The organism is Curtobacterium sp. Curtsp22, from assembly GCF_059492135.1.
The window spans coordinates 621,160-736,502 of the sequence record NZ_CP168519.1 but is presented as its reverse complement, the minus strand read 5'-3'; the positions used below and the strand labels follow the sequence as shown (position 1 = coordinate 736,502).

Here is a 115,343-nt window from a genome sequence, read left to right as displayed (position 1 = left end):
GGCACGCTCTTCCACCCGACGTTCCTCTACGAGATCATCTGGAACGTCGTCGGCGTCGTCGTGATCCTGCTGCTCGACAAGAAGTTCCGCCTGCAGTGGGGCAAGGTGCTGTCGCTCTACCTGATCTGGTACGGCATCGGTCGCGCTGTCCTCGAGTCCATCCGCGTCGACACGAGCGAGACGTTCTTCGGCATCCGGACGAACGTGTGGATGTCCTTCGCGGCGATCCTGCTCGGCATCATCATCTTCCTCGTCCAGTCCAAGCGGCACCTCGGCAAGGAGCCGAGCCCGTACCTGCCCGGTCGCGAGCCCCGCTCGAAGTCCGGGGTAGACTCGGACGACACCTGGTCAGAGTCCGACGACGACGCTCCGGCGGCCGTCACCGACTCCGATCCGGTCACCAGCAGCACCGCTGGCCGCGCGTAGGAAGCACCCCTCCTGCGTGACCGATCCCGATCGGTCACGAGTGTCAGCAGCACCTCCCGGACCCACCACAAGCGGGTCCGACACCTCGCACGCCGCCAGGGCAACTCACTGACGGCGGGCACGGGCACCAGTTCCGCCCACGCGTCGCGGAACGCACCACCGGGCCACCGCTGTCCCTGTTCCACTCTCTCGTGAGGACGGTTCCCCATGGCGCTCCAGCCACCCCAGTCCCCGGCGGCACTCGTGCCGCCGCACCGTCGGTTCTCCGCGATCCCGGACGCCGCCGGCATGTACGACCCGGCGAACGAGAAGGACGCGTGCGGCCTGGCGATGGTCGCGACGCTCCGCGGCACCGCCGGGCACGACATCGTCGACGCTGCCCTCGGTGCACTGCGCAACCTCGAACACCGGGGCGCGGTCGGATCGGACGCCGGGACCGGTGACGGTGCGGGCATCCTCTGCCAGGTGCCTGACGAGTTCTTCCGCGCCGAGGTGTCCTTCGACCTTCCAGCAGCGGGGGAGTACGCGGTCGGTACCGCGTACCTGCCCGTCGACGAGGACGACCGCCACGCGGTGAAGGGCGCCGTCGAGCGACTCGCGCGTGAAGAGGGCCTGCGGATCCTGGGCTGGCGCGAGGTCCCCGTCCGACCCGAGGTCCTCGGCACCCTGGCCCGTGCGGCGATGCCCGCGTTCGAGCAGCTCTTCGTCGCCTCGATCCGGCACGACGTGCACGGTGCGTCGTGGAGCGGCGTCGCGCTCGACCGCCAGGCCTTCCGCCTCCGGAAGCGTGCCGAGCACGACACCGAGGTCTACTTCATGTCGCTGTCGAGCCGGACCATGGTCTACAAGGGCATGGTCACGACGCTCCAGCTCGAGCCGTTCTACCCGGACCTCAGCGACGAGCGCTTCGCGTCGAAGCTCGCGATCGTGCACTCCCGATACTCCACGAACACGTTCCCCTCGTGGCCGCTCGCGCAGCCGTTCCGCACGCTCGCGCACAACGGTGAGATCAACACCGTCCGTGGCAACCGCAACTGGATGCGGGCCCGGCAGTCGCAGCTGCAGAGCGAACTGCTCGGCGACATGGCGCCCCTGCTGCCGATCGTCAGTCCGGGCGCCAGCGACTCGGCGTCCTTCGACGAGGTGCTCGAGCTCCTGACGCTCACCGGCCGGTCGCTGCCGCACGCGGTGTCGATGATGGTCCCCGAAGCGTGGGAGAACCAGGTCGGGATGGACCCCGAGCTCCGGGCGTTCTACGAGTACCACTCGATGCTCATGGAGCCGTGGGACGGCCCGGCAGCCATCACGTTCACCGACGGCACGCTCGTCGGCGCCACCCTCGACCGCAACGGCCTGCGCCCCGGTCGCTTCCTGGTGACCGACGACGGCCTGATCGTCATGGGCTCCGAGACGGGCGTCATCGACGTGCCGGCCGACAAGGTCGTGCGCAAGGGCCGGCTCCGTCCCGGCCGGATGTTCCTCGTCGACACCGAGGCCGGTCGCATCATCGAGGACGACGAGGTTAAGCGCGAGCTGGCCACGTCCGGCCCGTGGGGCGAGTGGCTCGACGGCGGCCGGATCAACCTCGGTGACCTGCCGGACCGCGAGCACATCGTGCACACGCCCGCTTCGGTGACCCGTCGCCAGCGCGCCTTCGGCTACACCGAGGAAGAGGTCCGCATCCTCCTGCGTCCGATGGCGCAGACCGGAGCGGAGCCGCTCGGTGCGATGGGCTCGGACACGCCGATCGCGGTGCTGTCCCGGCGTCCCCGGCTGCTCTTCGACTACTTCACCCAGCAGTTCGCCCAGGTGACGAACCCGCCGCTCGACTCGATCCGCGAGCAGGTCATCACCTCGATGGGCATGGGACTCGGCCCGGAGCGCAACCTCCTGAGCGCCGGCCCCGAGCACGCGAAGCAGATCACGCTCGACTTCCCCGTGATCGACAACGACGAGCTCGCCAAGATCCAGCACTTCGAGACCGAGTCCGGTCGCCACCTGACCGTGACGATCAAGGGCCTGTACCGCGTCGACGCCGGCAAGAAGGCCATGCAGAAGCGCATCGCCGCGGTGTGCGACGAGGTCGACGCGGCGATCGAGGCCGGCAAGCAGTTCATCGTGCTGTCCGACCGCGACGGCAACGCCGAACAGGCACCGGTGCCCAGCCTGCTGCTGCTCGCCGCCGTGCACCACCACCTGATCCGCACCGAGCAGCGCATGAAGGTCGGGCTCATCGTCGAGGCCGGTGACGTGCGCGAGGTCCACCACGTCGCGACCCTCATCGGCTACGGCGCCTCGGCGATCAACCCGTACCTGGCGATGGAGACCTGCGAGATCCTCGTCCGCCAGGGCATGATCAGCGGCATCACGCCGGAGCAGGCCGTCAAGAACGTGATCAAGGCGCTCGGCAAGGGCGTGCTGAAGATCATGTCGAAGATGGGCATCTCGACGGTGTCGAGCTACGCCGGCGCGCAGGCGTTCGAGGCCGTCGGGCTCAGCCAGGAGTTCGTCGACCGGTACTTCACCGGGACCTCGTCGATCCTCGGCGGCGTCGGCATCGAGGTCATCGCGAAGGAGAACGCCGAGCGGCACGCCCAGGCGTACCCGCAGGACGGCGCTGTCCTCTCGCACGAGCGCCTGCAGACCGGCGGCGAGTACCAGTGGCGTCGCGAAGGCCCGCCGCACCTCTTCAACCCGGACACCGTGTTCCGGCTGCAGCACGCGACGCGCTCCCGTCGCTACGACATCTTCCGCGAGTACTCGCAGGCGGTCGACGACCAGTCCGAGCAGCTGATGACGCTCCGCGGCCTCTTCCGGTTCGCGCAGGGTGCCCGCAAGCCGGTCCCGCTCGACGAGGTCGAGCCGATCGAGTCGATCGTCAAGCGGTTCAACACCGGTGCGATGTCCTACGGGTCCATCTCGAAGGAAGCCCACGAGACGCTCGCGATCGCGATGAACCGTCTCGGCGGCCGGTCGAACACGGGCGAGGGCGGCGAGGACGTCGACCGCCTGCTCGACCCCGAGCGTCGGAGCGCGATCAAGCAGGTCGCGTCCGGGCGGTTCGGCGTCACGAGCATGTACCTGACGCACGCGACCGACATCCAGCTGAAGATGGCGCAGGGTGCGAAGCCGGGCGAGGGCGGGCAGCTGCCCCCGACCAAGGTGTACCCGTGGGTGGCCCGCACCCGGCACGCGACCGCGGGTGTCGGCCTGATCTCGCCGCCGCCGCACCACGACATCTACTCGATCGAGGACCTCAAGCAGCTGATCTTCGACGTCAAGCGGGCGAACCCGTCCGCACGCGTCCACGTGAAGCTCGTGAGCCAGTCGGGCATCGGGGCCGTGGCCGCCGGTGTGACGAAGGCCCTCGCCGACGTCGTCCTGGTCTCCGGGCACGACGGCGGAACCGGTGCGTCGCCGCTGAACTCGCTCAAGCACGCGGGCACCCCGTGGGAGATCGGCCTCGCCGAGACGCAGCAGACGCTCATGCTCAACGGCATGCGCGACCGCGTCGTCGTGCAGGTCGACGGGCAGATGAAGACCGGCCGTGACGTCGTCGTGGCCGCGCTGCTCGGCGCCGAGGAGTACGGCTTCGCGACCGCGCCGCTCGTGGTCGAGGGCTGCATCCTCATGCGGGTGTGCCACCTCGACACGTGCCCGGTCGGCGTCGCGACCCAGAACCCCGAGCTCCGCAAGCGCTTCAGCGGCAAGCCGGAGTTCGTCGTGAACTTCTTCGAGTTCATCGCGCAAGAGGTCCGCGAGCTCCTCGCCGAGCTCGGCTTCCGGTCCCTCGAAGAGGCGATCGGCCACGCCGACGCCCTCGACGTCGACCGCGCGGTCGAGCACTGGAAGGCGTCCGGCCTCGACCTCGAGCCCGTGCTCAAGGGACCGCGGTTCGACGCCGACGAGCCCCGCCGGCACCAGCGCGACCAGGACCACGAGCTGGAGCAGCACTTCGACGTGCAGCTCATCCAGCAGACGGCCGACGTCCTCGAGCACGGCGGGACGATCGCGCTCGACCTGCCGATCCGGAACACGGAGCGCGCTGTCGGCACGATGCTCGGCCACGAGGTCACGCTCCGCCACGGCGAGAACGGCCTGCCGTCGGGGTCGATCGACGTGACGTTGCGCGGTTCCGCCGGGCAGTCGCTCGGCGCGTTCCTGCCGGCGGGCATCACGCTCCGCCTGGTCGGGGACAGCAACGACTACGTCGGCAAGGGGCTGTCCGGCGGCGAGATCGTCGTGCGTCCCGACGCGGGCAGCGGCTTCGACCCCGCGCAGAACGTCATCGCCGGCAACGTCATCGGCTACGGCGCGACCCAGGGCAGCATGTTCATCCGCGGCATCGTGGGCGAACGCTTCCTGGTGCGCAACTCCGGTGCGACCGCCGTCGTCGAGGGCGTGGGGGACCACGCGCTCGAGTACATGACCGGTGGGCTCGCCCTGATCCTCGGCGAGACCGGTCGGAACCTCGGTGCCGGCATGTCCGGCGGGACCGCGTACGTCCGCGGCCTGCGGGAAGAGCACGTGAACACCGACTCGCTCGCGTCCGGTGAACTCCGGCTCGAGCCGCTCGACAGCGCCGACGTCGAGATCGTGAACGACCTGCTCGCGCGGCACGCTGCCGAGACCGGGTCGACCCTCGCGAGCGAACTGCTCGAGTCCGGTGACCTGAGCGACTTCGTCAAGGTGCTGCCGCGGGACTACGCGGCCGTGCTCGAGACCCGACAGCAGGCCGTCGACGAGGGCCTCGACCCGGACGGCGACGTCGTCTGGAACCGCATTCTGGAGGTGACCGGTGGCTGACCCCAAGGGATTCCTGAAGGTCCAGGAGCGCGAGCTCCCGGCCCGACGACCCGTACCCGTGCGGCTCATGGACTGGAAAGAGGTCTACGAGCAGCAGGAGTCCGGCGCGCTCAAGCGACAGGCCGGACGCTGCATGGACTGCGGCGTCCCGTTCTGCCACCAGGGGTGCCCGCTCGGCAACCTCATCCCCGAGTGGAACGACCTCACCTGGCGCGGCGAGGGCCGGCAGGCGATCGAGCGACTCCACGCGACGAACAACTTCCCGGAGTTCACGGGTCGGCTCTGCCCGGCTCCGTGCGAGGCGTCCTGCGTGCTCGGCATCAACCAGCCGCCGGTGACGATCAAGCAGGTCGAGGTCTCGATCATCGACGAGGCGTTCCAGAACGGCTGGGTCACGCCCCACCCGCCGGAGCGCCTGACCGGCAAGACCGTCGCGGTCGTCGGGTCCGGTCCTGCCGGGCTCGCCGCCGCACAGCAGCTGACCCGCGCCGGCCACACCGTCGCGGTGTACGAGCGCGACGACCGCATCGGTGGTCTGCTCCGCTACGGCATCCCGGACTTCAAGATGGAGAAGCGTCAGATCGACGCGCGGCTCGCCCAGATGCAGGCCGAGGGCACCCGCTTCCGTGCGGGCGTCGAGATCGGGCGCGACATCACCTGGGACGACCTGAAGTCCCGGTACGACGCGGTCGTCGTCGCCACCGGCGCCACGGTCCCGCGCGACCTGCCGATCCCGGGGCGCGACCTCGCCGGCGTGCACTTCGCGATGGACTACCTCGTGCAGCAGAACAAGGCGAACGCCGGCACGACCGTCGACAACCAGGTCACGGCCGAGGGCAAGCACGTCGTCGTCATCGGCGGCGGCGACACCGGTGCGGACTGCATCGGGACCGCCCACCGGCAGGGTGCGCTCAGCGTGACGAACCTCGCGATCGGCAAGCAGCCGCCGCTGGAGCGTCCGTCCGAGCAGCCGTGGCCGATGTTCCCGACCGTGTTCGAGGTCACGAGCGCCCATGAAGAGGGCGGCGAACGCCACTACCTCGCGTCCACCGTCGAGTTCCTCGCGAACGAGGCCGGCGAGGTCCGGGCGCTCCGCGTCGCCGAGACCGAGTACCTCGACGGCCGCCGGGTCCCGAAGGCCGGCAGTGAGCGCGAGATCCCCGCGGACCTCGTCCTCGTGGCCATGGGCTTCACCGGTCCCGAGACCGACACGCTGGCGCCGCAGCTCGGCCTGCCCGTGACGGTCTCCGGTGCCGTCGCCCGCCAGGCCGACTACACGACCAACGAGCCGGGCGTCTTCGTCGCGGGCGACGCCGGTCGTGGGCAGTCGCTCATCGTGTGGGCGATCGCCGAGGGCCGGGCCGCCGCCGCGAAGGTCGACGAGTACCTCGAGGGCTCGACGATCCTCCCGGCTCCGGTCAAGGCGACCGACCGGGCGATCTCGGTCTGACGATGGACGTCCACCCGATGCCCACCCAGCAGTGAGCGACAGGCCACCGGCACTCGATAGGGTGCTGGTGGCCTCGCTTCGTTCCGCGCGGCCCCACAGCGCGGAAACCCAAGCACCATCCACCACCACGAAGGAATCCATTGAGACGCGCAAAGATCGTTTCGACGCTCGGACCGGCAACGTCGGAGTACGAGACCGTCAAGGAGATCATCGAGGCAGGCGTCGACGTCGCCCGCCTCAACCTCAGCCACGGTGACTACAGCGTCCACGAGGCCAACTACGAGAACGTCCGTCGCGCCGCCGAGGAGCTCGGCAAGCCCGTCGCGATCCTCGTCGACCTGCAGGGTCCGAAGATCCGCCTCGCGAAGTTCGCCGACGGCCCGCACGACCTCGCGGTCGGCGACGTGTTCACCATCACCACCGAGGACGTCCCCGGCTCGAAGGAGATCTGCGGCACGACCTTCAAGGGCCTCCCGCAGGACGTCAAGCCCGGTGACCCGCTGCTCATCGACGACGGCCGGGTCCGCCTCCGCGTGCTCGACACCGACGGCGTGCGCGTCCGCACCGAGGTCGTCGTCGGCGGCACCGTGTCCAACAACAAGGGCATCAACCTGCCCGGCGTCGCCGTGAACGTCCCCGCGCTCAGCGAGAAGGACGAGGCGGACCTCCGCTGGGGCATCCGCCAGGGTGCCGACCTCATCGCGCTGTCGTTCGTGCGCAACGCCGCCGACGTCGAGCGTGCCCACGAGATCATGGACGAAGAGGGCAAGCGCCTCCCCGTGATCGCGAAGATCGAGAAGCCGCAGGCCGTCGACGCGCTCGAGGAGATCATCGACGCGTTCGACAGCATCATGGTCGCCCGCGGTGACCTCGGTGTGGAGCTCCCGCTCGAGGCCGTCCCGATCGTGCAGAAGCGCGCCGTCGAGCTCGCCCGCCGCATGGCGAAGCCGGTCATCGTCGCGACCCAGATGCTCGAGTCGATGATCTCGTCGCCGATCCCGACCCGCGCCGAGACGTCCGACGTCGCGAACGCCGTGCTCGACGGCGCGGACGCGGTCATGCTCTCGGGCGAGACCAGCGTCGGCGAGTACCCGGTGCAGACGGTCCGCACGATGGCCCGCATCGTCGAGTCCACCGAGGACCACGGCCTCGAGCGCATCGCGCCGCTCGGCACCAAGCCGCGCACCCTCGGCGGGGCGATCACGCTCGCCGCGGTCGAGATCGCGGAGTTCACCGAGGCCTCGTACCTCTGCGTGTTCACCGAGTCCGGCGACTCGGCCCGCCGCATGTCGCGTCTGCGCCACGGCCTGCCGATCATCGCGTTCACCCCGAACGAGGCGACGCGTCGCCGCATGGCTCTCACCTGGGGTGTCCGCTCGTTCCTCGTCGAGCGCAAGACCCACACCGACGAGCTCTTCTCGCAGGTGGACGACGTCCTCCTCGAGAACGGCCTCGCCGCCCCCGGGGACCGCGTCATCGTGACGGCCGGTTCCCCTCCCGGCATCGAGGGGTCGACGAACGACCTGCGCGTGCACCGCGTGGGCGACGCCCACGCTGAGGCCGCTCCGGCCTACGTGCGCGACTGACGTCGCGTCGCGTCCCGACAGGGCGCGGACGGGAGGCGCGGCGCGGCAACGCGTGCAGCCTCCGGTCCGCGCCCTGTCGCGTTCCGCCCCGCGGCCGCGTGACCACGCGGTCGCGCGAGCGGGCAGGATGGCCGGTGTGAGCCTCCAGTCCCGACCCACCGCCCAGCGCACCGACGTCCGGCGCTGGCGCCGCTACCTGGCGGACGAACGGGCGGAAGCCGCCGTCTACCGGAACCTCGCCGCCCGGCGACACGGTGAGGAACGCGAGATCCTGTCCGCCCTGGCCGAGGCCGAGGGCCGGCACGAACAGCACTGGCTCGACCTGCTCGGCGACGACGTGGGTCGGCCGCAGCGCGGGAGCCTCCGCACCCGGGTGCTCGCGTCGCTGGCGAAGCGGTTCGGGTCGGTGTTCGTCCTCGCGCTCATGCAGCGCGCCGAGGACCGCTCGCCCTACGCCGACGACGCCGACGCGACCGCGAGCATGGCGGCCGACGAACGGATCCACGGCGAGGTCGTCCGCGGGCTCGCCAACCGCGGGCGGATGCGTCTGTCCGGCACCTTCCGAGCCGCGGTGTTCGGCGCGAACGACGGCCTCGTGTCGAACCTGGCGCTCATCATCGGCGTGAGCGCGTCCGGGGCGGACCGGCACTTCGTCCTCCTGAGCGGCATCGCGGGGCTCCTCGCCGGCGCGCTGTCGATGGGGGCGGGGGAGTACGTCTCGGTGCGGTCGCAGCGCGAGCTCCTCACGGCATCGGCGCCGCACCCCGAAGCCGGCCGGGCCGTCGCGGACCTCGACGTCGACGCGAACGAGCTCGCCCTCGTGTACCGGGCTCGGGGCATGTCCGAGGCCGAGGCCCAGCAGCACGCCGACGACGTCCTCGGCGGTGCCGCGGTGACGGGCACGGCGCCGGTGGACGACCACGAGGCCATCGGCAACGGCATGAGCGCGGCGGTCTCGAGCTTCTGCTTCTTCGCGTCGGGGGCGATCATCCCGGTGCTCCCGTACCTGTTCGGCCTCGAGGGGTGGGCGGCGATCGCGGTCGCGGCGCTCCTCGTCGGGATCGCCCTGCTCGGCACGGGCGCGGTGGTCGGCGTGCTGAGCGGTGCGTCGCCCCTGCGTCGGGCGCTCCGGCAGCTCGCGATCGGGTTCGGTGCGGCAGCGGTCACCTACGGGCTCGGGCTGCTGTTCGGGACGGGCAGCGCGTAGCCCTCCGACGACCGACGAGGCCGCTTCCGGCCCACCCGGGCTAGCGACGGACGGCCGCCCGGGGCGGGAGCAGCAGCAGGGCCGCAGCGCCGACGACGATGAGCGCGATGCCCGAGAAGACCATGAACACGGTCAGCGCGAGCCCCGGCGCGACCAGCACGACCACGCCCCCGAGGATCGAGAGCACCCCGCTCACGATCGACGGGACCCGCGACGACCCCGGGTGTCCCACGAACCCGCCGATCAACGACGCGATCCCCTCGACGATGAAGCCGACGCCGGCGAGCACCGCGTAGACGACGAGCGGGACGGCGGGGTCCAGCAGCGTCACGAGTCCGGCGACCCCGACCAGGCCGCCGACGACGCCGGAGGTCCAGCGCCACACCGGCGGCGTGCCGTGCCCCCGCACCGCGGCGAACACCCGCAGTGCGCCGGCCACGACGAGGTACACGCCGAACAGCAGCGCGACGACGACGAGCGACGGCCGCGGCCAGACGATCGCGACGATGCCGAGCGCGATGGCGACGACCGCGGTGACGATGACGAACACGCGGAACGTGCGGACGGCACGAGAGTCCACGAGCACTCCTCCCTGTCAGGTCTGCTCGGTCCGACGCTACCTCGGCAGGCAGCGGTCGGTTCGTCGCGCGGAGGGCGAAGCGCCGCGAAGCGGTGCAACCGGATGCAACCTGCGCCGCCGTAGCGTTCGGACAGGCGCGGACCCAGCGCCCCGACAGAGTCGTCGAAAGGTGTCCACCATGACCATCGCACCGTCACCATCCACCTACGCCGCACCCGGCGAGGAGGGGTCCCTCGTCTCGTACCGCTCCCGGTACGACCACTACATCGGCGGCGCGTACGTCCCGCCGGCCGGGGGACAGTACTTCGAGAACCCCACACCCGTCACCGGCAAGGTCTTCACCGAGATCGCCCGCGGCGACTCCACGGACGTCGACCGTGCGGTCGAGGCCGCGTGGAAGGCGTTCCCGGCCTGGGGTCGGACGAGCGTCGCCGAACGCGCCGGCATCCTCAACAGGATCGCGGACCGGATGGAGCAGAACCTCGAGGCCCTGGCGGTCGCGGAGACGTGGGAGAACGGCAAGCCCATCCGCGAGACCATCGGCGCCGACATCCCGCTGGCGATCGACCACTTCCGGTACTTCGCCGGGGCGATCCGCGCGCAGGAGGGCTCGACGGGGGAGATCGACCACGACACCGTGGCCTACCACTTCCACGAACCGCTCGGCGTCGTCGGGCAGATCATCCCGTGGAACTTCCCCATCCTGATGGCAGTGTGGAAGCTCGCTCCGGCACTGGCGGCGGGCAACTGCGTCGTCCTGAAGCCGGCCGAGCAGACGCCGGCGTCCATCCACGTGCTCATCGACCTGATCGGGGACCTGCTCCCGGCCGGTGTCCTCAACGTGGTGAACGGCTTCGGCATCGAGGTCGGTGCACCGCTCGCGCAGCACCCGGACATCCGCAAGGTCGCCTTCACGGGGGAGACGACCACGGGCCGGCTCATCATGCAGTACGCGTCGCAGAACCTCATCCCCGTGACGCTCGAACTCGGCGGCAAGAGCCCGAACGTCTTCTTCGCCGACGTCGCCCAGCAGCAGGACGCCTTCTACGACAAGGCACTCGAGGGCTTCGCCTTCTTCAACCTCAACCAGGGCGAGGTCTGCACCTGCCCGTCGCGGGCACTCGTGGCGCGGGAGATCTACGACGGCTTCGTCGCGGACGGCCTCGACCGGGTGCGCGCCGTCAAGCAGGGGCACCCGCTCGACCTGTCGACGATGATCGGCGCGCAGGCGTCGAACGACCAGCTCGAGAAGATCCTGAGCTACATCGACATCGGCAAGCAGGAGGGCGCGAAGCTCCTCATCGGTGGCGAGCGGGCGGACCTCGGCGGGGAGCTGTCCGGCGGGTACTACGTCACGCCGACGGTGTTCGAGGGGGACAACTCGATGCGGATCTTCCAGGAGGAGATCTTCGGCCCGGTCCTCGCCCTGACGAGCTTCAGCGGCTACGACGACGCGATCTCGATCGCCAACGACACGCTGTACGGCCTCGGCGCCGGGGTGTGGAGCCGCGAGGCCACCACGCTCTACCGCGCCGGCCGTGACATCCAGGCCGGGCGCGTGTGGGAGAACACCTACCACCAGTACCCCGCCGGAGCCGCATTCGGCGGCTACAAGCAGTCCGGCATCGGACGGGAGAACCACAAGATGATGCTGGAGCACTACCAGCAGACGAAGAACCTGCTGGTGTCCTACGCCGAGGGCCCGATGGGCTTCTTCTGATGCCCGACACCGACGACCGGCCGGCCACCGACGACCGGCCCGCCACCGCCCGCGTGGCGGTGACGCCGGCGGCGGGGGAGCTCCTGCGCTCCCTCGCCGCCCGGCACGGCCCGCTCATGTTCCACCAGTCGGGCGGGTGCTGCGACGGCTCCAGCCCGATGTGCTACCCCGTCGGCATGTTCATGACCGGCTCGGGCGACGTGCTCCTCGGCGCGCTCGAGGTCGACGGCATCGCGCCCGTCGAGGTGTACATGTCGCGGTCGCAGTTCGAGTACTGGAAGTACACCCACCTCACGATCGACGTCGTGGACGGTCGTGGCGCGGGCTTCTCCCTCGAGGTGCCGGAGGGCAAGCGGTTCCTCACCCGCTCCCGGATGCTGGACGACGCCGAGCTCGTGGATCTCGGCCTGGTCAGCGCCGGCCCTGGCCCGAGCGGGGTGCCGGACGTAGGCTGACCGCACCACTCGCGACGACGCGACGGGGACCGGACAGGAGGGCGCATGCGCGAACCGTCCGGTCTCCGCCCGCTCGTCGCCGCGTCCTGGCGTCGGTCCGCCCGCGTCGACCCCGAGACCGTGCCGACGCCCTCGATCGGCGAGGACGAACTCGACGCCCTGCGCCGTGCCGGTCCGCTCGGCACCGCGCTGCCGGTCGTCCGACGACTGCTGCTCGACGACGTCCGGTCGGCGGGGTGCGTCGTCGCCCTCGCGGACGCCTCGGGTCGGCTCGTCTGGGTGGACGGCGCACGGTCCGCCCGGCGCGCCGCGGAGGGCATGGGGTTCGTCCCCGGTGCCGACTGGGCGGAGGAACGCGCCGGGACGAGTGCTCCGGGGACCGCGCTCCGGCTCGGACGCGCCGTGCAGATCCACGCCGAGGAGCACTACGCGACGGCGGTGAAGGGCTTCTCCTGCACGGCGGTCCCGCTCCGCGACGCCGCGGGCACGGTGGTCGGCGCGCTCGACATCACGGGCGACGACCGCGCCGTCGAACGACACACGCTGCCCCTCCTGACGGCGACGGCCGCGGCGGCCGAGGCCGAACTCGCACTGGCGGCGCTCTCGGCCCGGACCGCACACCGTCCGGCTGCGGTCCCGTCCGCCGAGCTCACCCTGCTCGGGTCCGACACCGCGACGCTGCACGTCGGATCGCGGTCGGTCGCGTTGTCCGAGCGGCACTCGGAGATCCTCGCGGTGCTCGCCGCGAACCCGCAGGGACTGGCCGCCGCGGACCTCGCGGTCGCCGTCTACGGCGACCCGCGCGGCGTCCAGACGCTGCGGGCCGAAGTGGTGCGGCTCCGCCGTGTCCTCGCCGACCACGCGCTCGACGCGCGCCTGACGTCCAGGCCGTACCGCCTGGAGGGGATCCGGACCGACGTCGAGACGGTCCTGTCCGCGCTCGACCGCGGGGCGCGCCTCCAGGCCGTCGACCGGTACACCGGACCGGTCCTGCCGGGGTCCGCGTCGCCCGGGGTCGACGACCTGCGTGACCGCGTCCGGTCCCGGTTCCGTGAGTCGCTCCTCCAGGACGGCGGGGTGGACGCGCTGCAGGCGTGGGCACGCACCGCCGACGGCGCGGCGGACGAGCAGGTGCTGCGGGCGCTGCTCGCGGCGTTGCCGCGTCGGTCGCCGCGGCGGGCGGGCGTGGTGGCGGCGATCGAGGCGATCGAGCGTCCCTGAGCGGACGGCTCCGCCGGCTCGGGCGGCGCGGCACACGTCGGTCCGTCGGCCGACGGCGCGCGCCTCCCGCGGCGGGTGCGGGGTGGTCAGGACCCGCTCGTCGGCTCCGGTGTCGAGGTCGCGTCCGCGTCGGGTGCGGCCGGCGGGGTCGGTGCCTCGCCGTCCTTCGGGGGCTCGGGCGCCTCCCCGTCCTTCGGCGGCTTCGGTACCGTTCCGTCCTTCGGCGGGGTGGGTGCCGTGCCGTCCTTCGGGGGCTTCGGAGCCTTCCCGTCCTTCGCCGGGGTCGGAGCCGTGCCGTCCTTCGGCGGGGTCGGCGCCTTCCCGTCGGCGAGCGGGCCGGCGACGCAGCCGGGGGCGGTGCCGGTGTCGCCCTTCCCGGCGGGCCCGGCGGCGGGTCCGTCCGTGGGCGCGCCGGTCGGTGCGCCGCTCGGTGCTCCGGAGGGTGCTCCGGTCGCCGATGCGCTCGGCGTGGCGGGGGCGGCCACTGCTGCGCTCACCCCGATCCCGCCGAGGACCAGCACGGCCGCCGCTGCGGATCCGATCCCGACCGCGCGGAGGGTCCGGCGACGCTTCGTGCCCTGTTCGTTCTCCATGGTGTTCTCCTGTTCGTCCGTCGGTCGACCGGGTCGGTCCGCCGACGAGGACGACGCTCGGGTTCGAATCTGAAGCAGGACTGAAGCATTCGTGGAGCACAGGGTTTCTCCAGGCCGTTCCATGCTCCGTGCTGGCGGAGCCCACCTACGGTGTCCGCCGTGACCGCACCCGCCCGCATCCTGGTCGTCGAGGACGACGACTCCCTCCGCACCGCCGTCGTGACGACCCTCCGCGCCGAGGGGTTCTCCGTCGCCGAGGTCGCGGACGGCCGTTCCATCGCCGCCGACCTCGACCGCACCGCCCCGGACCTCGTCCTGCTCGACTGGATGCTCCCCGGGCCGAGCGGCATCCTGCTCGCCGCCCGCATCCGGGCCAGGTCGGACGCCGCCGTCGTGATGACCACCGCGCGGGACGAGCTCGACGACCGACTGCGCGGGTTCGCCGAGGGGGCGGACGACTACGTCGTGAAGCCGTTCGCGATGGCCGAACTCGTCGCCCGGGTGACGGCGGTGCTCCGGCGCCGAGGACGGGTGCCGTCCGTGATCGAGGTGGGCGACCTCGTGCTCGACCCCGACGGCTCCACGGTCCGTCGTGCCGGCGTGCTGCTCGACCTGACCGCGACCGAGTTCCGACTCCTCCGGTTCCTCGCCGAGAGCCGCGGACGGACGGTGTCGAAGGGGCAGATCACGACCCAGGTCTGGGGCTACGAGGACATCGCACCCAACCTGGTCGAGGTGCACCTCAGCGCACTGCGGCGGAAGATGGAGGCGCACGGGCCGCGGCTCGTGCACACCGTCCGGGGCCTCGGGTACCGGCTCGCGGTGGACCGGGGTGCGGCGTGATGCGCGACGGACGCCTACGGACCACCTCGCTCCGGCTGCGGACCGTGGTCGCGATCCTCGTGCTCCTCGCGGTCCTGCTGACGGCCCTCGTCGTCGCGGTCGAGGCCGTCCTCGGCGCCCGACTGACCGCCCAGGTCGAGGACCGCCTGCGTGACCGGGCGTCCGCTGCGGCCGCGCTCGTCGGGGTGCTCGACGCGAGCGACCTCGCCGACCGGTTGTCGGCGCAGGGGCTCTCCGTGCGGATCGTCGAGCCCGACGGCGCCGCGGTCGAGGCCGGCCCCAGCCCCGAGCAGTTGCGGAAGGGGCCACCCGACCCGACGGGCCTGCCCGGACCGGCGGCCCGGTCCTCGGCGGCTCCGTCGACCACCGGCACGTCCGACAGCACCGGGGCCACCATCACGTCGTCGTCGGTGCACGAGGACGACGGCGTGCTGACCCTCCGCTCGGACCTCGAGGACGGCACCCGCATCACGCTGACCGCCGGCACGCGCGACGTGCAGGAGACCCTGGCGCAGCTCGGCTGGGTGATGGGCGGTGCGTCCGCCGCCTTCCTCGGCGTCGCCGTCGTGGGTGTCGTGCTCGTCGTCCGACGCTCGCTGCGCCCGCTCGACGAGATGACCGCCGCCGCCCGGTCCATCACCGCGGGGGACCGCGGACGCCGACTCCGGCCGTCCCGCACCGACACGGAGATCGGCCGGGTGGCGCTCGCCCTCGACGAGATGCTCGACGCGGTCGAGGGTGCGGAGGCGCAGGCAGTCGCCGCCGAGGAACGTGTCCGCGCGTTCCTGTCGGACGCCGCCCACGAGCTGCGGACCCCGGTCGCCGGTGTCCGGGCCGCGGCGGACACCCTCGTGCGCAACGGCCCGGACGACCCGGAGACGAACGAGCTGCTCGCGGTGCACGTCGTGCGGCAGGCCGACCGGGCGGCTCGGCTCGTCGACGACATGCTGACGATGGCGCGACTGGACCGGGGGATCGCCCTCGACCGGCGCAGAACGGAGCTCGTCGACTGGCTCCACGCCGAGGCCGAGCGGCTCCGCATCCGGTTGCCCGGCGTGGAGCTGCGCGTCGAGGTCCCCGAGCACCCGGTCGACGCCGACGTGGACCCGGACCGACTCGCCCAGGTGCTCGGCAACCTGGTCGACAACGCCGCGAGGGCCACCGGGGGCACCGGCACGGTCTGGCTCCGCCTCACCGTGGGACCGGAGGGGGCTCGACTCCGTGTCGAGGACGACGGCCCCGGGATCCCGGCAGCCGACCGCGAGCGCGTGTTCGACCGACTCGTCCGGCTCGAGGACGCTCGGGACACCCGCTCCGGCGGCGCCGGCCTCGGGCTGCCGATCGCGCGCGGGATCGCCGTCGCGCACGGCGGTTCGCTCGCGCACGGGGGCGACGGCGAGCTCGGCGGCGCGGTGTTCGACGTGCGCCTGCCCGCGAGCGCGACGGTGCCGGCCGGTGCACGTCGGCGAGCGGGCGTCCTGCTAGCCTGATGCCCTACGCGAGTGTGGTGGAATGGTAGACACGGGGCACTCAAAATGCTCTGCTTCACGGCGTGCGGGTTCGAGTCCCGCCACTCGTACAACGCAGCTCACGGCGTGCGGGACAGTCCCGGTACCGCAGTCCCGCCACTCGTACAACTGCGCAACTGCGACTTCCGACGTCTAGTAGGCTTCTGGGTGTGAGTGACACAGAAGCAACTGCAACAGCACCCCGTCGCGTCGTCGTCGCCGAGGACGAGTCGCTCATCCGCCTCGACATCGTCGAGATCCTCCGCGACAACGGGTTCGACGTCGTCGGCGAAGCGGGTGACGGCGAGACCGCCGTGCAGCTCGCGACCGACCTCCGTCCCGACCTCGTCGTGATGGACGTCAAGATGCCGCAGCTCGACGGCATCTCCGCCGCCGAGAAGCTCTCGAAGAACCACATCGCCCCCGTGGTCCTCCTCACGGCGTTCAGCCAGAAGGACCTCGTCGAGCGTGCGACCGAGGCCGGCGCCCTCGCCTACGTCGTCAAGCCGTTCACGCCGAACGACCTCCTGCCCGCGATCGAGATCGCCCTCTCGCGGCACCAGCAGATCATCACGCTCGAGGCCGAGGTCGCCGACCTCGTCGAGCGCTTCGAGACCCGCAAGCTCGTCGACCGCGCCAAGGGCCTGCTCAACGAGAAGATGGGCCTCACCGAGCCCGAGGCGTTCCGCTGGATCCAGAAGGCCTCGATGGACCGCCGCCTGACCATGCACGACGTCGCCAAGGCGATCATCGAGCAGCTCAGCGCCAAGAAGTAGCGACCCGGGCGCGTACCAGGCCGACCACCTGGCAGGGTGGAGCCATGGACGACGTGGTGATCCGTGCCTCCAGGCCCGACGACATGCCGGCGGTGGCCGACCTGCGATGGCGGTGGAGCGTCGACGAAGGCGGTGCGACGCCGGGCGTGACCCCGGACGAGTACCGCGAGGCGATGTCGGCGTTCGCCGCCGCCCACCCCGACACGCACCGCTGCGTCGTGGCTGAACGCGACGGCCGGGTGCTCGGCATGGCGTGGCTCGGGCTCGTCGCACGGCCCCCGACGCCGGACCGACCCGGGCGACGGCTGACCGCAGACGTGCAGACCGTCTACGTCCACCCAGACCTGCGGGGCGCCGGCGTCGCGAAGCGCCTCGTGACCGCGTTGCTCGACGCCGCTGACGAGCTCGGTGCCGAGCGGACGTCGGTGCACTCGAGCGTCGAGGGCGAGACGCTCTACCGCCGCCTCGGGTTCGGCGACGCCCGACTGCTGCTGCAGCGCCCGCCCGAGGACTGACCGGTCATCCGCGCGCCGGGAGCTGCTGCAGCGTCCACGCGTTCCGGTCGGGATCGGTGAAGAAGACGAACCGTCCCCACGCCATCTCGTCCACGCCGATCGCATCGACGCCGAGCCCCTGCAGGTGCGCGAGTGCCTCGTCGGCGTCCGGGACGACGACCTGGATCGACTTGAGCGAACCGGGGGCGACGTCCGGGGACATGATGCCCTCGCCGAACGCGATGGAGCAGGCGGACCCGGGCGGGGTGGCCTGCACGAAGCGGAGCTCGTCGGAGACGCGCTGGTCGTGGTCGATCGAGAAGCCGATCCGTTCGTAGAACTCGCGGGATCGGTCGACGTCGCTGACGGGGACGAGGATCAGTTCGATCCTCCAGTCGGTGGCGGGCACGGGTCACTCCTTCGTGACGCCCGCCGGGGTCAGCGGGCTTCGCGGATCATGTTGGTGATGCGCACGGTGGAGCAGCGCCGCCCCTGGTCGTCGGTGAGGACGATCTCGTGCGTGGTGAGCGTGTTGCCCAGGTGCAGTGCCGTGCAGGTACCGGTGACCAGGCCGCTCGTGGCGCTCCGGGAGTGCGAGGCGTTCAGCTCGATGCCGACCGCGTACCGGCCGGGACCGGCGTGCACGTTCGCGGCCATCGACCCGAGGCTCTCGGCCAGGACGACGTAGGCGCCGCCGTGCAGGAGTCCGACGGGCTGACGGTTGCCCTCGACCGGGATCGTGCCCACCGCGCGCTCGGCCGTGAGCTCCGTGATGACCATGCCCATCTTCTCGGCGAGCTCGCCCATCCCACGGTCGGCGAGGCGCTCGTCGACGGTCCCGGTGGTGGCAGCTTGGTCGGTCACGCTGGCGGACTCCCGTGTCGGATGGCGTCGGTAGGCTGTCCGGGTGTCGGACTCCGCAAAGCCTACCCTCATGGTCATCGACGGCCACTCGCTCGCCTTCCGGGCCTTCTACGCGCTGCCGGTCGACAGTTTCGTGAACCGCGACGGGCAGCACACGAACGCCATCCACGGCTTCATCTCGATGCTGCTCATGCTCCTCCAGCGCGAGAAGCCGACCCACCTCGCGGTCGCGTTCGACATCTCGCGCTTCTCGTTCCGCACGCGTGAGTACGAGGACTACAAGGGCACCCGCTCCGAGACCCCGGCGGAGTTCAAGGGCCAGATCCCGCTCCTCCAGCAGGCGCTCGAGGCGATGGGCATCACCACCGTCACGAAAGAGGACTACGAGGCCGACGACATCCTCGCCACCTTCGCCCGCCAGGGCTCCGAACAGGGCTACCAGGTCTACGTGGTGTCCGGCGACCGTGACTCGATCCAGCTCGTGAACGACGACGTCACGCTGCTGTACCCGTCGGTCCGCGGCGTCTCCGAGCTCACCCGGTACGACCGCGACAAGGTGTACGAGCGGTACGGCATCGAGCCGCACCAGTACCCCGACATCGCGGCGCTCGTCGGCGAGACCAGCGACAACCTCATCGGCATCGACAAGGTCGGCGAGAAGACCGCGGTGAAGTGGATCACGGCGTACGGCTCCCTCGACGGTGTCCTCGAGCACGCCGACGAGATCAAGGGCGTCGTCGGCAACAACCTGCGCGAGCAGAAGGACCGGGCGATCCGCAACCGGAAGCTCAACCGGCTCGTGAACGACGTGGAACTGCCCGTCGGGCCGGCTGACGTCGCACTCCGTCCCCTCGACGAGGCCGCGGTGCGCGAGCTCTTCGCGAAGCTGCAGTTCCGCACGCTGCTCGACCGCGTGTTCAAGGTCGCGGGCTCCGGCGAGCCGTCGGAGTCCAGCGCGGTCGAGGGCTCGGTCGACAGCGGTGCGCCGACGCCGCCCGCGGTCAAGACCCTCATCGACGAGGAGCTCGGCTACTGGCTCGAGCGGCGCAACGCGGCCGAGGCGGCGAACGGCTACGGCGTCGCGGTCGAGGTCATCGACGGCCGCCTCAGCGCGATCGGCATCGCCACGCACGACGACGCCGTCCTCGTCCCGGGCGGCAGCGGCGCGAAGGACTACGAGCAGCTGTCGGCGTGGTTCGCCTCCGACGCCCCGAAGCACTTCCACGACGCCAAGACCGCGATCAAGGCACTCGCCACGGTCGGCTTCGAGGTGAACGGCATCGCCGGCGACGCCCGCCTGACCGGGTGGCTCGCGCAGCCGGGCAAGCAGGGGCAGCCCCTCGCCGACCTCGTCTACCAGGAACTCGGCGAAGAGCTCCCCACGGCCGACCCGAACCAGCTCGTCCCCGAGACCGACCCGGTGAACGTCGGCGTGCACGCGTGGTTCGTGCTCCGGGTCACCACCGCGCTGCGTGCCCGTCTCGACGAGTCCTCGCTCACCGTCCTCGACGACATCGAGCTCCCGCTCGTCCCGGTCCTCGCCGGCATGGAGACCACGGGTGTCGCGATCGACCGTCCGGTGCTCACCGGGCTGTCGCACGACCTGGGGGAGCGCGCGGCCGAACTCGCGCAGCAGGCCTTCGCCGAGATCGGGCACGAGGTGAACCTCGGGTCGCCGAAGCAGCTGCAGGAGGTCCTCTTCACCGAGCTCGCGATGCCGAAGACCCGCAAGACGAAGACCGGGTTCTCGACCGACGCCGCGAGCCTCGCCGACCTGCAGGAACAGCACCCGCACCCGTTCCTCGGCCTGCTGCTCCAGCACCGCGACGCCACGAAGCTCCGGCAGATCGTGGACACGCTCGACGCCGCGATCGTCGACGGACGCATCCACACCCGGTACGAGCAGACCGGCAGCAGCACCGGCCGCATCTCCTCGACGGACCCGAACCTGCAGAACATCCCGGTGAAGACCGCGGTGGGGCGCCGGGTCCGGTCGGCGTTCGCCGTCGCCGAGCCCTACACGACGCTCATCACGGCCGACTACTCGCAGATCGAGATGCGCATCATGGCGCACCTGTCCGGTGACCCGGGTCTCATCCAGGCCTTCAACGAGGGCGAGGACCTGCACCGGTTCGTCGGCGCCCGGGTGTTCTCGGTCGAGCCGGCCGACGTCACGCCCGAGATGCGCACGAAGGTCAAGGCGATGTCGTACGGCCTCGCGTACGGCCTCAGCCCGTTCGGCCTGTCGAAGCAGCTCCGCATCGAGCAGTCCGAGGCACGCACCCTCATGAACGAGTACTTCGCCCGGTTCGGCGCGGTGCGCGACTACCTGCGTGGTGTCGTCGAGCAGGCGCGCGAGGACGGCTACACCGAGACCATCTTCGGCCGCCGTCGCCCGTTCCCCGACCTGAAGAGCCCGAACCGCGTCCTCCGCGAGAACGCCGAGCGCGCGGCGCTGAACGCGCCGATCCAGGGCTCGGCGGCCGACATCATGAAGATCGCGATGCTCGGCGTCGCCGCCGACCTCCGCGACGGCGGGCTCGCGTCGCACCTGCTGCTGCAGGTGCACGACGAGCTCATCCTCGAGGTCGCGCCCGGCGAGCAGGAGCGGGTCGAGGAGATCCTCCGCACCCGCATGGGCGGCGCGGCCGAGCTGACCGTCCCGCTGGACGTGTCCGTGGGCGTCGGCCCGAACTGGGAAGCCGCTGCGCACTGAGGCGCGACCGCCTGCTGGACAGGAGGCGCGGCGCCGGCCCGCACCGCGCCTCCAGTCCCGCAGGTTCCGCGTCGTGAGCCGTCGTGGATAGGGTCGTGAGCATGACCGATGACCGTCCCGTCCGCCAGCCCTCCGCCGTCGACCGCGTCGCCGAGGACTGGGTGTCCACCCTCGTCGACCTCGACCCGACCGTCGCCACGTACATCGGCGTCCCGGGGCGTACGGGGGAGTACGGCGACACGTCGCCCGCCGGTGCGGCGGCCATGGCGGACGCGGCGCGCGCCGCGAAGCGCGCACTGGACGCGGCCGACGCAGTGGACGCCGTCGACGAGGTGACGAAGACCGACCTCGGCGCCGAGCTCGACCTCGTCCAGGAGTCGTTCGACCGCAAGCTCCACCTCCGCGACCTCAACGTCATCGCCAGCCCGGCGCAGTCCGTGCGCGACGTCCTCGACCTCATGCCGACCGCGACCGAGTCCGACTGGCAGGACATCGCGAGTCGGCTGCACGCGCTCCCCGACGCGATCGAGGGCATCCGCGAGACCCTGCTCGAGGGAACGCGCGAGGACGTCACGCCCGCTCGTCGCCAGGTCGCGCTCATCGCCGAGCAGGCCACCCGCACCGGCGCGGCGGACGGCGTCTTCCGGCAGCTGGTCGACGGCGCCGCGTTCGACGACGGCGGTCCGGTGCCCGAGCCGCTCCGGGCCGAGCTCGCCCGCGGGGCCGAGGTCGCCGCTGCTGCGTACCGGTCGTTCGGGCAGTTCCTCGAGCACGAGCTGATGCCGCTCGCGACGCCGGTCGACGCCGTCGGGCGCGAGGCGTACGAGCTGCACTCCCGGCGGTTCCTCGGTGCGGTCGTCGACCTGGACGAGACGTACCAGTGGGGGATCGAGGAACTCGCGCGGATGCGTGACGAGCAGGAGCGCATCGCCGACCGCATCGAGTCCGGTGCGAGCGTCGCCCGGGCGATCGAGGTCCTCGACGCCGACCCGGCGCGGGTGCTGCACGGCACCGACGCCCTGCAGCGGTGGATGCAGGAGACGAGCGACGAGTCGATCCGGGCGATGGACGGCAAGTACTTCGACATCGCCGACCCGATCAAGCGCCTCGAGTGCCGGATCGCCCCCACGCAGGAGGGCGGGATCTACTACACCGGCCCGTCCGACGACTTCTCGCGCGCCGGCCGCATGTGGTGGTCCGTGCCGCAGGGCGTGACCGAGTTCGGCACCTGGCGCGAGAAGACGACGGTCTACCACGAGGGCGTCCCCGGTCACCACCTCCAGATCAGCCAGGGCGTCTACAACCGCGGCGAGCTGAACACCTGGCGTCGGCAGCTGTCCGGGTCATCGGGGCACGTCGAGGGCTGGGCGCTGTACGCCGAGCGCCTCATGGAGCAGCTCGGCTTCCTCGACGACGACGGGGACCGGCTCGGCATGCTCGACGGGCAGCGCATGCGTGCGGCCCGGGTGGTGCTCGACATCGGCGTCCACCTGCAGAAGACGAACCCCGACGGTGGCGCCTGGACGTGGGAGTACGCCCTCGACTTCATGCGCCAGAACGTGAACATGTCCGACGAGTTCGTGCAGTTCGAGGTGGCGCGCTACTTCGGGTGGCCCGGGCAGGCGCCGTCGTACAAGGTCGGTCAGCGCGTCTGGGAGTCGATCCGCGACGAGGTGGCCGCGCGCGAGGGTGCGTCGTTCGACCTCAAGGCGTTCCACCACCGGGCCCTCGCGCTCGGCAGCATCGGTCTGGACACGCTCCGCAGCGCCCTGCTCGACTGATCGATCGGGGCCGACACGGTCCGACACGCCCGGTTGTGGGCGCTCGCTCGCTGCGGTTAGACTTGTGCGGCGCAATCCGCGCTCACCAAACACATCGCCAGGACGGCTCGAACCGGTATCCGGTTCGGACCAGGGGGTCGCTCCCTCGCCGTCTCGGCCCGACTCATGTCCGTTCGGAGCAATCTCTACATGACAACCACCACGACCAAGGCTCCCAAGCAGGTCGCCATCAACGACATCGGCTCGGCTGATGACTTCCTGGCCGAGGTCGAGAAGACCCTGAAGTTCTTCAACGACGGAGACCTCATCTCCGGCACCGTCGTGAAGATCGACCGCGACGAGGTCCTCCTCGACGTCGGTTACAAGACCGAGGGTGTCATCCCCTCGCGCGAACTCTCCATCAAGCACGACGTCGACCCCAACGAGGTCGTCGAGGTCGGCGACGAGGTCGAGGCCCTGGTTCTCCAGAAGGAGGACAAGGAAGGTCGCCTCATCCTGTCGAAGAAGCGTGCGCAGTACGAGCGCGCCTGGGGCGACGTCGAGAAGATCAAGGAGTCCGACGGCGTCGTGACCGGTACGGTCATCGAGGTCGTCAAGGGCGGTCTGATCGTCGACATCGGCCTCCGCGGCTTCCTCCCGGCGTCGCTCATCGAGCTGCGTCGCGTCCGCGACCTCACGCCGTACCTCGGTCAGGAGCTCGAGGCGAAGATCCTCGAGCTCGACAAGAACCGGAACAACGTCGTCCTCTCGCGCCGCGCGCTGCTCGAGCAGACGCAGTCCGAATCCCGGACCACGTTCCTCAACAACCTCCACAAGGGCCAGGTCCGCAAGGGCATCGTGTCGTCGATCGTCAACTTCGGTGCGTTCGTCGACCTCGGCGGCGTCGACGGTCTCGTCCACGTCTCCGAGCTCAGCTGGAAGCACATCGAGCACGCCAGCGAGGTCGTCGAGGTCGGTCAGGAAGTCACCGTCGAGATCCTCGAGGTGGACCTGGACCGCGAGCGCGTGTCGCTCTCGCTCAAGGCCACGCAGGAAGACCCGTGGCAGGTCTTCGCCCGCACCCACGCGATCGGCCAGATCGCACCGGGCAAGGTCACGAAGCTCGTGCCGTTCGGTGCCTTCGTCCGCGTTGCCGACGGCATCGAGGGCCTCGTGCACATCTCGGAGCTCTCGAACAAGCACGTCGAGCTCGCAGAGCAGGTCGTCTCGGTCAACGACGAGGTCTTCGTCAAGATCATCGACATCGACCTCGACCGTCGTCGCATCTCGCTCAGCCTCAAGCAGGCGAACGAGGGCGTGGACCCGGAAGGCTCCGAGTTCGACCCGGCGCTCTACGGCATGCCGACCGAGTACGACGACAAGGGCGACTACAAGTACCCGGACGGCTTCGACCCGGAGACGAACGAGTGGCTCGAGGGCTTCGACACCCAGCGCGAGGAGTGGGAGCGTCAGTACGCTGCCGCCCAGTCGCGTTGGGAAGCCCACAAGGCGCAGGTCGCGAAGACCATCGCCGACGAGGCGCAGGGTGGCTTCGACCTCCCGGCGACCGCTTCGTCGTCGTCGTCCTCGACGTTCGCGACCGAGTCGAACGGTCAGGGCACCCTGGCCGACGACGCTTCGCTCGCAGCGCTCCGCGAGAAGCTCAGCTCGACCAACTGATCGAGCGGCGCAGCCGTACCGGAAGCCCGGCATCCCTGAGAAGGGGTGCCGGGCTTCCGGCCGTTCCGGAGGTACCGGGTCGGTAGCCTGTCGGTGTGCGCATCATCGGTCTCACGGGCGGCATCGCCGCGGGCAAGTCCACCGTCTCCGGCCGTTGGGCCGAGCACGGTGCGGTCGTGGTGGACGCCGACCGGCTGGCGCGCGACGCCGTCGCTCCCGGCAGCCCGGGCCTCGCGCAGGTCGCCGAGCGGTTCGGCCCCGGCGTGATCGCAGCCGACGGTTCGCTCGACCGGCCGGCGCTCGGTGCGATCGTGTTCGCCGACGCCGCGGCGCGGAAGGACCTCGAGGGGATCACCCACCCCGAGGTCTGGCGTCTCGCCCAGGCGGCGTTCGACGCAGCCGAGGCAGCGGACCCGGACGCCGTCGTGGTCTACGACGTGCCGCTGCTCGCCGAGGCCCGGGGGAGCCGGCCGCTGCGGTTCGACGCGGTCGTGGTCGTCGATGCTCCCGCTGCCCAGCGGATCGAGCGGCTCGTGGAGCACCGCGGCATGCCCCGCGACGAAGCCGAGCGCCGCGTCGCCGCGCAGGCGAGCGATGCCGACCGCCTGGCGCTGGCCGACCACGTGGTGGACGCCACCGGCACCCTCGCCGACACGATCCGATCCGCCGACGAGGTCTGGGAGCGCATCGGCCGATGAAGCACCGGGTGCTCCTGGTCCTCGCGGCCGTCCTCCTCGTGGCGATCGGCGCCGCGTCGCTCGTCGCGGCGAACGTCCTCGGTGGCGATCGGGTCGCGGAGCACGGCCGGGTGTCCGCAGCCGACCGACCGCGCGGCGACGAGCACGGTCCGGTGGGGGAGTTCCACCGCTTCCGCCTGGGCACGATCAACGGGCAGCGGCTCGAGCCGAACCGTGACGACTTCGCGGCACGCACCGATTCCGGCGGCCCGCTGCTGCTGTTCCTGCCGGCGACCCGCGCCCGGCCCGCCGACTACCAGCTGTTCCTGTCCGCGGCGCTGCGCGACGGGTACCACGTGCTCGGGCTCGACTACTGGAACCTCGGAAAGACGCTGTCGGGGACGTGCGAGGCGGATCCGCACTGCTACGGGCAGGTGCAGCGGAACCGGTTCGACGGCACCCGGCCGTCACGGTTCAGCTCCGTGCAGCCGGCCGGCTCGATCATCTCGCGGTTCCGTGACGCGATCGCCTACCTCGACGACCACGACCCGGACGGCGGGTGGGGACGGTTCGTCCAGGGCGACTCGGACATCGCCTGGCAGGACATCGTGGTGGCCGGGCACTCGCAGGGCGGCGGCGAGGCGGCGTACATCGCGCACATCCGGCCGGTGCAGGGCGCGCTGATGTTCTCCTCGCCCGTGGAGTCGTTGGGGAGCGAGCACGCAGCCTGGATGGATCGCCCCGGGAGGACACCGGTCGACCGGATGTACGCGATCGACGACGTGCGCGACGTCTTCGGGCCGCGGATCCGTGGCTCCTGGAAGGTCCTCGGGCTCGACGGTCCCGACGGGCCGTTCCGGACCGACACCGCGCCGCCCGGACCCGACGAGGACCCGCACGCGATCCTCACCGACATCGCGGTCGGGTCGCCGGCCGAGTCGCACTCCCGCACGATCAAGGACACGACCCCGATCGGCCGCGACGGGCTCCCGCGGATGGAGGCGCTGTGGCAGTGGCTGCTCCACCGGTTCTCATCGGACCCGTCATAGGATCCCGCAATACTCTGGGTCCGTGCAGCAAGCAGGCGAAGGACCCGACCTGCGCTCGACCATCCGTGCCCGCGCGGCGCAGGACGGGGAGCGCAGCTACCTCGAGGACGCACGCAGTGACCGCGTCCTGACCTACCGCGCGCTCGAGGACGCGGTGTCCGCGTGGTCCTCGACCTTCGACGCGATCGGGGTCGCGCCGTCCGGGGCGGTCCTGGTCGACCTCGCCGACCCGCTCTCGTTCGCGGTCGTGCACCTCGCCGCCCTCTCGACCGGTCGGCGGGCGATCCCCGTCGACACCGGACAGCCGACCTCGGAACCCGGCCGTCTCGCCGACCTGATCGGCGGTGCCTCGCTCGTGGTGTCGGACCGCGCCGTGGACGCGACCGTCCCCGGGGCGCCGGCGAGCGGGATCGACGCGGCCACGTTCCTCCCGGCAGCCGTCCGCGACGGCGACCTGCCGTCGGAGAACCCGGACGCACCGGGCGAGGGGTCCGTCGTGCTCTTCACCTCCGGCTCCACCGGCACCCCGAAGGGCGTCGAACTGCCCGAGTCGCAGCTGCTGTTCGTGGCCCGGGCCGTGGCGCAGCACAACCGCCTCACGCCGGAGGACCGCGGGTTCAACTCCCTCCCGCTCTTCCACGTGAACGCCGAGGTCGTCGGGTTGCTGGCGACCCTCGTGGCCGGCGGGACCCTCGTGCTCGACCGACGGTTCCGTCGCACCGGCTTCTGGGAGCTGCTCGCCGAGCGCCGGATCACCTGGCTGAACGCGGTCCCGGCGATCCTCGCGGTCCTCGCGAAGACCGGTCCGCTCGACTTCCCCGAGGGCCTCCGGTTCGTCCGGAGCGCCTCCGCTCCGCTGCCCGATCCGGTGCGGCAGGCGCTCGGCGACGTCCCGCTCGTCGTCAGCTGGGGGATGACCGAGGGGGCGTCGCAGATCACCGCCACGCCGCTCGGTGCTCCCGCACGCGTCGGGACCGTCGGCGTCCCGGTCGGGTCCGAGGTGCAGGTCCGGGGCGAGGACGGCACAGTGCTGCCCGCCGACGAGGTCGGTGCCCTCTGGATCCGCGGCGAGGGCATCGTCCACCGCTACCTCTTCGATCGCGCAGCGGAGCGGTTCGACGCGGACGGCTGGTTGCGCACGGGTGACGTCGGATCGGTCTCGGCGGACGGCTGGGTGTCGCTCGCCGGTCGCTCGGACGACGTCATCAACCGGGGCGGCGAGAAGGTGTACCCCTCCGAGGTGGAGGACGTGCTGCTCGGCGACGACCGCGTGCTCGAGGCCGTGGTCGTCGGGCGGCCGCACGAGGTCCTCGGCGCGGTGCCGATCGCCTACGTGATCCCGCAGCCGGACGAGGCCGTGGACGCCGAGGCCCTGGTCGCCGACCTCACCGCGCGGGCCGAAGCGCACCTCACACGGTTCCGCCGTCCGGTCGAGATCGTCGTCGTGCCCGACCTGCCGCGCGCGCCGACCGGCAAGGTGCAGCGGGCGAAGGTGCGGACGATGGCCGAACACCCGTGACCGACGCCGCCACGCCCACCGCCGACGCTGCCGACCGTCGGGTGCAGACGCCGACCCGCACCGCCGAGGGGAAGCCGCGCCACCTCTACGAGGTCGACGTCCTCCGCATCCTGACCTTCGCCTGCGTCATCGGCGTCCACACCACGAGTCACACGGTCGCCGCCGACGACGTCCCGCTGAACGCCCTGCTCGGCCTGCTCCACTTCACCCGCCTGGTCTTCTTCTCGCTGACCGCCTTCGTGCTCGTCTACAGCTACACGCTCCGACCGCGGCCGATGGCGCAGTTCTGGCCGAAGCGCTTCCTGCTCGTCGGCGTGCCCTACCTGGCGTGGTCGTTCGTCTACGTGGCGTCGTCCTGGCTCCTCAGCGCCACCCGCCGGGGCGACGTGCCCGACCTCGTGCGCACGTACGCCGAGGGCATCGTCACCGGCGTCTCCTGGTACCACCTCTACTTCCTGCTCGTGACGATGCAGGTGTACCTGCTCCTGCCGGTCATCGCGTGGCTGGTGCGGAGGACGCGCGGCCACCACGTCGCGGTCCTCGCCGTGACGCTCGTGTTCCAGCTCGTGGTCTTCGCCGGGTACAAGTACTTCCCCGCCAGCGACGCGTGGATGCACGGCTACCAGAAGCAGTTCTTCTTCTCGTACGTGTTCTTCATCGTCTCCGGCGCGATCGCCGCCGACCACGCGGACGCCTTCCTCCGGTTCATCCGGGTGCACCGCCGCGCCGTCCTCTGGGGCTTCGCGGGCGCCGGCGCGCTCACCCTCGGCGTCTGGTGGCTGCAGGTCGGTCTCGGGCAGTCGCTCTACGCCGCCGGCACGCCCCTGCAGCCGGTCCAGGTGCTCTGGAGCAGCGCCGTGTTCGTCGGGTTCCTGGCGATCGGCGCGCGCTGGGCGGATCGGCGCCGGCCCGGGAGCGCGCTCGCCCGCGTCGTCGACTACGGCTCGGACCGGTCGTTCGGCATCTTCCTCAGCCACCCGTTCGCGATCTGGATCCTGCTCTACGGCGACAGCTGGCTCGAGCGCGTCGTCCCGAAGCCCTGGCTCACGCTGGTCACCTACGTGCTCGTGCTCGTGATGTCGGTGGCCGTGACGGAGCTGTTCCGGTGGACGCCGTTGAGCGTGCCGCTCACGGGGCGGCCGTCCTTGTCGTCGCGTGGGCAGCGGGCGGCGCGGGCGCGGAAGCGGGAGTCGGCTGCTCGGGGTGCGGGTGCTGGTGCCGTGCCGGTGGTCGCCCCGGAACCGCGGGTCGACCCGGTCGAGCCGGTCGAACCGGACGATGCGCTCGTGGGGGAGACGGACGACGTCGGGCGGCGGTCGACGCGCTGACCGCGTCCACCGATGGGGCGTCGCCCGCACCGCGCGGGGACGGGAGGCGCGGGTCGGGCTGGCAGCGCGCCTCGCGTCGTGCGCAGTGCCGGACGGGAGGCGCGGGTCGGGCCGGCACCGCGCCTCCCGTCCGCAGCGTGTTGCGGTCGTCGCGACGCGGATCAGCCGGCGTGCTGCTCGGCCTTCGGGACGCCGATCTCGAGGACGCCGTCCGTCATCGTGAGCCGCTTCGGCTTCATGAACCACGCGACCACGGCCGCAGCGGCGAGCAGCACGCAGGAGAGGGCGAAGGGCAGCTGCCAGCCGGAGGCGTCGATCAGCGCGCCGAACACGATCGGCGAGATCACGCCGGCGATGCCGAAGCCGGTGTTCATGAACCCCGACGCGGTGCCGGACCATTGCGGGGCGACGTCCATCGGGATTGCCCAGAGGTTGGCGTTGCAGAGCTCCAGGAAGAAGAACGAGAGGGCGAGCGAGATCGTCGCGACGACCAGGCCCTGCCCGATCACGAGGGGGACGAGGCAGACGAGGGAGCCGCCGAGGCCGATGACGAGGACGATCCTCCGGGCGTTCCGGCTGTCCCCGCCGCGGTGGATGATCCGGTCGCTGAGCATCCCGCCGACGGTGTCGCCGACGACGCCCGCGAGGAGCACGAGCGTGGTGAAGAGGGCGAACTGGCTGATCGGCAGGCCGTAGGTGTCGCTGAGGAACGTCGGGATCCAGGTGAGGAACACCCAGAGCACCCAGCCGTACCCGAAGTCGACGAAGGTCACCGGGGAGATCTGCCGGGCCAGCGTGCGCCACGGGACGGGCGGCCGGGTGGCGCGGGTCTCGACCGGCGGCAGCTCGTCGAGCTCGACCTGCTGGATGCCGGTGGTGTCCTCGGGCTTGTCGCGGAACCAGACGAACCAGACGATCGCCCAGGCGATGGACAGGACGGCCGTCGCGAAGAACGCCCACCGCCAGCTGCCGGTCGCACCGATGACCCAGGCGACGAGGAGCGGCGCGAGGGCGTTGCCGAGGCGCGCCGCGGAGTGCACGACGCCCTGTGCGAAGCCGTTGCGGTCGCGGGGGATCCAGCGGCTCATCGCCTGGGTCGCGGCGGGGAACGCGGCCGCCTCGCTCAGGCCGAGGAGCGCGCGGGCGGCGAAGAGCGTCCAGAAGCCGACCGAGAACCCGGTCCAGAGGGTGGCGACACCCCAGATCACGGTGATGACGAACAGGGCCTTCCGGGGACCGAACTTCTCGGCGATCGTGCCGCCGAAGACCTGCAGCAGGGCGTAGGGGAGTGCGAAGGCGGAGACGATGAGCCCGGCGGTCGTCTCGTTGAAGCCGAAGTCCTCGGTGATGTGGGGGAGCGCCGTGGAGATGTTGGTGCGGTCGATGTACGAGATCGCGTACATGCAGCACAGCAGGATGAGCACTCGTCCGCGGATGCGTCCGCGGAACGGGGTGCCCTTCGTCGGTGCGGCGGGGGTCGCCGTCGTCATGGGGGCCTCTTCGGGGAGTGAGAGCGAGTCGGGTTGCTGAACGGATCGGAGGCTATGCCGGGTCCCTATCAGCGGTCTCGGAGCGTGCTTGGCGTGGACGATACGCCGAGGGCGAGCAGACGGCTCCGGTGTCAGGGGTGCCGACTACCGTGGTGGGCATGGCAGTGTCAATCGAGCCCACGCGCGCGGTCCGCCCGTTCGAGGTCATCAGCGAGTACTCGCCGAGCGGCGACCAGCCCGCGGCGATCGCCGAACTGGCCGGTCGCATCAACGCCGGTGAGACCGACGTCGTGCTGCTCGGTGCGACCGGTACGGGCAAGTCGGCGACGACCGCGTGGCTCATCGAGCAGGTGCAGCGGCCGACGCTCGTGCTCGCGCACAACAAGACCCTGGCGGCCCAGCTCGCGAACGAGTTCCGGAGCCTGCTGCCGAACAACGCCGTCGAGTACTTCGTCTCGTACTACGACTACTACCAGCCCGAGGCGTACGTCCCGCAGACGGACACCTTCATCGAGAAGGACTCCTCGGTCAACGCCGAGGTCGAGCGGCTCCGGCACTCGACGACGAACTCGCTGCTCAGCCGGCGCGACGTCGTGGTGGTCTCGACGGTGTCCTGCATCTACGGCCTGGGGACGCCGGAGCAGTACATGAACGCGTCGGTCGCGCTGCACGTCGGCCAGACCATCTCCCGCGACCAGCTCGTCCGCAAGTTCGTCGCGATGCAGTACCAGCGGAACGACGTCGACTTCGCACGAGGGACCTTCCGGGTCCGCGGCGACACGCTCGAGATCATCCCGATGTACGAAGAGCACGCGATCCGCATCGAGATGTTCGGCGACGAGGTCGAGGCCCTGTCGTACCTGCACCCGCTCACCGGCAACGTGATCGAGGACATGCCCGCCGTGTCGATCTTCCCGGCGTCGCACTACGTCGCCGACACCGAGGTCATGCACCGGGCGATCGCCACGATCAAGGACGAACTCGCCGAGCGCCTGGCCGAGCTCGAGGGGCAGGGCAAGCTGCTCGAGGCCCAGCGGCTCCGGATGCGCACCACGTTCGACATCGAGATGATGGAGCAGATCGGCTTCTGTTCCGGCATCGAGAACTACTCGCGCCACATGGACGGCCGTGCCGCGGGGGAACCGCCGCACTGCCTGCTCGACTTCTTCCCGGACGACCTCCTCATCGTGATCGACGAGTCGCACGTCACCGTGCCCCAGATCGGCGCGATGTACGAAGGGGACGCCTCCCGCAAGCGCACGCTGGTCGAGCACGGGTTCCGCCTGCCGAGCGCCCTCGACAACCGACCGCTCACCTGGGAAGAGTTCCTCGAGCGCTCCGGCCAGAAGGTCTACCTGTCGGCGACCCCGGGCCGGTACGAACTCGGCGTGACCGACAGCGTCGTCGAGCAGATCATCCGCCCGACGGGCCTGGTCGACCCCGAGATCGTCGTGAAGCCGAGCGACGGCCAGATCGACGACCTGCTCGAGGAGATCAACCAGCGCGTCGAGAAGGACGAGCGCGTGCTCGTCACGACGCTGACCAAGCGCATGGCCGAGGAACTCACCGACTTCCTCGGCAACGCCGGCGTCCGGGTCCGGTACCTGCACTCCGACGTCGACACCCTCAAGCGCGTCGAGCTGCTGACCGAACTGCGCCAGGGCGTCTACGACGTGCTCGTCGGCATCAACCTCCTGCGCGAGGGGCTCGATCTGCCCGAGGTCTCGCTCGTGGCGATCCTCGACGCCGACAAGGAAGGCTTCCTCCGCTCGTCGACGTCCCTCATCCAGACGATCGGTCGTGCCGCCCGCAACGTCTCGGGCCAGGTGCTGATGTACGCCGACAAGATGACCGACTCGATGAAGACCGCGATCGAGGAGACCGACCGGCGCCGCGAGAAGCAGGTGGCGTACAACACCGAGCGCGGCATCGACCCGCAGCCCCTGCGCAAGAAGATCGCCGACATCACCGAGATCCTGGCGCGTGAGAACGACGACACGAAGGCGCTGCTCGAAGGTCGCCCCGGAGCGGACGGCCGACGCTCGCCGACGCCGAACCTCAAGCGCGGCGGGATCGCGGGCGAGGGGGCGATGCAGCTCGAAGCGACCATCGGCGACCTCAACGAGCAGATGCTGCAGGCGGCGGCCGAGCTGAAGTTCGAACTCGCCGCACGGCTCCGCGACGAGGTGCAGGACCTCAAGAAGGCGCTGCGCCAGATGGAGTCGGCGGGCCATGTCAGCTGACGCCGGCGCGCGCGCCGCGCGCGACGGGTCTCGTCGCACGGTCGTCGTCACCGGTGCGAGTGCTGGCCTCGGGTACTTCGCCGCGGAGCGGCTCGCCGCCGCCGGTCACCGCGTCGTCCTCGCGACCCGCAGCCGCGAGCGCGCTGCGGCGGCCGAGCGGAGCATCCGTCGCCACGTGGACGGCGCCGACCTCGCGCACGTGCACCTCGACCTCGCCGACCTCGACAGCGTGCGGGCAGCCGCCGACGAGCTCGCGGCGCTGCAGCCGGAGGGTGTCGACGCGATCGTGAACAACGCCGGCGTGGTGGGCGCGAGCACGATGCAGCGGACGGCCCAGGGCACCGAGCTGCAGGTGGGCACGAACCACCTCGGGCACTTCGCCTGGACGGCGCTGACGCTCCCGCTGCTCGACCGCCGCGCGGGGCGCGTGGTGCACCTCGGGTCGATCGCACACCGGTGGGCACGGCTCGACCCGGCGGACCCGCTCGGCGCGAGCCACTACTCCAGCTACCGCCAGTACGGGCGGAGCAAGCTCGCGGTCATGCTCTTCGGCTTCGAGCTCGCCGAACGCCTCGCCGATGCCGGGTCACCGGTCTCCAGCGTCGTCGCGCATCCCGGGTTCGCGCTCGACCTGCTGTCACCCGAGCGTCCCGACGTCGCATCGTCCCGATCGGAGCCGGCGTGGACCCGTCCGGCGCAGCGGCTGTACGCCCAGGGCAAGGACGCCGGCGCCGACTCGCTCGTGCACGCGGCGATCGCCGACGGCGTCCGCTCCGGCGAGTACTGGGGGCCGTCGGGCTGGATGCAGCTCCGGGGGCCGGCAGCGGTCGTCCGGGCCGAACCGCGGGCCCACGACCGAGCCGAGGCCGCCCGGCTGTGGGTGGCGAGCGAGCGTGCCGCCGGGGTCGCGTTCGCTCTCGACGCACTCGTCTGACCGTCCATCGCGGCCGAATGTCGGTGCCGCTTCGTAGAATCGACGACGATGACCATCACCTCTGACCGCGGAACCTCGACGTCGGGCCGGAATGCCTTCGGCGAGCCCGTAGACCTCCACATCCCCGGCGGCACGGCACCGCACAGCACCTCCACGCTCAGCGTGCGCGGTGCCCGCGTGCACAACCTGCGCGACGTCGACCTCGAGATCCCACGCGACTCGCTCGTCGTGTTCACGGGTCTGTCCGGATCCGGCAAGTCCTCGCTGGCGTTCGACACGATCTTCGCCGAGGGACAGCGCCGCTACGTCGAGTCGCTGTCCGCGTACGCGCGCCAGTTCCTCGGGCAGGTCGACCGCCCGGACGTCGACTTCATCGAAGGGCTCTCGCCCGCGGTCTCGATCGACCAGAAGTCGACGAACCGCAACCCGCGATCGACGGTCGGCACCATCACCGAGGTCTACGACTACATGCGTCTGCTCTGGGCGCGCATCGGCATCCCGCACTGCCCCGTCTGCGGTGAGGTGATCAGCAAGCAGAGCGTGCAGCAGATCGCCGACCAGCTCATGGAGTTCGAGTCGGGCACGCGGTTCCAGGTGCTCGCGCCCGTCATCTCCAAGAAGAAGGGCGAGTTCGTCGACCTCTTCCAAGAACTGGCGGCGTCCGGCTACGCCCGCGCGATCGTCGACGGGGAGCGCATCCAGCTCAGCGACCCGCCCAAGCTCAAGAAGCAGGTCAAGCACGACATCTCCGTCATCGTCGACCGTCTCGTCGCGAACGAGGACATCCTCGGACGTCTGACCGACTCGCTCGAGACGGCACTGCGCCTGACCGACGGCACGGTCGCGATCGACCTCGTCGACGCCGAGGGACCCGGTGCGGTCCGGACCTACTCCGAGAACCTCTCCTGCCCGAACAACCACCCGCTGGCGCTCACCGAGATCGAGCCCCGCACGTTCTCGTTCAACGCGCCGTTCGGTGCGTGCCCCGAGTGCTCCGGCCTCGGTACCCGCATGTCGGTCGACCCGGACCTCGTCCTCGGCGACCCCGAGGCGTCCCTGCGCGACGGCGTCCTGCTGCCGTGGACGGGCACGAGCGGGCTGTACTCCTACTTCGAGAAGCTCCTCGCCGGCCTCGGCAAGGACCTCGGGTTCGACCTGGACACCCCGTGGAGCCGTCTCGACGCCTCGGTGCAGGCAGCGATCCTCACCGGCAAGGACTTCCAGGTGTCGGTGTCCTGGCGCAACCGGTTCGGCCGCGAGATGCGGTACACGAGCGGGTTCGAGGGCGTCATGCCCTACATCGAGCGCAAGTTCGCCGAGGCCGAGTCGGACTCGCAGCGGCAGCGCTTCCAGGGCTACCTGCGCGAGGTCCCCTGCCCGGTCTGCGACGGCACGCGCCTCAAGCCCGAGGTGCTCGCGGTGACGGTGGACGGCCGCAGCATCGCCGACGTGACGGACATGTCGCTCGACAACGCGTACGGCTTCATGGAGAGCCTCACCCTCACCGAGCGCGAGGCGCACATCGCGGCGGCGGTCCTGCGCGAGATCCGGGCGCGGCTCGAGTTCCTGCTCGAGGTCGGTCTGAACTACCTGACGCTCTCCCGTGGCGCGGGCGGGCTGTCCGGCGGCGAGGCGCAGCGCATCCGTCTGGCCACCCAGATCGGGTCCGGTCTGACCGGCGTGCTCTACGTCCTCGACGAGCCGAGCATCGGGCTGCACCAGCGCGACAACCGGCGGTTGATCGACACCCTGGTGAAGCTCAAGGACCTCGGCAACACGCTCATCGTCGTCGAGCACGACGAGGACACGATCCGCACGGCGGACTGGGTCGTCGACATCGGCCCCGGCGCGGGTGTGAACGGCGGCAACGTCGTCCACTCCGGCTCGTACGAGGGGATCATCGAGAACCGCGAATCGATCACGGGCGACTACCTCGCGGGCCGACGTGCGATCGAGGTCCCGGCCGAGCGTCGCAAGGTCAACCTCAAGCGCACGATCAGCGTGCAGGGTGCGCGGGCGAACAACCTCAAGTCGATCGACGCGGACTTCCCGCTCGGGGTGTTCACCGCGGTCACCGGGGTGAGCGGCTCGGGCAAGTCGACGCTCGTCAACGACATCCTCTACAAGGTGCTCGCCAACCAGCTCAACGGCGCACGGCACATCGCGGGCAAGCACACCCGCGTGAAGGGGCTCGACCAGCTCGACAAGGTCGTGCACGTCGACCAGGCGCCGATCGGTCGGACCCCGCGGTCCAACCCGGCGACCTACACGGGCGTGTTCGACCGGATCCGACAGCTCTTCGCCGAGACGCCCGAGGCGAAGGCGCGCGGCTACCAGCCCGGTCGCTTCAGCTTCAACGTCAAGGGCGGTCGCTGCGAGAACTGCTCCGGTGACGGAACGATCAAGATCGAGATGAACTTCCTCCCCGACGTCTACGTCGCGTGCGAGGTCTGCGGCGGTGCGCGGTACAACCGCGAGACGCTGCAGGTGCACTACAAGGGCAAGGACATCTCCGAGGTCCTCGACATGCCGATCAGCGAGGCAGCCGAGTTCTTCGAGCCGATCTCCGCGATCCACCGGTACATGGCGACCCTCGTCGACGTCGGGCTGGGCTACGTCCGGCTCGGACAGAGCGCGACGACCCTCTCCGGGGGCGAGGCGCAGCGCGTCAAGCTCGCCACCGAGCTCCAGCGCCGGTCGAACGGCCGGACGGTCTACGTCCTCGACGAACCGACCACCGGTCTGCACTTCGAAGACGTCCGCAAGCTGCTCCTCGTGCTGCAGAGCCTGGTCGACAAGGGCAACACGGTCATCACGATCGAGCACAACCTCGACGTCATCAAGTCGGCGGACTGGCTGATCGACATGGGACCCGAGGGTGGATCCGGCGGCGGGACGGTCCTCGCGACGGGGACGCCCGAGCACGTGGCGAACGTGCCCGAGAGCCACACCGGGGTCTTCCTCAAGGAGATCTTCGACGCGCAGGACGCGCGGGTCGGCAAGGAGCAGGCGGTCGGCGCACGCACGGCCACCCAGAAGCGTCCGAAGGCGAAGCAGAAGGCGGGTGCTCGGTAGGTGGCGGACACCGTCCCGTGGCGTCCGAAGGCGGGGGAGATCCCCACTGATCCGGGCGTCTACCGCTGGCGTGACGAAGCCGGCCGGGTGCTCTACGTCGGCAAGGCGAAGAACCTCCGTGCCCGGCTGAGCAACTACTTCGCACCGCTGCCGACGCTGCACGAGCGCACCCGGCGCATGGTGCTCACGGCACGGAGCGTCGAGTGGACGACGGTCGGTTCCGAGATCGAGGCGCTGCAGCTCGAGTACACCTGGATCAAGGAGTTCGATCCGCCCTTCAACGTCAAGTTCCGGGACGACAAGTCCTACCCGTACATGGCGATCACCCTGGGCGAGGAGTCGCCCCGGGTGATGGTCACCCGGAACCGGAAGATCAAGGGCGCGAAGTACTTCGGGCCCTACCCGAAGATCTGGGCCGTGCACGACACGATCGACCTGATGATCAAGGTGTTCCCGATCCGCACCTGCTCGGACTCGTCGTACAAGAAGGCTATGCAGACCGGCAAACCGTGCTTCCCGGGGCAGATCGGCAAGTGCGGCGGTCCGTGCTCCCAGAAGGTCACGATCGCCGAGCACCGCGCGCTGGTCGAGGAGTTCGTGCGCTTCATGGCGAGCTACGACCGCCGGGTGATCACGCAGCTGCGGCAGCGCATGGCCGCTTCGGCCGACGCGATGCAGTACGAGCAGGCCGCGAAGTTCCGCGACCAGGTCGGCGCGCTCGAGGCCGTACTCGAGAAGTCCGCGGTCGTGCTCCGCGACTCGGTCGACCTCGACCTGTTCGGCATCTCCGAGGACGAGCTCGCCGCGGCGGTGCAGCTGTTCTCGGTGCGCGGCGGGCGCATCCGCGGTGTGCGCGGGTGGGTCGTCGACAAGGAACTCGACATCTCGACGGGCGACCTCATCGAGCAGATCGTGCAGGGACAGTACGCGACGGGCGAAGAGCCCCCGCGCGAGGTCGTCGTGCCGGAACTGCCGGAGGACGCCGACGCACTGCAGCAGTGGCTCAGCGAACGCCGTGGCGGTCGGGGCACCAAGCTCAGCACCGCGCAGCGGGGTGACCGGGCGGGGCTCGCCCGGACCGCGGCGCAGAACGCGGCGCAGGCGCTCATGCTCTACAAGACGAAGCGCTCCGCCGACTACACGACGCGGTCCGCGGCGCTGGCGGACATCCAGGACGCCCTCGGCATGACCGAGGCACCGCTCCGCATGGAGTGCTACGACATCTCGCACCTGCAGGGGACGAACGTCGTCGCGTCGATGGTCGTGTTCGAGGACGGGCTGCCCCGCAAGGACCAGTACCGGCGGTACTCGATCGCCGAGACCACGGACGACACCGACAGCATGTACCAGGTGCTGTCCCGCCGGCTCGCGCGCCTCGACGAGGACGCCGAGCTGCCGGACGTCCCCGACGTCACCAGCGACGAGGTCGTCGAGGGCTCGAAGCCGACCAAGCGGTTCGCGTACCGGCCGCAACTGCTCATCGTCGACGGCGGGCAGCCGCAGGTGCAGGCGGCGAAGCGCGCGATGGACGAGGCCGGGGTGCACGACATCGCGCTTGTGGGCATCGCGAAGCGGCTCGAGGAACTCTGGTTGCCGGACGACGACTTCCCGGTGATCCTGCCGCGCAACTCCGAGGCACTGTTCCTCATCCAGCGCATCCGTGACGAGGCGCACCGGTTCGCGATCACGCACCAGCGGACCCGGCGGAAGCGGGACGTCCGGTCGCGGCTGTCCGAGATCCCGGGTCTCGGGCCCACCCGGGTGAACGCGCTGCTGAAGCACTTCGGGTCGGTGGCGCGCCTGCGCGAGGCGACGGCGGACGAGATCGCCGAGGTGAACGGTGTCGGACCGGCGACGGCGGCGGCCGTGGTCACGAAGCTCGCGCAGACGCCGACGAGCGCGCCGGAGGCCGCGGGCGCCCCGACACCGACGAGCGCTCCCGCCGGGGCCGGTGCGCCGGACACGGCGGTCGAACCCGGCACCGCCAGCGTGGCTGACGCCGCCGTCGAACCGGGCAGCGCCAGCGCGCCCGGCCCAGCCGGCGCGCCCGACCTGGCAGCCGCCACGCAGTCGGGCGCCACTCGCTCCGGAGGGCCGGCCCGGCTCCCCGAGGTGACCGACGACGGCCCGCACCTGCCCGCATGACGCACACCGCGCCTCCCGTGCGGCCGACCGACGGACCGCACCCGACCGGCGGACGGCACCAGACCCACGGACCGCACCCGACCGACGGACGGCACCCGACCGGCGGACGGCACCAGACCGACGGGCCACGGCCGACGGACGGACCGCACCCGACCGGATGACGCACCCCGAGCCCGGCGTCCGGGCGATACCCTTGTCCCGCAGCCGAGACCTCCCCGGGCGACGCGCCCGGGCCGCCACGACGGAGCCCACTCCCAGATGACCGACAGCGTCCCAGCGCCGACACGATCGCCGCAGCAGCACGACATCCTCATCGTCACCGGCATGTCCGGGGCGGGTCGTTCGACGGTGGGGAAGGCGCTCGAGGATCTCGGCTGGTACGTCGTCGACAACCTCCCGACGCAGATGCTCGCGCCGCTCACCGAGCTCGCGGACCGCGCCGGTGAGAAGATCCCCAAGATCGCCACGGTGGTCGACGTCCGCGGCGGCCGGTTCTTCACCGATCCCGAGCAGGCGGTCGAGCAGGTGCGCAAGAGCGCCTCGGCCCGGGTCCGGGTGCTGTTCCTCGAGGCGACGGACGCGGTCCTCGTGCGGCGCTTCGAGCAGGTGCGGCGACCGCACCCGCTCCAGGGCGAGGACACGCTGCTCGACGGCATCGGCCGCGAACGCAGTCGGCTCGCGGCCCTGCGCGAGGCGTCGGACCTCGTCATCGACACCTCCGACCTGAACATCCACCAACTCGCGAACGCCGTCACCGAGCAGTTCGCCGACGACCACTTCACGGGTGTCCAGGTGACCCTGATGAGCTTCGGGTTCAAGTACGGACTGCCCGCCGACGCCGACATGGTGGCCGACGTGCGGTTCCTGCCGAACCCCTACTGGGTCCCGGAACTCCGCCCGCACACGGGCCTCGACCGACCCGTCTCGGACTACGTCCTGGCCCAGCCCGGAGCCCGCACGTTCGTCGAGCGCTACGCCGACGTCCTCGAGCCGGTGTTCGAGGGGTACCAGCGCGAGAACAAAAGACACGCTACGATCGCCATCGGCTGTACCGGCGGCAAGCACCGTTCGGTCGCCATCGTCGCCGAGCTGGCGAACCTCCTCCGCGGGATGCCCGACGTCGCCGTGCGTGTGAAGAACCGAGACCTCGGCCGAGAGTGACCGTCCCTCCGGCCGCTCCACACGACGTGCGCCGGGCACGCGGACCCCACCAGAAGAAACGTTAGGAATGATGCTGTGCCGTTGACTGCCGAGGTCAAGGACGAACTGGCCCGGGTCGTCGTGAACCGCAACACGGTCCGCGCTGCCGAGCTCGCGACCATCCTGCGGTTCGCGGGTGGCCTGCACGTCATCTCGGGCCGGATCGCCGTCGAGGTCGAACTCGACACCCGGATCATCGTGCACCGTGTGCGCAAGGACCTCGCCGAGCTGTACGGCGTGCGGAGCGAGGCGTCGGTGGGGTCGTCCGCGTCCGCCCGTCGTGGCACCCGGTACCTCGTGCGCGTGCTCGAGGCGGGGGAGACCCTCGCCCGGCAGACGGGCCTCATGGACGCCCGCCGCCGCCCGGTGCGCGGTCTGCCGAACCGGCTCACCACCGGCAACCGCGAGGACCTCGCCGCGATCTGGCGTGGTGCGTTCCTCGCCGCCGGCACCCTGACCGACCCCGGCCGTGCCGCCGCACTCGAGGTCACCTGCCCCGGCAACGAGGCCGCGATGGCCCTGGTCGGCGCCGCCTCGCGGCTCGGCATCGCGGCGAAGGGCCGTGAGGTCCGTGGCGTGCACCGCGTGGTCATCCGCGACGGCGAGGCCATCGGCCAGATGCTGACCGTGATGGGCGCCGCCCGCACCACCGCCGACTGGGAGGAGATGCGCCAGCGCCGCGAGGTCCGTGCCACCGCCAACCGTCTCGTCAACTTCGACGACGCGAACCTCCGTCGCTCCGCGCAGGCCGCCGTCGCCGCGTGCGCGCGGGTCGAGCGTGCGCTCGAGATCCTCGGCGACGAGGTCCCCGACCACCTCCAGTACGCCGGCTCGCTGCGGCTGCAGCACCGCGACGCGTCGCTCGACGAGCTCGGCCAGCACGCGGACCCGCCGATGACGAAGGACGCCATCGCCGGGCGCATCCGCCGCCTCCTCGCGATGGCCGACAAGCGCGCGTCCGACCTCGGGATCCCGGGGACCGAAGCGAGCGTTCCCGAGGAGCTCGAAGGGGCCTGATCGACGGGCGTGACGACGTTCCGGACGGGAGGCGCGGTGCCAGCTGGCACCGCGCCTCCCGTCCGTCGTCGGGGTGGTCCAGAGCGGCGCTCGCGACCGTCCGGACGGACCGTCATCCCGCGCGGTCTGGCAGTGTCCGACTGCTAGGGTCGTTACGGCGACGTTACGGGGCGTATCGTCCACCACACGTGGGCCCGAAGGGCCACACGACTCCGAAAGCAGCGCCCCCTGGGCGCTCCACACCCACCAGGAGATCCATTGACCGTCAAGATCGGTATCAACGGCTTCGGCCGCATCGGCCGGAACTTCTTCCGGGCCGCACTGGCCAAGGGCAGCGACCTCGAGATCGTGGCGGTGAACGACCTCACCGACAACGCGTCCCTCGCGAACCTGCTGAAGTTCGACTCCATCACCGGCAAGCTCCCGGCGACGGTCGAGCTCGACGGCGACAACATCGTGGTCGACGGCAAGGCGATCAAGGTCCTCGCGGAGCGCGACCCCGCCAACCTGCCCTGGGGCGAGCTGGGTGTCGACATCGTCATCGAGTCGACCGGTTTCTTCACCAAGGCCGCCGATGCGCAGAAGCACATCGACGCCGGTGCCAAGAAGGTCATCATCTCTGCCCCGGCCACGGGTGACGACGTCACCATCGTGCTCGGCGTGAACGAGGACCAGTACGACCCCGCGAACCACAACATCATCTCGAACGCGTCCTGCACCACGAACAGCCTCGCGCCGCTCGCCAAGGTGTTCCACGACAAGTTCGGCATCGAGCGCGGTCTCATGACCACGGTCCACGCCTACACCGCCGACCAGAACCTCCAGGACGGCCCGCACAAGGACCCGCGTCGTGCGCGTGCTGCAGCCCTGAACATCGTCCCGACCTCCACGGGTGCGGCGAAGGCCATCGGCCTCGTCCTGCCGGAGCTCGCCGGCAAGCTCGACGGCTTCGCGCTCCGCGTCCCGGTGCCGACCGGCTCGATCACCGACCTCACCCTCGAGACCAAGTCCGAGGTCACCGTCGACGAGATCAACGCCGCCTACAAGGAGGCGGCCGAGGGCCCGCTCAAGGGCATCCTGCTCTACAGCGAGGACCCGCTGGTGTCGACCGACATCACCACGGACCCGCACTCCTCGATCTACGACTCCGGCCTGACCAAGGTCATCGGCGGCCTCGTGAAGATCACCTCGTGGTACGACAACGAGTGGGGGTACTCGAACCGTCTGGTCGACCTCACCGAGTACGTGGGCGAGCGCCTCTAACCCATGGCACTCCGCACCCTCGAGGACCTCGGCGACCTCGCCGGCAAGCGTGTCGTCGTCCGTTGTGACCTCAACGTCCCGCTCAAGGACGGCGTGATCACGGACGACGGCCGCGTGCGCGCGTCGCTGACCACCCTGAACACCCTCATCAACGCCGGCGCGCGCGTCATCGTGATCTCCCACCTGGGCCGCCCCGACGGCGAGCCCAAGCCGGAGTTCTCGCTCGCGCCGGTGGCCCAGCGGCTCTCCGAGCTGCTCGGCAAAGAGGTCACGTACGTCGGCGAGACCGTCGGCGACGAAGCGACCGCGGCCGCCGGGGAACTCGGGGACGGCGACGTCCTGTTGCTCGAGAACCTCCGGTTCAACCCGGAGGAGACCTCGAAGGACGCTGCCGTGCGCAGTGACTTCGCGGACCGCATCGCCGCCCTCGGGGACGCCTTCGTGTCCGACGGATTCGGTGTCGTGCACCGCAAGCAGGCCTCGGTGTACGAGCTCGCATCCGCGCTGCCCAGCGCAGCGGGGTCGCTCATCGAGACCGAGCTCGGCGTGCTCGAACGCCTCACGACGACGCCGGAGCGGCCGTACACGGTCGTGCTCGGCGGGTCGAAGGTCAGCGACAAGCTCGGCGTCATCGACCACCTCCTGCCGCAGGTGGACACGCTCTGCATCGGCGGCGGCATGCTCTTCACGTTCCTCGCGGCCCAGGGCCACGGGGTCGCGAAGTCGCTGCTCGAGGCCGACCAGCTCGACGTCGTCCGCGAGTACCTCTCGCGGGCGAAGGAGCTCGGCGTGACGATCGACCTGCCGACGGACGTCGTCGTGGCGTCCGGGTTCGCGGCCGACGCGTCGCACGAGACCGTCGCCGCGGACGCGATCGAGTCGTCGTCCTTCGGGGCGGACGGCATCGGCCTCGACATCGGCCCGGAGACGGCGGCGCGGTTCGCTTCCGCGGTGTCCTCGTCGAAGACCGTGTTCTGGAACGGCCCGATGGGCGTGTTCGAGTTCCCGGCCTTCGCCGCCGGCACGAAGACCGTCGCGCAGGCCCTGACCGAGGTCGACGGCCTCGGTGTGGTCGGCGGTGGCGACTCCGCCGCGGCCGTCCGGTCGCTCGGCTTCTCGGACGACCAGTTCGGGCACATCTCGACCGGTGGCGGTGCGAGCCTCGAGTTCCTCGAGGGCAAGTCGCTCCCCGGTCTCGAAGCACTGGGGTGGTCGCGATGACCCGGACGCCGTTGATCGCGGGCAACTGGAAGATGAACCTGGACCACCTCCAGGCCATCGCCACCGTGCAGAAGCTCGCGTGGACGCTGAAGGACGCACGCCACGACTTCGACGACGTCGAGGTCGCGGTCTTCCCGCCCTTCACCGACCTCCGCAGCGTGCAGACGCTCATCTCGGCCGACAAGCTCCCGATCCGCTTCGGCGCGCAGGACCTGTCCCAGTACGACTCGGGCGCCTACACGGGCGACGTGTCCGGGGCGTTCCTCGCCGCACTCGACGCGCAGTACGTCATCGTCGGACACTCCGAGCGGCGCACGCTGCACGCGGAGACCGACGAGGTCGTCGCCGCGAAGACCGCCGCGGCCGTCAAGCACGGTCTCGTGCCGGTGGTCTGCGTCGGCGAGACCGGCGAGCAGCGCGAGGAGCGCGGCGCCGGTGTCGTGCCGGTCGAGCAGCTGCAGGTCGTCCTCGACGCCGTGCAGCCCTCGGAGATCGTCGTGGCGTACGAGCCGGTCTGGGCGATCGGCTCCGGCCAGGCCGCGACCGCCGAGCAGGCGCAGGACGAATGCGCTGCGATCCGTCGCGGGATCGCTGCAGCTTGGGGCGACGAGGCAGCCGCGGCGACGCGGGTGCTCTACGGCGGCTCGGTGAAGTCGGGCAACATCGCCGGCTTCCTGCGCGAGCCCGACATCGACGGCGCGCTCGTCGGTGGCGCCTCACTCGACGTGCAGGAGTTCGCGGCGATCGCGCGCTTCCGGCAGCACGTCGGACTCTGATCCACCGGACACAGGCCGGTCGCCATCGTGCGGCCGGCCTGTGCCACGCCCAGCCCGGGGACCTCGGCCGACCACCTGGCCGGTATACTCGGATGGCTGACTGACACGAAAGGTACGTCGTGGCGATTCTCTCCGTCGTGCTGCAGGTCCTGCTCGCGATAACGAGCCTCCTGCTCACGCTCCTCATCCTGCTGCACAAGGGCCGCGGTGGCGGCCTCTCCGACATGTTCGGCGGCGGCGTGACGAGCAACCTCGGGGCGTCCGGCGTCGCCGAGCGCAACCTCAACCGCATCACGGTGATCCTCGGTCTCCTCTGGATCGTGTCGATCATCGTGCTCGGTCTCATCAACAAGTTCACGGCGGGGAGCTGATCCATGGCATCCGGAGGCAGTGCAATCCGGGGTTCGCGCGTCGGCGCGGGCCCGATGGGGGAGCAGGACCGCGGGGTCCAGGCCGAGCGTGTGGCGATCTCGTACTGGGATGCGCTCGGCAACGAGGTCGTGCGGTACTTCGCCGCCGGCCTCCCCGATGACGAGATCCCCGAGACGGTGGACTCGCCGTCGACCGGGCTCCCGGCTGGTCGCGACAAGGAGAACCCTCCCGTGGTCTCCAAGACCGAGCCGTACAAGACGCACCTCGCGTACGTGAAGGAGCGTCGCACCGAAGAAGAGGCGGCGCAGCTCCTCGAGGACGCGTTGCAGCAGCTCCGTCAGCGTCGCGGCACCGCGAAGTAGTCGCACGAGACGTCCGAAGGCCCCCGTACCGATCCGGTACGGGGGCCTTCGTGCGTGTGGTGGGTGCGCGGGGGACCGGCGAGGTCGCGCGACATGCCGTGCGGGCGCCGCCGAGGTCGCACGAAGCGCTGCTTCCGCGCGCTACGGGCGACACCTTGTGCGACCTCGGCGGGCGGGCCGGCGGGCGGGCGGGCGGGCGGGGCGGCCGCACCCACTGACGGACGGGAGGCGCGGTGCCAGCCGGCACCGCGCCTCCCGTCCGTCAGGGACCCGCGTCTAGTACGTCGACGCGATGAGGTTCTCGGGGACGTCGCGAGCGGCGTCCTGGTCCACGAAGAACACGGTGCGCTTGCGCCCCTGCACGCCACCGACGGGGACCTCGTCGACCGAGGCGCCCGCGAGCGCGAGCCCGAGGACCGAGGCCTTCTCAGCACCCGACAGGATGACCCACACGCGCTGCGACGCGTTGATCGCCGGGTAGGTGAGGGTCAGGCGCTGCGGCGGCGGCTTGGGGGAGTCGTCCACCGGCAGCACGATGCGGTCGGTCACCGTGAGCTGCGGGAACTCCGGGAAGAGCGACGCGGTGTGACCGTCGGGTCCGACCCCGAGGAGCGTGATGTCGAACCGGGGCGCGATGGCGTCGTCCGGCGCGGCGGCGTGCAGCTCCTGCTCGTAGCGGGTCGCAGCGTCCTCGATCGAGATGCCAGCGTCCGACGCCGCGATCGGGTGGATGTTCGACTCCGGGATGTCGACGTGGTCGAAGAAGTCCGTCTGCGTGCCGGTGATGTTGCGATCGGCATCGCCCGCGGGCACCCAGCGCTCGTCGACCCACCACACGTGCACCTTCGACCAGTCGACGCTCTCACGCGCCGGCGACTGGCCGATCGCGGCGAGGACGAGGGAGGACACGGAACCACCGCTGATGGCGATGTCCGCGCGCTCCTGCTCGTCGAGCACGTCGATGATCTTCGTGATGAAGCGTGCGGCGACCGAAGCGCCGAGGGCCTGCTTGTCCGGGTGCACCAGCACCCGCCGTTCGTTGGTCACGTGACTCCCGTGTTCGTGGTGGTCGACCGGTCGTACGACCACCGTCGGTCCGACCGTCCGGGCCGGCCGCCGCTCGCGCTGGACGAACGACGGCCGGCCCGACCGGTCGTGTGGGGCTTGCTCAGCCGGCGATGGACTCGCGCAGCTGGGGGACCCCGTGCTTGACGACGTCTCCGAAGAGGACGTCCGGGTCGAGTCTACGGAGTTCCTCGGCCAGGCAGTCGCGCAGGTTGCGGCGCGGCAGCGACAGGTCGTGCGTCGGCTGCCCGGGCATCGAGAGCGTCGCGACGTCCACCAGGGACCGCTCGAGCTCGATGGTGCCGGACTCGCGCACGAGCTTCACACCGTGGATGCCGCTCGACCCGGTCGCACGCGGCGACGTGACGACGGCCACCGGCACCTCGAGCTGCAGCTGCAGCCACGCGGCGAGCAGGATCGTCGACGGGCTGTCGTACGCCCCCGAGACCTCGACGGCGGTGATCGGCTCGTACGGCGGCTGGTCGAGCGCCGCGGCGAGCTGGTTGCGCCACAGGGTGAGACGGGTCCACGCGAAGTCGGTGTCGCCCGGCACGTACGAGGCACCGAGGGCCTCGATCGCACCGTTCGGGTCCTTCTGCGCGGCCGCGTCGGTGATCCGTCGCTGGGCGATGCGGCCCAGGGCCGAGGCCGAGGGCTGCTCCGGGGCGGTCTGCGGCCACCAGGCCACGACGGGCGCGTCCGGCAGGAGGAGGCCGGTGACCAGGCTCTCCTCGTCGGTCGCGGTCTCGCCGTAGGCGCGGAGGACGATGACCTCGCTCGCACCCGCGTCGCTGCCGACGCGGATCTGCGCGTCGAGGCGACCGGGCGACTTCGTGTCGCCGTCGTTCTTCGACACGATGATGACGCGCATCGGGTGCTCGCGGGACGCCTCGTTCGCGGCCTCGATCGCCTCTTCCTCGTGCCCGAGGGCCGTCGAGATGATGAGCGTCAGGACACGACCGAGGGCGACGGCACCGCCCTCTTCGCGGATGTGGACGAGCTTCTTCTGGATCTTCGAGACCGTGGTGTTCGGCAGGTCGATCTTCATGGACGCCTCCAGGTCCGGCCGTCGCGGGCGAGCAGGGCGTCGGCGGATGCCGGGCCCCACGTGCCGGGACGGTACTGCTCGGGCTGGCCCTGCGTGGCCCAGAACTCCTCGATCGGGTCGAGGATCTTCCACGACAGTTCCACCTCTTGGTGACGGGGGAACAGGGGCGGGTCCCCGAGGAGCACGTCGAGGATGAGTCGCTCGTACGCCTCGGGCGAGGCCTCGGTGAACGCGTGGCCGTAGCCGAAGTCCATCGTCACGTCGCGCACCTGCGTGCCGACGCCGGGGACCTTCGAGCCGAAGCGGAGCGTGACGCCCTCGTCCGGCTGCACACGGATGACGAGCGCGTTCTGGCCGAGGGGCGACTGCGAGTTGCCGTAGACGTCCTCGGGGACACGCTTGAACACGATCGCGATCTCGGTCACGCGGCGACCGAGACGCTTGCCGGCGCGGAGGTAGAACGGGACGCCCTGCCAGCGACGGGTCGCGATGTCGAGCTTGATCGCCGCGTAGGTCTCGGTGCCGGACTCGGGGTCCATACCCGCTTCCTCAAGGAAGCCGAGCACCTTCTCACCGCCCTGCCAGCCGCCGGCGTACTGCCCGCGGGCCGTGGCGGTCGACAGGTCCTCGGGCAGGCGCACCGCGGAGAGGACCTTCTCCTTCTCGGCGCGGAGGTCCGCCGCCTTGAACGAGACCGGCTCCTCCATCGCGGTGAGCGCGAGGAGCTGCAGGAGGTGGTTCTGGATGACGTCGCGCGCCGCACCGATGCCGTCATAGTACGCGGCACGTCCGGCGACGCCGATGTCCTCGGCCATCGTGATCTGCACGTGGTCCACGTAGTTCGAGTTCCAGATGGGTTCGTACATCTGGTTCGCGAACCGCAGCGTCAGGAGGTTCTGGACGGTCTCCTTGCCGAGGTAGTGGTCGATGCGGAACACGTCGTCCGGAGCGAAGACGCTCTCGACGATCGCGTTCAGCTCGCGCGCCGTGCGGAGGTCGGAGCCGAAGGGCTTCTCGACGACCACGCGGCTCCACGAGTCCTCGAGCTTCTCGGTCAGCCCGGACAGCTTGAGCTGCTCGGTGACCACGGGGAACATCTTCGGCGGGATGGACAGGTAGAACGCGTGGTTGCCGAGCGTCCCGCGCTCCGCGTCCAGCGTGTCGACGGTCCGCTTGAGCTCGCGGAACGCCTCGGGGTCGTCGAACGATCCCTGGACGAACCGGATGCCCTGTTCGAGCTGACGCCAGACGTCCTCGTCGAACGGGGTGCGCGAGTGCTCCTGGACCGCGTCGTGGACGAGCTGGGAGAAGTCTTGGTCCTCCCAGTCACGCCGAGCGAACCCGACGAGGGCGAACCCCGGGGGCAGGAGCCCTCGGTTCGCCAGGTCGTAGACCGCGGGCATCAGCTTCTTGCGGGACAGGTCGCCCGTCACGCCGAAGATGATGAGGGTGCTGGGTCCCGCGATCCGGTTCAGTCGACGATCCGTCGGCAGCCGGAGCGGGTTGTGCTCCGGGGTGATTGCCACCGGTGACATGAGTCGGTGAACTCCTTCGAGAGTCAGAGGGTGACGGCGGCCGTCAGTGCTGCGGTGGCAGCTGCGACGTCCGTCGTCGTGAGGGTCAGGACCGGGCGGCCGTGCTGCGCGAGGACACTCGCGTCGCCGGAGGCCTGGGCCTGGATGAGCTGGCCGAACGTGAACGGACGACCGGGGATGGCCAGGTCGTCGGGCTCGTCGGCCACGATCTGGAGGAACACGCCGTTCGCCGGGCCGCCCTTGTGGTACTGGCCGGTCGAGTGCAGGAAGCGCGGTCCCCAGCCGAACGTGACGGGTCGGCCGGTGCGCGCCGCCAAGGCGTCGCGCAGCGACTCGAGGTCCGGGTTCGCGGTGCGGTCCACGTACGCCTGCACGGCCAGGTAGCCGGTGGGGCCGACGTGGTCCAGGAGGCGCGACACGGCTTCCGCGATCGTCGTCCCGACCGCCAGGCCCTCGGTCGCGTGGACGGCGGTGCCGTCCTCGGTGAAGGCCGGTTCGGTCGGTGCCGGGCGGTCGTCCAGGAGGGCGCGGGCCGCGGTCTTGGCGGCCTCGACGTCGGGCTGGTCGAACGGGTCGATGCCGAGCAGGCGACCGGCGACGGCCACGGCGTACTCCCACACGAGGAGCTGGCCGCCGAGCGTGCCGGTGATCTCGACCTCGCCCTCGGCGACGTGGCGCTCGTCCTCGCGGGAGCCGACGAGTCGGATCACCTGCAGGTCGGGCAGTCCAGCGGTCACCTCGGGGGAGTCGACGTCGAGCACGACCGGCAGCAAGCCGCGGCCGTCCTTGCCGGTGGACTCCGCGATCAGCTGTTCCGCCCAGTCGCCGAACCCGACGATGTGGGTGCCGTCCGCGACGATGCCGATCGTGGAGCGGAGGGGCGCGGTGCCCCCGAGGACGGCGCCGAGCACGAGGCCGGGGTTCTCGTCGATGTCGACCGAGAGCAGCGCCGAGATGGCGTCGGCCTCGTCGAGGAGCTCCGCGATGTCGGCACCGGCGAGGCCGGACGGCACGAGGCCGAACGCGGTCAGTGCGGAGTAGCGGCCGCCGACGTTCGGGTCGGCGGTGAAGACGCGGTACCCGGCGTCCGTCGCGACGGCCTCGAGCGGGGAGCCCGGGTCGGTGACGACGACGATGCGCTTCGCCGGGTCGATGCCGGCGTCGCGGAAGGCCTGCTCGTAGACACGGTGCTGCGAGTCGGTCTCGAGGGTCGAACCCGACTTCGAGGACACGACGAGCACAGTGCGGTCCAGCTGGTGCTCCACGGCGGCGCGGACCTGCGCCGGGTCGGTGGAGTCGAGGACCGTGAGCGGCACGCCGGCGGTCCGGGTGATGACCTCGGGCGCGAGCGACGAGCCGCCCATGCCGGCGAGGACGACGTGGTCGACCCCTTCGGCGAGGAGCGACTCGCGCAGCGCGACGATCTCGGCGACGAGCGGGCGGGAGACCGAGACGGCCTCCACCCAGCCGAGACGCTTCGACGCCTCGGCCTCGGCGTCGGGACCCCAGAGCTCGGGGTCCTGGGCAGTGATGCCCGACGCCACCAGATCGGTGACGAGGCGCGGGACCACCAGTTCGATGGCCCGCGCCGCGTCACCGCTGGCGGCGATGGAGACCGTCACTACTTGGCGCCCTCGAGTGCGTTCTTGACGGTGTCGACGAGCTCGCCCCACGAGACGTTGAACTTGTCGACGCCCTCCTTCTCGAGCAGCGCCACGACGTCGTCGTAGTCGATGCCCTGGGCGGCGAGCTGGTCGAGGACCTGCTGCGCGGCGTCGAACGAGCCGGCGATGGCGTCGCCGTGGATCTCGCCGTGGTCGAACGTGGCGTCGAGGGTCTTGCCCGGCATGGTGTTGACGGTGCTCGGTGCGGCCAGCTCGGTCACGTAGAGCGTGTCGGGGAGCGACGGGTCCTTGACACCGGTCGAGGCCCAGAGCGGACGCTGCGTGTTCGCACCGGCCTCGAGCAGGCCGAGGGCGCGCTCGGAGGCGAACGCCTCGGTCCAGACCTGGTAGGCGAGCTGCGCGTTGGCGATGCCGGCCTTCGACTTGAGGGCCTTCGCCTCGTCCGTGCCGACGGCGTCGAGACGCTTGTCGATCTCCGAGTCGACGCGCGACACGAAGAAGGACGCGACCGAGTGGATCTTCGAGAGGTCGTGGCCGGCGGCCTTGGCCTTCTCGAGGCCACCGAGGTAGGCGTCGATGACGGCGCGGTAGCGCTCGAGCGAGAAGATCAGGGTGACGTTGACCGAGATACCGGCGGCGATGACCTCGGTGATGGCCTCGAGACCCTCGACCGTTGCCGGGATCTTGATGAGGACGTTCTCCTTGCCGACCTTGTCGAACAGGAACTTGGCCTGCTCGATGGTCTTCTGGGTCTCGTGCGCGAGGCCCGGCTCGACCTCGATCGACACGCGGCCGTCGAAGCCCTTGGTCGAGTCGTAGATCGGCTTGAAGACGTCGGACGCGTTGGCGACGTCCTGCGTGGTGATCTCGAAGATCGCGTCGGTGACCTCGGTGCCGGCCGCGGCCAGCTCCTTGACCTGTGCGTCGTAGCGCTCGCCCTTGGCGAGGGCCGAGGCGAAGATCGTCGGGTTCGTCGTGACGCCGACGACGTTCTTCTCGGCGATGAGGGACTCGAGCTTGCCGGTCTCGAGGAGCTCGCGGGACAGGTCGTCGAGCCAGATGCTCACGCCGACCGCGGAGAGCGCGGCGGTGGGGGTGTTCTCAGCCATGTGTTTCTCTTCTTTCCTTCATCGGCCTGGGGGCCGGGGTCTGGGGGACCGGGAGGCGCGTGGCGGGGCCGAGCCGCGCCTCCCGGAAGAAGGGCCGGATCCGGCGCACCGGGCCCGGCCCTCGGGGGGTCAGGAAGCCGCGAGGGATTCCTTCGCGGCGGCCACGACGTGCTCCGTCGTGAAGCCGAACTCCTTGAACAGCGTCTGGTAGTCGGCCGAGGCACCGAAGTGCTCGATCGAGACGCTGCGGCCCTTGTCGCCGATGATGTCGCGCCAGCTCATGGCGATCCCGGCCTCGACCGAGACGCGCGCGGTGACGTTCTTCGGCAGCACCTGGTCCTGGTAGTTCTCGGACTGGGCGCGGAACCACTCGAGCGACGGGGCGCTCACGACGCGGGCGTTGATGCCCTCGCCCTTGAGCTGCTCGCGTGCCTCGACGGCGATCTGGACCTCGGAACCGGTCGCGATGAGGATCACGTCGGGGGTGCCGTTCGGCGCCTCGGCCAGGATGTACGCGCCCTTGGCGACGTTCTTCGCCGAGGCGAAGACCTCACCGGAGGCGTCGCCCTCGCCACGCTCGAAGACGGGGAGGTTCTGACGGCTCAGCGCGATGCCGGCCGGGCGGTCCTTGTGCTTGAGCATCTCGAGCCAGGCGTAGGCGACCTCGTTGGCGTCGGCCGGGCGGACGACGTCCAGACCCGGGATCGCGCGGAGGGCGCTGAGCTGCTCGATCGGCTGGTGCGTCGGGCCGTCCTCACCGAGGGCGACGGAGTCGTGCGTCCAGACGTAGATCGCCGGCGCCTGCATGAGCGCGGCGAGACGGACCGCCGGACGCATGTAGTCGCTGAAGATGAGGAACGTGCCGCCGAAGGGGCGGGTGTTCCCGTGCAGGACGATGCCGGACAGGATCGAGCCCATCGCGTGCTCGCGGATGCCGAAGTGCAGCACGCGGCCGTACGGGTCGGTGCTCCACGCCTTGGTCGAGGCCTCGACCGGACCGAAGGACTTGGCGCCCTCGATCGTGGTCAGGTTCGACTCGGCGAGGTCGGCCGAGCCGCCCCAGAACTCGGGCATGAGCGGCGCGATGGAGTTGATGACCTTGCCGGAGGCGGCACGGGTCGAGACGGCCTTCTCGGTCGGGAAGACCGGGAGGGCTTCTTCGAGGCCGTCGGGGAGCTCGCCGGCGTTGATGCGGTCGAGGAGCGTCTTCTTCTCGGGGTTGGCCGCGGCCCACGCGTCGAAGGTCTTCTGCCACTCGGCGTGCTGCGCCTGGCCCTTGGCGACGGCACCGCGGGTGTACTCGAGCACCTCGGGGTCGACGTGGAAGGTCTGCTCGGGGTCGAAGCCGAGGACCTCCTTGAGGCCCTTGAGCTCCTCGCCACCGAGGGCGGAGCCGTGGATCTTGCCGGAGTTCTGCTTGGTCGGCGACGGCCAGCCGATGATCGTCTTGAGGACGATGAGCGACGGCTTGTCGGTGACGGCCTTGGCGGCCTCGACCGCGGCGAAGAGGGACTCGACGTCTTCCGAGTACTCGCCCGTCTTCTTCCAGTCGACGGTCTGGACGTGCCAGCCGAGCGCCTCGTAGCGGTCCGGGACGCTCTCCGAGAAGGAGATGTCGGTGTCGTCCTCGATCGAGATCTGGTTCGAGTCGTAGAAGACGACCAGACGACCGAGCTGCTGGCGGCCGGCGAGGCTCGCGGCCTCGTTCGTGACGCCTTCCTGCATGTCGCCGTCACCGGCGATCACGTAGGTGAAGTGGTCGAACGGCGACTCGCCGTCGGCGGTCTCCGGGTCGAAGAGGCCACGCTCGAAGCGCTGCGCGTAGCCGAAGCCCACGGCCGAGGCGAGGCCCTGGCCGAGCGGGCCGGTGGTGATCTCGACGCCGTCGGTGTGGCCGTACTCCGGGTGACCCGGGGTCTTCGAGCCCCACTTGCGGAGGTGCTGGAGGTCCTCGAGCTCGAGGCCGTAGCCGTGCAGGTAGAACTGCACGTACTGGAGGATCGAGGCGTGACCGGCGGAGAGGATGAAGCGGTCGCGGCCGATCCAGGTGGAGTCGCTGGGGTCGCGACGCATCACCTTCTGGAAGAGCAGGTGGGCGACCGGCGCGAGGCTCATCGCGGTGCCGGGGTGACCGTTGCCGGCGGCCTCGACCGAGTCGGCGGCGAGTACGCGGGCCGTGTCGACGGCCTTCCTGTCGATGGCGTCCCAGGTGAATTCAGCCACTTGGATGTTGACCCTTCTTGATGCGACATGTGCGAGGGCTCGTGCCATCGCACGGACATGATCGCCGTCCCGGGGCCTTCGTCGGGTCGCCGTCTCGCGGCGGCCGACCGGCTCTTCGCGGCCGACGTCATCGGGGCACGCACTGCGGGAGGGCGACTCCAGCATAGTGACCATGCACTCAGAAGGGGTTCAGGTGACGCCGGTTGTTCACTCGTCGTCGCGGGGACCCGCCGTCGGCCGGGCGTGTCGGTGGGTGACTTCGGTCCGGATGGCGGGGCGGGGCATCATCGCGGCGCCTCCATCACGTAAACTGTCGGGGACCCGTGCGCATTCCGGGTCGACGCACGCCCCGACGACGACGGAGCCGTCCACCGAGCGTGTGAGCTGACGCGAACAGACTGAGGTTCCCTTGCCGACTGCCACCGTGACCCGGCCCGACACCGATCGACCCCGCTCGACGCTGTCGCGCAAGGTGCGTGCCTACGTCTCACTGACGAAGCCACGGGTCATGGAGCTGCTGCTCGTCACGACGGCGCCGACGATGTTCCTCGCCGAGCGCGGCGTGCCGGACCTGTGGCTCGTCTTCTGGACGATGCTCGGTGGCGCGATGTCGGCCGGGTCCGCCTCGGCCTTCAACTGCTACATCGACCGCGACATCGACCGGCTCATGAAGCGCACGAGCACCCGGCCGCTCGTCACCGGTGAGCTCTCCGACCGTGAGGCACTCGTCTTCTCGTGGGTGCTCGGCGTCGCGTCGACCGCGGTCCTCGGGTTCCTGGTGAACTGGCTCGCGGCCGCCCTGAGCGTCATCGCGATCCTCATCTACGTCTTCGTCTACACGCTGTGGCTCAAGCGCCGCACCCCGCAGAACATCGTCTGGGGCGGTTCGGCCGGCTGCATGCCCGTGCTGATCGGCTGGGCGGGCGTCACCGGGTCGCTGACCTGGGCGCCGGTCATCCTCTTCATGGTGATCTTCCTCTGGACGCCGCCGCACTACTGGCCGCTGTCGATGAAGTACCGCGACGACTACGACGCCGCCGACGTGCCGATGCTCGCGGTCGTCCGCGGTCGCACGGTGGTCGGTCTCCAGGTCGTCCTGTACGCGTGGGCGACGCTCGTCTGCTCGCTGCTGCTCATCCCGGTCGCACACATGGGGCCGCTCTACACGGTGGTCGCGCTGGCCGGTGGCATCTGGTTCGTCGTCGAGTCGCACCGGCTGTACTCGCGGGCGATCCAGCACGTGGAGCACGTGCAGCCGATGCGCGTCTTCCACAGCTCGATCACGTACCTGACGCTGCTGTTCATCGCCGTGGGCATCGACCCGCTGCTGCCGCAGGTCTTCACCTTCTAGCGCTGGGCGATCGCGGCCGTCTCGGCTGCGGACCCGGTGCGACATCGTCGCTGTCGTACGACAGCGACGATGTCGTTCGTTGCGGGCGCGGGTTGTTGAACGCGCTGGGTGCGACGAGGCCGTCGTCGTACGACGTCGGTGGGGTCGTTCCGGGTCCGCAGAAGGTGCTGGGCGCGACCACCCATCGGCCTGGAGGCGCGTGACGGGCCCGAACCGCGCCTCCAGTCCGTCAGCCGGCCGCGTTCCGCACCACGAACGACACCCCACGAGTCGATCGACTCGTGGGGTGTCGGCGACCGCGAGCGGTGCGCCGCGCGTCAGCCCGCGATCGGCTCACGGACGGCCTGGCGACCGGCGGTGCCGCGCGTGGAGAGCGTCACGACCGTGGTGGCGCCGACGAGCAGGCCCGCGAGGACCATGTGCGTCCCCACCAGACCGACCGGCAGCCCCGTACGCGCCTGGGTGAGCCCGACGGCGATCTGGACGAACTCGACCACCAGGAGCAGCAGCGCCCACTTGCTCGACAGGCGCAGGCGGACCGCGCCGACCACGAGGACGAGGGTCAGGGCGAACAGCACGTAGGCGGGGATCGCGTGCAGGTGCTCCATCACGGCGGGGTCGAAGCCCGTGCGGTGCAGTCGTCCGCCGTCGACCGCCTCGTCGGCGCCGGCGTGCGGGCCGCTGCCCGTGGTGAGGATGCCGACGAGCACGGTGACGACGACCGCGGCGACGGTGCCGCGCACGACGCCCGTGTACCAGCCGGGGACGAGCCGCTCGGCGGTGCGCGGACCGCGCATGGCGCGGTAGACGAGTGCGGCGGTGACCGCCGTGAGTGCCGCGGAGACGACGAAGTGCAGCCCGACGACGAACGGGTTGAGGTTGGTCCAGACGCTCATGCCGCCGATCACGGCCTGCACCGGTATCGCTGCGCCCTGGGCGAACGCGAGCCAGAACAGTTCGGGGCGCGTGCGGCGCATCCGGACGACGAGCAGGAACATGGCGATCGCGACGACGACGAGCACGAAGGTGAGCAGTCGGTTGCCGAACTCGATGACGCCGTGGATGCCCATCTCGGGCGTCGAGACGAGGGAGTCCGCCGTGCACTTCGGCCAGGTCGGGCACCCGAGACCCGATGCGGTGAGGCGGACGAGGCCGCCCGTGCCGATCAGGATCACCTCGACGACGAAGGACGCCCAGGCGAGGACGACGACACGCTGGTCGACGACACGGGGGAGCGACCACCACCGCGCAGGGCGGACGTCCTGGTCGACGGGGGATGCGACGCGAGTCACGAGCGTGGTGCCTTCCTGTTGTTCCGTGCAGCGAACCTGTAGGATTCGAGGGTTCAGCAGCAGTCAAGTCTAGGCAGGCGCCGGCTCCGAATGGTCCGAGATCGCCGTTCACACCCAGGACGTCGACACTCAGGGCTGTGTGGAACCATCGACGTTGCGAGGGAGCAACACCGTGTCCACCGTGCACGCGACGAGCGTGTCGGGGGTCTGCGGTGGAATGGCGTCCAGACGCCACGGGTTGACACCCGAAGACGCTGCCGCGAGAAGGAAACGAGGAGACCATGTCCGACGTGCTCATCGACCGTCCCGAGCTCGAAGGGCTCGGCCAATACGAGTTCGGCTGGTCCGACTCCGACTCGGCCGGCGCCTCTGCTCGCCGCGGCATCTCGGAAGAGGTCGTGACCGACATCTCGAACCTCAAGTCCGAGCCCGAGTGGATGCTCAAGAACCGGCTCAAGGGCCTGCAGCTCTTCGGCCGCAAGCCGATGCCGACGTGGGGTGCCGATCTGACGGGCATCGACTTCGACAACATCAAGTACTTCGTGCGCTCCACGGAGAAGCAGGCGCAGTCGTGGGAAGACCTCCCCGAGGACATCCGCGCGACCTACGAGAAGCTCGGCATCCCCGAGGCCGAGCGCCAGCGTCTCGTCGCCGGCGTCGCCGCGCAGTACGAGTCCGAGGTCGTGTACCACCAGATCCGTGAGGACCTGGAGCAGCAGGGTGTCATCTTCATGGACACCGACACGGCGCTCCGCGAGCACCCCGAGATCTTCGAGGAGTACTTCGGCACCGTGATCCCGGCCGGCGACAACAAGTTCGCCGCGCTGAACACGGCCGTGTGGTCCGGCGGCTCGTTCGTCTACGTCCCGAAGGGCGTCCACGTCGAGATCCCGCTGCAGGCCTACTTCCGGATCAACACCGAGAACATGGGCCAGTTCGAGCGGACGCTGATCATCGCGGACGAGGACTCCTACGTCCACTACATCGAGGGCTGCACCGCCCCGATCTACAAGTCGGACTCCCTGCACTCGGCCGTCGTCGAGATCATCGTGAAGAAGAACGCCCGCGTTCGGTACACGACGATCCAGAACTGGTCGAACAACGTCTACAACCTCGTCACCAAGCGTGCGATCGCGCACGAGGGCGCCACGATGGAGTGGATCGACGGCAACATCGGCTCCAAGGTGACGATGAAGTACCCCTCGATCTACCTCGCGGGTGAGCACGCCAAGGGCGAGACGCTCTCCGTCGCCTTCGCCGGCCCCGGCCAGCACCAGGACGCCGGCGCGAAGATGATCCACATGGCGCCGTACACGACGTCCTCGATCGTGTCGAAGTCGATCGCCCGTGGTGGCGGTCGCGCGGGGTACCGCGGTGAGGTCCGGGTCGACCCGGCAGCCCACCACGCGGCGAACACCGTGCGGTGCGACGCGCTGCTGGTGGACACCATCAGCCGGTCGGACACCTACCCTGCGATCGACATCCGCGTCGACGACGTCCAGCTCGGGCACGAGGCCACGGTCTCCCGCGTGAGCGAGGAGCAGCTGTTCTACCTCATGTCGCGCGGCATGCCCGAGGACGAGGCGATGGCGATGATCGTCCGCGGCTTCATCGAGCCGATCGCCCGCGAGCTCCCGATGGAGTACGCACTCGAACTCAACAAGCTCATCGAGATGAGCATGGAAGGATCCGTCGGCTAGATGTCCAGCACCACCCCTCCCCACATCGACCGGCCGATCGAGCCCGCGGCGACCACGCAGCACGGCGCCGGAGCACACTCCGACGGCGGCTGGGACGCGCCCGACAAGACGATCCCGGTGCAGACCCGTTCCGAGCGGTTCCAGTCCGGTGACGTCGACGCGTTCCCGACCGTCACCGGGCGAGAGGTGAACTGGAAGTTCGCGCCCCTCGCGAAGCTCCAGCCCCTGCTCGACGGTGGTCTCGACGGATCCGCGTACCCGTTCCTCGCCCGCCAGTCCGACGGCGCCGACGTCGAGTGGGGTCGCAGCGACGACCCCCGCGTCGGCACCGCCGGCCTGCCCGAGGACCGCGCCGCCGCGGCCGCCTGGACCGCTCGCGACGCGGTGCTGGCCGTCACGGTCAAGTCCACCGAGGCGCACGAGTTCATCACGATCACGCGTTCCGACTTCGGCACGCAGCCCCGCGCCGCGCACACGGTCATCACGGCCGAGGCGCACGCGCAGGGCATCGTCGTGCTCGACAACCGCGGCTCGGCGCTCCTCAGCGAGAACGTCGAGATCGTCGTCCGCGACGGCGCCCGCCTGACCGTCGTCAGCCTGCAGGACTGGGACGACGACGCCGTGCACGTGTCGACCCACTTCGCCGAGGTCGGCCGCGACGCCTTCCTCAAGCACGTCGTGGTCTCGCTCGGCGGCGACGTCATCCGGGTCAACCCCTCGACGCACCTCGGTGCGCAGGGTGCCGACACGGAGATGTACGGCGTGTACTTCGCCGACGCCGGTCAGTACATCGAGCAGCAGGTCTACGTGAACCACGACGCGCCCAACACGCGCGGTCGGGTCAACTACAAGGGCGCGCTACAGGGCCAGGGTGCGCACACGGTCTGGATCGGCGACGTGCTCATCGGGCGCGCCGGCGACGGCACGGACTCGTACGAGCAGAACCGCAACCTCGTCCTCACCGACGGCACGCGCGCGGACAGCATCCCGAACCTCGAGATCGAGACGGGCAACATCGAGGGCGCCGGACACGCGAGTGCGACCGGCCGCTTCGACGACGAGCAGCTGTTCTACCTGCAGTCCCGCGGCATCCCCGAGGAAGAGGCACGTCGTCTCGTCGTGCTCGGCTTCCTCGTCGAGGTCATCCAGAAGATCGGTGCGCCCGAGCTCGAGGAACGCCTCATCGCCGCGGTCGAGCAGGAGCTCGCCGAGGGGCGCTCGGTCATCGCCGAGGCCGCACCGGAGGCCTCCGCCTGATGTCGACGAAGGTCTGTGCCGAGGCGGACATCCAGGTGGACAGCCCGATGCGCGCCGTGGTCGACGGCACCGCGGTCGCCATCGTCAAGGACTCCGCCGGCACCGTGCACGCGATCGGCGACACCTGCACCCACGGGGACATCTCCCTGGCAGAGGGGTTCGTCGAGGGCGACACGCTCGAGTGCTGGGCCCACGGGTCCCGCTTCTCGCTGGCCACCGGCAAGCCGCAGAACTTCCCGGCGTACGAACCCGTCCCGGTCTTCCGGGTCGAGGTCCGTGACGGCGAGGTCTACGTCGACGTGCACGACCCCGTACCGGTCGACTGAGACCGCTCCGACCCGGCCGTCCCCGGCCTCCACTCACTTCCCGCGGCTGACGCCGCACACCAGCTGCAACCGAAGGAACGCAATGTCCACTCTCGAAATCCGCGACCTGCAGGTCTCGATCGACACCGACCAGGGTGTCAAGGAGATCCTCAAGGGCGTCGACCTCACCATCAACGAGGGCGAGATCCACGCGATCATGGGGCCGAACGGCTCGGGCAAGTCCACCCTCGCCTACACGATCGCCGGCCACCCCCGGTACAACGTCGTCGGTGGCTCGATCACGCTCGACGGCGAGGACGTCCTCGCGATGAGCGTCGACGAGCGTGCCCGTGCCGGCATGTTCCTCGCCATGCAGTACCCGGTGGAGATCCCCGGCGTGACGGTGTCGAACTTCCTCCGCACCGCCAAGACCGCGATCGACGGCGAGGCCCCGGCGCTCCGCAGCTGGGTCAAGGACCTCCGCCAGTCGATGGCCGACCTCAAGATGGACTCGGCCTTCGCCGAGCGCAACGTCAACGAGGGCTTCTCCGGCGGCGAGAAGAAGCGCCACGAGATCATGCAGCTCGAGCTCCTCAAGCCGAAGTTCGCCGTGCTCGACGAGACCGACTCCGGCCTCGACGTCGACGCGCTGAAGATCGTGTCCGAGGGCGTCAACCGTGCCAAGGCCGCAACCGGCCTCGGCGTGCTGCTCATCACGCACTACACGCGCATCCTCCGCTACATCAAGCCGGACTTCGTGCACGTGTTCGTCGCGGGCAAGGTCGCCGAGCAGGGTGGCCCCGAGCTCGCCGAGCGCCTCGAGAACGAGGGCTACGACCGCTACGTGCAGGCCGCAGCCGCTGCGGCGGGGAACTGATGATCACCGCACTCGCACCGGAGAAGTTCGACGAGGTCGTCGAGGGCCTCAAGGAGGTCCAGGACCCGGAACTCGGCGTGAACATCGTCGACCTCGGGCTCATCTACGACCTCGCCTGGGACGACGAGGCGACCGCGCTCGTGATCAGCATGACCCTGACGAGCGCGGGCTGCCCCCTGACCGACGTCATCGAGGGCGACACGGCGAACGCGCTGGACGGCATCGTCGACGCGTTCCGGATCAACTGGGTCTGGATGCCGCCGTGGGGCCCGGAGCGGATCACCGACGACGGGCGCGAGATGATGCGCGCGCTCGGGTTCTCGATCTAGTCGCGACCCCCTGACGGACGGGAGGCGCGGTGCCGGCTGGCACCGCGCCTCCCGTCCGTCTGTGCCGGCGACCCGCGCGGGGCGCGACGCCGAGGTCGCGCAACCTGTCGCCCGCGACGCGCGCCAGCGGCGTGTCGTGCGACCTCGGCGGACCGCGCACGGCGTGTCGTGCGACCTCGGCGATCGCCCACGCGCGCCCGCGCGCGCCCCCGCGCACGCAGAAGGGCCCCGCACCGGACGGTGCGGGGCCCTTCTGCGACGGGACTCAGCGGCGGCCGAGGATCTTCCACGCCAGCGGCACGATGCCCGCGGCGATGAGGGCCTTCGCGATGCCACCCACGATGAACGGGTACAGCCCGGCCGCGAGGACCGACTGCAGGTCGTTCGGCGCGCCGAGCTGTCCGAGCACGACGGCCAGGTAGGGGAGACCGGTGACGAACGGGATCGCGCTGGCGACGAGCATCGCCACCGCGGCACGGCCCACGTGGCGGTCCCAGTCGCGACGGGCGAGCCAGCCGATGACGCCGGCGGCGGGGATGAAGCCGATGACGTAGCCGAAGCTCGGCACGGCGAGGGCGCCGAGGCCACCCGTGAAGTCAGCGAAGAACGGTGCACCGGCGAGTCCGGCGACCGCGTAGACGAGCAGCGACAGCATGCCGCGGCGGGCACCGAGGGTGGCACCGACGAGCACGACCGCCAGGGTCTGGCCCGTGATCGGCACCGGCCACATCGGCACCTCGACCTGCGCCATGGCGGCGGTGAAGAGTGCTCCGCCGGCGACCAGGGCGGCGTTCGTGGCCAGGCCGTGGGTGCGCAGACGGTCGGCGAGGACTGCGCGGCGAGCGAACCCGGTGGCGTTCGTCATGGATTCTCCTAGAATGGACTGCTGGTCCCGTTCGGGACCATCGGTCCCGTCAGCGTAGCGGTGCACCTCCCGCACACACCGTTGTGCACATCCACCAACTGATTGGACGTCTGCTGTGCTTGCCGTGCACGACCTCGAGATCCGCGTCGGGGCTCGCCTCCTGATGGAGAACGTGTCCTTCCGCGTCGAGAAGGGCGACAAGATCGGCCTCGTCGGCCGGAACGGCGCGGGGAAGACCACGATGACCAAGGCCCTGGCGGGTGAGACCCAGCCGACCGGGGGCAAGATCGACCGCTCCGGCGAGATCGGGTACCTGCCGCAGGACCCCCGCTCCGGCAACCCGGAGGACACCGCCCGCAAGCGCATCCTCGACGCCCGTGGGCTCGGCGAGCTCGTCGAGGGCATCCGCCAGGCCACGCTGGACATGGCCAGCACGGACACCGCCGTCGCCGAGAAGGCCATGCGTCGGTACAGCCGGCTCGACGACCAGTTCAACGCGCTCGGCGGCTACGCGGCCGAGGCCGAGGCGGCGTCGATCGCGTCGAACCTCAAGCTGCCGGACCGCATCCTCGACCAGCAGCTCAAGACGCTGTCGGGTGGTCAGCGCCGTCGCATCGAGCTCGCCCGGATCCTGTTCTCGGACGCCGAGACGATGATCCTCGACGAGCCGACGAACCACCTCGACGCCGACTCGATCATCTGGCTGCGCGAGCACCTCAAGACGTACCCGGGCGGTGTGATCGTCATCTCGCACGACGTCGAGCTCGTGGACGAGGTCGTCAACCGGGTCTTCTACCTCGACGCCAACCGCCAGTCGATCGACGTCTACAACATGGGGTGGAAGCTCTACCAGCGGCAGCGTGCCGCCGACGAGGAGCGCCGCCGCAAGGAGCGCGCGAACGCCGAGAAGAAGGCCGCCACGCTCAAGGACCAGGCCGCCCGCTTCGGTGCGAAGGCCACGAAGGCCGCAGCGGCGCACCAGATGGTCGCGCGTGCCGAGAAGCTCCTCGCCGGGCTCGAGGACGAGCGCGCAGTCGACCGCGTCGCGAAGCTCCGCTTCCCGACCCCGACGCCCTGCGGCCGCACCCCGCTGATGGCCGAGGGGCTGTCGAAGTCCTACGGGTCGCTCGAGATCTTCGCCGGCGTGGACCTCGCCATCGACCGGGGCTCGCGCGTCGTGATCCTCGGGTTCAACGGTGCCGGCAAGACGACGTTGCTGCGCATCCTCGCGGGCGCCGACCAGCCGGACACGGGGGAGATCCTGCCCGGGCACGGCCTGCGGATCGGGTACTACGCGCAGGAGCACGAGAACATCGACGTGAACCGCACCGTGATCGAGAACATGGTGTCCGCGTCGAACGACCTCAACGAGACCGAGGCGCGACGGGTCCTCGGCTCGTTCCTGTTCACCGGCGACGACGGCTACAAGAAGGCCGGTGTCCTCTCCGGCGGTGAGAAGACGCGGCTCTCGCTCGCGATGATCGTCGTGTCGGGCGCGAACGTGCTGCTGCTCGACGAGCCGACGAACAACCTCGACCCGGCCTCGCGCGAGGAGATCCTCGGCGCGCTGGCCGGCTACGAGGGTGCCGTGGTGCTGGTGTCGCACGACGCCGGTGCGGTCGAGGCGCTCAACCCCGAGCGGGTGCTGCTCCTGCCGGACGGCACCGAGGACCACTGGAACAAGGACTACGCGGAGCTCATCGAGCTCGCGTGACCCGCACCGCCGACGGGCGCGACCCGCCGACGGACAGGAGGCGCGGTGCCAGCTGGCAACGCGCCTCCTGTCCGTCCTGGGTGGCGTCAGCCCTGTGCTGGCGTCAGCGACCCGCGTTCAGCAGCTCGTCCTCGATCTGTGCGTCCGTCTTCGGCTTCGCGTCCTTGCGGCGCTGGCGCTCAAGGGCGCGCTCGCGCTCCTCGGGGTCGTCCTGGTTCAGGTTCCGGAACTCCTGCACCATCAGGTAGGCGAGGAACCCGAACCCGCCGACCGCGAACATGAACCACTGGATGAAGTAGCTGAGGTGCAGCCCCGTGTCGGCCGTCGGGCGCTCCCAGCCGAGCGGGCGAGCCTCGGTCGGGGCGGGGGACTCGGACGCGAGCTGCCCGTACGCCCCGGTGTAGATGGGCGTGTCGACCTTCTTGCCGACGTCGGACAGCGTCACGGACTGCACCTGGTCGGTGTGGGCCGGGTCGGTGCGGCCGGGGATGCGCGGTTCGCTCGGCTGCAGGCGCACGATCGCCGTGACCTCGCCGGACGGGGGAGCGGGCACGTGGTCGGGGGCGTCCTGTGCGTTGCCGGTGGGGACCCAGCCGCGGTCGACGACGAACGCACGACCGTCGGCCGTGACGAGCGGCGTGAGGACCTCGAAGCCGGGCTGGCCGTTGTGCACGCGGTTCCGGACGAGCAGCTGGTCGTCGGTGTCGTAGCGGCCGGTGACGCTCACGCGGAGCCAGGTCTTGCCGTCGTTCCAGCTCGACGCCGTCGGGAGCGCCTCGTCGAGGGGGACCGGGGTGTGCTCGTAGTTCTGCGCCACCTGCTCGTTCTGGCGGACGGCCTCGTTCCGGCGGTCCCACTGCCACATGCCGAACAGCGCGCACACGATCGCGAACGCCACCGCGATGGCGAAGTAGCCGAGCCACCGCCGGCTGCGGACGAAGCGCCATCCGACGAAGGGCTCGTCCGGATCACGTTCGGCGGTCCGGGTGGTGCCGTCGGCGGCGGAGGCGGCTGCGGCGCGCTCGAGCTTCTGTGCGTGCCGTCGGCCGTACCGGGAGCTCGGGTCGAACTGCTGGCTCACCGACGGTCACCGGCTGCGCGTGCACCGACGTCGTTCTTCGGGGCGTCGGCCGGGTCGCGTTCGTCGTCGAGGCGGTCCACGTCCTCGTGCATGCCCGTGACCCGGACGGGGAACGACCGGGACCGGAGGTAGTCGGCGAGGAAGTCACGGTGCTCGTCGCACGCGGCCCAGATCTTCACCCGGTCGGTCGCGTGGATCCGCGGGTTGCGCCAGTTGACGCGCCACGAGGCGGTCGACACGCAGCCGGCACGCGAGCACACGGGGGTCGAGCCGGGTTCGGTGAAGAGGTCGAACGTGGCCCCCATCAGCGACGTCCCCAGACACGCGAGCGGTCGCCGTTGCGCTGCCACTCGGCCTGCGCGTCCTGCGCCTGCTCGCGCAGCCGGTCCTGCTCGGCGCGGTACGCCTCGGCCCGGGCGTCCTCCTGCTGTTCGCGGAGTCGCGGGTCCACGGCGTCGTAGAGCTGGATCGCACCGGCAGGCGTCACGATGTCGCTCTCGGCACGGCTGCCCGCGTTGGCGATGATGACGGCGACCCAGGGGATCACGCCGGCGAGGACGATCGGGATGACGGCGATCCACGTGTGCCAGATCGACCACACGACGACCGCCCCGATGAAGAACACGACGCGGAGGGCCATCTGCCAGACGTACCGGGACAGGCGGTGCGCACGATCCTGCTCCGGAGAGTCCGGGAGGGTGGTGATGCTGTGCGTCGTCTTCATCCGATGTTCTTTCCTCTGCCCGAGGGAAAGCCTAACTCCGCGCGGGCCCGGATGGTTCCGCCGCGCGCGGACACGGTGCGCGTATCGGCTCCGGTACGCTCTTCCGGGCGTGTCCGAGCCGGTCCGGGCCCGGCGCGCCGTGCAACCCACCCCGAACGGAGCGACCATGAGCACCCCCCGTACCGTCCTCGTCACCGGCGGCAACCGCGGCATCGGCCACGCCCTCGCGGAGCGCTTCGTCGCCGCCGGCCACCGCGTCGCGGTCACGTCCCGCAGCGGCCAGGGCGGCCCCGAGGGCGCGCTCACGGTGCAGGCCGACATCACCGACACGGCCTCGGTCGACGCTGCCTTCTCGCAGGTCGAGGCCGAGCTCGGCCCGATCGAGGTCCTCGTCGCGAACGCCGGGATCACGAACGACCAGCTGCTGCTCCGCATGTCGGAGGAGGACTTCACGAGCGTGATCGACACGAACCTCACGGGGACGTTCCGGGTCGTCAAGCGCGCCACGAAGGGCATGATGAAGGCGAAGTTCGGCCGCATCGTGCTCATGTCGAGCGTCGTCGGCGCCTACGGCCAGGTCGGCCAGGTCAACTACGCCTCGTCGAAGGCCGCCCTCGTCGGCATGGCCCGGTCGATCACGCGCGAGCTCGGCTCCCGCGGCATCACCGCCAACGTCGTCGCGCCCGGGTTCATCCAGACGGACATGACGGCGGCGCTGCCCGAAGAACTGCAGGCCGAGTTCAAGAAGCAGATCCCGGCGGCGCGGTACGGCACCGTCGACGACGTCGCGGACGCCACGCTGTTCCTCGCCGGCGACGGGGCCGGGTACATCTCCGGCGCGGTCATCCCGGTCGACGGCGGCCTCGGGATGGGGCACTAGGCCGGGGCGCGCCCGCCGAGTCTCGCCTCGGCGGACACCTTCGTGGCGAAGCGGCCGCGAAGCCGTCCGCGGGGCCGAGTCTCGGCCCGGCCGACGCCGCGCGGCAGGCGGCGCGTCAGCCGCGCAGGCCGAGCGTCGCGAGCACGCTCGACAGGTCACGGTCGACGACCGCGACGTCCGCCTGCTCGCGGACGAGCGGCTTCGCGTCGAACGCGACCGACAGTCCGGCCACACGCATCATCTCGAGGTCGTTGGCGCCGTCGCCGATCGCGACGGTGCGGACGATCGGCACGTCGTCGGATGCCGCCCACTCGCGCAGTGCGACGGCCTTGGCGTGCGCGTCCACGACGTCGCCGAGGACCCGCCCGGTGAGGACGCCGTCCACCACCTCGAGCCGGTTCGCCCGGCAGTGGTCGAGTCCGAGCTGCTCGGCGAACGGGTCGAGGACCTCGTGGAAGCCGCCCGACACGACGCCGACGGTCCCGCCGGCGGCGTGCACGCCGCGGACGAGTTGGTCGGCACCCCGCGTCACGCGGACCGCCTGCTGTGCGCCCCGGAAGACGTCGTCCTGGAGGCCCGCCAGGGTCGCGACACGCTCCCGGAGGCTCTCGGCGAAGTCGATCTCGCCGCGCATGGCGCGCTCCGTGATCGCCTGGACCTGTGGCCGGGTCCCCGCCGTGTCGGCCAGGAGTTCGATGACCTCGTCCTCGAGGAGCGTGGAATCGGCATCGAGGACGACGAGGAAGCGTGGCACGCACCAACGGTACCGACTCAGGAGGCGCGGCCGGCGTTCATGACGCCAGCCGCGCCTCCTGGGCCGTCCGTTCCTGCCCGCGCGACGCTACGCGTCGACGCGCACGCCCTTGCCGACGACCGTGATGCCGGACTCGGTGACGGTGAAGCCGCGCGCTTCGTCCGCTTCGCGGTCGATGCCGACCTGGGCGCCGGGGGCGATCACCACGTCCTTGTCGAGGATCGCGCGGTTCACGACGGAGCCGGCGCCGATCGAAGCGCGTTCGAAGACGATCGAGTCGAGGACCTTCGCGCCGGAGTCGATGCCGCACCAGGGGCCGATCATGCTGCGCTCGACCTGGGCGCCGGACACGAGGCAACCGAGCGACACGAGGGAGTCGACCGTCGAGCCGGTGTTGCCGTTCGCGTCGCGGACGAACTTCGCCGGAGGCAGGTTCGTCTGCTGGTTGAAGATCGGCCAGTCCTGGTTGTACAGGTTGAAGACCGGGACCGGTGCGATGAGGTCCATGTGCGCGTCGTAGAACGAGTCGATCGTCCCGACGTCGCGCCAGTAGTACCGGTCGCGCTCGTTCGACCCGGGGACGTCGTTGCGCTTGAGGTCGTAGACGCCCGCGTCGCCACGCACGACGAAGTCCGGGACGATGTCGCCGCCCATGTCGTGGTTCGAGCCCTCGATCTGGCCGTCACGGAGGACGGCGTCGACCAGCGCGTCGGCGTCGAAGACGTAGTTGCCCATCGACGCGAGGATCTCGCCGGGGGAGTCCGCGAGCCCGACGGCGTCCTTCGGCTTCTCGAGGAACGCCTCGATCTTCGTCGGGTCGTCGTCGGCGACCTGGATCACGCCGAACTGGTCGGCGAGGCCGATCGGTTGGCGGATCGCGGCGACCGTGGCGCTGCGGCCGGAGGCGATGTGCGCCTCGACCATCTGGTGGAAGTCCATCCGGTACACGTGGTCGGCGCCGACCACGACGACGATGTCGGGGCGTTCGTCGCGGAGCAGGTTGAGCGACTGCAGGATCGCGTCGGCCGACCCGGCGAACCAGCGCTTGCCGAGTCGCTGCTGCGCCGGCACCGAGGCGACGTAGGACCCGAGCAGGCCCTCCATGCGCCAGGTCTCGGCGACGTGGCGGTCGAGACTGTGCGACTTGTACTGCGTCAGGACGACGATCTTCTGCAGTCCGGAGTTGACGAGGTTGGAGAGCGCGAAGTCGATGAGACGGAAGTTCCCGCCGAACGGGACAGCGGGTTTCGCACGGTCGGCCGTGAGCGGCATGAGCCGTTTCCCCTCGCCGCCGGCGAGCACGATGCCGAAGACCTTCTTTGGTGCCATGCCGCTCACAGTAGGCGTCAGCACTGGGAACCCGTTACGTTGAACGCGTGCGAGTCGATCTGCTGACCAGGGAGTATCCGCCGGAGGTCTACGGCGGTGCGGGTGTCCACGTGGCCGAACTGACCGCGGCGCTGCGGTCCGACACCGACACCGAGGTGCGCGTCCGCGCCTTCGGGGCGTTCCGCGACGAGGCCGACGTGTGGGCCTACCGCACGCCCGGCGGCCTCGAGCAGGCGAACGGCGCGCTGCAGGCACTCGGCACCGACGTCGCGATCGCCGCGGACGTCGAGGGTGCCGATCTCGTGCACTCGCACACCTGGTACGCGAACTCGGCGGGACGCATCGCGCAGCTGACCTACGGCATCCCGCACGTCGTCACGGCGCACAGCCTCGAGCCGCTCCGCCCGTGGAAGGCCGAGCAGCTCGGCGGCGGGTACCGGCTGTCGAGCTGGATGGAGCGCGAGGCGTTCGAGCACGCCGACGGTGTCATCGCGGTGTCGAAGGCGATGCGCGCGGACATCCTCCGCTCGTACCCGTCGATCGACCCCGCGAAGGTGCACGTCGTCTACAACGGCATCGACATCGACGAGTGGAAGCCCACCGTCGACGAGGACGCCGTCCGCGCGCTCGGGATCGACCCGTCGCGTCGCTCGGTCGTGTTCGTCGGCCGCATCACCCGGCAGAAGGGCCTCCCGTACCTGCTGCGGGCGGTGGCCTCGCTGCCGGCGGACGTGCAGATCGTGCTCTGCGCCGGTGCGCCGGACACGCCGGAGATCATGGCCGAGGTGACGGGTCTGGTCGACTCGCTGCGTTCCGCTCGTGACGGGGTGGTCTGGATCGACCGGATGCTCGCGCACGAGGAGATCGTCAACGTGCTGTCGTCGGGCACCGTGTTCGTCTGCCCGTCGATCTACGAGCCGCTCGGGATCGTCAACCTCGAGGCGATGGCTTGCGGGATCCCCGTCGTCGGCACCGGCACCGGGGGCATCCCCGAGGTCGTGGCGGACGGACTGACCGGTCGCATCGTGCCGATCGACCAGGCACAGGACGGCACCGGGACCCCGACGGACCCGGACCGCTACGTCGCCGACCTCGCCGCGACCCTCACCGAGGTGCTCGCCGACGAGGGGCTCGCGAAGCTCATGGGCCGCGCCGGACGCCTGCGCGTCGAGACCGAGTTCACCTGGGACGCGATCGCCCGGCGGACACGCCAGGTCTACGACGAGGTGCTCGGGCAGAACCCCTAGGCTGGTCGCATGCCCTCGGTCGTGCGCTTGTCAGACGTCTCCGTGGTCCGCAACGGGGCCACCATCCTCGACGGGATCTCGTGGGAGGTGCAGGACGACGAACGCTGGGTCGTCCTCGGTGCCAACGGTGCCGGCAAGACGACGCTGCTGCAGGTCGCCGGCGCCCAGACCTTCCCCACCTCGGGTGAGGTCGAGGTCCTCGGCACCGAACTCGGCGGTGCCGACCTGTTCGAGCTGCGTCCGCGCATCGGCTTCGCGTCGACGGCCCTCGCGCGCCGCATCCCGGTCACCGAGAAGGTCATCGACGTCGTCCTCACCGCGGCGTACTCGGTGACGGGCCGCTGGAACGAGGAGTACGAGGAGCTCGACGTCCGCCGCGCCCAGCGTGTGCTCGACGAGTGGGGCCTCGGCGCCTTCACCGACCGGACCTTCGGTGAGCTCAGCGACGGCGAGCAGAAGCGCGTCCAGATCGCCCGCGCCGTGATGACCGACCCCGAGATCCTGTTCCTCGACGAGCCGGCCGCGTCGCTCGACCTCGGCGCGCGTGAGAGCCTCGTACGGACCCTCGGCGGCTACGCGCAGAGCGAGGACTCGCCGGCCATCGTCATCGTGACCCACCACGTCGAGGAGATCCCCGCCGGGTTCACCCACGCCCTGGTGCTCGCGGACGGGCACGTGCAGGCTGCTGGGCCGATCGACGAGGTCCTGACCGCTCCGACCCTGACCGAGGCGTTCGGCATCGAGCTCACCGTGTCGAAGGACGCCGGCCGGTACACGGCGCGCGCATCGTGACACTGCTCCCGATCCGGCCGGTCGTCTGGTAACGTAGACGGCTGGCGCAAGCCGCAGACTTCCCGCGTCGTGCTCGTACGAGTGCCGCGCACGTCCCCATCATCGCAACCGAGGAATCTCCATGAAGACCGACATCCACCCCGAGTACCGCGCCATCGTCTTCCGTGACCTGGCTTCCGGTGAGACGTTCCTGACGCGTTCGACCGCGAACAGCGACAAGACCATCGAGCTCGACGGTGCGACCTACCCGGTCATCGACGTCGAGATCTCGTCGGCGTCGCACCCGTTCTACACGGGCAAGCAGCGCATCCTCGACTCGGCCGGTCGCGTCGAGAAGTTCAACCAGCGCTTCAAGAGCTTCGGCAAGTAAGCAGTCCTCCGGACGCTCGAACGGGCGGCTCTCCTGCGGGAGGGCCGCCCGTTCTGTCGTTGGCGGGGGTGTGGCGGCAGGTCGGGCGTGCCGGGTTGGCGTGGCGGTGCGGCCGGGTGGCTCTGGCGGTGCGGCTGGGTCTCGGGCGGTGCGGGCATGGCCGCGGCGACGGTTCGAACCACGGAACCGACGTCGAACCAGGCGAGCGGCGTGGCTCGACGTCGGAAGCGTGGTTCGACGCCGCGTCGCGCTTGGCCGGGCGGCGGGCGGCGTGGTGCGGTGCGGTGCGGTGCGGCCGGACGGTGCGCGGACGGTGCGGATTGCCGGCGCACAACGCAAGTGCGTTCGCGCCGTGCGATCACGGGGTTCGGGCGCACTTTGGTTGTGCGGCCGCGCGGGAACGGCGCGGGACGCCGTGCGGGGCGCGCGCGACTGCGCCCCGGGTTGGACCATGCGCCCCGGTGCGCGGGGCGCGGTGTTCAGCGCGGGGAGCGGGCAGGCAGCGCCGACGGCGGGCGCGGCGAGGTGCGGCGCGCGCGTCGAACCACGGAACCGACGTGGAACCAGGCGAGCGGCGTGGTTCGGTGTCGGATTCGTGGTTCGAAGGCAGGCGAGCGGCGTGGTTCGGCGTCGGAAGCGTGGTTCGACGCCGGGCGAGCCGTGCCCGCCGGCAGGGGCCTCAGCCGGCGTTGCGGTGGGGCCAGCGGCCGTCGGCGGTGAAGGCCGGGTCGCGCTTCTTCCGCATGTAGTCCTGGAACGAGGACGCCTGCTCGGCGCACCAGCCGACTTGCTTGCGGTGGAGTTCCTCGGCGGAGACGCCGAGCTCCTCGGGGTACTTCGCCGCGATGGCCTGCGCGACACGCCCGGCCGCGATGGCATCGGCTCCGGCGTCGTGCGCATCGGAGAGGGTGACGCCGTAGAGCTCCGACGCGGCCTCGAGCGTGCGCTTGCCCTTGCGGTAGGTGTCGAGCGCCTTGTCGATCACGAGCGGGTCGACGACGTTCCCGATGACCGGGGAGGCGATGCCGTGGCGCTTGGCCTCGCGGTCGAGGACGGTGAGGTCGTACGGGGCGTTGTAGATGACGAGCGGGATGCCCCGGGCGAACACCGCCTCGACCGCGGCGATGATCTCGGCGACGACCTCGGCGGCGGGGCGACCGTCGGCGCGGGCGCGCTCGGTCGTGATGCCGTGCACCGCGGCGGCGCCCTCGGGGATCTCGACACCGGGGTCGGCGAGCCAGGCGCCCTCGACGATGGAACGTCCGGTCATGTCGATCAGGCCGACGTGGGCGGTGACGATCCGGGCGGTCTCGACGTCGACGCCGGTGGTCTCGAGGTCGAACACGCCGAGTGCGTGCCACCAGGGCCGACCCGAGAGGTCCTGGGCCGGAGCGGGGGAGTCGAGCTGCGCTGTGGGGAACGTCACGCGGTCAGGCTAACCGGACGCACCGACACGCCGAGACGCGACCCGCCCACCGGGCGCGACGCGACCGGACGGGGGACGCGACCCGCCCACCGGGCGCGACGCGACCAGACGGAGACGCGACCCGCCCACCGGGCGCGACGCGACCAGACGGAGACGCGACCCGCCCACCGGGCGCGACGCGACCAGACGGGGACGCGACCCGCCCACCGGGGCCGAGCTGCGCCTCCAGGACGCCGCTACCCGACCGGCGCACCCACGTGCAGCCAGTAGAACGACTGTGTTCCCATCGTCAGCGTGACCTGGCCCTCCGCGTCGAACGACGGGAACGAGCCGCCGCCGAAGAGGTCGTACAACGGCCTCCCGGCGTACTCCGGCGCCGAGATGGTGACCGACGTCGGGTTGGTGGCGAAGGAGAAGACGCAGAGGACGTCCTCGGCGGAGGGGCCGAACTGGTGGCCGGAGCCGGAGCCCTCCCACGACCGGACGAACGCGAGCACGGAGTCGTTCGAGGTGTCCTGCACGTCCAACGTGCCGAGCCCGAACACGGGGTGCGCCTTCCGCACGTGGATCACGTTGCGGACCCAGTGCAGCAGCGACCGGGATTGTGCGAGCTGCGCCTCGACGTTGACCTGCGCGTAGTTGTACACGAGGGACTGGACGACGGGCAGGTACAGCTTGCCCGGGTCCGCGGTGGAGAAGCCGGCGTTGCGGTCCGGCGTCCACTGCATCGGCGTGCGCGAGGAGTCGCGGTCCGGCAGCCAGATGTTGTCGCCCATCCCGATCTCGTCGCCGTAGTAGAGGAACGGCGACCCCGGGAGCGAGAACAGCAGGGCGTGGATGAGCTCGAGCTCCGCGCGCGAGTTGTCGAGCAGGGGAGCGAGGCGTCGGCGGATGCCGATGTTCGAGCGCATCCGCGGGTCGTAGCCGTACCAGCCGTACATGGCCTGCCGGTACTCCTCGCTGACCATCTCCAGCGTGAGCTCGTCGTGGTTGCGGAGGAAGACACCCCACGCAGCGGAGGCCGGCACGTCGAGCGTCTCGGACAGGATCGCCTTGAGCTCGGCGGCGTGCTGCGCGCGGAGCGAGTAGAAGATGCGCGGCATCACCGGGAAGTCGAACGCCATGTGGCACTCGGGCTCCTCATCGGTGCCGAAGAAGGCGGCGGTCTCGCGCGGCCACTGGTTCGCCTCGGCGAGCAGGACGCGCCCGGGGTACTCGTCGTCCACCATCGCGCGGAGCTTCTTGATGAACTCGTGCGTCTCGGGTTCGCCCTCGCCGTTGCCGTCCTCCGACTCGAACAGGTACGGGATCGCGTCGAGCCGGAGCCCGTCCACGCCGAGGTCCAGCCAGTGCCGCACGACGTCGTACACGGCCTCGACGACGGCAGGGTTCTCGAAGTTGAGGTCCGGCTGGTGCGAGAAGAACCGGTGGAAGAAGAACTGGCGGCGGACCGGGTCGAAGGTCCAGTTCGACTCCTCGGTGTCCACGAAGATGATGCGGATGTTCTCGTAGTCGGTGTCCGTGTCGCGCCAGACGTAGAAGTCGCCGTAGGGGCCGTCCGGGTCCTCGCGGGACTGCTGGAACCACTCGTGCTGGTCGCTGGTGTGGTTGATCACCATGTCGATGACGATGCGCATGTTGCGTTCGTGCGACTTGGTGACGAGTTCGCGGAAGTCGTCGAGGGTGCCGAACTCCGGGAGGATCGCCTTGTAGTCGGCGATGTCGTACCCGCCGTCGCGCATCGGCGACTGGAAGAACGGCGGCAGCCAGAGCGCGTCGACCCCGAGCCACTGCAGGTAGTCGAGCTTGCCGATCACGCCCTGGATGTCCCCGATGCCGTCGCCGTTCGAGTCGACGAACGAGCGGATCATGCACTCGTAGAAGACCGAGCGCTTGTACCACTGCGGGTCCAGTGTCAGGCCGGGGAGCTGGATCGGGGCGGTGAACGTCACCATGGATACGCTAGGCCGCGGTGCATGGAGTTGTCCGGAGAATGCACGGCCTGGAGGCGCGGGTCGTCCTCCACAGGCACGTCGCGGCCGCGAGTCGTCCACCATCCAGCGTGGGTGACGTCGGCGCACCGGCGCGCGTTCGTAGACTGACGGGGATGCAACCGCCCGTGCTCTCCCCGTACCAGTCGCTGATGGCCGCCACCCCGGTCGTCCACCGCTCCGTGCAGGTCGACGGCCGCACCACCCACTTCTGGGAGTACGGCCCGTCCGACGCGAGCCAGACCGTCCTCGCCGTGCACGGGTTCCGTGGCGACCACCACGGCCTCGAGACGATCGCCGCGCACCTCGACGGGGTCCGGGTGATCGTGCCGGACCTGCCCGGCTTCGGCATCTCCGATCCGCTGCCCGTGTCCGACATCGACTCGTACGTCGCGTGGCTGCGCGGCTTCCACGCGGCGCTCGGCCTCGGTGCGGACACCGTGGTGCTCGGGCACTCGTTCGGGTCGATCGTCGTGGCCGCCACGGTCGCTGCCGGCCTCGCGACGCGGTTGCTCGTGCTCGTGAACCCGATCGCCGCCCCGGCGCTGCAGGGTCCGCGTGCGGTCGGCACGGCGATCGCGATCGGGTACTACCGTGCCGGCGCCGTGCTGCCGAAGCCGCTCGGGCTCGGACTGCTCCGCAACCCGGCGATCGTGCGCGTGATGAGCCTGGCGATGCTCAAGTCGCACGACCGTGACCTCCGGCGCTGGGTGCACGACCAGCACGACCGGTACTTCTCGGCGTTCGCGAACCGTACGAGCGTGCTCGAGGCGTTCCGCACCTCGGTCACGCACGACGTCGCCGAGTACGCCGACCGCATCACCGTGCCGGTGCTCATGATCGCGGCCGAGCGCGACGACATCACGGCGGTGCCCGAGCAGCGTGCCCTGGCCGCACGCCTCGCGGACGCCGAGCTCGTCGTCGTGCCGCACGTCGGGCACCTCGTGCACTACGAGACGCCCGGCGCCGCTGCGTCCGCGGTGCTGCGACGGATGGCAGACGCCCCGAAGCGCGGCCGCAAGGGAGCGCAGCCGGGGTCCAAGCGTGCCACGAAGGAGACACCGAAGCCGAAGGCGACGCCGAAGCCGAAGGCGACGCCGAAGCCGAAGGCGACGCCGACCCCGCCGGCCGACGGTGCCGCGTCGTGACCCGCCTGCGCATCGGGATCGACTGCCGCTACGTCCGCATCGGCCGCCACGACGGCATCAGCCGGTTCACGGCCGGCGTCGTCGCCCACCTGCCCGAGCGACACGACTACACCCTGCTCGTGCACGACGAGCGGCAGCTCGAGTCGCTGCCGTCCGACCTGCCGTGGGAACTCCTGCCCGCGCCGACCGAGCCGGGGGAACCCCTCGTCTCGCGGAAGGTCAACCGCCTCGGGCTCGACGCCGTCTTCTCGCCCATGCAGACGATGGGGTCCCGCGGTCGGCAGTACGCCCTCGTGCTGACCCTCCACGACCTGATCTACTACCGGAACCGGACGCCCCCGCGGGAGTTCTCGTGGCCCCTCCGCCTCGGCTGGCGTGCCTTCCACCTCAGCTGGGTGCCGCAGCGCCTGCTCCTGAACGGCGCCGACGGGGTCGTGACGGTGTCCGAGACGACCGCCGGCCTCATTGCCGACCACCGGCTGACGAAGCGTCCCGTCACCGTCGCGTACAACGCCGCCGACCCCGCGACCCCGCGGCCCGAGGGCGGTCCGCGCGAGAAGTCCCTCGTGTACATGGGCTCGTTCATGCCGTACAAGAACGTCGAGACCCTGGCCGCCGCGATGCCGCTGCTCGGCGCGGACTGGGTGCTGCACTGCATGTCCCGGGTGTCCGCCGCCGATCGTGCGCGGCTCGAACGGCTCGCGCCGGCCGGGTCGATCGTGTTCCACGACGGCGCTTCCGACGACGAGTACCTGTCGGTGCTGCGGTCGGCGACGGCCCTCGCGACGGCGTCGTACGACGAGGGCTTCGGCATCCCGCTCGTCGAGGCGATGGGCGTCGGCACGCCGGTGGTCGTCAGTGACATCCCGATCTTCCGCGAGATCGGCGGGGACGTCGCGGAGTACTTCGACCCGTCGTCGCCGTCGGCCGTCGCGGCTGCGGTGCGCCGGCTCGAGGCACGGTGGGACGAGGCCTCGCGGGCATCGGTCGTGCAGGCCGGGCGGTTCCGGTGGGAGACCTCGGCGGAGCAGGTCGTCCGCGCGGTGGAGCAGGCGGTCGCGGCCCGCGGGGCCACCCCCGGGCAGTAGGCCGGCCCGAGCCAGCAGGCGTCAGCACCGGTCGCGCGCACCGACCCGCCTCAGGACGACGGCCGCTCCGCCGACACCGTGGCCCCCGGGAACACCGCCTGCGCCTCCTGCGTCGCCTTCGCCACCACGGCATCGAGCGCAGCCCCGCGCCCGATCGTCTCGACCGTGATCGCCTGGTCGGCAGGTTCGTCCGACGGGCCGCCGTCGCTCCAGGAGCACCGCACGCCCGAGACACCGCCGATCGCGTCGAGCTGCCGGGCGAGCGTCAGACGCCGTTCCGTGGTCCGCTCGTCCGGAGAGACCCCGATCTCGAGCGCACCGAGGTCCGCCACGGCGAACACCCGGACGCCGTTGCCGCTCGCCGCCTTCGCTGCGGCGCGCAGGTCGTCAATGACCGCGGTCCGTTCCTCGTCGGAGAGCGTCGGCGACACCGAGACGGTCGACTCGACGTCGTAGCTCGCGAACGAGGTCTTCTTCGGTTCCGCGTCGCGCACGCCCTCGACACCGTCGACTTCCCGCGCGGCGCTGCCGAACCGGTCGAGCGCGGCATCGGGGCGGGGGAATACCCCGCCGACGCCGTTCTGCACGCTGCCGATGATGGTCACGAGCACGACGGCGAGCACACCGGCCGCGATGATCACGCCCACACCGACCAGGGCGGTGCGTCGGACACGCTGCCGCGGGGTCCGCACCGGGACGGATGCCGTGCCCGGGCCGAATGCACGATCGAGGTCGTCCGGATCGGGCGACTGCGGCCAGCCGGGCCGAGCGCCCCCACCACCGGGTCCGTCGACGGTCATGTCAGCCCCCTCACACGCTCGGGTCTGCGAGTGCATCGGAGCCTAGTACGACACCACCGACAGCGCGCGGCGGCTCGCCCCGGCGGCTCCCTGCGGCGGCTAGCCGCGGCGCTCGAGCGGGTTCTGGTACTCGAAGGCGTACCGGCCGGGCCCGTCCGAGACCCCGTCGATCGGGTCGTCGAACCGCACGAGCTCGGCGTGGAAGCGCTCGGGGTCCCACCGGAACGAGTGCACGGACCCGTTCCGGATCGGGGTGCTGTGCCGGTCGGCGGTGCCGGGGGCGGCGGCGTTGACGATGCTGCGGATCACGGCGCCGTGGGTCGCGACGACGACGCTGCCGGCGTCGTACCGGACCGCGATCTCGGCGAGTGTCTCGGTGACGCGGTCGAGCAGCGCGCTGCGGGACTCGCGGCCGGGGATGTCGTCGTGCGGGTAGCGCTCGCGGACCTCGTCGTCGGTCAGGCCCTCGGCCTCGCCGTAGGAGCGTTCCGCCAGCCCTGCGTACGTGGCGGGCACTGCGAGACCGAGGTGGTCCGCGATGATCGATCCGGTCTCGAACGCCCGGGACAGCGGCGACGCGACGACGGCGTCGAACCGGCGGCGGTCGAGCAGGGTCGCGGTGGAGCGGGCCTGTCGGCGTCCGGTGTCGTTCAGGGGGATGTCCGTCGAGCCCTGGATGCGCCGTTCGGCGTTCCAGTCGGTCTCGCCGTGCCGGACCAGGTACAGGAGCGTCGTCACCGCACGATCATCCCAGACGCGGCGCGGCGCCTCGTCCTACACGCGGCGCGGCACCTCGTCGCGGACGCGGCGCGGCACCTCATCGCAGCCGAGCCGCGAGGGCTTCGAGCGTCTCGGTCGTGCCGGCGTCGATCTTGACCGCTGCCCGGGGGTCGCTGCGGGTCGTGCCGCGGTTCACGATGACCACGGGGTGCTTGCGTCGTGCGGCGTGGTCCACGAGCCGGACGCCGGAGTTCACGGTGAGGGACGAGCCGACGACGAGGAGCGCGTCGGCCTCGGCGACGATGGAGACGGCCTCGCGGAACTTCTCGGCGGGGACGAACTCGCCGAAGAACACCACGTCGGGCTTCAGCACCCCGCCGCACACCGAGCAGTCCGGCACCCGGAAGCGCTCGACGTCGGTGATCTCGACGTCGCCGTCGGGTTGGAGCTGCACCGACCCGGGCTCGTCGATCCACGGGTTGTCCCGGTCGAGCACGGTCGCGAGGTCGGCGCGCGAGAACACCTGCCCGCAGGTGAGGCAGACGGCACGGTCCATCGACCCGTGGATCTCGACGACCCGACGTGATCCGGAGCGGAGGTGCAGTCCGTCGACGTTCTGCGTGACGACCCCCGTGACGATGCCGTCGCGTTCGAGTGCCGCGAGGGCCTGGTGCCCGGCGTTCGGACGGGCCGAGGCGAAGGTGCGCCAGCCGAGGTGCGAGCCGGCCCAGTAGCGCTGCCGCTTGGTGGGGTCGGCGCGGAACTCCTGGAAGGTCATCGGCTTCCGGACGACGCGGCCGGCGCCCCGGTAGTCGGGGATGCCGGAGTCGGTGCTCAGCCCGGCGCCGGAGAGCACGGCGATGCGCTTGCCGGCGAGGACCTCGACGGCGCGGTCGAGGGCGTGCGCGGACGCGGTCGCGCTCGCAGGGCTGGTCGGTTCGCTCGTCGCCATCGTGTTCACGGTACCCTCAACAGCCGACCGCCCCGGTCACTTCCCGTGGACGACGCCAGGCCGTGCCCCGCCGCCACCGAGTTCCACACCGACCCCGAAACGAGCCCCGTGCACGCCGTCCGCATCGACTCCCTCGACGACCCCCGCCTCGACGACTTCGCCAGGCTCACCGACGTCGCCCTGCGGCGCGTGTCCGAGCCGGAGGGCGGCCTGTACATCGCCGAGTCGAACACGGTCATCGAGCGGGCGGTCCGCGCCGGGCACGTCCCGCGGAGCGTGCTGGTCCAGGAGAAGTGGCTCGACAGCGTGCTCCCGGTCGTCGCGGACCACGACGGCCCCGTGTTCGTCGGCCCTGACGACCTGCTCGAGGACCTCACCGGCTTCCGGATGCACCGCGGCGCCATCGCCGCGATGCACCGCCCGGAGCTGCCGAGCGTCGTGGACGTGGTGCGCGACGCCAGGGTCGTGGTGGTGCTCGAGGACATCGTCGACCACACCAACGTCGGCGCCGTGTTCCGGAGCGTCGCCGGCCTCGGGGCCGACGCCGTGCTGGTCAGCCCCCGCTGCGCCGACCCGCTCTACCGGCGCAGTGTCCGCGTCAGCATGGGCACGGTGCTGCAGGTGCCGTGGACCCGCATCGGCGACTGGCCGGCGGCGGGCGAGGAGCTCCGGGCGCAGGGCTTCCACCTCGCCGCGATGGCCCTGACGGACCGCTCGGTGGACCTCGACGCGTTCGTCGCGGACGTCCCGGACCGCGTGGCGCTCGTGATGGGCACCGAGGGGCAGGGCCTCACGCCGGCGGCGATCGCGTCCGCCGACACCACCGTGCGCATCCCGATGGCGCACGGCGTCGACTCGTTGAACGTCGCCGCGGCGAGCGCCGTCGGGCTCTGGGCGGTCACGCACGCGCAGCGGCTCGCTTCCGCGCGGGCCTGAGGGGCCGGGAGGCGCGGGTCGCCTCCGTCGTCCGGCTCGCCTCAGCGGGTCGTCAGGTCTCGTGCGCGGCGCACCAGGTCGCGGTCGGTGCCGACCGCGCCGACCAGGCACACGCCGACCGGGGCGTCGTCGACGGTGAGGGCGGGGGCGCTCACCGCGGGGAGGCCGCCCACGCTCGCGAGGCTCGTCATCCCCGTCGTCGCGGTCCTCGTGCGCTCGAGTGCGGCGGCGTCGGCGGACACGAGCGGCGCGGGGCCCGGCACGGTCGGGAACACGAGGGTCCGGCCGGTCAGCGCCCGGCGGATGGTGTGCCGGACGACGTCGAGGCGCTGGACCGCGTCGGCGGGGGCGGCGGGGTCGTTCGCCGCGGCTGCGGCGAACCTGTCCCCGACGACGGTGCTCAGCGCGCCGGGGTGCCCGGCGATCCAGGCTCCGTGGGCGGCGACGGCCTCGGCGGCCTGCACGAGGCGGAGCAGTTCGCGGAGCTCCTCGGGGGCGGGGACGCCGAGGTCCGCGAGCCGGACCCGGTCGGGTTCGTCGTCGAGAGACCGGGTGAACGCGGAGAACACTGCGGCGGTGTCGGGGTCGACCAGGGCGAGCAGTTCCTCCGGGACGACGAGGGGCGTCGGCGTCGGCGCCGGGGCCGGACCGGGGTCGGGCACGGTGGCGTCGAACGCGGCGAGGAGCGTCCCGGCGTCGCGGGTGAGCCACCCCACGGTGTCGAAGGACGGTGCGAGGGGGAGCAGACCGTCGCGGGGGACCGTGCCGTGGGTCGTCCGGAGGCCCCAGAGCCCCTGGTACGAGGCGGGGACCCGGACGGACCCGGCGGTGTCCGTGCCGATCCCGATGTCGGCCATGCCGAGACCGACGGCCGACGCGGAGCCGCTGGACGAGCCTCCTGGCAGCCGCGTCGGGTCCGCGGCGTTCGGCGGTGTGCCGTGGTGCTCGTTCCGTCCGGTGAGGTTGTACGCGAACTCGTCGGTGCGTGCGATCCCGCGGATCGCGGCACCGGCGGCGAGGAGGGCCGCGACCGCCGGTGCCGCGGCCGTCTCGACGGGCGCCTCGCGCAGGAAGGTGGGGTTGCCGGCACCGACGGGTTGGCCGGGCACGGCGTAGAGGTCCTTGACCGCGACCGTGCGCCCGTCGAGCGGCCCGGAGGCGCTGGGGGCGACGAGCGGGTCGCCGACGGCGCGCCAGACGGTCGGGTCGAAGGCGCGGGGGCGGCCGGTCACGTGTGCCGCCTCGATGCGCCAGCGCGCGACGGGGCCGGTGTCGTCGTGTGCGGTCGTGCGGCGCCACAGCTGGGTCTGGAGGCCGTGGCCGCCGGCGGCGAACCGGGACACCGACACGACGAGGGCGAGGTCCTCGGCGAGGGGCCGGACCTCGACCCGCGTCAGTGTCCGGGTCGCGACCCCGCCGCGTGCTCCGCGGAAGGCGCTGATCGCGTCGTGGCCGACGAGCAGCCCGCGGTCGTCGCCGCGCATCGTGCCCGGTGCGTCGACGAACGCGTCGTCGAGGGCGTCGAGGTCGTTCGTCAGCAGGGCGGCCTCGTACGCGTCGAGTGCCTCGAGGAGACCCCCGGGGGCGTCGGGGTGCGTGGTCATCGGGCGGGCTCCTCGAAGTCGGCCTTGCGGATGCGGGCGTGGACACCGGTGACGAGGTCGACCACCTGCGAGATGTCGAAGTCGGTCGCGGCGGAGAGGTAGGCGTACGCCAGGTGCGGCTCCATGCCCCAGCGCGCACCGAGGATCGCGACGGCGTGCCGGACGCACTCCCGGACGGCTTCGTCGAGGTCCGGGTCCATCCCGGTGGGGACGAGGTACTCCTGGGTCTCGGCGACCGGCCACACCAGGTCGCCGAACCGGCTCGCGGCCTCGTCGGCCGGTGTGAGGTCGAACCGGACCGTCGCGCGGAGGGAGGCCTCCATCGCGGTGAGCGCCACCTCGCCGTCGCCCTGCGCGAAGTGCGGGTCGCCGACGTACGCGAGCGCACCGGGTACGAGGACGGGCAGGTGCAGCTGCGTGCCCGCCTGCAGGAGGTTCACGTCGATGTTCCCGCCGTGGCGGCCTGGGGGGACCGAGTGCCGGCGCTCCCCGGGGGTGGCGACGCCCATGATCCCGAGGAACGGGGCGAGCGGGAACCGGGTGAACCGTTCGCGGGCGGCCGTCAGGGGGATGCGGCCGCGGAGTCCGGCGGGGGAGTCGACGACGTCGGCGAAGACGCTCACGGTGGTGCCGTCGACGGGGTACTCGCCGTGCAGCGCGCCCCGGCCGTGGCGGTTCGACACGACGCCGTAGTGCACGCGGGGGAGCGTCTCGACGACGGTCATGGTGAGGACGTCCCCCGGTCGTGCGCCCGCGACGCCGACGGGCCCGGACACGACGTGCGGTCCGTCGGCGTCGGGGTCGCGGCGTCCGGCCCGCGCGATCGCGACGGCGTCGTCGAGCACGTGCTCCGGTGCGACGCCGTGCGTGGCGAAGAAGGCACGTGGGTCGCTGCACTGGTCGGGGAGGATCCCCTCGTGGCTGACGGTGTCGATCGTCACCGACTCGCCCGGCACGACGGTGATCGCCGGGCGGTCGTCGGCGTTCGGCAGCCGTCCCCAGAGGACGGTGTCCGGGTCGACCGGCAGGTAGCGGTCGGCGCGGACCGGTCCCCTTCCGGGCTGGAGGGTCGGGATCGCGGGGGTCGTCATCGGTCGGCCTTCCGTTCGACGAGGTGGGCGACGTCGGCGAGGTGGTCGGTCATCGCCGCGCGGGCGGCCCCCTCGTCGTGTCGGCGGATGCAGTCCAGGATCCGCTCGTGCCACACGAACGACGACCGGCGGCCCTCGCTCGTGCTGTGGGACCGGGCGCGGACGTCCTGCACCCAGCCGCTGCTGAGCTCGCACAGGGAGACCAGGAGCGGGTTGCCGGAGGCCCGGGCGACCTGCACGTGGAACGCGACGTCCTGCGCGAGGGACTCCTCGGGGCTGAGGCCGGCGTGCGTGGCCTGCAGGATCCGTTCGAGCGCGAGCAGGTCGGCCTCGCCGGCACGGGCTGCGGCGAGCGCGGCGACCTGGGGCTCGACGGCGGCCCGGAACTCGGCGACGTTCTCGGCCCGGTGCGCGAGGTCCTCGGCGTGCCCGACACCGGTCTGGCGTTCGAGGAGCGCGGTGGCCTCCTCGGACCGGGGGAGCACCACCGTCCCGCGACCGGGCGTCCGGGACACGAGGCGTCGGCGTTCGAGTTCCTGCATGGCCTCGCGGACGGTCGTGCGGGACACGGCGAGGTCCTCGGCCAGGGTCCGTTCCGGGGGCAGCTTGTCACCCGGAGCGAGATCCTCGAGCACCAGGCGCGCGAGGTGCGCGGCGGTGGCGGCGCTCAGGGTGCGTCCTCGTTGCATGGGCAGGAGCCTAGGGGCCGTTGGTCTACTTGGCTCATTGGTACGACCAACTTTTACACGCCCGTCACACGCTGCGACGGAGCCGGAAACACGACGGGCGAATGGTGGGTGGCGTCAACCGACCACCGATGAAGAAGAGGGGTCCGTCGTGGACCTGGTCCTCCGCAACGCCCGCCTGGTCGACGAGCCCGGCCTCGTCGACGTCGTCGTCGAACACGGCACGATCACCGCGGTCACCGCCGCCGTCGGCACCGTCCCCGTCGACCCGGCCACCCGGGTCGTCGACTGCGCCGGCCGCGTGGTCGTGCCCGGGTTCGTCGAGTCGCACCTGCACGTCGACAAGGCCCTGCTCGACCGGGAACGTCCGAACCCGGACGGGACGCTCGCCGGGGCGATCGCCGTCACCGGGGAGCTCAAGCGCGGGTTCACGCACGGCTCGGTCCGGGACCGCGCGCGCACCCTGCTCGACCAGGCGATCACGAACGGCACGACGCTGGTCCGCGCACACCCCGACGTCGACCCGATCGTCGGGTTGACCGGCGTCGAGGTCTTGTTGGGGCTCCGCGACGAGTACCGCGACGCCCTCGACCTGCAGATCGTCGCGTTCCCGCAGGAGGGCATCGCGAAGGCGCCGGGGACGCTCGCACTCCTGCGCGAGGCGCTCGGTGCCGGCGCGGACGTGATCGGCGGCTGCACGTACAACGAGCGGACCCTCGCCGAGTGCCACGAGCACGTCGAGACCGTCCTCGACCTCGCCGAGGAGTTCGACGTGCCGGCGGACCTGCACGCCGACTTCGCCGACGACACGAGCGACCCGCGGTTCGCCCTCGCGCGGGTCATCGCCGACGCCGTCGTCCGCCGCGGGATGCAGGGCCGGGTCGCGCTCGGGCACATGACCTCGTCCGCGAGCCTGCCCTCGACCGAGCGGGCCGACCTGTTCGCGCGGCTCGCCGAGGCGGGGGTCGCGGTCGTCCCGCTGCCGGCGACCGACCTGCACCTCGGCGGTCGCGCCGACGACCACGACGTCCGCCGCGGTGTCGTCCCGGTCCGCGACCTCTGGGCCGCGGGCGTCACGAGCGCGTACTCGTCGAACAACGTGCGGAACGCCTTCACCCCGTTCGGCAACGCCGACCTGCTCGACATCGGGCTGCTGCTCGCGCAGGTCGGGCACCTGTCCGGACCGGAGGACCTCGCCCGCGTCCTCGACATGGCGACGACCTCGGCTGCACGGGTCGTCGGGATCGCCGAGACCTACGGCATCCGTCCCGGCGCCGACGCCGACCTCGTGCTGCTCTCCACCACCGACCCGGCGGGCGTGCTGCTCGACCGTCCCGACCGCGCCCTCGTCGTGAAGCGCGGCCGCGTCGTCGCCGAGACCACCCGCACCACCGTCCTCACCACCGGCACCACCCGATCGAAGGAACTCAGCAATGCGTGAACGGATCCCGCACGAGATCGTCGCCTCCGTCCTGGCCGGCGCCACCGCGTTCATCGGGGGCACGGCGCTGAACCTGCCCACCTGGGCGATCTTCATCAGCTGGGCGGGGATGTTCCTGCTCGGGCCGAAGCCCACGCTCCGGAACGCCACCCGGCTCTGGGCGACGATGCCGGTGGGGTCGACGTTCGCCCTCGTCATCGTGCTCGTCGACCAGCGGATCGGCACGCTCCTCGGCGACGGGCAGTTCGCCCGGAACGTCGTGCTCGGCGTCGTGATCCTCGTGTGCAACACCGCGCTGATGTGCACCGGCCGGGTCCGTGCGTTCGCGCTGGTCCCCGGGATGTTCCTCGGGTTCGCGTCCTTCTTCGCGACGTACTTCGGCGGCTTCGGCTTCGCACCGGGCAACGTGTGGGCAGCGTGGGTGTCCGTCGTGGTGATGAACGCCGCAGGCCCCGTCTTCGCGTACCTGTCGCGGAGGTGGACCTTCGCGCGCCCGACGGGACCCGACGGCGGTGGGGCCGGCGTCCCGTCGGACGCGACGGCTGCCGTCGGGGGCGAGCCGCGCCTCCAGTCCGACCCCGCACCGACGCGCGCCTAGCGCGTCCTCGCAGCCACGGGGTACCCGCCCCCGGTACGCTCGGTTCCCGTGTCACGAGTCGTCCGCCGCCCCCGTTCCGCCGTCCGGAGGCCGGTGACCATCTCGGTCGTCGCCGTGCTCGTGCTGGCGGTCGGCTACCTCGTGGCCGCAGCGGTCGTGCCGTTCGCCCCGGCGAGCGCCTCGACCACGACGTACTCGGCACCGGCGTCGTCGGTGCCGGACCTGACGTTCCCCGGCTACGGCGCCACCGCGGTCGAGGCCACCGACTTCCCGGAGAGCCTGCGCACGAGCGGGGACACGAAGCCCCGGTCGATCGCGAGCATCTCGAAGGTCGTCACGGCGCTCGTCGTGCTCGACGAGAAGCCGCTGCGGCCGGGGGAGTCCGGCCCGACGATCACCTTCAGCCCGGGGATGCAGGCGCTCTACGCGAAGTACCTCGCGGTGAACGGCGAGGTCGCGCCGATGCCCGCCGGCCTCCAGCTGTCGGAGTACCAGACGCTCCAGGTCATGCTCATGAAGTCGGCCAACAACTACGCCGGGTCGCTGGCGCTCTGGGCCTTCGGGTCGATGGACGCCTACCGCCAGGCAGCGGACGAGTGGCTCGACGAGCACGGACTCGACCACACCACGATCGAGGAGCCGACCGGCCTCGACGCGCACAACACCTCGACGGCCACCGACCTCGTCGAACTCGGGCAGCTCGCCCTCGCGAACCCGGTGGTGAAGGAGGTCGTCGGCACGAAGCAGGTCACGGTGCCCGGCGCCGGCGCGATCGAGAACTCGAACAAGCTCCTCGGGCTCGACGGTGTCGAGGGCATCAAGACCGGCACGCTCGACGAGGCCGGCGCGTGCCTGCTCTTCGCGGCGACGTACGAGCGCGGTGGCAAGGAGGTCACGGTCGTCGGCGCGATGCTCGGCGGCGTCGACCACGACTCGCTCGACGTCGACGTCCAGCGGCTGCTCCGGTCGGTCGCCGACAACTTCCAGGTCGTCACGCTCACCCACGCCGGGCAGACCTTCGGCACGTTCTCGACGCCGTGGCAGGACGAGGCGGACGCGGTGTCGCGGTCCGCGGCCGAGGTGCTCGTGTGGGGCCGGACGAAGGTGTCCGCGAGGACGAAGCTCGAGCAGATCACCCTCGGGACGAAGGGGGAGCGCGTCGGCACGGTGCGGTTCACCATCACGGACCACGACCCGGTGACGGTGCCGCTCGTGCTCGAGCGGCCGATCGACGACCCGGGCGTGTGGTGGCGGTGGACGAACCCGTTCCAGGGCGCGTGACGGTGCCGGCCTCCGTGCGGCCGTGGCGGCCGTCCGACGCGCCGGTGCTGCTGGCGGCGTCGGCGGACCCGGAGCTCGCGCGCCAGTTCGGCGGTGTGCGGTTCGACGACGTCGCGGCGGCGGAGGCCTTCATCGGGGCGACGTACCGGTTCGACGGGCACGCCCGGTACTGGGCGATCGTCGCGGACGTCGCTGACGTGGCGGACGGGCGCGCCGGGTCGGGCGGCGCCGGGTCGGGCGACGCCGGGGCCCGGGTCGTCGGCTGCGTCGGGGTGACGGCCATCGAGCACACCCACGGCACCGCGTGGATCTCGTACTGGCTCACACCCGAGGCCCGCGGCCGGGGCATGGCGACCCGCGCACTCGCCGCCGCCGCCGAGGACGCCTTCGCCCTCGGCCTGCACCGCCTCGAACTCGGGCACCGCACGAACAACCCGGCGTCGTGCGCGGTCGCGACCCGGGCGGGGTTCCGCGCCGAGGGAGTGGAACGCGACAAGCTCCGCTACGGCGACGACCGCTTCGACGTCGAGACCCACGCCCGCCTGGCGACCGACCCGACCCCCGACACCGTGCCACTGCCCCGCGACCCGGCGAGCCCGCCGCCCCGCGACCCGAGCAGCCCACTGCCCCGCGACCCGGCCAGCCCGCCGCCCCGCGACCCGGCCGACGCGCGCCGGGGCGCCTGAATCCTCACCGGCCGACGGCGCGCTCGACCATCGCACACGGCACGGTGGCGTCCCACCCCGCGATCCTGGGCATCGCGCCGACCCGGACGCTGTCGCCCGGGTGCGCCGCGCAGTACGACGCTCGGTGCTCGATCTCGGCGGACCACTGCGGCCCGTGCTCCCGGAGCGGCACCGCCCCGGCACCGGCCACGAACGCGACGACCGACGCGACGACGAGCACCCCGCCCGCTGCCCGCCACGACCACCGTGCGCGGGCGAGGAACACGTCGGCGGCGAGGACGACCGCCGCGGTCAGGAACATCGACGACGCGGCCGCGTACCGCAGGGGCGCCGTGCCCGCCCACGCCGCCGGGGTGAACGAGGACCACGTCGTGCCGGGCGTCCGGTTCACGATGAGTGCCGCGTACCAGACGACGCCGGCGCCGACGCTCACGGCGAGGAGCATCCACCCGGTCCGCCAGTCCGCCAGGACGAGGGCGGCCACGACCGCGACCACGAGGAGCACGGCCGGCACGGTGACGACCCACCAGCCGTGCGCCGAGACGGACGCTCCCACCGCGCGCACGTCGGCGTTCCCGCTGCCGCCGACCACCTGGGCGACGAACCCGGCGGTCATGTCTCGGAACGAGGTGATGCCTCCCTGGTGCGTCGCAGAACGGGGGTGCGTCAGCGCTGCCGTGACCTGGGCTGCGACACCGAGCACCGCGACCGCTGCGACGGGGATGACCCGACGCTGCCGACGACCAAGCAGCAGGAGCGGCAGGAACACGGCGGCCTGGATCTCGCTCGTCGTCACGACCGCCACCGCGACGGCGGTCCACGCGGACGACCACCAGCTCCGCGGACGGTGCGCGAGCAGCCACGGCGCCGCGAACAGCAGGTACCAGTGCAGGTTCGCCGCGGTCCCGGCGATCTCGACGGGCGCCAGCGGGACGAGGGCGGGGACGGCCGCGAGGAGCACCCGGAGTGGCCAGGCTCGCACCACGCCGCGCGCCAACACGAAGACGGTGCCGCACACCGCGCCGAGGACCGCGCACGACATCACCGAGACGGACAGCGCGTACAGGTCGATCCGCCCGAGCGCGACGGCGGCGTCGACCACCAGCCGGGGCAGGACGTGCAGGTAGCCGTCGTACGGGTGCCACACCGACCGGACCGGGCCGAAGGTGAGCCGGTCGGTGAGGAAGCGCCCGGAGTCCTCCGCCCAGGCGACGCCGCGGGCCGTGCTCCCGATGCGGATCCACGCGAGCAGGCCGGCGGCGACGGCGACGAGGAGCGCCCAGACCGCCGTGGTCGGTCGTCTCCGCGGGTGGTCCGCCGTGGTCATCGGACCCCCTCGTGCCGTGCCGTCCGTGCTGTGCTGCTGCCGATCGATCCTGGCGTGCGCCGGTGGACGGCACCCGTGACGCAGATGCCGTGACTCTCAGACAGACCGACGAGGACACGGACCGACGGTCTGCGCGCGACGACCCCCGGCGACGTAGTGTCGGACGGGTGACGACGACGTTCCCCCGGTCCACCCCGTCCGCCCTCGGCATCGACGCCCGTGGCCTCGCCCGGTTCCTCGACGCCCTCGAGTCGACGCCCGACGTCGAACCGCACAGCATCGTGCTGCTCCGGCACGGTCAGGTGGCGGCCCAGGGCTGGTGGCGGCCCTACGCCGAGGACCGCGTCCACCTGCTCTACTCCCTCAGCAAGAGCTTCACCGCCGCCGCCGTCGGGATCGCCGTCCGCGAGGGGCTCATCGACCTCGACGCCACCGCCCTCTCGTACTTCCCGGAGCTCGACGCCGAGATCACCGACGAACGCAGCCGTCGCATCCGCGTCCGGCACCTGCTCGCGATGGCGAGCGGCCACCGCGAGGACACCATCGACCGCGCCCGGGAACTCGACCGCATGAACGTCGTGCGCGGCTTCCTGCTCCTGCCGCCGGAAGAGGAACCCGGCGCGCTCTTCACCTACAACCAGCCGTGCACCTACACGCTCGCCGCCATCGTCCGCCGCGTCAGCGGTGGGTCGTTGGTCGACTACCTGCGTCCGCGGCTGCTCGACCCGCTCGGCATCGACGACCTGGCGTGGCGCCGGGACGAGTCCGACGCAGAGCTGGGCTTCAGCGGGTGCTACGCCCCGACCTCGGCGATCGCCGCGCTCGGCCAGCTGTACCTGCAGCGCGGTGTGTGGGCGGGCGAGCGGATCCTCGACGAGGACTGGGTCGCCGCCGCCACGAGCAAGCAGATCGACAACCTCGACGAGGAGAACCCGGACTGGTCGCAGGGCTACGGCTTCCAGTTCTGGATGGCCCGCCACGGCTTCCGCGGCGACGGCGCCTACGGCCAGTTCTGCGTCGTGCTGCCGGAGCAGGACGTCGTCCTCGCGCTCACCGGCCAGAGCCTCGACATGCAGGCCGTCCTCGACGCGGCCTGGCAGCACCTCCTGCCCGCCGTCGACGCTGCGGACCTCGACGCGGCCGCGGATGCGGACCTGGAGGCGCGGCTCGCCTCCCTTGGGCTGCCAGCGGTGCGGGGCGGTCGCCTCCCCGACCTCGGCGCCGCTCCGTTCCGCGGTGACGACATCGACCGGATCGGCTTCACGCGCGACGGCGACCGGTGGCGCGCGGCCCTCGAGGTCGACGGCGGGACGCTCTCGGTACCGGTCGGCGAGGGGGAGTGGGCGGTCGACGGTCCCCTCGCCGCGAGCGGTGCGGTCGCGCCGGACGGCACCGTGCTCGTCGACGTCCGGTTCGTGGAGACGCCGCACCTCGCGCACGTGCGCATCGACCTCGCGGCCGGCACCGCCACCGCGTCGTGGGCGACCGAGCCGCTGCACGACGGTCCGCTGACCCTGCGCCGCCCAGCCGACTGATCGTCACCCAGTGCAGGCGGACCTCGACGGGATGCGTCGAGGTCCGCCTGCAATCAATCTCGTCCCTCAGCCCGCGCCGGCCAGGTGACCAAGAGCATCGCGGCGATGGGTCCCAGTCCGAGCGTCAGCAGGAACCAGACCCAGGCCGACCTGTTCCGCGTTCGTGCGTGGCCGCCGGCGAGGATCGCGACGGTGATCCACACCAGCGACAGGTACATGGGTGCGAAGTCCTCGTTCATGTCGTGGAAGCCCCTTTCGGACGTTGGGTCAGGAGGAAGATCTCTGAACGCCGTCACCCTCCGGTGACGTTGAAGCTGCCGTTCCGCTTGTAGAAGGTCGCGTCGTACTGCACCGTGACGTACGCAGCCAGCGCAGTGAACGAGCCCGAGCGCGAGAACGTGTTGGTTCGCCCGTTCACGGTGGAGGAGGGGTTCGATGAGTACACCAGACCCACCCCGCTGGATCCGACCAAGCCGTACGCACGGATGTGTTCCGCTGCCTTGATCTTCGTGACGCTCGAGTTCCCGGTCGCCGTGTAGCCCGTCTGCCACCGTACGGTGAGGCTGGCGCCGATGACGGAACCATGGCAGCCGTCCACCACACCAGCACCGCTTGCCCCAGACTTCCGGAAGCAGTTGGACGCGGTTCCCCGCGTCGCACTGCTGTCCGCCGTGCTCATGGCGTGCGCCTTGACGAAGGCTGCGTCTTCGGCCGAGAGTTCTTCGCCGACCTCGTACTCGTCCCCGATCACAGCCAGCCGGTCTCTCACCGCGGTCGGCGTGCTGGCGCCCGCAGGCGATGCCCCCAACAGTGTTCCGACGAAGGTCATCGCGATCACCGAGGCGATCGCCTGACGGACGACGTTGTTCCGCTTCTTGCTCATTGCATTCGCTCCGATGGCGGCTGGTGCCGCACATCGGAACTCTGCCGCTGGTATTTCAGCGTGTCAAATGCAGATGCTTCGCCGTTCCGCCGGAGCGCGAGGGATCTTCGCGGGTCGGGGCGGCTACGGGGTGTCGGACTTGTGCTCGACGACGTCCTGCAGCTCGGGTCGCTTCGGGGTCACGCCGTCGCCCGAGGACGTGTGCTTGATCCGCCGGACCACCCACGGCACGAGGTACTCGCGCGCCCAGCCGAGGTCCTCGGCGCGGGCCTCCCGCCACGGACGGGCCTCGAGCGGCTCGGGGTTGAACGGTTCGAGCCCGTGCTCGACGCCGAGCGCGTCCAGCACCGCGGCGGCGACGGTCGCGTGGCCCGTCGGGGAGTGGTGCAGCCGGTCCGGAGCCCACATCCTCGGGTCGCGGAGGACCCGGAGTGCCCACATGTTCGCGACGAGGGCGCCGTGCTTCAGCGCGATGGCGTGCAGGTTCTCGTTGTAGATCGCCGTCTTGCCGCGGACCATCCCGAGCACCGGGGTCATGCCGACGTCCGGACCGGTGAAGAGCACCACGGTCGCGCCGTCGCTCCGCAGCCGGGACACCATCGCGTCCACTCGCTCGGCGAGCTCGTCGGGGTCGGAGCCCGGCCGGATGATGTCGTTGCCACCGGCCGACACCGTGACGAGGTCGGGACGGAGGGCGAGTGCCGGTTCGACCTGCTCGTCGATGATCTGCTGCAGGAGTCGCCCGCGGATCGCCAGGTTGGCGTAGGCGAAGTCCTCGGACTGGTTCGCCAGGACCTCGGCCACCCGGTCCGCCCAGCCACGGTTCCCGCCGGGGACGGTGGGGTCGGGGTCGCCGATCCCCTCGGTGAACGAGTCACCGATCGCGACGTACCTGGACCACGGATGACGATCTGACACTCCTCGGACCATAGTCTCGTGGCATGACGAAGGCCAACCCCGCGGCGGTGCTGGGCGACGAGCTGCTGGAGCGCATCGCCGCCCGCGCCCCCGGCTACGACGCCGCGAACGCGTTCTGCACCGAGGACCTCGACGAACTCCGGGCGGCCGGCTACCTGCGGATCGGGGTGCCCGTCGAACGCGGCGGTGCCGGACTCGGACTCGCCGCGACGACCGCGGTGCAGCGGCGGCTCGCGGAGGCCGCACCGGCGACGGCGCTGGGGCTCGGGATGCACCAGGTCTGGGTGCAGGCGGCGCGCGCCGTCACTGCGCGGGGTGGGTCGTTCCTCCAGGCAGTCACCGACCACGCGGCGGACGACCACCTGCTCGCGTTCGGTGTGAGCGAGCCGGGCAACGACGCCGTCCTCTTCGACTCGCTGACGACGGCGGAGCCGGACGGCGACGGCGGCTACCGCTTCACCGGGACGAAGGTCTTCACCTCGCTGGCCCCGGCGTGGGACGTGCTGAGCGTGTTCGGCAAGGACGGGTCCGGGCCGGAGCCGCGGCTCGTGCACGGTTTCGTGCTGCGGTCCGACGGCGACGTCGAGCACCTCGACGACTGGGACACCCTCGGGATGCGGGCGACGCAGAGTCGTACGACGAAGCTGCACGGCGTGCACGTGCCGGCGGACCGGATCGTGCGGACCCTGCCGGTCGGGCCGAACCAGGACCCGCTCGTGTTCGGCGTCTTCGCGGCGTTCGAGCTGCTCGTGGCGTCGGTGTACGTCGGGATCGCCGCCCGTGCGGTGGCACTCGCGGTGTCGGCGGTGCGGTCGCGCACGGCACTCGACGGGACACCGCGGTCCGCGGACCCGGACGTGCGCCGGGCGATCGCGGACATGCGCGGGACGGTCGACGCGATCGAGCTGCAGGTGACCTCGCTCGCCCGGTCGGTCGACGAGCTCGACGACCTCGGGCCGCGGTGGTTCCCGTTGCTCGTCGGGGCGAAGGCCCGGGCGGTCGACGCGGCGCAGCACGTCGTGGACGAGGCGATGCGGGTCGTGGGCGGTGGCGCCTACCGGGCCGGTGGCGAGCTCGCGCGCCTGGCCCGGGACGTCCGGGCGGGCCAGTACCACCCGTCGTCGCGGGACTCGGCGGCGCGGACGATCGCGGCGTCGGTGCTGGGGCCGCTCGCACCGTAGCACCGCCGCGCGCCCCAACTAGTTCGCTTGCGGTACCATTGGCCTCCCCAGCGAACAGGAGGCGGCCGGAGCGTGCCGAGGACCGAGACCACGAGCCGGACCGCCCCGCGGCGACGGACCCGCACCCAGCGACTGACGGACCGTGCCCTCGCACTCGACCCCGGGCTCGTGAAGACCGACGGTGCCCTCCGCACGCTCGTCGCCGTCCCGGCCGGCATGGCCGTCGGGTACGCGATCGCGACGGCGTTCGGCCTGCCGGCGATCCTCGGCGTGATGATCGGAGCGATGCCGGCCTTCATCACCTGCCTGGTCATCGTCGACCCGAGCACGGGCCGGACCGCCGCGCGCACCGGGGCGGTCCTCGTACCGTTCGTCGTCGCACTCGCCGGGAGCATCGCCCTGCAGCCGCTCCGGCTCCTCGAACTCGTCCTCATCGTGGTGCTGCTGTTCGTGCAGTTCGCGGCGGCCTCGTGGGGCGTCTGGGCGGCGGACGCGGCGATCGTCGGGTTCGCCGGGTACCTCTGCGGACTCCTGCTGCCCCTGCCCGAGACGAGCGTCGTCCCGCTCGGGCTCGTCGTCGCGGGCTCCCTCGCCGTGACGATCGTCGTCCGCCTCCTGTTCCGGCCGGACCCGCACCGGGCGCTGCTCCGGACCCGTCGCGGGTTCGTCGCCCGGGGGTCCGACGTGCTCGAGGCCGCCGCCGCGGTCCTGGCCGCCGGAGCCGTCGGCGCTGCCGCGGACGACCAGCGCGCCCGCCGCCGTGCCCTCCGCCGGCTCGGACGCGCTCGTGACCGGTACCACGAGATCGCCCTGACGGTCGACGGCATGCTCGCCGCGAGCGGGGTCGACGCCGACACCACCGCCGAGGAACTGCACCGCCTGGTGTTCGACACGCACTTCGCGATCGACGAGCTCGGCCGCGCGGCCGGGGCGCTGGTCGAGCAGGGCGCGCCGTCGGACGTCCGGCACGCCGCGCTCCGGGCCGTCACGCTCGTCCTCCGACACGGCGGCAGCCACGGCCATGAGGCAGCGCACACCCTCCTCGCCCGCTACGGGATCACGGCCTCGGCGGCCGACGACGGATCCCGAACGACCGCGATCGTCCGCCGCATGGCCGCCGAGTTCGCCGACCTGCGGTCCGCCGGACTCCGGTGGCGCGAACTCCGCGACGAGCTGCCCCGCCACGGTGCCGGCGTGCCCTTCGCCACGCCGGTGATCCTCGCCGGCGGGCGCCCGGCCGGAGCCGTGCCGGTCGTCGCGGACGCCGTCGCCGAGGGGCCGTGGCGCCGCTGGCACCTCACCGCGTCGCTCCGGACCGCCGTCCACGCCGCCATCGCCGTCGCGATCGTCGAACCGCTCGCCCTCCTGCTCGACGGCAGCCGGTTCTACTGGGGCGTCATCGGCGTGATGATCGTCCTCGCCGGCACGAACACCACGCACGAGCGGATCCGGAAGGGCCTCCACCGCGGCGTCGGGACGGTCGTCGGGGGAGCGGTCGGGATCGTCCTCGTGCACCTGCTGGGCACGACGCACCCGTGGGTGACGATCGTGCTCGTGTGCGTCCTGCTCGCCGTCGGCACGTACGGCTTCGGCGGCGTGTACTCGCTCTGGGCCGCCTGCCTCGTCGTCGTCCTCTGCCAGGTGTACGCGTTCTCCGGCACCTTCACGGACTCCCTCATCCCGATGCGGCTCGCCGAGAACCTGCTCGGTGCCGCGGTCGCGGTGCTCGTCAGCGCGGTCGTCTTCCCGATCGCCACCCGTGCCGTCATCCGGCGCGCGGTGCGGCGGCAGCTGGTCGCGGTCCGCGCGTTCGTGCTCGCGCTGGTCGGGGTCGAGGACGACGACGAGGCGGACGCGGCCGACACGACGGAGGCGGACCGCGCCTCCCGTCAGCTGCGCGCCCGGTCGCGCGCGGTCGACGCCGCCACCTACCAACTGGACGCCGTCCTGCGTCCGATGGTCCGCTTCCCGACCGGCGGGCCGGCGCGCGCCGACGCCAGGACGCGCACCTCCCTGCAGGCGGCCGCGACCTTCGCGCGCGAGGCGGCCGGGAGGCTCGGCTCGGCCCCGCAGGACCCGCCAGCGGCCCTGCGCGGTGCGGCCGACCGCCTCGCCGCCTCGATCGCGCAGCTCGCCGACGGCATCGTGGCCGGGCCCCGGTCCGCCACGCCGACGGCGGTCTGGGTCCGGGTCGGCGACCAGCTCGACGAGGCGGTGGCCGCCGCCTCCGGACGGCCGGACGAGCGGGCGATCGCGACGGCCGCGCACGCGCTCGGCCGGATCGACGAGGCGCTCGCGCTGCTCGCCGACCGCCACCGCGCGACGGTCGTCGGGGCGATGTCGGTGGGTCCTGGCATCATCGCCGTGTGAGCAAGCAGGACGGACGCAACCGACTGGTGTCCGACGCGCCCGTCGACGACGTGACGGCGAGCGTGCTGCACGTCGACATGGACGCCTTCTTCGCCTCGGTGGAGCTGCTCGACCGGCCGGACCTCCGCGGCCTGCCGGTGATCGTCGGGCACGACTCCGACCGTTCGGTCGTCACGGCCGCCACGTACGAGGCCCGCAAGTACGGCGTGAACTCCGCGATGCCGATGGCCGTCGCCAAGCGCCGGTGCCCCGCGGCGATCATCGTCGAGCCGCACTTCGAGAAGTACCGCGCGAAGTCCGACGCCGTGATGGCCGTCTTCGACCGCTTCACGCCCCGCGTCGAGAAGCTCGGCATCGACGAGGCCTTCCTCGACGTCGCCGGAGCGATCCGGCTGTACGGCACCCCGTGGGAGATCGGTCGGGCGATCCGCGCGGCGGTGTTCGCCGAGACGGGCCTGCACTGCTCCGTCGGCGCCGCGTCGACGAAGTTCGTGGCGAAGCTCGCGTCGAGTCGGTCGAAGCCGGACGGCCTGCTCGTCGTGCCGGCTGCCGACACCGTGGCGTTCCTGCACCCGCAGCCCGTGTCGGCGCTGTGGGGGGTCGGCGGCAAGACGCAGGAGACCCTCGAACGACGCGGCATCCGCACCGTGGGGGACCTCGCGACGACGCCACTGGGCTCGCTCGTCTCCGCGCTCGGTCCGGCCGGCGGTCAGCGCCTGCACGACCTCGCGTGGGGCCGCGATCCGCGTGTGGTCGAGAGCGGCGTCGGCGAGAAGTCGATCGGGCACGAGGTCACCTTCGGCCACGACCTCACCGAGCGCGACGACGTCGCCCGTGAACTCCTGCGCCTCGCCGACAAGGTGGCCGTGCGACTCCGACGGGCCGACGTCCAGGCGCGGACGGTGGCGCTCAAGGTCCGCTACACCGACTTCACCACGCTGACCCGGTCCCGCACCCTCGCGGAGCCGACCGACGTCGCCAAGCGTCTGCACCGCGAAGCCGTCGAGCTGTACGACGTGCTGCACCGGCCGGGCAACCGGATCCGGCTCATCGGGGTCCGTGGCGAGAACCTCGTGCCGGCGGCGGCGAGCAACGCGCTCTGGGACGACGACGCGCCGTGGCGCGAGACCGAGACGACGATCGACGCGGTCGCCGCGCGCTTCGGCGCGGGCGTGCTCCGACCGGCATCCCTGGTGCGCGGCACGCCCGAGGGGCACGTCCCGCACGCTCGGCAGGACGAAGGGTGACGGTAGAATCTCGTGCAGTGAGCGCAGCCGAGTACACCGATCAGCCAGGGGCGGGGGACCAGCCCGCGGCCCTGTGGGACGACGGCACCGCAGCGCCTGAGCACGCGGTCGTCGCCCACGACGAGGCCGTCGCCGCTGCCGAGGCGGCGGGCAACTCGGCTGTGCAGAACCTGTCGCCGGCCTTCCCGGACCGCGCCGCGTGGGGCACCGCGTCGAAGCTCCGTGCCTGGCAGGTCGAAGCGCTCACCAAGTACTTCGAGACCGAGCCGCGGGACTTCCTCACGGCCGCGACGCCCGGCGCCGGCAAGACCACGTTCGCGCTCCGGCTCGCCACCGAGCTCCTCGCCCGCGGCACCGTCGACCGCATCGTCGTCGTGGCCCCGACGGAGCACCTCAAGCGGCAGTGGGCGGACTCGGCGGACCGCGTCGGCATCCGGATCGACCCGATGTTCAAGAACGGCGACGGCATGTTCGGCCGGCACTACCAGGGCGTGGCGATCACGTACGCCCAGGTCGGCATGAACCCCGAGGTCCACCAGAAGATCACCGCCGGCGGCAAGACGCTCGTGATCCTCGACGAGGTCCACCACGGCGGCGACGCCCTGACCTGGGGCGACGGCATCAGAGAGGCGTTCTCGAAGGCCACCCGTCGCCTGTCCCTCTCCGGCACGCCGTTCCGCTCGGACACCGCGCCGATCCCGTTCGTGCAGTACGCCCCCGACGAGCAGGGCATCCGCACCTCGATCTCCGACTACAACTACGGCTACGGGCGTGCCCTCAAGGACGGCGTCGTCCGCCCGGTGCTCTTCATGGCGTACGCCGGGCAGATGCGCTGGAAGACCCGCATGGGCGACGAGATGTCGGCGTCGCTCGGCGAGCAGGTCACGAAGGACATCACCGCCCAGGCCTGGCGCACGGCGCTCTCACCCGAGGGCGAGTGGATGCCGGCCGTCCTCTCCGCCGCCGACAAGCGCCTGACCGAGGTCCGCCGTGGTGTGCCCGACGCCGGCGGCCTCGTCATCGCCACGGACACCACCACGGCCCGCGCGTACGCCCGCATCCTGCAGCAGATCACGGGGGAGCGGCCGACGGTCGTCCTCTCCGACGAAGCAGCGGGGTCCAGCCGGATCAGCGCCTTCGCCGAGGACACCTCCCGCTGGATGGTCGCCGTCCGCATGGTGTCCGAGGGCGTGGACGTGCCGCGGCTGTGCGTCGGCGTGTACGCCACGAGCGCGAGCACCCCGCTCTTCTTCGCCCAGGTCATCGGCCGCTTCGTCCGGGCCCGACGGCGCGGTGAGACGGCGAGCGTGTTCCTGCCGAGCGTGCCCGGGCTGATGGCGCTGGCGGCCTCCCTCGAGCTCGAGCGCGACCACGCCCTCGACCGCCCGAAGGACGCCGACGACGGGATGTACAACCCCGAGGACGCGATGGTCGCCGAGGCCAACAAGGAGGACCGCGCGTCGGAGAGCCTGCTCGAGGTCCAGCCGTTCGAGGCGCTCGACTCGCAGGCGTCGTTCGACCGTGTCCTCTACGACGGCGGCGAGTTCGGCAGCGGCGGCGAGGTGGGCTCGCTCGAGGAACTCGACTTCATCGGTATCCCGGGGCTGCTCGAACCCGACCAGGTGCGCGACCTGCTCCGAGCACGCCAGGCGACGCAGGCGAAGCGAGCGAAGGGCCGTACCCCGAAGGACGGCATGCCCAAGGCAGCCGCCCCCGCACCCGAGGACCGCCCGATGTACCAGACGATCAAGGAGCAGCGGTCCGAGCTGCACCGGCTCGTCTCGATCTGGTCCCGACACGCGAACGAACCGCACGGGGCCATCCACGCCGAACTCCGCCGCATCAGCGGTGGCCCGGCCGTGGCGCAGGCGAGCATCGAGCAGATCCAGAAGCGCATCGACGTGCTGCGCTCCCGCATCGGCGGCCGCCGGTGAGCACCGCGTGATCGAGGCCGTCGACGACCGCACCTGGTACGTCAAGCGCGACGCGGAGTCCTCGCCCGAGGCGATCATCGACCGCTTCGGCGGGGGCTACCGGCTCCGTCGGTTCTCGCTCACCGAGTCCCGCCGGACGCCCCACGGGGTGTACACGGGCGTCGAACTCGCCGAGACCGCGTGGTGGCGGCTCCGCGACAGGCCGCGGACCTCATGACATCGCAAGCCGAAGTCGGGTAGACCGGGGGAATGGCAGACTCCATCCCTCACGTCCTCGTCCTCGGCGGCGGCTCCGCTGGCTACACCACCGTCAAGCAGCTCCAGAAGCACGCAGCGACCGTGCCGATGCGCATCACGCTGGTGGACCAGAACACGTACTACACGTACCTGCCGTTCCTGCCCGAGGTCGCCGGTGGCCACATCGCCCCGAAGGACGTGACCTTCGAGCTGCGCCGTGCGCTCCGCAAGACCCGGGTCATCCAGGGCAAGGTCACCGGGATCTCCTCGGCCGACAAGACCGTCTCGATCGCCACGGCCGGCGGCGACGACCGCACGCTCGGTTACGACCAGCTCGTCGTCGCGCTCGGCTCCGTCACGCGCACGTTCCCGACGCCCGGGCTCGAGGAGTACGGCGTCGGCTTCAAGAGCGTCGAAGAGGCCGCCTACGTCCGCGCGAAGCTCCTCGACAACATCGCCAAGGCCGCTGCCACCCGCGACGAGGACGAGCGCCGCAAGCTGCTCACGAGCATCTTCGTCGGCGGCGGGTACACCGGCGTCGAGGCGATCGGCGAACTGTTCGACGTCTCGCAGGCCGCCATCAAGACCTACCCGTCGCTCGCCGGCGAGCACCCCCGCTGGGTCCTCATCGACGCGCTCGACCGCGTCGCGCCCGAGGTCGGTCCGGAGCTGTCCAAGTGGACCCTCGAGTCGCTGCGTGCCCGCGGCATCGACGTCCGCCTGAAGACGACCATGCCGAGCTGCGAGGGCGGCGTCGTGAAGCTCTCCGACGGCGACGAGTTCGCCACCGGCCTCCTCGTCTGGACGGCCGGCGTGAAGCCGAACCCGCTCCTCGACGCGTCCGACCTGCCGCGCGGCCCGAAGGGTCACCTCGCCGCGAACGCAAAGCTGCAGGTCGAGAGCGAGGACACCCACGAGGTCGTCCCCGGCGTCTGGGGCCTCGGCGACGTCGCGCAGGTGCCCGACCTGACGGCCGAGAAGCAGCCGGCGTACTACCCGCCGAACGCGCAGAACGCCGTCCGCCAGGCCGTCGTGGCCGCGGACAACGTGGTCGCGACGATCACGGGCAAGCCGCTCGAGGAGTACCGCCACCCGTCCATCGGCACCGTCGCGTCGTACGGTGTCGCGAAGGGTGCGGCGAACATCAAGGGCATCAAGATGACGAACCTCCTCGCGTGGCTCGCGCACCGCGCCTACCACGTGTACGCGATGCCGACGCTGAACCGCAAGGTGCGCATCGTGATCGGGTGGGTCACCGGGGCCGTGTCGGGTCGCGACGCGACGTCCCTCATCAAGGAGACCGACCCGCGCCGCACCTTCGTCGAGGCGTCGAAGTCCTAGACGCGCGTTCCTGACGGACGGGAGGCGCGGTGCCGGCTGGCACCGCGCCTCCCGTCCGTCGTCCGGTCGCGCCGACACGCGTGGTGCGGCAGACTGACTCCCTCGGTGCCGCCGCACGGAGGTCCTGGAAGACACCGCACGTGACCACCACCATCTCCTGCCCCCGCTGCCGAGCCGTTCGCCGCCCCACCGGGGTGCACCGCTGCCCCGGACCGGACGACCCCGCCCGAGCGCTGGGCGTGGGCAGCAGCGTCGCCGTGGTCCTGGACGTGCTCGCCGGTGTCGGCCGACCGTTCCTCGTCGGCGGCGTGGTCCGCGACGCGCTGTTCCGTGCGTCCGGGCGCGCGGTCCCCGTCGCCGACGACCACGACGTCGACATCGAGGTGCACGGCACGGACACCGCCTCGGTCGTCGACGCGCTGCGCGCGGCGGGAGCCGTCGTCGTCACCACGGGCGCGCGCTTCGAGGTCCTCAAGGTCGTGGTCGAGGGCGTGCACGTCGACGTCGCGGTCGTGCCGGGGAACGCCGACGACGACGGGCTCGCCGCGGCCGCCGCCCGTCGCGACTTCACGGTCAACGCGGTCGCGTGGGACCCGGCGACGAACGAGTACGTCGACGCGGTCGGTGGGATCGACGACGCTGCCCGGGGTGTGCTCCGACACACCTCGGACCGGTTCGGGGACGATCCGCTGCGGGTGCTGCGCGCCGTGCAGCTGGTGGCGCGCTTCGACCTCGTGCTCGACCCGTCGACGGTGGACGTCGCCCGGTCGCTGGTGGACGCGTTCCCGTCCGTGGCCGCGGAGCGGGTCTGGCCGGAGATCCGGAAGGCGGCGCGGGGCGACCACCAGTCGCGGGCGCTCCAGGTGCTGCACGACACCGGGTGGGAGGGGCACCTCCCGGAGCTCGCCGCGGTGCGCGACGTGCCACAGGACCCGCGGTGGCACCCCGAGGGGCCCGTGCACGTGCACCTGGGGCTCGCGGCGGACGCTGCTGCCGCTGCCTGCACGGCCGACGGCGTCACCGGTGAGGACCGCACCGTCGTGGTGCTCGGCGCGCTCCTGCACGACCTCGGCAAGGCGGGCGACGGGACGCAGCGGGAGCGGGACGACGACGGCACGGTCCGGGTCCGCAGCCTCGGGCACGAGGTCTCGGGCGCGCGGGCGGCGCGGGACCTGCTGCGTCGGATCGGTGCGCCGCGCACCCTCACCGAGCGCATCGCCACGATCGTGCGTGAGCACATGGTGGTGCACTCGACCGACGGTGCGGCGCCGTCGGTGCCGGCAGCGCGCCGACTGCTCCGTCGCCTGGGCGGGTCGATGGCGACCGCCGAGTGCTGGGCCCGGGTGTGCGAGGCGGACTCGCAGGGGCGCGGCTCGGCGTCGGGGCCGTCACCGGCATGGGCATGGCTCGCGGTCATGCGTGCCGACGAGGCCGCGGGACCCCGGGTGCGCCTCGTGACCGGGCGGGACCTCGTCGCGGCGGGGCTCGCGCCGGGGCCGTGGTTCCGGGAGGTCCTGGACGCCGCGGCCGAGGCGCAGGACGAGGGGCGCTTCGAGGACGCGGCGGGTGCCCAGCGCTGGTTGCGGGAGCGGCTCAGTCCGCCACGGTGATCGTCACCGTGGCGGACTCGGTGGACGTGCCCGCATCGTCGCGGTAGCGCACCGTGATGGTGTGCCGACCCGGCGCCAGCCCGGCGTCCCCGCGCCGGATGTGCCCGCTGAACCGGCCCTCGGCTCCGGTCGACACCGTGCCGACGAGCGCGCCGTCGACGGCGACCTCGACGTCGGTGTCCGCCCAGCCGGTGATCGTGACCGGCAGCGGGCCGCTCGTCGCGGTGCTCCCGTCGGCGGGGTCGGTGATGGTCGGGACGAACGCGAAGGGGGCGCTGCTCGTCGCCGCGGAGGTGTTCCCGGCGGCGTCCCGTGCGGTGGCGCGGATCCCGGTGGCGGTCGGGGTGAGGCCGTCCACCGCGACGCGCCAGTGACCGTCGGCACCGGTGGTGGTCGACGCGGTGGCCGTGCTGCTCGTGCCGCCCGTGCCGCTCGTGCCGCTGGTGCCGCGGACGACGGTGACGTCGACCGTGCTGCCGGCCTCGGCGGTGCCGGAGAACACCGGCGGGGTGGTGTCGGTAGGCGTCCAGGTCGTCGCGATCGTCGGCGCCGCCGGAGCCGTGGTGTCCACGGTGACCGTGACGACCACGGGGACCGAGGTGGCGTGGTCCGGCGTCGTCGCGGTGATGCCGACCCGTTCGACCCCGTCCCCGGAGAACCGCAGCGTGGTCCTCCACGTGCCGTCGGACCCGGCGGTGGTCGCGGCGGTCAGGGTGCCGGAGCGGACCTCCACGCGGCTGCCGGGCGTCCCCTCCCCGGTGAGCTCGACGGTCCGGCTGGCGACGAGCATCGTGTCCTCGGCCGGGACCGGGGGAGCGGAGCGCGGCAGCTGCGGGTCGACGCCGCCGGTGGTCGAGGATCCGCCGGTTCCCGATGACGTGGGGTTCGCGCTCGGTTCGTCGGTGCGGAGCCCGGGCGTCGAGGACGCCCCGGCGGAGGAGTCCCCGAGGACCGTGTCGACGACGGGGGTCGGAGCGGTCGGGACCGTCGTCGGTGCGCCGGAGTCGTCGGGACCGGGCGACGGCACGGGACTCGGTTCGGCGACGTGGGCCGGGGCGGTGCGGTCGGCCGGTGCGGGGTGCTCACCTGACGGCGCCGGGACGCCCGCGGGACCTGGTGCGCGAGCGCCGGCGGTGGACGTGCCGGTCGGGTGGCCGTCCGACCACGTCCCGGCGACCGCGACGACGGTCGTGACGACGACGAGCGCTGCGACCACGCCGACCACCCCGGTGACCGGCAGGGGCGCTCGGCGAGCAGCACCCGTCGCCGGGGCCGAGCGAGCGGGGGACACGGCCGCCGCGGCGGGGGCGTCTGCATGCAGCACCGCGTGACCGATGCCCAGACCGACCACCGGCGGGAGGAGTGCCGCCGCGATCCGTCCGGCGAGTCGGCGCGTGTCCTCGAGCACCGGCGGGCAGTGCACGCAGTCGCGGATGTGCGCCTCGAGCTGACGACGGTCGCGCGCGGTGAGCGTGCCCGCCTCGTAGGCGCCGAACGCGGCCAGTCGCCGACGGCACTCGTCGGGCAGGCCGTCCGTCGCGAGGTGTTCCTGGACCCAGGCCGCGCGGAGCGCCCGCCGTGCTCGGAACGCCAGGGACGAGACGGCGCCGGGCTGGAGGTCGACCAACGGGGCGACGTGTCGAGGTCGCAGTCCCTCGACCTCGGTGTACCAGAGCACGCTCTGCCACCGTTCGGGCAGGGTGCTGAACGCTCGCCCCAGGGCCGTGCGGTCGGCGGCGCGGGCCATCTCCGTCGCCGCGTCGGCGCCGGAGTCCTCGAAGGCGTCGAAGTCGACGTCGGCGTCCGTGTGGCGGGCGCGTCGGCGGAACTCGGTGTTGGCGACGTTGCGGATGACCGTGTACAGGTACGGGCGGAAGAGTTCGTCGGGACCGGCCCCGCGTTCGATCGCACCGATGACGTTCGTGAAGGCCTCGGAGGCGACGTCCTCGGCGTCCGAGGAGCCCACGAGTCCGATCGCGTGCCGGACGGCGGCGCGGTGGTGCCGGCTCCACAGCGCTGCCACCGCCGACCGGTCGCCGTCACGCGTCGACCGGATCAGTGCAGCGTCACTGCCTGGCTCAGGGGCACCGCGCACGTCGTTCGTCTCCTCGTCCTGGGTTCACCGGCTGGGCGGTGCAGTCCATCTGAACACACCGCTCTCGGATGCGAGGAGTCCGGGTCGGACGTTTCATCACGCGACCTCGGTGCATCCGACCCGTGAGGACGGTGTCACGCCCGTGTGGCGGTGATCACGAGGTTCTGCGTCGACGGTGAGCCGTCCGGGTGTTCGAGGCAGGTGATGAGGAGCAGCCGGTCGGGGACGTCGCCCCACACGTCGGCGTCGTCGGCGATGCGGTCCTTGTCCACCAGGGTCGAGCCGGTCACCGTGTACGCCACGCCTGCGACCGTCACCGCGGCGCCGTTCGCGACCCGACTCCGACCCCGATCGACGTCCGTCAGGAAGTTCCCCGGGGCGATGCCGCCGCCCCGCAGGGAGTGCATCACCACGACCACGGTGCCCGAGGCGGCGTGCTCGGGGGTGACCCCGACGTCGCGGACCAGGTACGCCGACCGGAACCCCGGCGGCGTGATCCTGCCGCGCACGGCGTCGAGTGCACCGAGCGGGACGTCGAGGTGCACGGACGGGACGCTGAGGCGTCCGGACCCGCTGGACGTCGCTCGGGCTCCGGGAGCGCTCGCGACGGGTGCCTCGAGCCGGACGGGGTCGCCGTGCATGTCGCGCGCGGTGCCGGGTGCCGTCGAGTTCGTCGCGGTGACCACCCCGCCGACCCCGAGGCCGAGCATCGTGACCGCGCTCACGGCGGCGAGGACGAGCGGGAGTGAGGACGGTCGTCGACCGGATCGGACGTGCACGGTGTCTCCTCGATGGGTCGGTCGTGGTCGGGGCAGGTCGCGCGCTGGATGTGCGGACCGGTGGGCGCTTCGGGTGCTGCCCACCGGCCCGCGCGCCGGGTCGTCGTTCGGGCGACGGACCCGGCTGGACTCCGCCCGACGCTGGGTCGTCGTGGGGTGCGGGCGGGGCCGCGGCAGGGGTGCCGCGGCGACGGGTCACGGTCGCGTTCGTGCGCGCGTACGGGCGGCCAACACGCCGAGGACGAGCAACAGGGTCATGCCGCCGCTGCCGAGGAGCGCGACGGACCACCAGGGGGCCGTGCTGTCGGACGTCGTCCCTCCGGTGTCGACCGCCGCGCCGATCGCCGTGGGCACCGGCGACTCGGTCTCCTCGTCTGCGGTCGACGCACCCGGCGTCGCGGTCGGCCGGACGGTCGGCTCGGCGGTCGGGGTCGGCGCGACCGCCGCCGGAGCGGTCGGGGTCGGCGTCGGGGTGGGCTCGACCGTCGCCGGAGCCGTCGGCGTCGGGGTCGGCGTGCTCGTCGGTGCCGTCCCGGCCCCCGAGGCACCGCCACCCTGGTGCACGACCGTGCCGCTGACCGAGGAGTCGTCGTCGCCGTCGATGCTGATCGTGGCGGTGTTCGTGTAGGTGCCCGCCAAGCCGCCGTCGGTGACCCGGGTGGCGAAGTGGACGTCGTAGAAGTACCCCTGGCGCGCGGTGAACGTGACGCTCCCGGCCGTGCTGGCGTAGTCCTCTCGAGACGCCGGCGCCCATCCGGTGAGCCCCTCTCGCCCGTCGTCCCAGGTGGTCGTCCGGTTCGTCTGCCAGAGCGTGGCGAAGGGGTACCCGCGGAAGCTGGTGAGGAGCTCCTGGTCGGGACCGGGGGTGTCGGTGACCGTGATGCGCTGGCCGTCCCGCATGCCGTCGGCGCCGGAGCCGATCGCCACTGTCCACTCGACCACACCCGCGGCGGCGTCGTAGCTGCCCCACTTGCCGCTCGTCCGGCCGGTGAAGGTGCAGTCGACGGTGCACGTCCCGGGTCCGGTGCCGGGCTGTGCGGGTTCGACCGTGGTCGTCACGGCGGTCCCACCGACCTGGTAGGTCGTCGGGGTGGCGGACTCGGTGGTGGTCTCGACGGTGACCCAGAACGAGAACGATCCGTGCAGGTCGTTCGGGTGGGCGGCGACGTAGGCGCTGTCGACGGCGCAGTCGAGCTGGGTCGAGGACACGGTGCACCGTCCCATCGCGGAGCCGTCCGGTGCGAGCAGGGGGAACCCGTCGGAGCGGCCCTGGAGCTCGGGCGGCAGGTCCACCACGAAGCCGGCCGGGGTGGTGGGGGAGTCCGGCAGGGACCACGTGCCGGAGAGTTCGGCGGCGCTGCCGGACGTGACGGTCTGGGACGTGAAGCGGAGACCGTCGATCGTCGCGTTCGTGGTGTACTCGGCGGCGGCGGACGCGGGGACCGCAGCGCTGATGCCGGCGGCGATGGCGGCCACGGCGGCGATCCCGGCCGCGAGGAGGACGGATCCGCGTCGGTCGCGGGATCGGACAGGGTGGTGGTGCATTCGGCTCTCGGGTTCCTGCGGCAGCCAGGCCCGCGGCACCGAGCGGGGACGTGGCCGTCGACTCGGGTCATCGGGTTGCGGTGCCGAAGGTGAGAGTCCGCCCGCCCCGTTTCGTCACGCGCCGCCGCGAACCGGCACCTACCTGCCGGACGCACCCCGCACCCCGCACCCCGCACCCCGCCCGCGCCGTGAGCGCAGCGAACTGGCGCCCCACCTGCCGGACGCACCCCGCACCCCGCCGTGAGCGCAGCGAACTGGCGCGGTCGAGGCGGTGACGCCCCGAGCGAAGCGACGGCGGCACTCGCCGGGAAGACACAACAGGAAATGCCCCCGGGCCGAAAGGCCAGGGGGCATCCCATTTCCTGTGTCCGAGGGGGGACTTGAACCCCCACGCCCTAATACGGGCACTAGCACCTCAAGCTAGCGCGTCTACCATTTCCGCCACCCGGACAGGTGTTTCTTCAGTTGTCGGCCGTCGTTCCGGGCTGTTTCCCCGGCGTTCCTGCCGAGAGAAGACACTAGCACGGGTCTGAACGCCCGATGAACACGGCGGCGCATCCCGGGCGCGTCCTGCTGTGACGTCCGACGCCGGGGCCGTCGGCGCTGACCGGTAGCGTTGGGCCATGACGAACTCGGAGGCCACGCTGACCGACCTCGAGGCCACCGCGGCGATCGCCCGTGACCTCATCCGCATCGACACGACGAACTGGGGCGAGGGGAAGTCCCGCGGCGAGACCGAGGCGGCGCACTACGTCGAGGCGAAGCTCCGTGCGCTCGGGCTCGAGCCGCAGCTGTTCGAGTCCGAACCCGATCGGGTGAGCGTCGTGGCGCGGGTGCCCGGACGCAACCGCGACAAGTCCGCCCTGGTCGTGCACGGTCACCTCGACGTGGTGCCGGCGGACCCGGCGAACTGGTCGGTCGACCCGTTCGGCGGCGAGGTCCGGGACGGCATGCTCTGGGGTCGCGGCGCGGTCGACATGAAGAACATGGACGCGATGATGCTCACGTCACTGTCGGACGTCATCGAGCAGCAGGGAGCGCCGGAGCGCGACCTCGTGATCGCGTACTTCGCCGACGAGGAGGCCGGGGGAGTGCTCGGCTCGCACCACGTCGTCGAGAACCACCCCGAGGTCTTCCAGGGGGCGAGTGCGGCGATCAGCGAGGTCGGCGGCTACTCGATCACCCTCGGTGACCGTCGTGCGTACCTGCTGCAGACGGGCGAGAAGGCGCTGATGTGGATCAAGCTCGTCGCGACGGGCACCGCGGCGCACGGGTCGCACGTCATCCACGACAACGCGGTGACGAAGCTCGCGGCGGCGGTGGCCCGGATCGGCAGCGAGGAGTGGCCGGTGCGGCTGTCGGCGACGACCGACGCGATGGTGGCCGAGGTCGCACGGTTCCTCGGGGTGGACCCGACGGTGACCGGCCCGGACGAGGTGGCGCTGGCCACGGGGTCGGCGTCGCGGTTCATCCACGCGGCCCTGCACACGACGACGAACCCGACGGTGCTCACCGCCGGGTACAAGCACAACGTCATCCCCGACCACGCCGAGGCACTGGTGGACATCCGGTGCCTCCCCGGCGACGAGGAGACGGTGCTGGAGCGTGTCCGGGAGCTCGCGGGCGACGACGTCGAGGTCGTGATGTCCTTCCGCGACATCGGGCTCGAGCAGGACTTCGGCGGCCCCCTGGTCGACGCCGTGCGCGACGTCCTCGGCCGGCACGACCCGGGTGCTCCGGTGCTGCCGTACCTGCTCTCGGGCGGGACGGACAACAAGGCCCTGTCGACGCTGGGGATCGCGGGCTACGGGTTCGTGCCGCTGCAGCTGCCGGCGGGCGTGGACTTCCCGGCGATGTTCCACGGCGTGGACGAACGCGTGCCGCTCGACTCGCTGGCCTTCGGGCGGCGGGTCCTCGGAGACCTCCTCGCCACGTACTGATATCGTGCACGGTCGCCGGTCCGGCGGTGTCCTGAACCGACTCTCCCCGAAAGGCCCGAGCCGTGCACATCCTCGAGGCGATCTTCCTCGGCTTCGTCCAGGGGCTCACCGAGTTCCTCCCGGTGTCGTCCAGCGCCCACCTCCGCATCGTCGGGCTGTTCCTGCCGGACGCGCAGGACCCGGGCGCGGCGTTCACCGCGGTGACGCAGCTCGGCACCGAGACCGCCGTGCTGATCTACTTCTGGCGCGACATCACCCGGATCGTCGGTCGGTGGTTCCGGTCGCTGTCCGGGAAGACCGTGCCCCGCAACGACCCGGACGCCCGACTCGGGTGGCTCGTGATCCTCGGCACCATCCCGATCGGCATCGCCGGCCTGCTGCTCAAGGACTCGATCGAGACGACGTTCCGGTCGCTGTGGATCGTCGCGATCGTCCTCATCGTGTTCGGCATCGTGCTCGGCGTGCTCGACGTCGTCGGCAAGAAGGTCCGGCGCATCGAGCACATGACGTTCGGCGGCGGGATCCTGATCGGCCTGGCCCAGATGCTCGCCCTCGTGCCCGGCGTCTCGCGTTCCGGCGCGACGGTGTCGATGGGGCTCGCGCTCGGCTACACCCGCCCGGCGGCCGCTCGGTTCGCGTTCCTGCTCGCCGTGCCCGCCGTGTTCCTCTCCGGCCTGTACGAGGCCGCCACGAGCCTCGGTGACACCGGCGCACCGTTCGGCGTGGTCGACACGCTCATCGCCACGGTGGTCGCCTTCGTCGTCGGCTTCGTCGTGATCGCGGCGTTCATGAACTACATCAGCAAGCGCAGCTTCATGCCGTTCGTCGTCTACCGCATCGCACTCGGTATCGTTCTCATCGTGTTGTTGTCGCTCGGAGTGATCCAGCCGTGAGGGCCTGGCAGGTCCCGTCCGTCCCCGATGTCCCGGGCACCGCGCCCCGCCCGGTCGTGCACGACACGGCGACCGGCAAGCCCGTCGACCCGACCGGTGGCGAGGAACGTGCGGCGCTCTACGTGTGCGGCATCACCCCGTACGACGCCACCCACCTCGGCCACGCCGCGACCTACCTCTCGTTCGACACGCTCGGTCGTGTCTGGCGGGACGCCGGGTTCGAGGTCGAGTACGCGCAGAACACCACGGACGTCGACGACCCGCTCCTCGAACGGGCAGCGCGGGACGGCGTCGACTGGCGCGAGCTCGCGGCCTCGCAGATCGACCTGTTCCGGCGCGACATGGAGGCGTTGCGGGTCCTGCCGCCGGACGACTTCGTCGCGGTGACGGACGAGGTCGAACGCATCGCCGAGGCCGTGGCGTTCCTGCAGGAGACCGGCTACGCCTACGCCGTGCCGACGCCGGAGTCCGCCGGCGACGACCTCTACTTCGACGTGAACCGCCCGACCGAGGCCTGGTCGCTCGGGGACGAGAGCGGCCTCGACCGCGAGACCATGCTCGCGCTGTCGGCCGAGCGCGGCGGCGACCCCGACCGTGCGGGCAAGCGCGACCCGCTCGACCCGCTGCTCTGGCGCGCCGCACGAGCGGGCGAGCCGAGCTGGGACTCCGCCGTCGGCCCCGGGCGCCCCGGGTGGCACATCGAGTGCAGCGTCATCGCCGGCGACCGCCTCGGCCTGCCGATCAGCGTCCAGGGCGGCGGCAGCGACCTCGTCTTCCCGCACCACGAGATGAGCGCCGGGCACGCCGCAGCGCTCGCGCACCAGCCGCTCGCGCAGGCGTTCGTGCACACCGGGATGATCGCCTACCAGGGCGAGAAGATCTCGAAGTCGCTCGGCAACCTCGTCACGGTCCGTGGGCTGCTCGACGACGGCGCCGACCCGCGTGCGATCCGCCTCGCGCTGCTGTCGCACAAGTACTCCGACGACTGGGAGTGGTTCGACACCGAGCTCACCAGCGCCACCACACGCCTGGCCACGTGGGACGCCTGGGCCTCCGGGAGCGACGCCGGACACGCCGACGACGCGGCCGAGGTCATCGCCCGGGTCCGCGCTCGCGTCGCGGACGACCTCGACACGCCGGGTGCGGTCGCTGCGGTCGACACGGCGATCGCGGGCGGGACGGCGGTCACGCCGGACCTCGTGGACCTGGTCGACGCCTTACTCGGCATCCGCCTCGGCTGACGCTTCCAGTCCCGGTCACGCGGTCGCACGACGCGCCGCGCGCGTGTCGCCGAGGTCGCACGGACTGCCGCGCGCCGGACGCGCCGACGGCGGTTCCTGCGACCTCGCGTGCGCACCGCGCCAGCGGGGTGACGAACGGACGGGAGGCGCGGTGCCAACTGGCACCGCGCCTCCCGTCCGTCCGTGTGGTCGCGTCTACTGCGACGGTGGCGGCGGGCGGAACCCCTCGCCCCCGGCGGTCCCGCCGTCCTTGCCGTCCTTGCGCTCGCGGCGGCGGAGGTACTGCTCGAACTCCTGCGCGATGGCGTCGCCCGATGCCTCGGGGGAGTCGACCGTGTCCCGCGCCTGCTCGAGCTGGCCGATGTAGGACGCCATGTCCTCGTCGTCGGCGGCGAGGGCGTCGATGCCCTCCTCCCACTCGGTGGCGTCGTCGAGCAGCGATCCCCGCGGGACCGTGACGTCGGTGAGCTCCTCGATCTTGTCGAGCAGCGAGAGCGTCGCCTTGGGGGACGGCGAGTTGTGCACGTAGTGCGGCACCGAGGCCCAGAGTGACAGTGTGGTGAGGCCGGCGCTGTCCATCGCGTCGGCGAGCACCCCGAGGATCCCGGTCGGGCCCTCGTACGAGGAGCGGTCGACGTCGAACGCGGCACGCACGCCCGCGTTCTCGCTCGACACGAACACCGAGATGGGTCGGGTGTGCGGGACGTCGGCGAGCATCGCGCCGACGAAGACGACGGCGTCGATCGAGTAGACGTCCGCGAGGTCGATGATCTCGGCGCAGAAGCCGCGCCAGGTCCGCGAGGGCTCCGGGCCGACGAGCACGTAGACGTCGCGTTCGGACGGGGAGCCGGTGGCACCGATCACGGGTCGGCCTTCGGCACCGGGACCGTGCAGGACGATCCGCGGCCACTGGATGCCCCGGCCACCGTTCTCGTCCGTGCCGACGTTCGGGCGGTTGAACTGGTAGTCGACGTACCGCTCACCGTCGAGTTCGCGCAGCTCGTCGAGCTCGAGCGACTCGACGATGCGCCTGGCGAGACCGCTCGCCGCTTCTCCGGCGTCGTTCCAGCCCTCGAAGGCGACGACGAGCAGTCGACCGTCGCTGAAGGGGGAGTGCTGTGGCACGGACGGGACCTCCTGGTGGTGGAGCGGGGCGCGGGCGGCTCGCAGGTCGCGCGCGACCGGACATTCGCAGCAACAAGGATAGGGCCGCTCGACCGGAGTGCGTCCACGCGTCCGCGGTGAGCGGAACGCGGGCGGACCGCCCCGGTAGACTCGTCGCCCGTGACCGCGCAACCCTCCGCCCTCGTCCCGCCCGCAGCCGTGCTGTGGGACATGGACGGCACGATCATCGACACCGAGCCGATCTGGCAGCAGTCCCAGGTCGAACTCACCGACCGCTACGGCGTCGTCTGGACCCACGAGGACGGTCTCGCCCTGGTGGGCAGCGGCCTCGAGCGCTCGGGGGAGATCCTCCGCGACAAGGGCGTCGACATGGAGGTCGAGGAGATCATCCAGTGGATGACCGAGTACGTGATGGTGCGCCTGCGCGACGGTGAACTGCCGTGGCGTCCCGGTGCCCGCGAGCTCATCGAGGGCCTGCACGACCGCGGCATCCCGACCGCCCTCGTCACGATGTCCCGTCGGAAGATGGCGCTCGTCGCCGCCGATGCCCTCGGTGCCCGCGGCTTCCGGGTCGTCGTCGCGGGTGACGACGTCGAGCGGCCGAAGCCCTTCCCCGACGCCTACCTGTCCGCCGCCGCACAGCTCGGCGTCGACCCGACCGCGTGCGTCGCGATCGAGGACTCGGCGACCGGCGTGGCCTCGGCCGTGGCCTCCGGCGCGGTCACGGTGGCCGTCGAGCACATCGTCCCGCTGTCGGACATCACGGGCGGCGACGTCCACCTCACCACCCTCGCGGACGTCGACGTCGACCGGCTCGTCGAGCTGACCGGCCCGGCCCTCGCCGCCCGCACCCAGGAGGTCGCACGATGACCGACGCGCTCCCGAACCCCACCGAGTCGCTGCCGCACACCGCGGGCGGCGCACCGCACACCCCGCCGCGCGGACCCTTCCGCGCCGGTGACCGCGTGCAGCTGACCGGTCCGAAGGGCAAGCTGACGACCCTGTCGCTCGAGGTCGCGGGGGAGTACCACACGCACCGCGGCGTCCTGCGGCACGACGACGTCATCGGGCAGCCGGACGGGTCGGTGATCCGGGCGAGCACCGGTGACGAGTACCTCGCGCTGCGTCCGCTCCTCAACGACTACGTGATGTCGATGCCGCGCGGTGCCGCCATCGTGTACCCGAAGGACGCCGCCCAGATCGTGGCCTTCGCCGACGTCTTCCCGGGCGCCCGCGTGGTCGAGGCCGGTGTCGGTTCCGGCGCGCTCTCGCTGTTCCTCCTGCGGGCGATCGGACCGACCGGGCAGCTGCAGTCGTTCGAGCGCCGCGAGGAGTTCGCCGCGATCGCCCGGGGCAACGTCGGCACCTTCCTCGGCGCCGTCCCGGACAACTGGTCGGTCACCGTGGGTGACCTCGTCGACGAGCTGCCCGGCGCCGCCGAACCGCAGAGCGTCGACCGGGTCGTCCTCGACATGCTCGCGCCGTGGGAGTGCGTCGACGCCGCAGCGGACGCCCTCGTCCCCGGTGGTCTCATCGTCTGCTACGTCGCGACCGTCACGCAGCTGTCCCGCACGGCCGAGGCGCTCCGCGACACCGGGCGCTTCACGGACCCGCAGTCCAGCGAGACCCTCGTCCGCACCTGGCACGTCGAGGGCCTCGCCGTCCGCCCGGACCACCGCATGGTCGGGCACACCGGGTTCCTCGTCACGGCACGCCGGCTGGCCGACGGTGTCGTGCTGCCGAACCTGAAGCGTCGCGCAGGCAAGGCGGAGTTCTCCGACGAGGACGTCGAGGCCTGGACGCCCGGCGCCGTCGGCGAGCGGTCGGCCAGCGACAAGAAGCTCCGCAAGGTCGCGCGACAGGCGGCAGCGCAGGCCCGCAAGGTCGCCGCAGCCGAGGCCGGACCCGCCGCGTCCGACGCGGACGGCGCTGCTGAGGACGACCGGTAGGCTACGCGACGTGCCCGTCCTGCATCGAACGGAAAGAGGGTCCGTGCGCACCATCCCCGCACTCCTGGTCACCATCGGCCTCGCCGCAGCACTCACCGGGTGCGCGGCGAGCGGGGCCGGTTCCACGCCGTCGAGCTGCGCCGCTCCCGGTGCCGCGTCCGAGGCGGTCACCGCCACGGGTGCGTTCGGCAAGGAGCCGAAGGTCAACATCCCGAGCGGCCTCACCACGAAGGGCACCCAGGTCTCGGTCCTCCGCCAGGGCGAGGGTCGCGAGATCGAGGACGGCACGCCCGTCGTGATCGAGTACACCCTCGTCGACGGTGCGACCGGCGAGGTCGCACAGACGAGCGGGTACTCCGGCCAAACCGCCCCGATCACCGCGGGTGCCGACAACTACGGGGCGCTCGGCGCCTCCCTCGAGTGCGCGCACGTCGGTGACCGCCTCGCCGTCGCACTGCCGAAGAGCGCCCTGAGCTCCTCGACCACCGGCGACACGGGGACCTCGTCGACCAAGACCGAGGACGCCGTCATCGCCGTCATCGACGTCAAGAAGGCCTTCGACGCCCGCGCGACCGGCACGCCGCAGCTCGCCGGGGACGGGATGCCCGCCGTCGTCCTCGCGCCGTCGGGCGCGCCCGGCATCACGATCCCCTCGTGGTCGGCGCCGAAGTCGGACGAGACGCACCTGCTCCGCAAGGGGCACGGCGCCGAGCTCACCGACAAGGACACCGCCGTCATCAAGTACACCGCCGTGTCGTGGCCCGCTGACGGCACCGACGCCTCGGTGGCCGGTTCCAGCTGGACCGACGGCTCGGGCGCGCAGACCGTGCCGCTCACCAAGGGCCAGGTGCAGGAAGGCGTCCGGAACGCCATCGTCGGGCACCGTGTCGGCGACCAGGTGCTCACGATCGTGCACCAGCAGGGCGCGGCGTACGCGTACGTGATCGACGTCCTCGGGAAGATCTCCGCCTGACCCTCCCGGACCGTCCACGGACCGCGGCGCGGGTGCACTCCGGTGCACCCGCGCTGCCGTAGGATCGGCTCGTGCCAGCGACCCGTGTGCCCCGTGTGCCTGCCGAGGAACGGCTGTTCAGCCTGGTGCTCGCGCTGCTCTCGACGGAGTCCGGGCTGACGAAGTCCGAGATCCTCGCCAACGTGCAGGGCTACCGGCAGCGGTTCACGACGGGCGGCGACAACGCCTCGCTGGAGCGCCAGTTCGAGCGCGACAAGGACGACGTCCGCGAGCTGGGCATCCCGCTCGAGACCATCGAGACCCCGGGTGCCGCCGGCAACAACCAGACGCTCCGCTACCGGATCCCGAAGGGCGAGTACGACCTGCCCGTCGACGTCCGCTTCACGCCGGACGAGTCCGCGCTCCTGTCCCTCGCCGCGATGGCCTGGCGCGAGGGGGCGCTCTCCGCCGACTCCCGTCGCGGCCTGCTCAAGGTGCGGTCCGCCGGATCCGAGGACGACGGCGCCGGAGCCCTCGGCGTCGACGCGTACGCCCCGCGGCTCCGCGCCCGTGACGTCGCCTTCGAGCCGCTGCGCTCGGCGCTCGACCGGTCCGCCGCGGTCCGCTTCGACTACATCACGCCGGGGCAGCACGAGCCGCGTCGGCGTCAGGTGGCCCCGGTCGCACTCGTCCAGCACGGCGGCCGCTGGATGCTCGCCGCGCACGAGTTCGCGACGGACAGCGAGAAGAACTACCTGCTCTCCCGGATCGTCGGGCCCGTCGCCCAGTACGAGGTCGGGCAGCACCCGGCCCCGGCCGGCGCGGGGGAACGCGCGCTGGCGGAGCTCGAGCGCATCTGGGCGGCACGCACCGCCCGGATCCGGGTCGCACCGGGGTCGGACGCCGAACGTCGGCTCGCCCGCCGGCGGGACACCGAGACCGATGACGACGGCGTCCTCGTCCTG

At 71.5% G+C, this 115,343-nt stretch carries 97 protein-coding genes and 2 tRNA genes (2 of these 99 only partly in view); 64 read left to right on the top strand and 35 right to left on the bottom strand.

The genetic code is table 11. The features are described 5' to 3' along the window. From lgt to ACEN8D_RS03495, 5 genes are all read left to right on the top strand, one after another. Window positions 1-426 carry the 3' end of a prolipoprotein diacylglyceryl transferase gene (gene lgt / locus ACEN8D_RS03515; protein ID WP_413398487.1) on the top strand. 573 nt of this gene lie to the left of the window's left edge, so the window shows 426 of its 999 coding nt (coding positions 574-999); its start codon lies off the left edge, out of view; it ends in the stop codon at window positions 424-426. Between the two features lie 288 nt (window positions 427-714). After that, window positions 715-5,232: a glutamate synthase large subunit gene (gene gltB / locus ACEN8D_RS03510; protein WP_413398489.1), complete on the top strand. Its 4,518-nt coding sequence runs from the start codon at window positions 715-717 to the stop codon at window positions 5,230-5,232. Next, window positions 5,225-6,682: a glutamate synthase subunit beta gene (locus ACEN8D_RS03505; RefSeq protein ID WP_092387017.1), complete on the top strand. Its 1,458-nt coding sequence runs from the start codon at window positions 5,225-5,227 to the stop codon at window positions 6,680-6,682. The genes gltB and ACEN8D_RS03505 overlap by 8 nt, the downstream gene beginning before the upstream one ends. Window positions 6,683-6,822: 140 nt before the next feature. Continuing rightward, a complete protein-coding gene (gene pyk, locus ACEN8D_RS03500) occupies window positions 6,823-8,268 on the top strand; it encodes a pyruvate kinase (protein ID WP_070416231.1) in 1,446 nt (481 codons plus the stop codon). Window positions 8,269-8,395: 127 nt separating this feature from the next. After that, window positions 8,396-9,475 (top strand): VIT1/CCC1 transporter family protein, encoded by a 1,080-nt coding sequence (locus tag ACEN8D_RS03495; protein WP_071296287.1) that lies wholly within the window; start codon window positions 8,396-8,398, stop codon window positions 9,473-9,475. A gap of 40 nt (window positions 9,476-9,515) precedes the next feature. Here the strand turns inward: ACEN8D_RS03495 and ACEN8D_RS03490 are convergent, their stop codons facing one another. Continuing rightward, window positions 9,516-10,055, bottom strand: a complete 540-nt coding sequence (locus ACEN8D_RS03490; RefSeq protein WP_070416229.1) for an HdeD family acid-resistance protein — start codon at window positions 10,053-10,055, stop codon at window positions 9,516-9,518. A gap of 178 nt (window positions 10,056-10,233) precedes the next feature. Here ACEN8D_RS03490 and exaC point away from each other — a divergent pair, with 178 nt between their 5' ends. Genes exaC through ACEN8D_RS03475 form a run of 3 tightly spaced genes read left to right on the top strand, consistent with a single transcriptional unit; the run spans window position 10,234 to window position 13,451 of the window. After that, window positions 10,234-11,775, top strand: a complete 1,542-nt coding sequence (exaC, locus tag ACEN8D_RS03485) for an acetaldehyde dehydrogenase ExaC (protein ID WP_402736160.1) — start codon at window positions 10,234-10,236, stop codon at window positions 11,773-11,775. Beyond that, window positions 11,775-12,230: a DUF779 domain-containing protein gene (locus ACEN8D_RS03480; protein ID WP_413399508.1), complete on the top strand. Its 456-nt coding sequence runs from the start codon at window positions 11,775-11,777 to the stop codon at window positions 12,228-12,230. Before exaC ends, ACEN8D_RS03480 begins: the two co-directional genes overlap by 1 nt. Before the next feature lie 45 nt (window positions 12,231-12,275). After that, a complete protein-coding gene (locus ACEN8D_RS03475) occupies window positions 12,276-13,451 on the top strand; it encodes a GAF domain-containing protein (RefSeq protein WP_495601154.1) in 1,176 nt (391 codons plus the stop codon). 86 nt (window positions 13,452-13,537) lie between these two features. On the opposite strand, the gene ACEN8D_RS03470 is transcribed toward ACEN8D_RS03475, so the two are convergent. Next, on the bottom strand, window positions 13,538-14,044 hold the full coding sequence (locus ACEN8D_RS03470; protein ID WP_495601153.1) for a hypothetical protein: 507 nt from the start codon (window positions 14,042-14,044) through the stop codon (window positions 13,538-13,540). Window positions 14,045-14,203: 159 nt separating this feature from the next. Here ACEN8D_RS03470 and ACEN8D_RS03465 point away from each other — a divergent pair, with 159 nt between their 5' ends. The 5 genes from ACEN8D_RS03465 (at window position 14,204) to ACEN8D_RS03445 (ending at window position 17,686) form a co-directional block, all read left to right on the top strand. After that, on the top strand, window positions 14,204-14,887 hold the full coding sequence (locus tag ACEN8D_RS03465; RefSeq protein ID WP_071296365.1) for a response regulator transcription factor: 684 nt from the start codon (window positions 14,204-14,206) through the stop codon (window positions 14,885-14,887). After that, on the top strand, window positions 14,887-16,377 hold the full coding sequence (locus ACEN8D_RS03460; RefSeq protein WP_413461460.1) for a HAMP domain-containing sensor histidine kinase: 1,491 nt from the start codon (window positions 14,887-14,889) through the stop codon (window positions 16,375-16,377). The genes ACEN8D_RS03465 and ACEN8D_RS03460 overlap by 1 nt, the downstream gene beginning before the upstream one ends. Before the next feature lie 8 nt (window positions 16,378-16,385). Next, window positions 16,386-16,466, top strand: a tRNA-Leu gene (locus ACEN8D_RS03455). 99 nt (window positions 16,467-16,565) lie between these two features. Next, complete coding sequence (locus ACEN8D_RS03450; protein WP_022905562.1) at window positions 16,566-17,171, top strand: ANTAR domain-containing response regulator; 606 nt, start codon at window positions 16,566-16,568, stop codon at window positions 17,169-17,171. Window positions 17,172-17,215: 44 nt separating this feature from the next. Continuing rightward, window positions 17,216-17,686, top strand: coding sequence for a GNAT family N-acetyltransferase (locus tag ACEN8D_RS03445; protein ID WP_261646533.1), 471 nt, complete (start codon window positions 17,216-17,218; stop codon window positions 17,684-17,686). A gap of 4 nt (window positions 17,687-17,690) precedes the next feature. On the opposite strand, the gene ACEN8D_RS03440 is transcribed toward ACEN8D_RS03445, so the two are convergent. Together ACEN8D_RS03440 and ACEN8D_RS03435 are read right to left on the bottom strand one after the other, a co-directional pair. Next, complete coding sequence (locus tag ACEN8D_RS03440; RefSeq protein ID WP_309886962.1) at window positions 17,691-18,074, bottom strand: VOC family protein; 384 nt, start codon at window positions 18,072-18,074, stop codon at window positions 17,691-17,693. Between the two features lie 29 nt (window positions 18,075-18,103). Beyond that, on the bottom strand, window positions 18,104-18,472 hold the full coding sequence (locus tag ACEN8D_RS03435; RefSeq protein ID WP_071296366.1) for a PaaI family thioesterase: 369 nt from the start codon (window positions 18,470-18,472) through the stop codon (window positions 18,104-18,106). Window positions 18,473-18,572: 100 nt separating this feature from the next. Here ACEN8D_RS03435 and polA point away from each other — a divergent pair, with 100 nt between their 5' ends. The 7 genes from polA to ACEN8D_RS03400 all read left to right on the top strand — a co-directional run bounded on the left by polA (window position 18,573) and on the right by ACEN8D_RS03400 (window position 29,258). Further along, the gene (gene polA / locus ACEN8D_RS03430) at window positions 18,573-21,245 is read left to right on the top strand and encodes a DNA polymerase I (RefSeq protein ID WP_229084965.1); all 2,673 of its coding nucleotides are present in this window, start codon (window positions 18,573-18,575) and stop codon (window positions 21,243-21,245) included. 101 nt (window positions 21,246-21,346) lie between these two features. Further along, complete coding sequence (locus ACEN8D_RS03425) at window positions 21,347-23,026, top strand: DUF885 domain-containing protein (RefSeq protein WP_413461462.1); 1,680 nt, start codon at window positions 21,347-21,349, stop codon at window positions 23,024-23,026. Window positions 23,027-23,215: 189 nt separating this feature from the next. Beyond that, window positions 23,216-24,685: a 30S ribosomal protein S1 gene (gene rpsA / locus ACEN8D_RS03420; protein WP_070416219.1), complete on the top strand. Its 1,470-nt coding sequence runs from the start codon at window positions 23,216-23,218 to the stop codon at window positions 24,683-24,685. 95 nt (window positions 24,686-24,780) lie between these two features. Then, window positions 24,781-25,383 carry a dephospho-CoA kinase gene (gene coaE / locus ACEN8D_RS03415; protein ID WP_413398789.1) on the top strand — a complete coding sequence of 201 codons (603 nt, stop codon included), beginning with the start codon at window positions 24,781-24,783 and terminating at the stop codon, window positions 25,381-25,383. Then, entirely contained in the window at window positions 25,380-26,411 is a 1,032-nt protein-coding gene (locus tag ACEN8D_RS03410) for a BPSS1187 family protein (RefSeq protein WP_413398788.1), read from the top strand. The genes coaE and ACEN8D_RS03410 overlap by 4 nt, the downstream gene beginning before the upstream one ends. A gap of 22 nt (window positions 26,412-26,433) precedes the next feature. Then, window positions 26,434-27,930 (top strand): class I adenylate-forming enzyme family protein, encoded by a 1,497-nt coding sequence (locus tag ACEN8D_RS03405; RefSeq protein ID WP_413398787.1) that lies wholly within the window; start codon window positions 26,434-26,436, stop codon window positions 27,928-27,930. Beyond that, window positions 27,927-29,258, top strand: a complete 1,332-nt coding sequence (locus ACEN8D_RS03400) for an acyltransferase (protein ID WP_413398786.1) — start codon at window positions 27,927-27,929, stop codon at window positions 29,256-29,258. Before ACEN8D_RS03405 ends, ACEN8D_RS03400 begins: the two co-directional genes overlap by 4 nt. A 161-nt stretch (window positions 29,259-29,419) precedes the next feature. Here ACEN8D_RS03400 and ACEN8D_RS03395 read toward each other — a convergent pair whose 3' ends face one another. Continuing rightward, entirely contained in the window at window positions 29,420-30,748 is a 1,329-nt protein-coding gene (locus ACEN8D_RS03395; RefSeq protein WP_413398785.1) for an MFS transporter, read from the bottom strand. A gap of 170 nt (window positions 30,749-30,918) precedes the next feature. Between ACEN8D_RS03395 and uvrB the strand changes: the two genes are divergently transcribed. From uvrB to ACEN8D_RS03340, 11 genes are all read left to right on the top strand, one after another. After that, window positions 30,919-32,991 carry an excinuclease ABC subunit UvrB gene (gene uvrB, locus ACEN8D_RS03390; protein ID WP_070419051.1) on the top strand — a complete coding sequence of 691 codons (2,073 nt, stop codon included), beginning with the start codon at window positions 30,919-30,921 and terminating at the stop codon, window positions 32,989-32,991. Continuing rightward, the gene (locus ACEN8D_RS03385) at window positions 32,981-33,925 is read left to right on the top strand and encodes an SDR family NAD(P)-dependent oxidoreductase (RefSeq protein ID WP_413461327.1); all 945 of its coding nucleotides are present in this window, start codon (window positions 32,981-32,983) and stop codon (window positions 33,923-33,925) included. The genes uvrB and ACEN8D_RS03385 overlap by 11 nt, the downstream gene beginning before the upstream one ends. Window positions 33,926-33,973: 48 nt before the next feature. Continuing rightward, window positions 33,974-37,000 carry an excinuclease ABC subunit UvrA gene (uvrA, locus tag ACEN8D_RS03380; protein WP_413399507.1) on the top strand — a complete coding sequence of 1,009 codons (3,027 nt, stop codon included), beginning with the start codon at window positions 33,974-33,976 and terminating at the stop codon, window positions 36,998-37,000. Then, window positions 37,001-39,145: an excinuclease ABC subunit UvrC gene (gene uvrC, locus ACEN8D_RS03375; protein WP_495601152.1), complete on the top strand. Its 2,145-nt coding sequence runs from the start codon at window positions 37,001-37,003 to the stop codon at window positions 39,143-39,145. It begins immediately after the preceding gene. Between the two features lie 258 nt (window positions 39,146-39,403). Next, window positions 39,404-40,306: an RNase adapter RapZ gene (rapZ, locus tag ACEN8D_RS03370; protein ID WP_070416211.1), complete on the top strand. Its 903-nt coding sequence runs from the start codon at window positions 39,404-39,406 to the stop codon at window positions 40,304-40,306. 75 nt (window positions 40,307-40,381) lie between these two features. Continuing rightward, the gene (gene whiA, locus ACEN8D_RS03365) at window positions 40,382-41,362 is read left to right on the top strand and encodes a DNA-binding protein WhiA (RefSeq protein ID WP_070416210.1); all 981 of its coding nucleotides are present in this window, start codon (window positions 40,382-40,384) and stop codon (window positions 41,360-41,362) included. A gap of 258 nt (window positions 41,363-41,620) precedes the next feature. Beyond that, window positions 41,621-42,625, top strand: a complete 1,005-nt coding sequence (gene gap, locus ACEN8D_RS03360) for a type I glyceraldehyde-3-phosphate dehydrogenase (protein ID WP_070416209.1) — start codon at window positions 41,621-41,623, stop codon at window positions 42,623-42,625. A 3-nt stretch (window positions 42,626-42,628) separates the two neighbouring features. Then, complete coding sequence (locus tag ACEN8D_RS03355) at window positions 42,629-43,846, top strand: phosphoglycerate kinase (protein ID WP_413399287.1); 1,218 nt, start codon at window positions 42,629-42,631, stop codon at window positions 43,844-43,846. Continuing rightward, window positions 43,843-44,622 (top strand): triose-phosphate isomerase, encoded by a 780-nt coding sequence (gene tpiA / locus ACEN8D_RS03350; RefSeq protein ID WP_071296368.1) that lies wholly within the window; start codon window positions 43,843-43,845, stop codon window positions 44,620-44,622. Before ACEN8D_RS03355 ends, tpiA begins: the two co-directional genes overlap by 4 nt. 119 nt (window positions 44,623-44,741) lie before the next feature. Beyond that, window positions 44,742-44,993 carry a preprotein translocase subunit SecG gene (secG, locus tag ACEN8D_RS03345; protein WP_056124375.1) on the top strand — a complete coding sequence of 84 codons (252 nt, stop codon included), beginning with the start codon at window positions 44,742-44,744 and terminating at the stop codon, window positions 44,991-44,993. Window positions 44,994-44,996: 3 nt separating this feature from the next. Then, a complete protein-coding gene (locus tag ACEN8D_RS03340; protein ID WP_070416207.1) occupies window positions 44,997-45,356 on the top strand; it encodes an RNA polymerase-binding protein RbpA in 360 nt (119 codons plus the stop codon). Between the two features lie 276 nt (window positions 45,357-45,632). Here the strand turns inward: ACEN8D_RS03340 and pgl are convergent, their stop codons facing one another. The 6 genes from pgl to tkt form a co-directional block, all read right to left on the bottom strand. Beyond that, on the bottom strand, window positions 45,633-46,403 hold the full coding sequence (gene pgl, locus ACEN8D_RS03335; protein ID WP_071296304.1) for a 6-phosphogluconolactonase: 771 nt from the start codon (window positions 46,401-46,403) through the stop codon (window positions 45,633-45,635). A 121-nt stretch (window positions 46,404-46,524) separates the two neighbouring features. Continuing rightward, window positions 46,525-47,469 carry a glucose-6-phosphate dehydrogenase assembly protein OpcA gene (locus ACEN8D_RS03330; protein WP_070416205.1) on the bottom strand — a complete coding sequence of 315 codons (945 nt, stop codon included), beginning with the start codon at window positions 47,467-47,469 and terminating at the stop codon, window positions 46,525-46,527. Next, the gene (zwf, locus tag ACEN8D_RS03325; protein WP_413398887.1) at window positions 47,466-49,004 is read right to left on the bottom strand and encodes a glucose-6-phosphate dehydrogenase; all 1,539 of its coding nucleotides are present in this window, start codon (window positions 49,002-49,004) and stop codon (window positions 47,466-47,468) included. Before zwf ends, ACEN8D_RS03330 begins: the two co-directional genes overlap by 4 nt. 23 nt (window positions 49,005-49,027) lie before the next feature. After that, on the bottom strand, window positions 49,028-50,626 hold the full coding sequence (locus tag ACEN8D_RS03320) for a phosphoglucose isomerase-related protein (protein WP_413461748.1): 1,599 nt from the start codon (window positions 50,624-50,626) through the stop codon (window positions 49,028-49,030). Further along, window positions 50,626-51,738, bottom strand: coding sequence for a transaldolase (gene tal, locus ACEN8D_RS03315; RefSeq protein ID WP_070416202.1), 1,113 nt, complete (start codon window positions 51,736-51,738; stop codon window positions 50,626-50,628). The genes ACEN8D_RS03320 and tal overlap by 1 nt, the downstream gene beginning before the upstream one ends. A 129-nt stretch (window positions 51,739-51,867) precedes the next feature. Next, complete coding sequence (gene tkt / locus ACEN8D_RS03310) at window positions 51,868-53,961, bottom strand: transketolase (protein ID WP_413399776.1); 2,094 nt, start codon at window positions 53,959-53,961, stop codon at window positions 51,868-51,870. A gap of 424 nt (window positions 53,962-54,385) precedes the next feature. Between tkt and ACEN8D_RS03305 the strand changes: the two genes are divergently transcribed. Further along, window positions 54,386-55,312 carry a heme o synthase gene (locus ACEN8D_RS03305; RefSeq protein ID WP_070416200.1) on the top strand — a complete coding sequence of 309 codons (927 nt, stop codon included), beginning with the start codon at window positions 54,386-54,388 and terminating at the stop codon, window positions 55,310-55,312. Between the two features lie 317 nt (window positions 55,313-55,629). On the opposite strand, the gene ACEN8D_RS03300 is transcribed toward ACEN8D_RS03305, so the two are convergent. Next, window positions 55,630-56,604, bottom strand: a complete 975-nt coding sequence (locus tag ACEN8D_RS03300) for a COX15/CtaA family protein (protein WP_309779629.1) — start codon at window positions 56,602-56,604, stop codon at window positions 55,630-55,632. A 281-nt stretch (window positions 56,605-56,885) separates the two neighbouring features. On the opposite strand from ACEN8D_RS03300, the gene sufB reads away from it, so the two are divergent. From sufB to ACEN8D_RS03275, 5 genes are all read left to right on the top strand, one after another. After that, window positions 56,886-58,304 carry a Fe-S cluster assembly protein SufB gene (gene sufB / locus ACEN8D_RS03295; RefSeq protein ID WP_070419047.1) on the top strand — a complete coding sequence of 473 codons (1,419 nt, stop codon included), beginning with the start codon at window positions 56,886-56,888 and terminating at the stop codon, window positions 58,302-58,304. Continuing rightward, complete coding sequence (sufD, locus tag ACEN8D_RS03290; protein WP_413399431.1) at window positions 58,305-59,561, top strand: Fe-S cluster assembly protein SufD; 1,257 nt, start codon at window positions 58,305-58,307, stop codon at window positions 59,559-59,561. Continuing rightward, window positions 59,558-59,887 (top strand): non-heme iron oxygenase ferredoxin subunit, encoded by a 330-nt coding sequence (locus ACEN8D_RS03285; protein WP_070419609.1) that lies wholly within the window; start codon window positions 59,558-59,560, stop codon window positions 59,885-59,887. Before sufD ends, ACEN8D_RS03285 begins: the two co-directional genes overlap by 4 nt. An 82-nt stretch (window positions 59,888-59,969) precedes the next feature. Continuing rightward, complete coding sequence (sufC, locus tag ACEN8D_RS03280; RefSeq protein WP_070419045.1) at window positions 59,970-60,743, top strand: Fe-S cluster assembly ATPase SufC; 774 nt, start codon at window positions 59,970-59,972, stop codon at window positions 60,741-60,743. Continuing rightward, window positions 60,743-61,072 carry a metal-sulfur cluster assembly factor gene (locus ACEN8D_RS03275; protein ID WP_022906025.1) on the top strand — a complete coding sequence of 110 codons (330 nt, stop codon included), beginning with the start codon at window positions 60,743-60,745 and terminating at the stop codon, window positions 61,070-61,072. The genes sufC and ACEN8D_RS03275 overlap by 1 nt, the downstream gene beginning before the upstream one ends. A gap of 265 nt (window positions 61,073-61,337) precedes the next feature. Here ACEN8D_RS03275 and ACEN8D_RS03270 read toward each other — a convergent pair whose 3' ends face one another. After that, on the bottom strand, window positions 61,338-61,937 hold the full coding sequence (locus ACEN8D_RS03270) for a biotin transporter BioY (RefSeq protein WP_495601151.1): 600 nt from the start codon (window positions 61,935-61,937) through the stop codon (window positions 61,338-61,340). A 115-nt stretch (window positions 61,938-62,052) separates the two neighbouring features. Between ACEN8D_RS03270 and ACEN8D_RS03265 the strand changes: the two genes are divergently transcribed. Next, entirely contained in the window at window positions 62,053-63,651 is a 1,599-nt protein-coding gene (locus ACEN8D_RS03265; RefSeq protein ID WP_031261586.1) for an ABC-F family ATP-binding cassette domain-containing protein, read from the top strand. A 103-nt stretch (window positions 63,652-63,754) separates the two neighbouring features. Here ACEN8D_RS03265 and ACEN8D_RS03260 read toward each other — a convergent pair whose 3' ends face one another. From ACEN8D_RS03260 to ACEN8D_RS03250, 3 genes are read right to left on the bottom strand one after another with little or no spacing between them, the layout of a single operon-like run. Continuing rightward, entirely contained in the window at window positions 63,755-64,732 is a 978-nt protein-coding gene (locus ACEN8D_RS03260) for an SURF1 family cytochrome oxidase biogenesis protein (protein ID WP_309779627.1), read from the bottom strand. Continuing rightward, window positions 64,729-65,037, bottom strand: coding sequence for a hypothetical protein (locus ACEN8D_RS03255; RefSeq protein ID WP_070419043.1), 309 nt, complete (start codon window positions 65,035-65,037; stop codon window positions 64,729-64,731). Before ACEN8D_RS03255 ends, ACEN8D_RS03260 begins: the two co-directional genes overlap by 4 nt. After that, entirely contained in the window at window positions 65,037-65,456 is a 420-nt protein-coding gene (locus ACEN8D_RS03250; protein ID WP_070419042.1) for a DUF3099 domain-containing protein, read from the bottom strand. The genes ACEN8D_RS03255 and ACEN8D_RS03250 overlap by 1 nt, the downstream gene beginning before the upstream one ends. A 166-nt stretch (window positions 65,457-65,622) precedes the next feature. On the opposite strand from ACEN8D_RS03250, the gene fabG reads away from it, so the two are divergent. After that, the gene (fabG, locus tag ACEN8D_RS03245) at window positions 65,623-66,336 is read left to right on the top strand and encodes a 3-oxoacyl-ACP reductase FabG (protein WP_070419041.1); all 714 of its coding nucleotides are present in this window, start codon (window positions 65,623-65,625) and stop codon (window positions 66,334-66,336) included. Between the two features lie 115 nt (window positions 66,337-66,451). Here fabG and serB read toward each other — a convergent pair whose 3' ends face one another. Together serB and ACEN8D_RS03235 are read right to left on the bottom strand one after the other, a co-directional pair. Continuing rightward, window positions 66,452-67,090 (bottom strand): phosphoserine phosphatase SerB, encoded by a 639-nt coding sequence (serB, locus tag ACEN8D_RS03240; protein ID WP_261647261.1) that lies wholly within the window; start codon window positions 67,088-67,090, stop codon window positions 66,452-66,454. A gap of 87 nt (window positions 67,091-67,177) precedes the next feature. After that, on the bottom strand, window positions 67,178-68,419 hold the full coding sequence (locus ACEN8D_RS03235; protein WP_413398675.1) for a glucose-1-phosphate adenylyltransferase: 1,242 nt from the start codon (window positions 68,417-68,419) through the stop codon (window positions 67,178-67,180). Window positions 68,420-68,466: 47 nt separating this feature from the next. Between ACEN8D_RS03235 and glgA the strand changes: the two genes are divergently transcribed. The 3 genes from glgA to ACEN8D_RS03220 all read left to right on the top strand — a co-directional run bounded on the left by glgA (window position 68,467) and on the right by ACEN8D_RS03220 (window position 70,828). Next, window positions 68,467-69,666 carry a glycogen synthase gene (gene glgA, locus ACEN8D_RS03230; RefSeq protein ID WP_071296309.1) on the top strand — a complete coding sequence of 400 codons (1,200 nt, stop codon included), beginning with the start codon at window positions 68,467-68,469 and terminating at the stop codon, window positions 69,664-69,666. 9 nt (window positions 69,667-69,675) lie between these two features. Then, window positions 69,676-70,458, top strand: coding sequence for an ABC transporter ATP-binding protein (locus tag ACEN8D_RS03225; protein WP_070419037.1), 783 nt, complete (start codon window positions 69,676-69,678; stop codon window positions 70,456-70,458). 121 nt (window positions 70,459-70,579) lie between these two features. Next, the gene (locus tag ACEN8D_RS03220) at window positions 70,580-70,828 is read left to right on the top strand and encodes a type B 50S ribosomal protein L31 (RefSeq protein ID WP_070419036.1); all 249 of its coding nucleotides are present in this window, start codon (window positions 70,580-70,582) and stop codon (window positions 70,826-70,828) included. Window positions 70,829-71,507: 679 nt separating this feature from the next. Here ACEN8D_RS03220 and ACEN8D_RS03215 read toward each other — a convergent pair. After that, window positions 71,508-72,254, bottom strand: a complete 747-nt coding sequence (locus ACEN8D_RS03215) for a 3'-5' exonuclease (RefSeq protein ID WP_175473596.1) — start codon at window positions 72,252-72,254, stop codon at window positions 71,508-71,510. A gap of 236 nt (window positions 72,255-72,490) precedes the next feature. Further along, window positions 72,491-74,206 carry a maltose alpha-D-glucosyltransferase gene (treS, locus tag ACEN8D_RS03210; protein WP_070419606.1) on the bottom strand — a complete coding sequence of 572 codons (1,716 nt, stop codon included), beginning with the start codon at window positions 74,204-74,206 and terminating at the stop codon, window positions 72,491-72,493. Window positions 74,207-74,361: 155 nt separating this feature from the next. Between treS and ACEN8D_RS03205 the strand changes: the two genes are divergently transcribed. Together ACEN8D_RS03205 and ACEN8D_RS03200 are read left to right on the top strand one after the other, a co-directional pair. Beyond that, window positions 74,362-75,393, top strand: coding sequence for an alpha/beta fold hydrolase (locus ACEN8D_RS03205; protein ID WP_413398676.1), 1,032 nt, complete (start codon window positions 74,362-74,364; stop codon window positions 75,391-75,393). Window positions 75,394-75,398: 5 nt separating this feature from the next. After that, entirely contained in the window at window positions 75,399-76,481 is a 1,083-nt protein-coding gene (locus tag ACEN8D_RS03200) for a glycosyltransferase family 4 protein (protein WP_413398681.1), read from the top strand. A gap of 50 nt (window positions 76,482-76,531) precedes the next feature. Here the strand turns inward: ACEN8D_RS03200 and ACEN8D_RS03195 are convergent, their stop codons facing one another. The 3 genes from ACEN8D_RS03195 to ACEN8D_RS03185 form a co-directional block, all read right to left on the bottom strand. Next, window positions 76,532-77,281 (bottom strand): hypothetical protein, encoded by a 750-nt coding sequence (locus ACEN8D_RS03195; protein WP_413398677.1) that lies wholly within the window; start codon window positions 77,279-77,281, stop codon window positions 76,532-76,534. Window positions 77,282-77,380: 99 nt separating this feature from the next. Continuing rightward, window positions 77,381-78,019: a histidine phosphatase family protein gene (locus ACEN8D_RS03190; RefSeq protein ID WP_413398678.1), complete on the bottom strand. Its 639-nt coding sequence runs from the start codon at window positions 78,017-78,019 to the stop codon at window positions 77,381-77,383. A gap of 79 nt (window positions 78,020-78,098) precedes the next feature. Continuing rightward, the gene (locus ACEN8D_RS03185) at window positions 78,099-78,953 is read right to left on the bottom strand and encodes an NAD-dependent protein deacetylase (RefSeq protein WP_413398679.1); all 855 of its coding nucleotides are present in this window, start codon (window positions 78,951-78,953) and stop codon (window positions 78,099-78,101) included. 108 nt (window positions 78,954-79,061) lie between these two features. Between ACEN8D_RS03185 and ACEN8D_RS03180 the strand changes: the two genes are divergently transcribed. After that, a complete protein-coding gene (locus ACEN8D_RS03180; RefSeq protein WP_413398680.1) occupies window positions 79,062-79,889 on the top strand; it encodes a TrmH family RNA methyltransferase in 828 nt (275 codons plus the stop codon). Between the two features lie 41 nt (window positions 79,890-79,930). Here the strand turns inward: ACEN8D_RS03180 and ACEN8D_RS03175 are convergent, their stop codons facing one another. The 3 genes from ACEN8D_RS03175 to ACEN8D_RS03165 are packed head-to-tail and all read right to left on the bottom strand — an operon-like array spanning window position 79,931 to window position 83,273. Beyond that, window positions 79,931-81,493, bottom strand: coding sequence for an AtzH-like domain-containing protein (locus ACEN8D_RS03175; protein WP_495601150.1), 1,563 nt, complete (start codon window positions 81,491-81,493; stop codon window positions 79,931-79,933). Then, the gene (locus ACEN8D_RS03170) at window positions 81,490-82,584 is read right to left on the bottom strand and encodes an acetamidase/formamidase family protein (protein WP_413399755.1); all 1,095 of its coding nucleotides are present in this window, start codon (window positions 82,582-82,584) and stop codon (window positions 81,490-81,492) included. The genes ACEN8D_RS03175 and ACEN8D_RS03170 overlap by 4 nt, the downstream gene beginning before the upstream one ends. Then, window positions 82,581-83,273, bottom strand: a complete 693-nt coding sequence (locus ACEN8D_RS03165) for a FadR/GntR family transcriptional regulator (RefSeq protein WP_413399754.1) — start codon at window positions 83,271-83,273, stop codon at window positions 82,581-82,583. The genes ACEN8D_RS03170 and ACEN8D_RS03165 overlap by 4 nt, the downstream gene beginning before the upstream one ends. A 148-nt stretch (window positions 83,274-83,421) precedes the next feature. On the opposite strand from ACEN8D_RS03165, the gene ACEN8D_RS03160 reads away from it, so the two are divergent. Genes ACEN8D_RS03160 through ACEN8D_RS03145 form a run of 4 tightly spaced genes read left to right on the top strand, consistent with a single transcriptional unit; the run spans window position 83,422 to window position 87,276 of the window. Next, the gene (locus tag ACEN8D_RS03160; protein ID WP_413461786.1) at window positions 83,422-84,711 is read left to right on the top strand and encodes an amidohydrolase family protein; all 1,290 of its coding nucleotides are present in this window, start codon (window positions 83,422-83,424) and stop codon (window positions 84,709-84,711) included. Next, complete coding sequence (locus ACEN8D_RS03155; protein WP_071301545.1) at window positions 84,704-85,309, top strand: DUF1097 domain-containing protein; 606 nt, start codon at window positions 84,704-84,706, stop codon at window positions 85,307-85,309. The genes ACEN8D_RS03160 and ACEN8D_RS03155 overlap by 8 nt, the downstream gene beginning before the upstream one ends. A gap of 48 nt (window positions 85,310-85,357) precedes the next feature. Continuing rightward, window positions 85,358-86,590 carry a D-alanyl-D-alanine carboxypeptidase family protein gene (locus tag ACEN8D_RS03150; protein ID WP_413399956.1) on the top strand — a complete coding sequence of 411 codons (1,233 nt, stop codon included), beginning with the start codon at window positions 85,358-85,360 and terminating at the stop codon, window positions 86,588-86,590. 2 nt (window positions 86,591-86,592) lie between these two features. Then, window positions 86,593-87,276, top strand: a complete 684-nt coding sequence (locus ACEN8D_RS03145) for a GNAT family N-acetyltransferase (RefSeq protein ID WP_495601149.1) — start codon at window positions 86,593-86,595, stop codon at window positions 87,274-87,276. Between the two features lie 4 nt (window positions 87,277-87,280). Here ACEN8D_RS03145 and ACEN8D_RS03140 read toward each other — a convergent pair whose 3' ends face one another. Continuing rightward, entirely contained in the window at window positions 87,281-88,603 is a 1,323-nt protein-coding gene (locus ACEN8D_RS03140; RefSeq protein WP_413399589.1) for a hypothetical protein, read from the bottom strand. 167 nt (window positions 88,604-88,770) lie between these two features. Here ACEN8D_RS03140 and ACEN8D_RS03135 point away from each other — a divergent pair, with 167 nt between their 5' ends. Further along, on the top strand, window positions 88,771-90,138 hold the full coding sequence (locus ACEN8D_RS03135) for a serine hydrolase domain-containing protein (RefSeq protein ID WP_413399590.1): 1,368 nt from the start codon (window positions 88,771-88,773) through the stop codon (window positions 90,136-90,138). A 53-nt stretch (window positions 90,139-90,191) separates the two neighbouring features. On the opposite strand, the gene ACEN8D_RS03130 is transcribed toward ACEN8D_RS03135, so the two are convergent. From ACEN8D_RS03130 to ACEN8D_RS03120, 3 genes are all read right to left on the bottom strand, one after another. Beyond that, window positions 90,192-90,377, bottom strand: coding sequence for a hypothetical protein (locus tag ACEN8D_RS03130; protein ID WP_413399591.1), 186 nt, complete (start codon window positions 90,375-90,377; stop codon window positions 90,192-90,194). A 53-nt stretch (window positions 90,378-90,430) separates the two neighbouring features. Beyond that, window positions 90,431-91,021: a hypothetical protein gene (locus ACEN8D_RS03125; RefSeq protein WP_413399592.1), complete on the bottom strand. Its 591-nt coding sequence runs from the start codon at window positions 91,019-91,021 to the stop codon at window positions 90,431-90,433. 123 nt (window positions 91,022-91,144) lie between these two features. After that, window positions 91,145-91,939, bottom strand: a complete 795-nt coding sequence (locus ACEN8D_RS03120) for an SGNH/GDSL hydrolase family protein (protein ID WP_413399593.1) — start codon at window positions 91,937-91,939, stop codon at window positions 91,145-91,147. A gap of 23 nt (window positions 91,940-91,962) precedes the next feature. On the opposite strand from ACEN8D_RS03120, the gene ACEN8D_RS03115 reads away from it, so the two are divergent. The 7 genes from ACEN8D_RS03115 to ACEN8D_RS03085 all read left to right on the top strand — a co-directional run bounded on the left by ACEN8D_RS03115 (window position 91,963) and on the right by ACEN8D_RS03085 (window position 101,859). Next, window positions 91,963-93,120, top strand: a complete 1,158-nt coding sequence (locus ACEN8D_RS03115; RefSeq protein WP_413461839.1) for an acyl-CoA dehydrogenase family protein — start codon at window positions 91,963-91,965, stop codon at window positions 93,118-93,120. Window positions 93,121-93,192: 72 nt separating this feature from the next. Next, window positions 93,193-95,490 carry an FUSC family protein gene (locus tag ACEN8D_RS03110; protein WP_495601148.1) on the top strand — a complete coding sequence of 766 codons (2,298 nt, stop codon included), beginning with the start codon at window positions 93,193-93,195 and terminating at the stop codon, window positions 95,488-95,490. Next, on the top strand, window positions 95,487-96,737 hold the full coding sequence (dinB, locus tag ACEN8D_RS03105) for a DNA polymerase IV (protein WP_413399531.1): 1,251 nt from the start codon (window positions 95,487-95,489) through the stop codon (window positions 96,735-96,737). The genes ACEN8D_RS03110 and dinB overlap by 4 nt, the downstream gene beginning before the upstream one ends. Window positions 96,738-96,754: 17 nt before the next feature. Then, complete coding sequence (locus ACEN8D_RS03100) at window positions 96,755-98,671, top strand: DEAD/DEAH box helicase (RefSeq protein WP_374115176.1); 1,917 nt, start codon at window positions 96,755-96,757, stop codon at window positions 98,669-98,671. Between the two features lie 7 nt (window positions 98,672-98,678). After that, on the top strand, window positions 98,679-98,888 hold the full coding sequence (locus ACEN8D_RS03095; protein ID WP_070419019.1) for a hypothetical protein: 210 nt from the start codon (window positions 98,679-98,681) through the stop codon (window positions 98,886-98,888). Window positions 98,889-98,920: 32 nt separating this feature from the next. Then, a complete protein-coding gene (locus ACEN8D_RS03090) occupies window positions 98,921-100,249 on the top strand; it encodes an NAD(P)/FAD-dependent oxidoreductase (protein WP_071296325.1) in 1,329 nt (442 codons plus the stop codon). 140 nt (window positions 100,250-100,389) lie between these two features. Beyond that, entirely contained in the window at window positions 100,390-101,859 is a 1,470-nt protein-coding gene (locus ACEN8D_RS03085) for an HD domain-containing protein (RefSeq protein WP_413461806.1), read from the top strand. On the opposite strand, the gene ACEN8D_RS03080 is transcribed toward ACEN8D_RS03085, so the two are convergent. The 4 genes from ACEN8D_RS03080 to ACEN8D_RS03065 all read right to left on the bottom strand — a co-directional run bounded on the left by ACEN8D_RS03080 (window position 101,843) and on the right by ACEN8D_RS03065 (window position 106,729). Next, window positions 101,843-103,882: a sigma-70 family RNA polymerase sigma factor gene (locus ACEN8D_RS03080; RefSeq protein WP_413461807.1), complete on the bottom strand. Its 2,040-nt coding sequence runs from the start codon at window positions 103,880-103,882 to the stop codon at window positions 101,843-101,845. The genes ACEN8D_RS03085 and ACEN8D_RS03080 overlap by 17 nt on opposite strands. Before the next feature lie 206 nt (window positions 103,883-104,088). Then, entirely contained in the window at window positions 104,089-104,733 is a 645-nt protein-coding gene (locus tag ACEN8D_RS03075; RefSeq protein WP_413400228.1) for a class F sortase, read from the bottom strand. 195 nt (window positions 104,734-104,928) lie between these two features. Beyond that, window positions 104,929-106,278 carry a collagen binding domain-containing protein gene (locus ACEN8D_RS03070; RefSeq protein ID WP_495601147.1) on the bottom strand — a complete coding sequence of 450 codons (1,350 nt, stop codon included), beginning with the start codon at window positions 106,276-106,278 and terminating at the stop codon, window positions 104,929-104,931. A gap of 365 nt (window positions 106,279-106,643) precedes the next feature. Then, window positions 106,644-106,729 (bottom strand) — tRNA-Leu (locus tag ACEN8D_RS03065). Between the two features lie 172 nt (window positions 106,730-106,901). Here ACEN8D_RS03065 and ACEN8D_RS03060 point away from each other — a divergent pair. From ACEN8D_RS03060 to mshC, 3 genes are all read left to right on the top strand, one after another. Beyond that, a complete protein-coding gene (locus ACEN8D_RS03060; protein ID WP_309779608.1) occupies window positions 106,902-108,218 on the top strand; it encodes a M20/M25/M40 family metallo-hydrolase in 1,317 nt (438 codons plus the stop codon). Window positions 108,219-108,280: 62 nt separating this feature from the next. After that, the gene (locus tag ACEN8D_RS03055; RefSeq protein ID WP_070419014.1) at window positions 108,281-109,111 is read left to right on the top strand and encodes an undecaprenyl-diphosphate phosphatase; all 831 of its coding nucleotides are present in this window, start codon (window positions 108,281-108,283) and stop codon (window positions 109,109-109,111) included. Continuing rightward, window positions 109,108-110,352, top strand: coding sequence for a cysteine--1-D-myo-inosityl 2-amino-2-deoxy-alpha-D-glucopyranoside ligase (gene mshC, locus ACEN8D_RS03050; RefSeq protein ID WP_070419013.1), 1,245 nt, complete (start codon window positions 109,108-109,110; stop codon window positions 110,350-110,352). Before ACEN8D_RS03055 ends, mshC begins: the two co-directional genes overlap by 4 nt. Before the next feature lie 195 nt (window positions 110,353-110,547). On the opposite strand, the gene ACEN8D_RS03045 is transcribed toward mshC, so the two are convergent. After that, window positions 110,548-111,477, bottom strand: coding sequence for a proteasome assembly chaperone family protein (locus ACEN8D_RS03045; RefSeq protein ID WP_070419012.1), 930 nt, complete (start codon window positions 111,475-111,477; stop codon window positions 110,548-110,550). 159 nt (window positions 111,478-111,636) lie between these two features. Between ACEN8D_RS03045 and ACEN8D_RS03040 the strand changes: the two genes are divergently transcribed. The 4 genes from ACEN8D_RS03040 to ACEN8D_RS03025 form a co-directional block, all read left to right on the top strand. Continuing rightward, window positions 111,637-112,347 (top strand): HAD family hydrolase, encoded by a 711-nt coding sequence (locus ACEN8D_RS03040; RefSeq protein ID WP_229085973.1) that lies wholly within the window; start codon window positions 111,637-111,639, stop codon window positions 112,345-112,347. Next, window positions 112,344-113,426: a tRNA (adenine-N1)-methyltransferase gene (locus ACEN8D_RS03035; protein WP_402717486.1), complete on the top strand. Its 1,083-nt coding sequence runs from the start codon at window positions 112,344-112,346 to the stop codon at window positions 113,424-113,426. Before ACEN8D_RS03040 ends, ACEN8D_RS03035 begins: the two co-directional genes overlap by 4 nt. Window positions 113,427-113,469: 43 nt before the next feature. Next, a complete protein-coding gene (locus tag ACEN8D_RS03030; protein ID WP_070419011.1) occupies window positions 113,470-114,399 on the top strand; it encodes an FKBP-type peptidyl-prolyl cis-trans isomerase in 930 nt (309 codons plus the stop codon). A 71-nt stretch (window positions 114,400-114,470) separates the two neighbouring features. Continuing rightward, a protein-coding gene (locus ACEN8D_RS03025) for a helix-turn-helix transcriptional regulator (protein WP_413399848.1) crosses the window boundary here: on the top strand, window positions 114,471-115,343 show its 5' portion. The gene runs 177 nt beyond the window's last position; only the first 873 of its 1,050 coding nucleotides appear in the window; its start codon is at window positions 114,471-114,473; its stop codon lies beyond the right edge, outside the window.

Coding starts and splice junctions, on each gene's coding strand:
- ACEN8D_RS03410 (WP_413398788.1), top strand. CDS start 25,380: ATGAAGCACCGGGTGCTCCTGGTCCTCGCGGCCGTCCTCCTCGTGGCG.
- ACEN8D_RS03070 (WP_495601147.1), bottom strand. CDS start 106,278: ATGCACCACCACCCTGTCCGATCCCGCGACCGACGCGGATCCGTCCTC.
- tal (WP_070416202.1), bottom strand. CDS start 51,738: ATGGCTGAGAACACCCCCACCGCCGCGCTCTCCGCGGTCGGCGTGAGC.
- sufC (WP_070419045.1), top strand. CDS start 59,970: ATGTCCACTCTCGAAATCCGCGACCTGCAGGTCTCGATCGACACCGAC.
- tpiA (WP_071296368.1), top strand. CDS start 43,843: ATGACCCGGACGCCGTTGATCGCGGGCAACTGGAAGATGAACCTGGAC.
- ACEN8D_RS03395 (WP_413398785.1), bottom strand. CDS start 30,748: ATGACGACGGCGACCCCCGCCGCACCGACGAAGGGCACCCCGTTCCGC.
- ACEN8D_RS03115 (WP_413461839.1), top strand. CDS start 91,963: ATGACGAAGGCCAACCCCGCGGCGGTGCTGGGCGACGAGCTGCTGGAG.
- ACEN8D_RS03255 (WP_070419043.1), bottom strand. CDS start 65,037: ATGGGGGCCACGTTCGACCTCTTCACCGAACCCGGCTCGACCCCCGTG.
- rapZ (WP_070416211.1), top strand. CDS start 39,404: ATGACCGACAGCGTCCCAGCGCCGACACGATCGCCGCAGCAGCACGAC.
- ACEN8D_RS03385 (WP_413461327.1), top strand. CDS start 32,981: ATGTCAGCTGACGCCGGCGCGCGCGCCGCGCGCGACGGGTCTCGTCGC.
- ACEN8D_RS03140 (WP_413399589.1), bottom strand. CDS start 88,603: ATGACCACGGCGGACCACCCGCGGAGACGACCGACCACGGCGGTCTGG.
- gltB (WP_413398489.1), top strand. CDS start 715: ATGTACGACCCGGCGAACGAGAAGGACGCGTGCGGCCTGGCGATGGTC.
- ACEN8D_RS03445 (WP_261646533.1), top strand. CDS start 17,216: ATGGACGACGTGGTGATCCGTGCCTCCAGGCCCGACGACATGCCGGCG.
- fabG (WP_070419041.1), top strand. CDS start 65,623: ATGAGCACCCCCCGTACCGTCCTCGTCACCGGCGGCAACCGCGGCATC.
- sufB (WP_070419047.1), top strand. CDS start 56,886: ATGTCCGACGTGCTCATCGACCGTCCCGAGCTCGAAGGGCTCGGCCAA.
- ACEN8D_RS03175 (WP_495601150.1), bottom strand. CDS start 81,493: ATGACCACGCACCCCGACGCCCCCGGGGGTCTCCTCGAGGCACTCGAC.
- ACEN8D_RS03035 (WP_402717486.1), top strand. CDS start 112,344: ATGACCGACGCGCTCCCGAACCCCACCGAGTCGCTGCCGCACACCGCG.
- ACEN8D_RS03340 (WP_070416207.1), top strand. CDS start 44,997: ATGGCATCCGGAGGCAGTGCAATCCGGGGTTCGCGCGTCGGCGCGGGC.
- rpsA (WP_070416219.1), top strand. CDS start 23,216: ATGACAACCACCACGACCAAGGCTCCCAAGCAGGTCGCCATCAACGAC.
- sufD (WP_413399431.1), top strand. CDS start 58,305: ATGTCCAGCACCACCCCTCCCCACATCGACCGGCCGATCGAGCCCGCG.
- uvrA (WP_413399507.1), top strand. CDS start 33,974: ATGACCATCACCTCTGACCGCGGAACCTCGACGTCGGGCCGGAATGCC.
- ACEN8D_RS03125 (WP_413399592.1), bottom strand. CDS start 91,021: ATGAGCAAGAAGCGGAACAACGTCGTCCGTCAGGCGATCGCCTCGGTG.
- ACEN8D_RS03220 (WP_070419036.1), top strand. CDS start 70,580: ATGAAGACCGACATCCACCCCGAGTACCGCGCCATCGTCTTCCGTGAC.
- ACEN8D_RS03470 (WP_495601153.1), bottom strand. CDS start 14,044: ATGGAGAACGAACAGGGCACGAAGCGTCGCCGGACCCTCCGCGCGGTC.
- ACEN8D_RS03250 (WP_070419042.1), bottom strand. CDS start 65,456: ATGAAGACGACGCACAGCATCACCACCCTCCCGGACTCTCCGGAGCAG.
- ACEN8D_RS03330 (WP_070416205.1), bottom strand. CDS start 47,469: ATGAAGATCGACCTGCCGAACACCACGGTCTCGAAGATCCAGAAGAAG.
- ACEN8D_RS03270 (WP_495601151.1), bottom strand. CDS start 61,937: ATGACGAACGCCACCGGGTTCGCTCGCCGCGCAGTCCTCGCCGACCGT.
- ACEN8D_RS03480 (WP_413399508.1), top strand. CDS start 11,775: ATGCCCGACACCGACGACCGGCCGGCCACCGACGACCGGCCCGCCACC.
- ACEN8D_RS03495 (WP_071296287.1), top strand. CDS start 8,396: ATGGCCGGTGTGAGCCTCCAGTCCCGACCCACCGCCCAGCGCACCGAC.
- ACEN8D_RS03355 (WP_413399287.1), top strand. CDS start 42,629: ATGGCACTCCGCACCCTCGAGGACCTCGGCGACCTCGCCGGCAAGCGT.
- ACEN8D_RS03235 (WP_413398675.1), bottom strand. CDS start 68,419: ATGGCACCAAAGAAGGTCTTCGGCATCGTGCTCGCCGGCGGCGAGGGG.
- ACEN8D_RS03185 (WP_413398679.1), bottom strand. CDS start 78,953: ATGGCGACGAGCGAACCGACCAGCCCTGCGAGCGCGACCGCGTCCGCG.
- ACEN8D_RS03225 (WP_070419037.1), top strand. CDS start 69,676: ATGCCCTCGGTCGTGCGCTTGTCAGACGTCTCCGTGGTCCGCAACGGG.
- ACEN8D_RS03130 (WP_413399591.1), bottom strand. CDS start 90,377: ATGAACGAGGACTTCGCACCCATGTACCTGTCGCTGGTGTGGATCACC.
- ACEN8D_RS03275 (WP_022906025.1), top strand. CDS start 60,743: ATGATCACCGCACTCGCACCGGAGAAGTTCGACGAGGTCGTCGAGGGC.
- ACEN8D_RS03425 (WP_413461462.1), top strand. CDS start 21,347: ATGACCGATGACCGTCCCGTCCGCCAGCCCTCCGCCGTCGACCGCGTC.
- ACEN8D_RS03165 (WP_413399754.1), bottom strand. CDS start 83,273: ATGCAACGAGGACGCACCCTGAGCGCCGCCACCGCCGCGCACCTCGCG.
- ACEN8D_RS03460 (WP_413461460.1), top strand. CDS start 14,887: ATGCGCGACGGACGCCTACGGACCACCTCGCTCCGGCTGCGGACCGTG.
- ACEN8D_RS03195 (WP_413398677.1), bottom strand. CDS start 77,281: ATGACCGTCGACGGACCCGGTGGTGGGGGCGCTCGGCCCGGCTGGCCG.
- ACEN8D_RS03170 (WP_413399755.1), bottom strand. CDS start 82,584: ATGACGACCCCCGCGATCCCGACCCTCCAGCCCGGAAGGGGACCGGTC.
- ACEN8D_RS03435 (WP_071296366.1), bottom strand. CDS start 18,472: ATGGGCGAGCTCGCCGAGAAGATGGGCATGGTCATCACGGAGCTCACG.
- zwf (WP_413398887.1), bottom strand. CDS start 49,004: ATGTCACCGGTGGCAATCACCCCGGAGCACAACCCGCTCCGGCTGCCG.
- ACEN8D_RS03205 (WP_413398676.1), top strand. CDS start 74,362: ATGCAACCGCCCGTGCTCTCCCCGTACCAGTCGCTGATGGCCGCCACC.
- ACEN8D_RS03060 (WP_309779608.1), top strand. CDS start 106,902: ATGACGAACTCGGAGGCCACGCTGACCGACCTCGAGGCCACCGCGGCG.
- ACEN8D_RS03475 (WP_495601154.1), top strand. CDS start 12,276: ATGCGCGAACCGTCCGGTCTCCGCCCGCTCGTCGCCGCGTCCTGGCGT.
- exaC (WP_402736160.1), top strand. CDS start 10,234: ATGACCATCGCACCGTCACCATCCACCTACGCCGCACCCGGCGAGGAG.
- ACEN8D_RS03155 (WP_071301545.1), top strand. CDS start 84,704: ATGCGTGAACGGATCCCGCACGAGATCGTCGCCTCCGTCCTGGCCGGC.
- ACEN8D_RS03090 (WP_071296325.1), top strand. CDS start 98,921: ATGGCAGACTCCATCCCTCACGTCCTCGTCCTCGGCGGCGGCTCCGCT.